Annotated in this window: 113 protein-coding genes, 1 pseudogene and 1 riboswitch (1 of these 115 cut by a window edge); of the genes and pseudogenes, 38 read left to right on the top strand and 76 right to left on the bottom strand. The window is 73.2% G+C overall.

What is annotated here, in order from left to right; all coding sequences use genetic code 11:
- Positions 1-572, top strand: partial view of a TAXI family TRAP transporter solute-binding subunit gene (locus tag V6U88_RS20255; RefSeq protein ID WP_334455173.1) — the 3' portion only. 397 nt of this gene lie to the left of the window's left edge; 572 of the gene's 969 nt are visible here — the last part of the coding sequence; its start codon lies beyond the left edge, outside the window; its stop codon occupies positions 570-572.
- Positions 573-578: 6 nt separating this feature from the next.
- On the opposite strand, the gene V6U88_RS20250 is transcribed toward V6U88_RS20255, so the two are convergent.
- From V6U88_RS20250 to V6U88_RS20230, 5 genes are all read right to left on the bottom strand, one after another.
- Entirely contained in the window at positions 579-1,115 is a 537-nt protein-coding gene (locus V6U88_RS20250) for a hypothetical protein (protein ID WP_334455171.1), read from the bottom strand.
- Positions 1,115-2,989, bottom strand: a complete 1,875-nt coding sequence (gene dnaG, locus V6U88_RS20245) for a DNA primase (RefSeq protein ID WP_442934661.1) — start codon at positions 2,987-2,989, stop codon at positions 1,115-1,117. Before dnaG ends, V6U88_RS20250 begins: the two co-directional genes overlap by 1 nt.
- Positions 2,990-3,111: 122 nt before the next feature.
- The gene (locus tag V6U88_RS20240; RefSeq protein ID WP_334455169.1) at positions 3,112-3,945 is read right to left on the bottom strand and encodes a siderophore-interacting protein; all 834 of its coding nucleotides are present in this window, start codon (positions 3,943-3,945) and stop codon (positions 3,112-3,114) included.
- A 53-nt stretch (positions 3,946-3,998) separates the two neighbouring features.
- On the bottom strand, positions 3,999-5,288 hold the full coding sequence (locus tag V6U88_RS20235) for a deoxyguanosinetriphosphate triphosphohydrolase (protein ID WP_334455167.1): 1,290 nt from the start codon (positions 5,286-5,288) through the stop codon (positions 3,999-4,001).
- A 3-nt stretch (positions 5,289-5,291) separates the two neighbouring features.
- Complete coding sequence (locus V6U88_RS20230; protein ID WP_334455165.1) at positions 5,292-5,642, bottom strand: VOC family protein; 351 nt, start codon at positions 5,640-5,642, stop codon at positions 5,292-5,294.
- A 194-nt stretch (positions 5,643-5,836) separates the two neighbouring features.
- On the opposite strand from V6U88_RS20230, the gene V6U88_RS20225 reads away from it, so the two are divergent.
- A complete protein-coding gene (locus V6U88_RS20225; RefSeq protein ID WP_334455163.1) occupies positions 5,837-6,364 on the top strand; it encodes a roadblock/LC7 domain-containing protein in 528 nt (175 codons plus the stop codon).
- A 66-nt stretch (positions 6,365-6,430) separates the two neighbouring features.
- On the opposite strand, the gene ppdK is transcribed toward V6U88_RS20225, so the two are convergent.
- The gene (ppdK, locus tag V6U88_RS20220; protein ID WP_334455161.1) at positions 6,431-9,139 is read right to left on the bottom strand and encodes a pyruvate, phosphate dikinase; all 2,709 of its coding nucleotides are present in this window, start codon (positions 9,137-9,139) and stop codon (positions 6,431-6,433) included.
- 313 nt (positions 9,140-9,452) lie between these two features.
- Between ppdK and V6U88_RS20215 the strand changes: the two genes are divergently transcribed.
- Together V6U88_RS20215 and V6U88_RS20210 are read left to right on the top strand one after the other, a co-directional pair.
- Positions 9,453-11,225 carry a beta-N-acetylhexosaminidase gene (locus V6U88_RS20215; protein ID WP_334455159.1) on the top strand — a complete coding sequence of 591 codons (1,773 nt, stop codon included), beginning with the start codon at positions 9,453-9,455 and terminating at the stop codon, positions 11,223-11,225.
- A gap of 819 nt (positions 11,226-12,044) precedes the next feature.
- Positions 12,045-12,713 carry a C39 family peptidase gene (locus V6U88_RS20210; protein ID WP_334455157.1) on the top strand — a complete coding sequence of 223 codons (669 nt, stop codon included), beginning with the start codon at positions 12,045-12,047 and terminating at the stop codon, positions 12,711-12,713.
- A gap of 85 nt (positions 12,714-12,798) precedes the next feature.
- On the opposite strand, the gene dusB is transcribed toward V6U88_RS20210, so the two are convergent.
- The 7 genes from dusB to V6U88_RS20175 all read right to left on the bottom strand — a co-directional run bounded on the left by dusB (position 12,799) and on the right by V6U88_RS20175 (position 19,289).
- The gene (dusB, locus tag V6U88_RS20205; RefSeq protein ID WP_334455155.1) at positions 12,799-13,974 is read right to left on the bottom strand and encodes a tRNA dihydrouridine synthase DusB; all 1,176 of its coding nucleotides are present in this window, start codon (positions 13,972-13,974) and stop codon (positions 12,799-12,801) included.
- A 103-nt stretch (positions 13,975-14,077) separates the two neighbouring features.
- Complete coding sequence (locus tag V6U88_RS20200) at positions 14,078-14,908, bottom strand: hypothetical protein (RefSeq protein ID WP_334455153.1); 831 nt, start codon at positions 14,906-14,908, stop codon at positions 14,078-14,080.
- Positions 14,901-15,818, bottom strand: a complete 918-nt coding sequence (locus V6U88_RS20195; protein ID WP_334455150.1) for a hypothetical protein — start codon at positions 15,816-15,818, stop codon at positions 14,901-14,903. The genes V6U88_RS20200 and V6U88_RS20195 overlap by 8 nt, the downstream gene beginning before the upstream one ends.
- 74 nt (positions 15,819-15,892) lie before the next feature.
- A complete protein-coding gene (locus V6U88_RS20190) occupies positions 15,893-16,723 on the bottom strand; it encodes a hypothetical protein (protein ID WP_334455148.1) in 831 nt (276 codons plus the stop codon).
- A 151-nt stretch (positions 16,724-16,874) separates the two neighbouring features.
- Positions 16,875-18,254 carry a glycine--tRNA ligase gene (locus tag V6U88_RS20185; protein ID WP_334455146.1) on the bottom strand — a complete coding sequence of 460 codons (1,380 nt, stop codon included), beginning with the start codon at positions 18,252-18,254 and terminating at the stop codon, positions 16,875-16,877.
- A gap of 114 nt (positions 18,255-18,368) precedes the next feature.
- A complete protein-coding gene (locus V6U88_RS20180; protein ID WP_334455219.1) occupies positions 18,369-18,842 on the bottom strand; it encodes an Rv0361 family membrane protein in 474 nt (157 codons plus the stop codon).
- Positions 18,843-18,947: 105 nt separating this feature from the next.
- Positions 18,948-19,289, bottom strand: coding sequence for an antibiotic biosynthesis monooxygenase family protein (locus V6U88_RS20175; RefSeq protein WP_334455144.1), 342 nt, complete (start codon positions 19,287-19,289; stop codon positions 18,948-18,950).
- 27 nt (positions 19,290-19,316) lie between these two features.
- On the opposite strand from V6U88_RS20175, the gene V6U88_RS20170 reads away from it, so the two are divergent.
- The 8 genes from V6U88_RS20170 to V6U88_RS20135 all read left to right on the top strand — a co-directional run bounded on the left by V6U88_RS20170 (position 19,317) and on the right by V6U88_RS20135 (position 23,845).
- Positions 19,317-19,574: a DUF6703 family protein gene (locus V6U88_RS20170; RefSeq protein WP_334455142.1), complete on the top strand. Its 258-nt coding sequence runs from the start codon at positions 19,317-19,319 to the stop codon at positions 19,572-19,574.
- Between the two features lie 54 nt (positions 19,575-19,628).
- A complete protein-coding gene (locus tag V6U88_RS20165) occupies positions 19,629-20,573 on the top strand; it encodes a metal ABC transporter substrate-binding protein (RefSeq protein WP_334455140.1) in 945 nt (314 codons plus the stop codon).
- Positions 20,570-21,331, top strand: coding sequence for a metal ABC transporter ATP-binding protein (locus V6U88_RS20160; RefSeq protein ID WP_334455137.1), 762 nt, complete (start codon positions 20,570-20,572; stop codon positions 21,329-21,331). Before V6U88_RS20165 ends, V6U88_RS20160 begins: the two co-directional genes overlap by 4 nt.
- 2 nt (positions 21,332-21,333) lie before the next feature.
- Entirely contained in the window at positions 21,334-22,200 is an 867-nt protein-coding gene (locus V6U88_RS20155; protein ID WP_334455134.1) for a metal ABC transporter permease, read from the top strand.
- A 43-nt stretch (positions 22,201-22,243) separates the two neighbouring features.
- Complete coding sequence (locus tag V6U88_RS20150; RefSeq protein WP_334455133.1) at positions 22,244-22,543, top strand: ArsR/SmtB family transcription factor; 300 nt, start codon at positions 22,244-22,246, stop codon at positions 22,541-22,543.
- A gap of 73 nt (positions 22,544-22,616) precedes the next feature.
- Positions 22,617-23,009 (top strand): Fur family transcriptional regulator, encoded by a 393-nt coding sequence (locus V6U88_RS20145; RefSeq protein WP_334455132.1) that lies wholly within the window; start codon positions 22,617-22,619, stop codon positions 23,007-23,009.
- A gap of 53 nt (positions 23,010-23,062) precedes the next feature.
- Positions 23,063-23,668, top strand: a complete 606-nt coding sequence (locus V6U88_RS20140) for a hypothetical protein (RefSeq protein ID WP_334455130.1) — start codon at positions 23,063-23,065, stop codon at positions 23,666-23,668.
- 9 nt (positions 23,669-23,677) lie between these two features.
- A complete protein-coding gene (locus V6U88_RS20135; RefSeq protein ID WP_280838084.1) occupies positions 23,678-23,845 on the top strand; it encodes a hypothetical protein in 168 nt (55 codons plus the stop codon).
- Between the two features lie 24 nt (positions 23,846-23,869).
- On the opposite strand, the gene V6U88_RS20130 is transcribed toward V6U88_RS20135, so the two are convergent.
- The 4 genes from V6U88_RS20130 to V6U88_RS20115 all read right to left on the bottom strand — a co-directional run bounded on the left by V6U88_RS20130 (position 23,870) and on the right by V6U88_RS20115 (position 28,204).
- The gene (locus V6U88_RS20130) at positions 23,870-25,843 is read right to left on the bottom strand and encodes an acyl-CoA dehydrogenase family protein (protein ID WP_334455125.1); all 1,974 of its coding nucleotides are present in this window, start codon (positions 25,841-25,843) and stop codon (positions 23,870-23,872) included.
- 129 nt (positions 25,844-25,972) lie between these two features.
- Positions 25,973-26,473 carry a DUF6328 family protein gene (locus V6U88_RS20125; protein ID WP_334455122.1) on the bottom strand — a complete coding sequence of 167 codons (501 nt, stop codon included), beginning with the start codon at positions 26,471-26,473 and terminating at the stop codon, positions 25,973-25,975.
- Positions 26,474-26,563: 90 nt separating this feature from the next.
- A complete protein-coding gene (locus tag V6U88_RS20120; protein ID WP_334455120.1) occupies positions 26,564-27,313 on the bottom strand; it encodes an SIS domain-containing protein in 750 nt (249 codons plus the stop codon).
- A gap of 60 nt (positions 27,314-27,373) precedes the next feature.
- On the bottom strand, positions 27,374-28,204 hold the full coding sequence (locus tag V6U88_RS20115) for an alpha/beta fold hydrolase (protein ID WP_334455119.1): 831 nt from the start codon (positions 28,202-28,204) through the stop codon (positions 27,374-27,376).
- Between the two features lie 84 nt (positions 28,205-28,288).
- Positions 28,289-28,394, top strand: a riboswitch (TPP riboswitch).
- A gap of 74 nt (positions 28,395-28,468) precedes the next feature.
- On the opposite strand from V6U88_RS20115, the gene V6U88_RS20110 reads away from it, so the two are divergent.
- The 3 genes from V6U88_RS20110 (at position 28,469) to V6U88_RS20100 (ending at position 31,417) form a co-directional block, all read left to right on the top strand.
- Positions 28,469-29,053, top strand: coding sequence for an ECF transporter S component (locus tag V6U88_RS20110; protein WP_334455118.1), 585 nt, complete (start codon positions 28,469-28,471; stop codon positions 29,051-29,053).
- 109 nt (positions 29,054-29,162) lie between these two features.
- On the top strand, positions 29,163-30,620 hold the full coding sequence (locus V6U88_RS20105) for an ABC transporter ATP-binding protein (protein WP_334455116.1): 1,458 nt from the start codon (positions 29,163-29,165) through the stop codon (positions 30,618-30,620).
- Positions 30,617-31,417 (top strand): energy-coupling factor transporter transmembrane component T family protein, encoded by an 801-nt coding sequence (locus tag V6U88_RS20100; protein ID WP_334455114.1) that lies wholly within the window; start codon positions 30,617-30,619, stop codon positions 31,415-31,417. Before V6U88_RS20105 ends, V6U88_RS20100 begins: the two co-directional genes overlap by 4 nt.
- Positions 31,418-31,816: 399 nt before the next feature.
- On the opposite strand, the gene V6U88_RS20095 is transcribed toward V6U88_RS20100, so the two are convergent.
- A complete protein-coding gene (locus V6U88_RS20095; protein ID WP_334455113.1) occupies positions 31,817-32,065 on the bottom strand; it encodes a hypothetical protein in 249 nt (82 codons plus the stop codon).
- 249 nt (positions 32,066-32,314) lie between these two features.
- Here V6U88_RS20095 and V6U88_RS20090 point away from each other — a divergent pair, with 249 nt between their 5' ends.
- Complete coding sequence (locus V6U88_RS20090) at positions 32,315-32,611, top strand: MTH1187 family thiamine-binding protein (RefSeq protein ID WP_334455218.1); 297 nt, start codon at positions 32,315-32,317, stop codon at positions 32,609-32,611.
- Between the two features lie 223 nt (positions 32,612-32,834).
- On the top strand, positions 32,835-34,277 hold the full coding sequence (gene gndA / locus V6U88_RS20085) for an NADP-dependent phosphogluconate dehydrogenase (RefSeq protein ID WP_334455112.1): 1,443 nt from the start codon (positions 32,835-32,837) through the stop codon (positions 34,275-34,277).
- A 183-nt stretch (positions 34,278-34,460) separates the two neighbouring features.
- On the opposite strand, the gene V6U88_RS20080 is transcribed toward gndA, so the two are convergent.
- The 5 genes from V6U88_RS20080 to recO form a co-directional block, all read right to left on the bottom strand.
- Entirely contained in the window at positions 34,461-35,228 is a 768-nt protein-coding gene (locus V6U88_RS20080) for a pirin family protein (protein WP_334455110.1), read from the bottom strand.
- The gene (locus tag V6U88_RS20075) at positions 35,225-35,446 is read right to left on the bottom strand and encodes a thioredoxin reductase (RefSeq protein ID WP_334455109.1); all 222 of its coding nucleotides are present in this window, start codon (positions 35,444-35,446) and stop codon (positions 35,225-35,227) included. The genes V6U88_RS20080 and V6U88_RS20075 overlap by 4 nt, the downstream gene beginning before the upstream one ends.
- A gap of 135 nt (positions 35,447-35,581) precedes the next feature.
- A complete protein-coding gene (locus V6U88_RS20070) occupies positions 35,582-35,767 on the bottom strand; it encodes a hypothetical protein (RefSeq protein ID WP_334455108.1) in 186 nt (61 codons plus the stop codon).
- Between the two features lie 68 nt (positions 35,768-35,835).
- Positions 35,836-36,612 carry an isoprenyl transferase gene (locus tag V6U88_RS20065; RefSeq protein ID WP_334455217.1) on the bottom strand — a complete coding sequence of 259 codons (777 nt, stop codon included), beginning with the start codon at positions 36,610-36,612 and terminating at the stop codon, positions 35,836-35,838.
- 32 nt (positions 36,613-36,644) lie between these two features.
- On the bottom strand, positions 36,645-37,520 hold the full coding sequence (gene recO, locus V6U88_RS20060; RefSeq protein WP_334455106.1) for a DNA repair protein RecO: 876 nt from the start codon (positions 37,518-37,520) through the stop codon (positions 36,645-36,647).
- A gap of 102 nt (positions 37,521-37,622) precedes the next feature.
- On the opposite strand from recO, the gene V6U88_RS20055 reads away from it, so the two are divergent.
- Positions 37,623-38,399: a DUF4097 family beta strand repeat-containing protein gene (locus tag V6U88_RS20055; protein WP_334455105.1), complete on the top strand. Its 777-nt coding sequence runs from the start codon at positions 37,623-37,625 to the stop codon at positions 38,397-38,399.
- On the opposite strand, the gene V6U88_RS20050 is transcribed toward V6U88_RS20055, so the two are convergent.
- From V6U88_RS20050 to V6U88_RS20015, 8 genes are all read right to left on the bottom strand, one after another.
- Positions 38,386-39,681: an acyltransferase family protein gene (locus V6U88_RS20050; RefSeq protein ID WP_334455104.1), complete on the bottom strand. Its 1,296-nt coding sequence runs from the start codon at positions 39,679-39,681 to the stop codon at positions 38,386-38,388. The two genes, V6U88_RS20055 and V6U88_RS20050, sit on opposite strands and share 14 nt — an antisense overlap.
- Before the next feature lie 139 nt (positions 39,682-39,820).
- Positions 39,821-40,717, bottom strand: coding sequence for a GTPase Era (gene era, locus V6U88_RS20045; RefSeq protein ID WP_334455103.1), 897 nt, complete (start codon positions 40,715-40,717; stop codon positions 39,821-39,823).
- Positions 40,714-41,100 carry a cytidine deaminase gene (locus tag V6U88_RS20040; RefSeq protein WP_334455102.1) on the bottom strand — a complete coding sequence of 129 codons (387 nt, stop codon included), beginning with the start codon at positions 41,098-41,100 and terminating at the stop codon, positions 40,714-40,716. The genes era and V6U88_RS20040 overlap by 4 nt, the downstream gene beginning before the upstream one ends.
- Entirely contained in the window at positions 41,093-42,499 is a 1,407-nt protein-coding gene (locus V6U88_RS20035) for a hemolysin family protein (RefSeq protein WP_334455216.1), read from the bottom strand. The genes V6U88_RS20040 and V6U88_RS20035 overlap by 8 nt, the downstream gene beginning before the upstream one ends.
- Positions 42,475-42,948, bottom strand: coding sequence for an rRNA maturation RNase YbeY (gene ybeY, locus V6U88_RS20030; protein WP_334455101.1), 474 nt, complete (start codon positions 42,946-42,948; stop codon positions 42,475-42,477). Before ybeY ends, V6U88_RS20035 begins: the two co-directional genes overlap by 25 nt.
- 15 nt (positions 42,949-42,963) lie before the next feature.
- Positions 42,964-44,022, bottom strand: a complete 1,059-nt coding sequence (locus tag V6U88_RS20025; protein WP_334455099.1) for a PhoH family protein — start codon at positions 44,020-44,022, stop codon at positions 42,964-42,966.
- Between the two features lie 216 nt (positions 44,023-44,238).
- Positions 44,239-45,612, bottom strand: coding sequence for a serine hydrolase domain-containing protein (locus V6U88_RS20020; RefSeq protein WP_334455098.1), 1,374 nt, complete (start codon positions 45,610-45,612; stop codon positions 44,239-44,241).
- On the bottom strand, positions 45,609-45,968 hold the full coding sequence (locus V6U88_RS20015; protein WP_334455097.1) for a histidine triad nucleotide-binding protein: 360 nt from the start codon (positions 45,966-45,968) through the stop codon (positions 45,609-45,611). The genes V6U88_RS20020 and V6U88_RS20015 overlap by 4 nt, the downstream gene beginning before the upstream one ends.
- Positions 45,969-46,014: 46 nt before the next feature.
- Between V6U88_RS20015 and V6U88_RS20010 the strand changes: the two genes are divergently transcribed.
- Together V6U88_RS20010 and ppk2 are read left to right on the top strand one after the other, a co-directional pair.
- On the top strand, positions 46,015-46,776 hold the full coding sequence (locus V6U88_RS20010; protein WP_334455096.1) for an SDR family NAD(P)-dependent oxidoreductase: 762 nt from the start codon (positions 46,015-46,017) through the stop codon (positions 46,774-46,776).
- A gap of 75 nt (positions 46,777-46,851) precedes the next feature.
- The gene (ppk2, locus tag V6U88_RS20005) at positions 46,852-47,763 is read left to right on the top strand and encodes a polyphosphate kinase 2 (RefSeq protein ID WP_334455095.1); all 912 of its coding nucleotides are present in this window, start codon (positions 46,852-46,854) and stop codon (positions 47,761-47,763) included.
- A 9-nt stretch (positions 47,764-47,772) separates the two neighbouring features.
- Here ppk2 and V6U88_RS20000 read toward each other — a convergent pair whose 3' ends face one another.
- From V6U88_RS20000 to hrcA, 3 genes are all read right to left on the bottom strand, one after another.
- The gene (locus tag V6U88_RS20000) at positions 47,773-48,507 is read right to left on the bottom strand and encodes a 16S rRNA (uracil(1498)-N(3))-methyltransferase (protein WP_334455094.1); all 735 of its coding nucleotides are present in this window, start codon (positions 48,505-48,507) and stop codon (positions 47,773-47,775) included.
- A gap of 1 nt (position 48,508) precedes the next feature.
- A complete protein-coding gene (gene dnaJ, locus V6U88_RS19995) occupies positions 48,509-49,651 on the bottom strand; it encodes a molecular chaperone DnaJ (protein ID WP_334455215.1) in 1,143 nt (380 codons plus the stop codon).
- A 76-nt stretch (positions 49,652-49,727) separates the two neighbouring features.
- Positions 49,728-50,750 (bottom strand): heat-inducible transcriptional repressor HrcA, encoded by a 1,023-nt coding sequence (gene hrcA, locus V6U88_RS19990; RefSeq protein ID WP_334455091.1) that lies wholly within the window; start codon positions 50,748-50,750, stop codon positions 49,728-49,730.
- Between the two features lie 234 nt (positions 50,751-50,984).
- Here hrcA and V6U88_RS19985 point away from each other — a divergent pair, with 234 nt between their 5' ends.
- The gene (locus V6U88_RS19985) at positions 50,985-51,611 is read left to right on the top strand and encodes a DUF4870 domain-containing protein (protein ID WP_334455090.1); all 627 of its coding nucleotides are present in this window, start codon (positions 50,985-50,987) and stop codon (positions 51,609-51,611) included.
- Positions 51,612-51,654: 43 nt separating this feature from the next.
- Here the strand turns inward: V6U88_RS19985 and hemW are convergent, their stop codons facing one another.
- Positions 51,655-52,878: a radical SAM family heme chaperone HemW gene (gene hemW / locus V6U88_RS19980; protein ID WP_334455214.1), complete on the bottom strand. Its 1,224-nt coding sequence runs from the start codon at positions 52,876-52,878 to the stop codon at positions 51,655-51,657.
- Between the two features lie 19 nt (positions 52,879-52,897).
- On the opposite strand from hemW, the gene V6U88_RS19975 reads away from it, so the two are divergent.
- Together V6U88_RS19975 and V6U88_RS19970 are read left to right on the top strand one after the other, a co-directional pair.
- Positions 52,898-53,680 carry an enoyl-CoA hydratase-related protein gene (locus V6U88_RS19975; RefSeq protein WP_334455089.1) on the top strand — a complete coding sequence of 261 codons (783 nt, stop codon included), beginning with the start codon at positions 52,898-52,900 and terminating at the stop codon, positions 53,678-53,680.
- A 97-nt stretch (positions 53,681-53,777) separates the two neighbouring features.
- Positions 53,778-54,641 (top strand): hypothetical protein, encoded by an 864-nt coding sequence (locus tag V6U88_RS19970; RefSeq protein ID WP_334455088.1) that lies wholly within the window; start codon positions 53,778-53,780, stop codon positions 54,639-54,641.
- Positions 54,642-54,652: 11 nt separating this feature from the next.
- Here the strand turns inward: V6U88_RS19970 and V6U88_RS19965 are convergent, their stop codons facing one another.
- The 8 genes from V6U88_RS19965 to V6U88_RS19930 all read right to left on the bottom strand — a co-directional run bounded on the left by V6U88_RS19965 (position 54,653) and on the right by V6U88_RS19930 (position 62,365).
- Positions 54,653-55,297, bottom strand: coding sequence for an MOSC domain-containing protein (locus V6U88_RS19965; protein WP_442934660.1), 645 nt, complete (start codon positions 55,295-55,297; stop codon positions 54,653-54,655).
- A gap of 73 nt (positions 55,298-55,370) precedes the next feature.
- Positions 55,371-56,204 (bottom strand): carbohydrate ABC transporter permease, encoded by an 834-nt coding sequence (locus V6U88_RS19960; RefSeq protein ID WP_334455212.1) that lies wholly within the window; start codon positions 56,202-56,204, stop codon positions 55,371-55,373.
- Positions 56,205-56,215: 11 nt separating this feature from the next.
- Positions 56,216-57,202: a carbohydrate ABC transporter permease gene (locus tag V6U88_RS19955; protein WP_334455087.1), complete on the bottom strand. Its 987-nt coding sequence runs from the start codon at positions 57,200-57,202 to the stop codon at positions 56,216-56,218.
- Positions 57,199-58,488 carry a sugar ABC transporter substrate-binding protein gene (locus V6U88_RS19950; protein ID WP_334455086.1) on the bottom strand — a complete coding sequence of 430 codons (1,290 nt, stop codon included), beginning with the start codon at positions 58,486-58,488 and terminating at the stop codon, positions 57,199-57,201. The genes V6U88_RS19955 and V6U88_RS19950 overlap by 4 nt, the downstream gene beginning before the upstream one ends.
- Positions 58,489-58,682: 194 nt before the next feature.
- Positions 58,683-58,970, bottom strand: a complete 288-nt coding sequence (locus tag V6U88_RS19945) for a GlsB/YeaQ/YmgE family stress response membrane protein (protein WP_334455084.1) — start codon at positions 58,968-58,970, stop codon at positions 58,683-58,685.
- A 235-nt stretch (positions 58,971-59,205) separates the two neighbouring features.
- A complete protein-coding gene (locus V6U88_RS19940; RefSeq protein WP_334455084.1) occupies positions 59,206-59,493 on the bottom strand; it encodes a GlsB/YeaQ/YmgE family stress response membrane protein in 288 nt (95 codons plus the stop codon).
- A gap of 305 nt (positions 59,494-59,798) precedes the next feature.
- On the bottom strand, positions 59,799-61,676 hold the full coding sequence (gene lepA / locus V6U88_RS19935; RefSeq protein WP_334455083.1) for a translation elongation factor 4: 1,878 nt from the start codon (positions 61,674-61,676) through the stop codon (positions 59,799-59,801).
- 152 nt (positions 61,677-61,828) lie between these two features.
- Positions 61,829-62,365, bottom strand: a complete 537-nt coding sequence (locus tag V6U88_RS19930; RefSeq protein WP_334455082.1) for a DUF4240 domain-containing protein — start codon at positions 62,363-62,365, stop codon at positions 61,829-61,831.
- Between the two features lie 320 nt (positions 62,366-62,685).
- On the opposite strand from V6U88_RS19930, the gene rpsT reads away from it, so the two are divergent.
- Complete coding sequence (gene rpsT, locus V6U88_RS19925) at positions 62,686-62,952, top strand: 30S ribosomal protein S20 (RefSeq protein ID WP_334455081.1); 267 nt, start codon at positions 62,686-62,688, stop codon at positions 62,950-62,952.
- Positions 62,953-63,168: 216 nt separating this feature from the next.
- Here the strand turns inward: rpsT and V6U88_RS19920 are convergent, their stop codons facing one another.
- The 4 genes from V6U88_RS19920 to V6U88_RS19905 all read right to left on the bottom strand — a co-directional run bounded on the left by V6U88_RS19920 (position 63,169) and on the right by V6U88_RS19905 (position 68,218).
- Positions 63,169-63,651: a hypothetical protein gene (locus V6U88_RS19920; RefSeq protein ID WP_334455080.1), complete on the bottom strand. Its 483-nt coding sequence runs from the start codon at positions 63,649-63,651 to the stop codon at positions 63,169-63,171.
- Entirely contained in the window at positions 63,648-64,628 is a 981-nt protein-coding gene (gene holA / locus V6U88_RS19915) for a DNA polymerase III subunit delta (protein WP_334455211.1), read from the bottom strand. The genes V6U88_RS19920 and holA overlap by 4 nt, the downstream gene beginning before the upstream one ends.
- A 141-nt stretch (positions 64,629-64,769) precedes the next feature.
- A complete protein-coding gene (locus tag V6U88_RS19910) occupies positions 64,770-67,175 on the bottom strand; it encodes a ComEC/Rec2 family competence protein (RefSeq protein ID WP_334455210.1) in 2,406 nt (801 codons plus the stop codon).
- A 101-nt stretch (positions 67,176-67,276) separates the two neighbouring features.
- On the bottom strand, positions 67,277-68,218 hold the full coding sequence (locus V6U88_RS19905) for a helix-hairpin-helix domain-containing protein (RefSeq protein WP_334455079.1): 942 nt from the start codon (positions 68,216-68,218) through the stop codon (positions 67,277-67,279).
- Positions 68,219-68,478: 260 nt separating this feature from the next.
- On the opposite strand from V6U88_RS19905, the gene V6U88_RS19900 reads away from it, so the two are divergent.
- Positions 68,479-69,033 carry a hypothetical protein gene (locus V6U88_RS19900; protein WP_334455078.1) on the top strand — a complete coding sequence of 185 codons (555 nt, stop codon included), beginning with the start codon at positions 68,479-68,481 and terminating at the stop codon, positions 69,031-69,033.
- Between the two features lie 182 nt (positions 69,034-69,215).
- Here the strand turns inward: V6U88_RS19900 and V6U88_RS19895 are convergent, their stop codons facing one another.
- Together V6U88_RS19895 and V6U88_RS19890 are read right to left on the bottom strand one after the other, a co-directional pair.
- Positions 69,216-69,410 (bottom strand): DUF397 domain-containing protein, encoded by a 195-nt coding sequence (locus V6U88_RS19895; RefSeq protein ID WP_334455076.1) that lies wholly within the window; start codon positions 69,408-69,410, stop codon positions 69,216-69,218.
- A pseudogene (locus V6U88_RS19890) lies at positions 69,407-69,490 on the bottom strand (XRE family transcriptional regulator); the annotation flags it as partial. The pseudogene V6U88_RS19890 and the gene V6U88_RS19895, both read right to left, overlap by 4 nt.
- A gap of 35 nt (positions 69,491-69,525) precedes the next feature.
- Between V6U88_RS19890 and V6U88_RS19885 the strand changes: the two are divergent.
- On the top strand, positions 69,526-69,738 hold the full coding sequence (locus V6U88_RS19885; protein ID WP_334455223.1) for a hypothetical protein: 213 nt from the start codon (positions 69,526-69,528) through the stop codon (positions 69,736-69,738).
- 220 nt (positions 69,739-69,958) lie between these two features.
- On the opposite strand, the gene V6U88_RS19880 is transcribed toward V6U88_RS19885, so the two are convergent.
- Positions 69,959-70,165 carry a hypothetical protein gene (locus tag V6U88_RS19880; protein ID WP_334455074.1) on the bottom strand — a complete coding sequence of 69 codons (207 nt, stop codon included), beginning with the start codon at positions 70,163-70,165 and terminating at the stop codon, positions 69,959-69,961.
- Positions 70,166-71,598: 1,433 nt separating this feature from the next.
- On the opposite strand from V6U88_RS19880, the gene V6U88_RS19875 reads away from it, so the two are divergent.
- Positions 71,599-71,823, top strand: a complete 225-nt coding sequence (locus V6U88_RS19875) for a GntR family transcriptional regulator (protein ID WP_334455073.1) — start codon at positions 71,599-71,601, stop codon at positions 71,821-71,823.
- A gap of 37 nt (positions 71,824-71,860) precedes the next feature.
- Here V6U88_RS19875 and V6U88_RS19870 read toward each other — a convergent pair whose 3' ends face one another.
- From V6U88_RS19870 to pepN, 6 genes are all read right to left on the bottom strand, one after another.
- A complete protein-coding gene (locus tag V6U88_RS19870) occupies positions 71,861-72,622 on the bottom strand; it encodes an SDR family NAD(P)-dependent oxidoreductase (protein ID WP_334455071.1) in 762 nt (253 codons plus the stop codon).
- Between the two features lie 26 nt (positions 72,623-72,648).
- The gene (locus tag V6U88_RS19865) at positions 72,649-73,497 is read right to left on the bottom strand and encodes a DegV family protein (RefSeq protein ID WP_334455069.1); all 849 of its coding nucleotides are present in this window, start codon (positions 73,495-73,497) and stop codon (positions 72,649-72,651) included.
- Positions 73,498-73,545: 48 nt separating this feature from the next.
- Positions 73,546-74,175, bottom strand: coding sequence for a histidine phosphatase family protein (locus tag V6U88_RS19860; protein ID WP_334455068.1), 630 nt, complete (start codon positions 74,173-74,175; stop codon positions 73,546-73,548).
- Complete coding sequence (gene rsfS / locus V6U88_RS19855) at positions 74,172-74,582, bottom strand: ribosome silencing factor (RefSeq protein ID WP_334455066.1); 411 nt, start codon at positions 74,580-74,582, stop codon at positions 74,172-74,174. The genes V6U88_RS19860 and rsfS overlap by 4 nt, the downstream gene beginning before the upstream one ends.
- A 109-nt stretch (positions 74,583-74,691) precedes the next feature.
- Complete coding sequence (gene nadD, locus V6U88_RS19850; protein ID WP_238450563.1) at positions 74,692-75,288, bottom strand: nicotinate-nucleotide adenylyltransferase; 597 nt, start codon at positions 75,286-75,288, stop codon at positions 74,692-74,694.
- 72 nt (positions 75,289-75,360) lie between these two features.
- Complete coding sequence (gene pepN, locus V6U88_RS19845; RefSeq protein ID WP_334455061.1) at positions 75,361-77,877, bottom strand: aminopeptidase N; 2,517 nt, start codon at positions 77,875-77,877, stop codon at positions 75,361-75,363.
- A gap of 66 nt (positions 77,878-77,943) precedes the next feature.
- On the opposite strand from pepN, the gene V6U88_RS19840 reads away from it, so the two are divergent.
- Positions 77,944-78,162 carry a DUF397 domain-containing protein gene (locus tag V6U88_RS19840; RefSeq protein ID WP_334455059.1) on the top strand — a complete coding sequence of 73 codons (219 nt, stop codon included), beginning with the start codon at positions 77,944-77,946 and terminating at the stop codon, positions 78,160-78,162.
- 97 nt (positions 78,163-78,259) lie between these two features.
- On the opposite strand, the gene V6U88_RS19835 is transcribed toward V6U88_RS19840, so the two are convergent.
- On the bottom strand, positions 78,260-78,661 hold the full coding sequence (locus V6U88_RS19835; RefSeq protein ID WP_334455057.1) for a hypothetical protein: 402 nt from the start codon (positions 78,659-78,661) through the stop codon (positions 78,260-78,262).
- A 237-nt stretch (positions 78,662-78,898) separates the two neighbouring features.
- Between V6U88_RS19835 and V6U88_RS19830 the strand changes: the two genes are divergently transcribed.
- On the top strand, positions 78,899-80,146 hold the full coding sequence (locus V6U88_RS19830) for a cytochrome P450 (RefSeq protein WP_334455055.1): 1,248 nt from the start codon (positions 78,899-78,901) through the stop codon (positions 80,144-80,146).
- Between the two features lie 114 nt (positions 80,147-80,260).
- Here the strand turns inward: V6U88_RS19830 and V6U88_RS19825 are convergent, their stop codons facing one another.
- Entirely contained in the window at positions 80,261-81,439 is a 1,179-nt protein-coding gene (locus tag V6U88_RS19825; RefSeq protein WP_334455052.1) for a zinc-dependent alcohol dehydrogenase, read from the bottom strand.
- Entirely contained in the window at positions 81,436-82,077 is a 642-nt protein-coding gene (locus V6U88_RS19820; protein WP_334455051.1) for an SRPBCC family protein, read from the bottom strand. The genes V6U88_RS19825 and V6U88_RS19820 overlap by 4 nt, the downstream gene beginning before the upstream one ends.
- A gap of 138 nt (positions 82,078-82,215) precedes the next feature.
- Here V6U88_RS19820 and V6U88_RS19815 point away from each other — a divergent pair, with 138 nt between their 5' ends.
- A complete protein-coding gene (locus V6U88_RS19815; protein ID WP_334455049.1) occupies positions 82,216-82,956 on the top strand; it encodes a class I SAM-dependent DNA methyltransferase in 741 nt (246 codons plus the stop codon).
- Positions 82,953-84,044, top strand: coding sequence for a glycosyltransferase (locus V6U88_RS19810; RefSeq protein WP_334455047.1), 1,092 nt, complete (start codon positions 82,953-82,955; stop codon positions 84,042-84,044). The genes V6U88_RS19815 and V6U88_RS19810 overlap by 4 nt, the downstream gene beginning before the upstream one ends.
- Before the next feature lie 259 nt (positions 84,045-84,303).
- On the opposite strand, the gene V6U88_RS19805 is transcribed toward V6U88_RS19810, so the two are convergent.
- Genes V6U88_RS19805 through V6U88_RS19795 form a run of 3 tightly spaced genes read right to left on the bottom strand, consistent with a single transcriptional unit; the run spans position 84,304 to position 86,262 of the window.
- Positions 84,304-84,987, bottom strand: a complete 684-nt coding sequence (locus tag V6U88_RS19805; protein ID WP_334455045.1) for a DUF3618 domain-containing protein — start codon at positions 84,985-84,987, stop codon at positions 84,304-84,306.
- The gene (locus V6U88_RS19800; protein ID WP_334455043.1) at positions 84,984-85,448 is read right to left on the bottom strand and encodes a phage holin family protein; all 465 of its coding nucleotides are present in this window, start codon (positions 85,446-85,448) and stop codon (positions 84,984-84,986) included. The genes V6U88_RS19805 and V6U88_RS19800 overlap by 4 nt, the downstream gene beginning before the upstream one ends.
- 31 nt (positions 85,449-85,479) lie before the next feature.
- Positions 85,480-86,262 carry a hypothetical protein gene (locus V6U88_RS19795; protein ID WP_334455042.1) on the bottom strand — a complete coding sequence of 261 codons (783 nt, stop codon included), beginning with the start codon at positions 86,260-86,262 and terminating at the stop codon, positions 85,480-85,482.
- A 198-nt stretch (positions 86,263-86,460) separates the two neighbouring features.
- On the opposite strand from V6U88_RS19795, the gene V6U88_RS19790 reads away from it, so the two are divergent.
- Both V6U88_RS19790 and V6U88_RS19785 read left to right on the top strand, forming a co-directional pair.
- Complete coding sequence (locus tag V6U88_RS19790) at positions 86,461-86,943, top strand: DUF4383 domain-containing protein (protein WP_334455040.1); 483 nt, start codon at positions 86,461-86,463, stop codon at positions 86,941-86,943.
- A 94-nt stretch (positions 86,944-87,037) separates the two neighbouring features.
- On the top strand, positions 87,038-87,697 hold the full coding sequence (locus tag V6U88_RS19785; RefSeq protein WP_334455039.1) for a DUF6766 family protein: 660 nt from the start codon (positions 87,038-87,040) through the stop codon (positions 87,695-87,697).
- A gap of 8 nt (positions 87,698-87,705) precedes the next feature.
- On the opposite strand, the gene V6U88_RS19780 is transcribed toward V6U88_RS19785, so the two are convergent.
- The 8 genes from V6U88_RS19780 to V6U88_RS19745 form a co-directional block, all read right to left on the bottom strand.
- Positions 87,706-88,155: a GNAT family N-acetyltransferase gene (locus V6U88_RS19780; protein WP_334455038.1), complete on the bottom strand. Its 450-nt coding sequence runs from the start codon at positions 88,153-88,155 to the stop codon at positions 87,706-87,708.
- Between the two features lie 70 nt (positions 88,156-88,225).
- Positions 88,226-89,701 carry a GTPase ObgE gene (gene obgE, locus V6U88_RS19775; RefSeq protein WP_334455037.1) on the bottom strand — a complete coding sequence of 492 codons (1,476 nt, stop codon included), beginning with the start codon at positions 89,699-89,701 and terminating at the stop codon, positions 88,226-88,228.
- A gap of 90 nt (positions 89,702-89,791) precedes the next feature.
- A complete protein-coding gene (rpmA, locus tag V6U88_RS19770; protein ID WP_334455035.1) occupies positions 89,792-90,046 on the bottom strand; it encodes a 50S ribosomal protein L27 in 255 nt (84 codons plus the stop codon).
- Positions 90,047-90,057: 11 nt separating this feature from the next.
- Positions 90,058-90,372, bottom strand: a complete 315-nt coding sequence (gene rplU, locus V6U88_RS19765; RefSeq protein ID WP_088960746.1) for a 50S ribosomal protein L21 — start codon at positions 90,370-90,372, stop codon at positions 90,058-90,060.
- A 167-nt stretch (positions 90,373-90,539) separates the two neighbouring features.
- Positions 90,540-91,028: a hypothetical protein gene (locus tag V6U88_RS19760; protein WP_334455032.1), complete on the bottom strand. Its 489-nt coding sequence runs from the start codon at positions 91,026-91,028 to the stop codon at positions 90,540-90,542.
- Between the two features lie 121 nt (positions 91,029-91,149).
- Entirely contained in the window at positions 91,150-94,212 is a 3,063-nt protein-coding gene (locus tag V6U88_RS19755; RefSeq protein ID WP_334455030.1) for an Rne/Rng family ribonuclease, read from the bottom strand.
- A gap of 132 nt (positions 94,213-94,344) precedes the next feature.
- A complete protein-coding gene (locus V6U88_RS19750) occupies positions 94,345-95,064 on the bottom strand; it encodes a TIGR03936 family radical SAM-associated protein (RefSeq protein ID WP_334455208.1) in 720 nt (239 codons plus the stop codon).
- Between the two features lie 183 nt (positions 95,065-95,247).
- Entirely contained in the window at positions 95,248-97,233 is a 1,986-nt protein-coding gene (locus V6U88_RS19745) for a TIGR03960 family B12-binding radical SAM protein (protein WP_334455028.1), read from the bottom strand.
- Positions 97,234-97,562: 329 nt separating this feature from the next.
- On the opposite strand from V6U88_RS19745, the gene V6U88_RS19740 reads away from it, so the two are divergent.
- The gene (locus tag V6U88_RS19740; RefSeq protein WP_334455026.1) at positions 97,563-99,086 is read left to right on the top strand and encodes a hypothetical protein; all 1,524 of its coding nucleotides are present in this window, start codon (positions 97,563-97,565) and stop codon (positions 99,084-99,086) included.
- 28 nt (positions 99,087-99,114) lie between these two features.
- Here V6U88_RS19740 and V6U88_RS19735 read toward each other — a convergent pair whose 3' ends face one another.
- Together V6U88_RS19735 and ileS are read right to left on the bottom strand one after the other, a co-directional pair.
- A complete protein-coding gene (locus V6U88_RS19735) occupies positions 99,115-99,813 on the bottom strand; it encodes a lysophospholipid acyltransferase family protein (RefSeq protein ID WP_334455025.1) in 699 nt (232 codons plus the stop codon).
- A 174-nt stretch (positions 99,814-99,987) separates the two neighbouring features.
- Positions 99,988-103,134: an isoleucine--tRNA ligase gene (ileS, locus tag V6U88_RS19730; protein ID WP_334455024.1), complete on the bottom strand. Its 3,147-nt coding sequence runs from the start codon at positions 103,132-103,134 to the stop codon at positions 99,988-99,990.
- A 392-nt stretch (positions 103,135-103,526) separates the two neighbouring features.
- On the opposite strand from ileS, the gene V6U88_RS19725 reads away from it, so the two are divergent.
- Together V6U88_RS19725 and sigJ are read left to right on the top strand one after the other, a co-directional pair.
- Positions 103,527-103,967, top strand: a complete 441-nt coding sequence (locus V6U88_RS19725) for a carboxymuconolactone decarboxylase family protein (RefSeq protein ID WP_334455023.1) — start codon at positions 103,527-103,529, stop codon at positions 103,965-103,967.
- A complete protein-coding gene (gene sigJ, locus V6U88_RS19720) occupies positions 103,964-104,845 on the top strand; it encodes an RNA polymerase sigma factor SigJ (protein WP_334455022.1) in 882 nt (293 codons plus the stop codon). The genes V6U88_RS19725 and sigJ overlap by 4 nt, the downstream gene beginning before the upstream one ends.
- Positions 104,846-104,892: 47 nt before the next feature.
- Here sigJ and ndk read toward each other — a convergent pair whose 3' ends face one another.
- Positions 104,893-105,318, bottom strand: a complete 426-nt coding sequence (gene ndk / locus V6U88_RS19715) for a nucleoside-diphosphate kinase (RefSeq protein WP_334455021.1) — start codon at positions 105,316-105,318, stop codon at positions 104,893-104,895.
- Between the two features lie 142 nt (positions 105,319-105,460).
- Here ndk and V6U88_RS19710 point away from each other — a divergent pair, with 142 nt between their 5' ends.
- Positions 105,461-106,729, top strand: a complete 1,269-nt coding sequence (locus V6U88_RS19710; RefSeq protein ID WP_334455020.1) for a VOC family protein — start codon at positions 105,461-105,463, stop codon at positions 106,727-106,729.
- A gap of 10 nt (positions 106,730-106,739) precedes the next feature.
- Here the strand turns inward: V6U88_RS19710 and V6U88_RS19705 are convergent, their stop codons facing one another.
- The 3 genes from V6U88_RS19705 to V6U88_RS19695 form a co-directional block, all read right to left on the bottom strand.
- On the bottom strand, positions 106,740-107,132 hold the full coding sequence (locus V6U88_RS19705; RefSeq protein ID WP_334455019.1) for a DUF4233 domain-containing protein: 393 nt from the start codon (positions 107,130-107,132) through the stop codon (positions 106,740-106,742).
- The gene (locus tag V6U88_RS19700; RefSeq protein ID WP_334455207.1) at positions 107,129-108,400 is read right to left on the bottom strand and encodes a bifunctional folylpolyglutamate synthase/dihydrofolate synthase; all 1,272 of its coding nucleotides are present in this window, start codon (positions 108,398-108,400) and stop codon (positions 107,129-107,131) included. The genes V6U88_RS19705 and V6U88_RS19700 overlap by 4 nt, the downstream gene beginning before the upstream one ends.
- Positions 108,401-108,468: 68 nt before the next feature.
- Complete coding sequence (locus V6U88_RS19695) at positions 108,469-111,087, bottom strand: valine--tRNA ligase (RefSeq protein ID WP_334455018.1); 2,619 nt, start codon at positions 111,085-111,087, stop codon at positions 108,469-108,471.
- Positions 111,088-111,156: 69 nt separating this feature from the next.
- On the opposite strand from V6U88_RS19695, the gene V6U88_RS19690 reads away from it, so the two are divergent.
- Positions 111,157-111,840: a hypothetical protein gene (locus tag V6U88_RS19690; protein WP_334455016.1), complete on the top strand. Its 684-nt coding sequence runs from the start codon at positions 111,157-111,159 to the stop codon at positions 111,838-111,840.
- The last annotated feature ends 196 nt before the right edge of the window (positions 111,841-112,036 follow it).

The raw sequence follows: 112,036 nt of genomic DNA, 5'->3' as shown, positions 1-112,036 counted from the left end.
CCAAGGTGACCGACTTTGCCGGACTGCGGGACAAGCGGGTCTCCACGGGTTCGCCGAAGTCCGGCACGGACACCATCGCCGGGCGGCTGCTGACCGCCGCCGGGATGGACCCGGACCGGGACGTGCGCCGGTTCACGCTGTCGCTGCCGGAGACGGTCAAGCGGATGCGGGCCGGCACGCTGGACGCGATGTTCTTCTCCGGCGGCCTGCCCACCCCGGGCATCGCCGACCTGCTCTCCAGCGCGCCGGGGAAGTTCGCGCTGCTGCCGATCGGCGATCTGATCGAGCCGCTGAACGCCCGGTACGGCTCGGTCTACACCACCGCCGAGCTGCCGAAGGACGCTTACGGCACGCCGACGGGCACGCCGACGGTGACGGTGTCGAACATGATCCTGGTCAACGCGGACATGCCGGACGGGTTGGCGTACGACCTGACCCGGTTGCTCTTCGCGTACCAGGGCGACCTGATCGGGGTGCACCCGGAGGCGGGCAACTTCACCCGGCAGAGCGCATCGAGCACCGACCCGATCCCGCTGCACCCCGGTGCGGCGCGCTTCTACCAGGGCGGGTGAGCCGGTTCAGGCGTCCGCGGGGGCGGTCGCCGCACGGGCGGCCGCGACCAGCCGGTCGGTCTCGGCCAGCACGGCGTCGTCGTCGGCGGGGGTGCCGGGGTCGAGGCGGACCGTCCAGTGCAGCCCGTCCACGCCGGCCACCCGCCGGGCCGCGACCCGCCCGGCGCCGCCGGGCACCGGGTGGTGCGCGGAGTACGCCACCGAGCGGGTGACCCGGGCGCGTACCTGGTGCGGCAGGTCGCCCGGGTCGACCAGCAGGTACGTCTCGGCCGGGCAGTCCGCCACCACCTGGTAGCCGTCCCGCTCGGCGACCGGCTCGGCCGGGGTGACGGTCAGCTCGCGGCCGGACCAGACCGCTTTGAGGATGTCGTGCCAGCCCAGCCGGTGGCCCCGGCCGGGCAGCCAGAGCCCGAGGTTGCTGGCCACCACCACGCCGTCGCCCTCGCCGTTGCCGGCGACGGCCCAGGCGAGCACCCGTTCGTCGTCGGCGAGCGGGGGCCGGGCGGCGGGCGGCAGCTTCGGCTTGCGGCTGAACAGTCCCATCACAGTCCTCCCGCGGCCTGCTCGCGCAGCGCCCGCGCGTGCTGCTCCAGCGAGAGCAGTTCCCCGAAGAGGGCGAAGTACTCGTCCTTGTTGTTCACCGGGTTGACCCGTTGGATCTTGGACTTCAGGTCCCGGATCCGGGCGGTGACCGAGCCCCACTGCAACCGCGCCATGGTGATCGAGACGTACCGGGGGTCGGGTTCGCCGTCGATGCGCAGCGGCTCCACGGCCAGCTCGCCGACGAGCGCCCGGGCGGCGAGGTCCTCGCAGGCGTCGCGGACCGACTCGATCCAGACCGCGCCGCCGGCGGCGGCCGCGGCGCCGCCCGCCGCGGCGATCGCCGCGCGGACCGCCCCGTGCACCGGGTGCCGGTACTCCGGGGCCTCGACCGCGTCGAACATCGGCCCGGCCAGCACCGGCTCCTGCAGCGCCAGTTTCAACGCCTCGCGCTCGACCATCGACTGGGGGCTGTCCACCGCCGGCTCGGGCGGGGCCGCCGACCGGGCCGGCGCGGACGAGCGCCGCTCGGTGGTGGGGGCCGCGTCGGCGGCGAGCACGGCGCGCTGCACCGGCTCGATCTCCATGCCGAGGTCACCGGCGAGCTTGCGGACGTACTCGGGGCGCTTCTCCCGGTCCTTGATCTTCGCCACCAGCGGGGCGGCGCGGCGCATCGCCTCCACCCGGCCGTCGACGGTGTCCAGGTCGTACCGGTTGATCACGTGGCGCAGCGCGAAGTCGACCAGCGGTTCGCGGCGGGCGACCAGGTCGCGCACGGCCAGGTCGCCCTTTGCCAGGCGCAGCTCGCACGGGTCCATGTTGTCGGGGCTGACCGCGATGAAGGTACGTCCGACGAAGCGCTGGTCGTCCTCGAAGGCGCGCAGCGCGGCCTTCTGGCCGGCGGCGTCCCCGTCGAAGGTGAAGATGATCTCGCCGGCCACCGCGTCGGTGTCCAGCAGGAGCCGGCGCAGCACGCCGATGTGGTCGGCGCCGAAGGCTGTGCCGCAGGTCGCCACGGCCGTCGGCACGCCGGCGAGGTGGCAGGCCATCACGTCGGTGTAGCCCTCGACGACGACCACCTTGCCCTGCTTGGCGATCTCCCGCTTGGCCTGGTCGATGCCGTAGAGGACGTGCGACTTCTTGTAGATCGGCGTCTCGGGGGTGTTCAGGTACTTCGGGCCGTCGTCGTCCTCGAAGAGCTTGCGGGCGCCGAAGCCGATCACGTCGCCGGCCAGGTCGCGGATCGGCCAGAGCAGCCGACGGCGGAACCGGTCGATCAGCGAGCCGGAGCGGGCCGGCCGGGACAGCCCGGCGGTGACCAGCTCGTCGTGGGTGAAGCCCTGCTGGCGCAGGTGCTTGGTGAGCAGGTCCCAGGCGTCCGGGGCGAAGCCGCAGCCGTACCGCTCGGCGGCGGCCCGGTCGAAGCCCCGCTGGGCCAGGAACTCCCGGGCCGGCCGGGCGCCGGCCGTGGTGAGCTGCGCCCGGTAGAACTCGACGGCGGCGGCGTGCGCGGCCACCAGCCGCTGCTTCTGCCCCTGCTGGGGCCGGGGGCGCGGGGCCGAGTTGTCGTTCTCGACGTAGCGCAGCTGGATGCCGGCGCGGGCGGCGAGCCGCTCGACGGACTCGACGAAGCTGAGGTGCTCGGCGTCCATCAGGAACTTGATCGCGTCGCCGCCGGCCCCGCAGCCGAAGCAGTACCAGACGTTGCGGGCGGGCGAGACGTTGAACGACGGGCTCTTCTCGTCGTGGAACGGGCAGAGGCCCTTGAGGTTGCCGCCACCGGCGGACTTGAGGGTCACCGCGTCGGAGATGACCTCGGCGATCGAGGTGCGTTCCCGGACCAGCGCGATGTCCTCGTCCCGGATCCGCCCAGCCATCTGCCACCCCCTCGGCGTACATCCTGCCCTGCCCGGCCGACGATCCGCCGACGGGGGCACGGGCGTGTGGCGAACGACGCCGACGGCCCGATCCCCCGACCGGGGCCCGGCCGGTGCCGGGTTCAGGCGGCCGGTACGGCCTCCTCGGCCTCGACCTGGCGGTTCCAGTCCGCCTTGGTGGAGCGCCAGCCCTCGTCGTCCATGCCGCGACGCCAGTAGCCGGAGATGGAGAGCGCCTCGCGGGGCACCCCGCGCTCGATCCGCAGCAGCCGGCGCAGCTCCTTGACGAAGGTGGCCTCGCCGTGGACGAACGCGTGCACCCGGCCGGGCGGGAACTCCAGCGCCCGGACCGCCTCGACCAGCGCCACGCCGACCGGCCGGTCGCCCCGGTGCAGCCAGGTCAGCGCCACCGCGCCCGGGCTGGCCAGGTGCTGCTCGTCGGCCGGCCCGTCGACCTCGACGAAGACGGCGGCCGGGGCGCCGGCCGGCAGCCGCTCCAGCGCCGCGCCGATCGCCGGCAGGGCGCTCTCGTCGCCCACCAGCAGGTGCCAGTCCGCCGTCGGGTCCGGCGCGTACGCCCCGCCGGGGCCGGTGAAGAGCACCTCGTCGCCGGGGCGCAGGCGGGCCGCCCAGGGCCCGGCCAGCCCCTCGTCGCCGTGGTGCACCACGTCCACGGTGAGTTCGCCGGCCCGTGGGTCCCAGGCGCGCACGGTGTACGCGCGCAGCCGGGGCCACTGCTCCCGGGGGAGGTGCTGACGGATCGCGGCCAGGTCCAGCGGCCTCGGGTGGTCGACCCCGGGCGCCGGGAAGACGATCTTGATGTAGTGGTCGGTGTACTCCCCGACGGGCAGCCCGGTCAGCTCCTCCCCGCCGAGGATCAGGCGGATCAGGTGCGGGGTGGGCCGCTCGGTTCGCAGGACCCGGGCGGACGTGACCTTCTTCGGGCGCTCCGTCATGTCACTTAGGCTAGCCTAAGTTCCCTCAGGGTCCGCAGGCGGGCCGACCGCCCTCAGGTCCGGACGAGCCGATCGTGCCAGGCCACCGCCGCCGGGTCGGTGAGCGACGCCACCTGGTCGACCACCACCCGCAGCCGGGCCGCGTCGTCCGCAGCGGCCCGCCACAGCGGCGCGAAGACCGGGTCGAGCGCGTCCGGCGCCCGGTCGCCCAGCACGCCGACCAGCTCGGTCAGGATCTCCCGCTGCCGGTCGTACCGGACGCCGGCGCCCGGCCGGTTCATCACGTAGCGCCAGGCGATCCCCTTCAGCAGCGCGCACTGGGCCCGGATGCGACGCGGCACCACCAGGTCGGCGGCGTACCTGCGGTGCGGGCCCGGGCCGAAGCGTTCCCGGGTGGCGCTCACCACGGTGGAGACGAACCGGCCGGTCAGCACGCTGGTGGTGGCCTTCAGCGCGACCTGCGACCGGTGACTGCCGTCGTAGCCGGCGAGCGCGGCGAGCACCGGGTCGTCGAGCAGGTCGACCAGCACCTCGCCGAGGTCGGCCGGGGACTCCCCGGAGTAGACGTCGGCCACGTCGACACAGAGGGCGGCCCGCTCGTCCGGGTCGTCGAGCAGGGGGCGCAGCGAGAGGTACCCGCCGTGGATGCCGTCCTCCACGTCGTGCACCGAGTAGGCGACGTCGTCGGCCCAGTCCATCACCTGGGCCTCCAGGCAGCGCCGGGCCCCGCCGGGCGGGCCGCCGTCGAGGTCGGGCTCCCCCCGCGGTACGCCCTCGCGCAGCCAGTCGAAGACCGGCCGGTCGTCGGCGTACACCCCGAACTTGCGCCGTCCCGGCTGCCGGGTCCACGGGTACTTGCCGACCGCGTCGAGCGAGGCCCGGGTGAGGTTGAGCCCGGCCGGTGCGCCGTCCGGGCCGACCACCTTGGCCTCCAGCCGGGTCAGCACGCGCAGCGTCTGGGCGTTGCCCTCGAACCCGCCGCAGGACGCGGCGAGCCGGTCGAGGGCGTCCTCGCCGTTGTGCCCGAAGGGCGGGTGGCCCAGGTCGTGGGCGAGCCCGGCGGTGTCCACCACGTCCGGGTCGCAGCCCAGCCGGGCGCCCATCTCCCGGGCGATCTGGGCCACCTCCAGCGAGTGCGTCAGCCGGGTACGCAGGAAGTCGTCGGTGCCGGCGACGTGCACCTGGGTCTTCGCGGCGAGCCGCCGGAAGGCAGCCGAGTGCAGCACCCGGGCCCGGTCCCGCTCGTACGGCGACCGGCCGTAGCCGGTGTCCTTCGGCGCCTCGTCGACCCGACGCCGCGCGTCGGCCGCGTCCCACGGGCCGGCCGGATCGGCGTCACGCACCCCTCAGCCCTGCTGCCGCAGCACGCAGAACTCGTTGCCCTCCGGGTCGGCGAGCACCGTCCAGGAGGCGTCGCCCTGGCCGACGTCGACGTGCCGGGCACCCATGTCGACCAGCCGCTCGACCTCGGCCTCCTGGTCGGCCGGGCGCAGGTCGAGGTGGAGCCGGTTCTTGGTCTCCTTGCCCTCGGCGACCGGGACGAAGACGATGCCGGGCAGCCGGTCGCGGGACTGGCGGATCTCCACCTCGTCCGGCTTCTCCGCGACCACCTGGTAGCCCAGCGCCTCGGCCCACCAGTGGGCCAGCCGGGACGGGTCCCGGGCGTCGACGGTCACGCTCTCCCAGACGCTGGTCATGCGGTCACCCTTCGCCGGTCGTACGCAAATCCCCGCGGGAGCTCAGGTTACGCCGGGCGGGCCCGGCAGGCGCGGCGGCGAACGGCGGATCGCGGGTCCGCAACCGCCGATCAGTCGACAGTTGTCGGCCGATCGCCGACGGTCACGGGATCGCGGGCGCGGCGTGGCCTTCGGTAACGTGCCGGGAGCGGTACGTGACACCGACGACCGAACACGACGAACGGGGGACGCTCGTGCACGTTGACACGGTGATGGACACGGAGCTGCGGGGGCTGCGCCGACGCCGCCCGGAGGTCACCGGGACGGTGCTGGCCGGGCGGGACGGAATGCTCATCTCCAGCGACCTGCCGACCACGGACGCCACCCACCTGGCCGCCCTCGCCGCGGTGAGCTTCGGGGTCGGGCACCAGGTCGCCCACACGGTGCGCGGCGGCAGCTTCCGGGAGTCCGTGGTGCGTACCGCCGGCGGCTGCGTGGTCACCTACCCGGCCGGGCGGCACGCGCTGCTCACCCTGGTCACCGGGGCGGGCATCGACCTGGAGGCGCTGCACGAGGAGGCGCGGGCGGTGGCCGAGCGGGCCGGCTCGGCGTTCGACTCGGAGCGGGTCGGCGTGGGCGCGACGCCCGTGCCGGCGGTGCACGGCGCGCTCGCCGCGCGTACCCCGCTGCCGGCGCTGGCGCGGCGGCGGCCGGGGTCGACCTGGCGGCGCCCGCCCCGGTAGGGCACGCACACCCACCGACGACGACGGCGGCTCCGGGATTACCCGGAGCCGCCGTCGGTGGTGCGGTCAGCGGCTGTCGGAGCCGTCGGTCTCGACGGCCGCCCGGCCGGCCTCCAGCCGGGCCACCGGCACCCGGAACGGTGAGCAGGAGACGTAGTCCAGGCCGACCTCGTGGAAGAAGTGCACCGAGTCGGGGTCGCCGCCGTGCTCGCCGCAGACGCCGAGCTTCAGCTCCGGCCGGGCGGCCCGCCCCTCCTCCGCGGCGATCCGGACCAGCCGGCCCACGCCGTCGCGGTCGATGGACTCGAACGGCGAGATGCCGAAGATGCCCAGTTCCAGGTAGCGCCAGAAGAACGCGCCCTCGACGTCGTCGCGGGAGAAGCCCCAGGCCATCTGGGTCAGGTCGTTGGTGCCGAAGGAGAAGAACTGCGCCGCCTCGGCGATCTGACCGGCGGTCAGCGCCGCCCGCGGCACCTCGATCATCGTGCCGATCAGCACCTCGACGCCGCTGTCCCCGACCACCTCGGCGATGATCTTCTCGGCCTCGGCGCGTACCGTCTCCAGCTCCTGCACGGCGCCGACCAGCGGGACCATGATCTCGGGCCGGGCCACCGCGCCGGCGCGGGTGACGGTGACGGCGGCCTCCGCGATCGCCCGGACCTGCATCGCGAAGAGGCCCGGGATCACCAGGCCGAGGCGTACGCCCCGCAGGCCCAGCATCGGGTTCTCCTCGTGCATCCGCCGCACGGCGGCGAGCAGCGCCTCCTCCTTGGCCACGTCCTCGCCGCGCTCCTGGGCGACGGCGACGTTGACCGCGAGCTGCTCCAGCGGGGGCAGGAACTCGTGCAGCGGCGGGTCGATCAGCCGGACGGTGACCGGCAGGCCGTCCATCTCCCGGAAGATCTCCTTGAAGTCGTCGCGCTGCAGAGGCAGCAGGGCGGCGAGCGCCGACTCCCGCTCGTCGTCGCTGCGGGCCAGGATCAGCCGCTCGACCAGTTCCCGCCGGTCGCCGAGGAACATGTGCTCGGTGCGGCACAGGCCGATGCCCTCGGCGCCGAACCGCCGCGCCCGCGCCGCGTCGGCGCCGGTGTCGGCGTTCGTTCGGACCGCCAGCCGCCGCTTGGCGTCGGCGTGCGTCATGATCCGGTGTACGGCCCGGACCAGCGGGTTGTCGACGTGCTCCGGCTCGAGGCTGCCCTCGAAGTACTGCACCACCTCGGACGGCATGACCGGCACCTCGCCGAGGTAGACCTTGCCGGTGGTGCCGTCGATGGAGACGACGTCGCCCTCGGTGACGGTCTGCCCGGCCACGGTGAAGCGCTTGGCCGGCACGTTCACGTCGATCTCGTCGGCGCCGGAGACGCAGGTCTTGCCCATCCCCCGGGCCACCACGGCGGCGTGGCTGGTCTTGCCGCCCCGGGAGGTGAGGATGCCCTGGGCGGCGATCATGCCGTTGAGGTCGTCGGGGTTGGTCTCCCGGCGGACCAGGATCACCGACTCCCCCTCGGCGGCCAGCTCGACCGCGCGGGCGGAGGTGAAGACCACCTTGCCGGAGGCGGCGCCCGGTGAGGCGCCGATGCCCTTGGCCACCGGCTGGAACTCGTGGTCGAGCCGGAACCGGGGGAACATCAGCTGCGCCAGCTGCGCGCCGTTGACCCGGTGCAGCGCCTCGTCCAGGTCGATCAGGCCCTCGTCGACGAGCTGCCCGGCGATGACGAACGCGGCGGCGGCGGTGCGCTTGCCGACCCGGGTCTGGAGCATCCAGAGCTTGCCGCGCTCGATGGTGAACTCGATGTCGCAGAGGTCCTTGTAGTGCCCCTCCAGCCGGGCCATGAACGCGAGCAACTCGTCGTAGGACTTCTTGTCGAGCTGCTCCAGCTCCTGCAGCGGCACGGTGTTCCGGATGCCGGCGACGACGTCCTCGCCCTGGGCGTTGGCCAGGTAGTCGCCGTAGATGCCCTGCGCGCCGCTGCCCGGGTCGCGGGTGAAGGCGACGCCGGTGCCGGAGTCGGGGCCGAGGTTGCCGAAGACCATGGAGACCACGTTGACGGCGGTGCCGAGGTCGGCCGGGATGCGCTCCTGGCGGCGGTAGAGCACGGCCCGCTCGGCGTTCCACGACTCGAAGACCGCGCGGATGGCCAGGTCGAGCTGCTCGCGCGGCTCCTGTGGGAAGTCCCGGCCGGTGTGCTTGAGGAAGATGCTCTTGTACGCCTCGACCAGCCCGCGCAGGTCGTCGGCGTCGAGGTCCAGGTCGTTGGTGGTGCCCTTGGCGCGCTTGACCTCGTCGAGGGCGTGTTCGAACTCCTCGCCGGGCACCTCGCAGACCGTCTTGCCGAACATCTGGATCAACCGGCGGTACGAGTCCCAGGCGAACCGGTCGTTGCCGCCGGCCTGGGCGGAGAGTCCGACGACGCTGCGGTCGTTGAGGCCGACGTTGAGGACGGTCTCCATCATGCCGGGCATGGAGAACTTGGCGCCGGAGCGTACGGAGACCAGCAGCGGGTCCTCCGGGTCGCCGAGCCGGCGGCCCATCTCCCGCTCCAGCGACTCCAGGTGGGTCTCGATCTGGTCGGCCAGCCCGTCCGGCTCGCGGCCGGTGGCCAGGTACGCCTTGCACGCCTCGGTGGTGATGGTGAAGCCGGGCGGGACCGGCAGACCGAGATTGGTCATCTCGGCGAGGTTGGCCCCCTTGCCGCCCAGCAGGTCCTTGAGCTCCTTGTTGCCCTCGGCGAAGTCGTAGACGTACTTGTGATCGACGGTCTCTTGCGCTGCCACCAGAGCCTCCCACGCGCGCCGGAATTGACACTTAACGAAGGTTCAGTTGCCTCTTACCCCGGGGTGGACCGCCGGTAATCCCGGTGTCAGCACCGATCGGTGGGCGAAGGTTAAGCGAACATCTGGGGGCCTGGGACCGTTCGGTGACAATAGGCACAGCTATCACGACTATCCGCGTTCGTGGTGGTTTCTGGGAACGCTTCCACGCGCACGATCACGCAATTCCGGCCCCTCCTCTACTCTTGAACGGCACCGGTTCTGCTCAACCTGACCTTTGCCATATCCGCCGCAAATACACCCCGGAGCCGCCGCCGTGCCCCCCACCCCCGCCACCAACCCGGAGAGCGACTCCACCCGCGCCGCGACCGGCCGGGAACCGCTCGGCCACGACGGCCTGCCCACGCACCGGCCGGCCGCCGCCGAGCTGGCCCGGGCCGCCGAGCTGACCGCCGGAGCAGAACTGCTCGCCCCGCCCGCACCGGTCCGGCTGGCCGACGTGGTGCCGGCCCCGGAGCAGGTCCGGGCGGATCCGGCAGCCGACTTCACCCTCCCCGCCGACGCGACCGTCCGGGTCGGTGCGGACCCCGGCGCGCGGGACGTGGCCGAACAGCTCGCCGAACTGCTGCGGCCGGCCACCGGGTACCCACTGCCGGTCGTGACCGAGGCCACCGCGACCGACGGCCCGCTGGTGCTCACCCTGGCCGCCGCGGCGCCGCCCGCCGGCGTACCCCGTCCCCGGGACGCCGCGCACGACGCGGCAGGCGCGCAGGCGCTCGGGGACGAGGGCTACCGCCTGACCGTCACCCCCACCGAGGTGCGGATCAGCGCCGATCGGGCCGCCGGTCTGTTCCACGGGGTGCAGACGCTGCGGCAGCTGCTGCCGGCGGCGATCGAGAGCCCGTCCCCGGTGGCGGCGCGCTGGGTGGTGCCCGGCGGCGTGATCGTCGACCGGCCGCGCTTCCCGTACCGGGGCGCGATGCTCGACGTCTCCCGGCACTTCTTCGGCGTCGCCGACGTGCTGCGGGTGATCGACCACCTGGCCCGGTACAAGCTCAACCACCTGCACCTGCACCTCACCGACGACCAGGGCTGGCGGATCGCCGTCGACTCCTGGCCCGCGCTGACCACCGTCGGCGCGGCCATCGAGGTGGGCGGCGGCCCGGGCGGTTTCTACACCGGCGCGGACTACCGGCGGATCGTCCAGTACGCGGCCCGCCGGCACGTCACCGTGGTTCCGGAGATCGACCTGCCCGGCCACACCAACGCGGCGCTGACCGCGTACCCGGAGCTGGCGCCGGACCGGGTCGCGCCGCCGCCGTACACCGGCACCGAGGTCGGTTTCAGCTACGTCGACCCGGCCAGCGAGCGGACGTACGACTTCGTCGCCGACGTGCTCGGCGAGGTGGCCGCCCTCACACCCGGCCCGTGGCTGCACATCGGCGGCGACGAGGCGTTCAAGGTCAAGGGCGAGGCGTACACCGGGTTCGTGGAGCGCGCCCAGCGGATCGTCGCCGACACCGGCAAGACGGTCGTCGGCTGGCACCAGATCGCCCCCGCCGGGCACGCCGACGGGCGGGTGCTCCAGTGGTGGGGCACCGACGGCACGGACCCGGTGACCGCCGAGGCGGTACGCCGGGGCGCCCGGCTGATCCTCTCCCCCGGCAACCACGCCTACCTGGACATGAAGTACGCCCCGGACACCCCGATCGGACACGACTGGGCCGGACTGATCGACGTGCGGCGCGCGTACGACTGGGACCCGGGCAGCCACGTGGCCGGCGTACCGGCCGACGCCGTGCTGGGCGTCGAGGCGCCGCTCTGGACCGAGTCGGTGACCACCCTGGCGGAGATCGAGTTCATGCTCCTTCCCCGGCTGCCCGCCGTCGCCGAGCTGGGCTGGTCACCCCGGACCACGCACGACTGGGCCGGGTTCCGGGAGCGCCTCGCCGGCCACGGCCCGCGCTGGGCCACCGCCGGCATCACCTTCCACCGCGCCCCGGAGATTCCCTGGCCGACCGAACGGGACGGGGCCGACATCCCGACCACCGCCAGCCCCACCTCACCCACCCCGACCCCCACGGCCTGACCCGCCCGCCACACCCGGATCTGGCGTTATCGCCGGCGGACACCGACCCGGACCTGCCGGCGACGCCACCTCCAGGCGCACCGCCTGGAGGTGGCAGCGGGTCGGGCGATAGCTGGCCCGCTGCACAATCCCCGCATCCCGGACGAATCGCCCTCGTGGCACCAGATCCCCTGCGGATCTTGGACACTTACCGTTCCGCTCGAACGGCAACTGTCCAAGATCTCCGCGATCAGCCCCCACCAGGCCCGCCTCGTCCGGTGAATCGGCCTTCAACAAAGGCCCCTCGCCCGGGTGGTTCGGCTTTGAACCAGGCCCGCCTCGCCCAGGTGACCGGCCTTCAACCAGGCCCGCCGCGCCCAGGTGATCGGCCTTCAATCGGGCCCGCCGCGCAGCAGCCTTCAACCAGGCCCGCCTCGCCCGGTGATCAAGAAGTTTGCGTCCGTGCGACGGCGTGTCCCCGACGCAAACCTCTTGATCACCGAGGCGGAGGGGGCCGGGCCGCCGGGTTCGGGGTCGGTGGGCGGTATGGGCCTGGGAGATGCCGTCTGACCTGCGGTGTCGGGAGGGCGGGGCGGTCACGGTGGCGGAATGGCCGGTGGGCGCGGGGTCGTTGTACCTGGCGTGCCTCCGGCGCTCCCCCGCCGGACGGGTCCCGGGACCGGCCCGATGGAATGCGCGGCAGCGCGGTCCGGTTGCGTCCCCCGGACACCCGAGCAGGTCCCGCCGATCGCCGGGTCGATCCCTGCTGACTTTTCCCCGCGGCACCGCGCCCCTGTCGCGCTGCGCCGCGCACCCCCGTACAGAGAGGCAGCAACGATCATGCGTACCGATCTGATCCGCAAGACCGTCCTGACCGCTGCCGGCCTCGCCTGCACCGGCGCCGTCGCCGTCGCCGGCTCGCTCACCACCGCCGGCACCGGATCGGCCACCAGCGGCAAGGCCACCACGGCGGCGAAGAACGACCGCACGTCGCACGGCGAGCGCGAGCTGAACATGCGCTACGCGGCCCAGCCGAACTTCTACTACTGCGGTCCCGCGGCCACCCGCAACGCCCTGTCGGTTCAGGGCAAGGAGGTCGACGTGCACGCCATGGCCAGGGAGATGGGCACCACCGAGGCGGGCACCGACTCGATCCACGACATCACCCCGGTGCTGAACAGGGAGACCGGCAAGAAGGTCTACCGCAGCGTCGAGATCCGCGAGAGCCGGGCCGACCGCGACCAGACCGACAAGCTGCGCGCCGACATCGTCCGCACCATCGACGACGGCCGGGCCGTGGTCGCCAACGTCGCCGGCACCGGCACCGACACCGACGGGCTCACCCACTCCTTCGAGGGCGGGCACTACATCAGCGTCATCGGCTACCGCGAGGGCGGGAACGTCGTCACGATCGCCGACTCGGCCGACGCCGCCCAGGCGTCCTACCGGATGACCGTGGACAACCTGGCCGACTGGATCGCCACCCGCGGCTACGCCGCCGTCGCCTGATCCGTCCGACGAGAAGGGCCGGCCCCCACCCGGGGGCCGGCCCTTCTCCGTGTGCGCGTCCGGGCGCTCGGCGGACCGGCGGCGGTCAGCCGCCGGAGTCGGCCAGCTCGGCGCCCTCGGGCACGGTGTCGTCGTCCCGGCTCGCCAGCCAGCCGTCGGGCAGGAAGACCTTGCCCGGGGAGTTCGTCCGGCCCCGGGGCTGCCCGAGCGTGGCCACTGGGAACGGCTCGGTCGGGTCCAGCTTGCCGAGCAGGTCGTCGAGCTGCGCCAGGCTCTCGATCATCGCCAGGTCGCGGCGCAGCTCGCTGCCGACCGGGAAGCCCTTGAGGTACCAGGCGACGTGCTTGCGGAAGTCGGTGCAGCCGTCCCGCTCGCCCCGCGCCGGGGTGCGCGAACCGGCGGTGAACTGGTCCACCAGCAGCTCGGCGTGCCGGCGCATGGTCTGCGCGACCTCGCCGAGGGTGGGCAGCCGCCGCTCGGGGCGGCCGTCGAAGGCGGCCTCCAGGTCGGCGAAGAGCCAGGGCCGGCCCAGGCAGCCCCGGCCGATCACCACCCCGTCCACGCCGGTGTGCGCCACCATCCGCAGCGCGTCGTCGGCCTCCCAGATGTCGCCGTTGCCGAGCACCGGCACGTCGAGGGCCTGCTTCAGGGTGGCGATCGCGTCCCAGTCGGCGGTGCCCGAGTAGCGCTGCGCGGCCGTACGCCCGTGCAGGGCCACCGCCGCCACCCCCGCGTCCTGCGCGGCCAGGCCGGCCTCCACGTACGTCAGGTGGTCGTCGTCGATGCCCTTGCGCATCTTCACGGTGACCGGCACCCCGGCGGGTGCGGCGGCGTCCACCGCGGCCTTCACCAGCCGGGCGAAGAGCCGCCGCCGCCACGGCAGCGCGGCACCCCCGCCCCTGCGGGTCACCTTGGGTACGGGGCAGCCGAAGTTGAGGTCGATGTGGTCGGCGAGGTTCTTCTCGACCACGATCCGCACCGCCGCGGCGGTGGTCTCCGGGTCGGTGCCGTAGAGCTGGAGGCTGCGCGGCTGCTCGTCCGCGCCGAAGGCGATCATGCGCAGCGTCTTCGGGTTCCGCTCGACCAGCGCGACGGTGGTGATCATCTCGCAGACGTAGATGCCGCCGCCCTGCTCCCGGCAGAGCTGCCGGAAGCCGACATTGGTGATGCCGGCCATCGGGGCGAGCACCACCGGCGGCCACACCTGGTACCGCCCGAGGGTGAGCGGGCGGAGCGCGACGGAGGTAGCGGGACTGGTCACGTACCCAAGAATCCCATGCCCGGCGCGGTGGCCCGGCCTCCGGTGGCCGGTCGCCGCCGTGATGGTGAGCGAACTCGCACCGCGACGGCGACCGGCGTACGGGTCAGTACGTGCCGGGGCTGGACAGGATCAGGCCCGAGACGTCCACGATCACCGACGTCGCGCTGCTGACGTGGACGGCGAACGCGAGCTGGTTGCCGTTGTAGGACCCGAGCTGCACCTCGACCAGGTTGGAGAGGATCTGGTTCGGCCCCCACCAGTTCAGCGACGAGGTCTGCGGCTTGGCGATCGAGGAGCTGAACGCCGTCAGCACCCCGGCGGAGACCGTGCCGGCGACCGTGATGTTGACGTACGCCGCAGTGGCCCGCTCGGCCAGCGCCGGCGGCACGTTCTTGACGGTCAGGTGGATGATCTTGCCGGCGTTGAGCTTGCCGGAGGTCACGCCGGTGCTTCCGGCCAGGATGTTCGCGCTGTAGGTGGAGATCGCGCGGGTGTCCAGGATCCGCTGCGGCGGGACGGCCATCGTCCGGTTCGCCCACCGCGAGGTGTTGACGTACGCCTTCGCGCCACCCTTGCCGCCGATGATCAGGTCGTCCCGGCTCGTCACGGCCAACGAACCGGTGGCGATCTCCGGGGGCAGATTCTCGTCGGTCTCCGAGGTCAGCCAGAGCGGCGCCTGCCCCGGAGCGCCCCGGAGGGAGAGAGTCGGACCGCTCGCGGACCCGCCGATCAGGACGGTCTCCGCGCCGCCAGCGGTGTTGAGCTGGCCGAGGATCACCGGGGCACCGGCGTCGGCGCTGGCCGGGGAGCCGACGACCGCAGCCGCCCCGACACCGGTGCCCACGGCGACGCCGGCCTTGATGACCCGACGGCGGGTGGGCGAGGAGGTCTCCTCGGTCATGCTGCTGGTCTCCTCGGTTCCGTGGTCACGCACCGGACCGCACCTCCCGGTCGCCGCGCTCCGCGTTGGCCTTGATCACGTCGGCGCGCACGCCGCTGGTCCCCGAGCCGGCCGTCAGGCCCTTCGGGTTGTTGATGACGGCCGACTCCGGGTGGAACACCAGCAGACCGGTCACGTCGAGGATGATCGCGCTGGCGCTCTTCTGCACCCAGATCGCCACGGTGTCCGGGTAGTAGTCGCCGTTGGCGGTCGACCAGGCGCCGAGCTGGGTGATCACGCCGTTGGAGAGCAGTTGGCCGGCACCCCACCAGTTGATGGTGGAGGCGCCCGGGGCGGCGCCCCGGCCGTAGACGGTGGCGAAGCCACCCTTCTCGGTCTTGGCCACGGTGACGTTGCCGATCAGGCCGTCGCCGTAGTCGACGATGCCGTCGAGGTGGACCAGCAGCCAGGCCCCGGCGACCGCGCGGCCCTGCGAGTCGATCTGGTTGGCGCCCTCCAGCAGCCGGGCCCGGCCGGCGGCGGACCGGGTGTCCAGCACCCGGGTCGGCGGGATCGGCACCAGCATGGTGGCGTTCGCCGTGGTGAGGACCTCGTTGCGCACCGGCGCGCCGGTGGACGTCGTGGTGACGTGCGCCAGTCCCGCCGTGGTGGGATAGATGTCGCCCCACGTCGGGTTGGTGACCTCCTGCCGCTTGAGGTGCAGTGACGCGCCGGTGTCGTTCTGCAGCACCAGCGTCGCACCCGGGGCGCTGCTGTAGAGCAGCGTCTCGGCGGATGCCTGGTTCGGCAGCCCGATGGCGAGCGGAGCACCGTTGGCGGCGGCCGCCGGGGTGGCGTTCGCCGCGGTGGCGGCGGTGGCGGCGACCGCCGCGCCGCCGGTCACGGCGGCCCGCCGCAGCAGGGTACGCCGCGAGGCGGAGCGGTCGGGTTCGGACGAAGTCATCTCATTCCCCCGTTGGATGGGTTGACGGTCTGCGACGGACGGCTGTCGAGGCGGGCCGGGAACGGCCGGGCCACCTACGCCCCACCGCCGAGCAGCACCTGGCTCGGGTGGCCGACCAGCAGGCTGGTCATGTCGACGATCGCGTGGGTCGGCGACGAGGTGGCCTGGAGGGTCAGCACGCTGCGGTACGCCTCGACCGCGCCCAGCTCGGTGAAGAGGAAGTTGGACAGGATCGTGCCGGCGGCCGCCCAGTTGACCGTGGACGCGGTGGGCTTGGTGCCGCTGCCCCAGACGGTGAGCACACCGGCGCCGGTCATCCCGACGACCGTGACGTTGCCCTTGATGGCGTAGCCGTCGCGGACGTACGAGTCGAGGGCGAGCACGATCGGCACGCCGGGCTGAAGCCGACCGAGCGAGTCCAGCGAGCCGGAGACGATGTTGCGCCGCAGGTTGGCGTCACGGGTGTCGAGGATCCGGGTCGGCGGCACGGCGACCGAGGTGGTGGCCCACTCACTGGTCCACGCCCAGCCGTTGGTGGGGTTGGCGTCGGTGCCCGCCCGGATGAAGAGGTCGCCCTGGTCGTCGACCGCCAGGGTGCCGGCCTCGGAGTCGAGCACGTTCGGGTAGAGACCCGAGCTCGGCACCAGCCGCAGCGGCACGCCACCGCCCGCCTGCGCGCTGAGCGCCGAGCCGACGGACGACGTCAGCGTCGTGGTCGCCGGGCCGGCGTCGTTCGTCGTACCCATGATCAGGTTGTCGCCCGGGGCCGCCTGGGCCGCACTGGGCATGCCGACCGCGGCGGCGACACCGGCGCCGGCCGTGGTGGCGGCGACCGTGGCGGCGCGGCGCAGCAGGCGGCGCCGCTTCGGGTCGTGGTCGTTGTCCTGTTGCGACGCGCGCGTCATGCACACACCCCCGTGATGAGATTCAACGCCGGGAATGCTCGCACGAGATCATGCCCGGCTCAACCACCGGGCGGGCGCAACCGCCGGCCGTTGGGCCACCGACGCCGACGGCCCCGCCCCCTGGGTGGGGACGGGGCCGTCGGGTGCCGGTTCAGCAGCCGGGCAGGCGCTCGATCAGGTAGCGCTCGACCTGGTCCAGGGCGACCCGTTCCTGGGCCATGGTGTCCCGGTTCCGCACGGTCACCGCGTCGTCGTCGAGGGTGTCGAAGTCGACGGTCACGCAGAACGGGGTGCCGATCTCGTCCTGGCGGCGGTAGCGGCGGCCGATCGCCTGCGAGTCGTCGAACTCGACCACCCAGCGCTTGCGCAGCTGCGCGGCGAGGCCCTTCGCCTTCGGCGAGAGCGCCTCGTTGCGGGACAGCGGCAGCACCGCCACCTTGACCGGCGCCAGCCGCGGGTCGAAGCGCATCACGGTGCGCTTGTCCACGCCGCCCTTGGTGTTCGGCGCCTCGTCCTCGTCGTACGCCTCGAGCAGGAACGCCAGCACCGCGCGGGTGAGGCCGGCGGCCGGCTCGATGACGTACGGCATCCAGCGCTCGCCCTTGGTCTGGTCGAAGTAGGAGAGGTCGACGCCGGAGTGCTTGCTGTGCGTGGAGAGGTCGAAGTCGGTCCGGTTGGCGATGCCCTCCAGCTCGGCGAACTCGGAGCCGCCGAACTGGAACCGGTACTCGATGTCGACGGTGCGCTTCGAGTAGTGGGAGAGCTTCTCCTTGGGGTGCTCGTACAGGCGCAGGTTGTCCGCCGACAGGCCCAGGTCGAGGTACCAGTTCCAGCGCTCCTGGAGCCAGTACTCGTGCCACTGCTCGTCGGAGCCCGGCTCGACGAAGAACTCCATCTCCATCTGCTCGAACTCGCGGGTGCGGAAGATGAAGTTGCCCGGGGTGATCTCGTTGCGGAACGACTTGCCGGTCTGCGCGATGCCGAACGGCGGCTTCTTGCGGGCGACCGTCTCCACGTTCTTGTAGTTGACGAAGATGCCCTGGGCGGTCTCCGGGCGCAGGTAGTGCAGGCCCTCGTCGCTCTCCACCGGGCCGAGGTAGGTCTTCATCAGGCCGTTGAACATCTTCGGCTCGGTGAAGGTGCCCTTGTTGCCGCAGTTCGGGCAGTTCAGCTCGGACAGCGAGGTCAGCGGCTTGCCGTGCTTCTCGGCGTACGCCTCTTCGAGGTGGTCGGCGCGGAACCGCTTGTGGCAGGACTGGCACTCGGTGAGCGGGTCGACGAACTCGGCGATGTGGCCGGAGGCCTCCCACACCTTGCGGGCCAGGATGACCGCGGAGTCCAGGCCGACGACGTCGTCACGCTGCTGGACCATGGTCTTCCACCACTGCCGGCGGACGTTCTCCTTGAGCTCCACGCCGAGCGGACCGTAGTCCCACGCCGACCGGGTGCCCCCGTAGATCTCGCTGGAGGGGAAGACGAAGCCTCGACGCTTGGCGAGGCTGACGACGGCGTCGATACGGTCGGCTGGCATGTTTCCTCCTACGCCGGCTGGCGGTCGGCGGGGACGTGATGTGGACGGAACGAACAGTTCGGGACAACGGTACGACCAGCGGCGTCCCGAGCCCAGCAGAATACTCCGGACGGGTCAGTTGACCCCGCAGACCTCCATGCCACCGGTCTGCTGGTCCGGCGCGAGGGTCACCTGCTGGGTGTCCTGGAAGCCGCCGGTGAAGGTGACGTCCACCGGCACGGTCAGCGCGTTGGGGTCGACGTCACCCACCCGGTAGGTGGCGACCGCCGGCTCGTCGGCGACCCGCTCGGCGAACTCCGCCCGGGACTCGCGTTGCTGCGCGTCGTCGCAGAGCTTGTCGTACGCCGCGCCGTACTCCTTGCGCACCAGGGCCTGGTAGTAGGCGTCGGTGACCGCGTGCCCCTGCTCCTCGATCGCCTGGACGTTGCTGACGGTCAGCCCGACCAGGGCCGCCCCGCCCCCGCCGCAGCAGATCAGCACGGCGAGCGCTCCGACGCCGAGGCCCAGCCAGAGCCGCTTGCGGCCGCCCTCGGTGGGCGGCGCCGCGAACGGCGGGGCCACTCCCGGGCCGGGCGGCGGGGCGGGCACCCCCGGGTCGGCCGGCGGGTTGCCGTCCCCGCCGGGCGTCGCGGGGTACGGCGGTGGGGCTGCCGGGCCGGGTGCGGTCATGAGTGCAGGGTAGTGCCCGCCGCCTCAGCGGTGCGGGCTCGCGGCCCGATCACTGGTGGCCACCACCACCTCGCCGTCGGGGGCGGCGCTGGCCAGCGTCTCGTACGCGGACGGCTCGTCGAGCGACTCGGCCAGCAGCGGCACTGCGGCGATCTTGACGTCGAACCCGCCCAGCGCCCGCCGGTACGCCCCGACCGACTCCCACTCGGTGGCCAGGCACCAGTGGGCCGGGTCGTCGAGGGCGCGCAGCAGTTCGCCGCGCAGGTAGCCGGGGCGGGCGGCGAGCGCGGCGAGGGCGGCGTGCGCCCGGGCGACGAAGTCGTCGGCGACTTCGACCTCGACCACGAACCGGTTGGTCACCAGCACCGGCGTCCTCCTCGTAGAGTCTGTGGGATGCAGCGTACGCAGAGCCCCCTGCTGGTCCGGCTGGCCCGGGCCAACCCGACGTCGGTGTTCCTCGCCACGCTGGTGGTGGTGCTGGTGGCGCTCTTCGCGCCCGGGCCGGTGGGCGGGGTGCTGCTGCTCGCCCTCGCCGCGGGGCTGACCTGGCTGCTGGCGACCACCTGGCCGGTGCAGGCGCCGCAGACCCGGATGATCCGGCTGGTGATGCTGACCCTGCTGGTCGCGGTCGCGCTGGGCAAGCTGCTCTGACATGCACTCATGCGTTTTTGACAATCATTTCCGTTGTCACGGACAGTTCATGACATGAACATCCGCTCCGCTCCGCGCGCCCTGGCCGCCGTCACCGCCCTGCTCGCTCTCGGCGGCGCCGCCGCCTGCTCGCCCGGCGGGGCGGGCGCCGACCCGCAGCGGGTCGACGTGGTGGCCGCCTTCTACCCGTTGCAGTTCCTCGCCGAGCGGATCGGCGGCGACGCGGTCACGGTCGCCAACCTGGCCAAGCCGGGCGCCGAGCCGCACGACCTGGAGCTCAACCCGCGCCAGGTCGGGCAGATCAACGAGGCGGAGCTGATCGTCTACCTCAAGGGCTTCCAGCCGAACGTGGACGAGGCGGTGGACCAGAACGCCGCCGACCGCGCCTTCGACGTGACGACCGTGCAGCCGCTGCTGACCGCCGCGGCCGGCGGCCACGAGCACGAGGGTGAGGCCGGTCACGCCGAGGAGAAGACCGGCGCGCTGGACCCCCACCTCTGGCTCGACCCGACCCGGCTGGCCGCCGTCGGCGACCAGCTCGCCCAGCGGCTCGGCCGGGCCGACCCGGACCGGGCCGCCGACTACACCGCCCGGGCCGGGGCGCTCCGCGGCGAGCTGGCGGCCCTCGACGCCGAGTTCACCGCCGGGCTGAAGACCTGCCAGCGGCGGGAGATCGTGGTGAGCCACACCGCCTTCGGCTACCTCGCCGAGCGCTACCGGCTGGAGCAGGTCGGCATCACCGGCCTCACCCCCGACACCGAGCCCTCCCCGCAGCGCCTGGCCGAGGTCGCCGCCGAGGCCCGCGAGCACCGGGCCACCACGATCTTCTTCGAGACCCTGGTCAGCCCGAAGGTCGCCGAGACCATCGCCGCGGAGGTCGGCGCGAAGACCGCGGTGCTGGACCCGATCGAAGGGCTGTCGAGCGACTCCGGCGGGGACTACCTTTCGGTGATGCGTACCAACCTGCAGACCCTGCGGACGGCGTTGAGCTGCTCGTGACCGCACCTGTCATCAGCGTCACGCACGGGGTGGTCGGCTACGACGGCCGGCCCGTGCTGCGGGACGTCTCGCTCACCGTCACCGCCGGCGAGGTGGTCGCCGTCCTGGGCGCCAACGGCTCCGGCAAGTCCACCCTGATCCGCGCCGCGCTCGGACTGGTCCCCCTGACCGCCGGCGCCGTCGAACTGTTCGGCACCCCGCTGCGCCGGTTCCGGCAGTGGCGGCGCATCGGGTACGTCCCGCAGCGGCTCGGGGCCGGCGGCGGCGTACCGGCCACGGTCGGTGAGGTGGTCGCCTCCGGCCGGCTGGCCCGCCGGGGCGTGCTCCGCCCGCCGGGGCGCGCCGACCGGGAGGCGGTCGAGGCGGCGCTGCGCGCGGTCGGGCTCGCCGACCGGACCGCCGACCCGGTCGCCACCCTCTCCGGCGGCCAGCAGCAGCGCACCCTGATCGCCCGGGCCCTCGCCGGCCGGCCGGAGCTGCTGGTGCTCGACGAGCCGACCGCCGGGGTCGACGCGGCCAGCCAGGAGGCGTTCGCCACCGCGCTGCGCGACTTCGTCGCCGACGGCGGCACCGTGCTGCTCGTCGCCCACGAGCTGGGGCCGCTGCGCCCGCTGATCAGCCGGGCGGTGGTCGTGCACGAGGGTGGGATCTGCCACGACGGCCCGGTGCCCGAGCCCGCCGGCCACCACGCGGAGCCCGACCACGACCACGTGCACCCGCACGGTCCCGACGAGCCCGCCGGGCTCTGGAGCAGCTGACCATGGAACTCTTCCAGTACCCGTACATGCAGCGCGCGCTGATCGGCGCCCTGATCATCGGCCTGGCCGCCCCGGCGCTCGGCATCTACCTGGTGCAGCGGCGGCTGACCCTGATCGGCGACGGCATCGGCCACGTGGCGCTGACCGGGGTCGGCGCCGGGCTGCTGCTCAACCGCTCCCCCGTGCTGGTGGCGGTGATCGTGGCGACCCTCGGCGCGATCACCATCGAGCTGGTCCGGGCCCGCGGGCGCACCTCCGGCGACCTGGCGCTGGCGCTGCTCTTCTACGGCGGCATCGCCGGCGGGGTGATGCTCGTCGGGCTCTCCGACGCCACCAGCGCCAACCTCAACGCGTACCTCTTCGGCTCGCTGACCACCATCTCGCCGCAGGACCTCATCACCATCGCGGTGCTCGGCGTGGCCGTCGGCGTCACCATGCTGGCGCTGCGCCCGGCGCTCTTCGCGGTCTGCCACGACGAGGAGTACGCCCGGGTCTCCGGGCTGCCCGTCCGGACCCTGAACCTGCTGCTCGCCGTGGCCACCGCGGTCACCGTCACCATCGCCATGCGGGCGGTCGGGGTGCTGCTGATCAGTGCCCTGATGGTGGTGCCGGTGGCCACCGCGCAGCAGGTCACCCGGGGTTTCCGCAGCACCATGACGGCGGCCATGGCGCTCGGCCTCTTCGCGGCCGGCTCCGGGGTCTGGGTGGCGGCCACCGCCGACACCGCCCCGGGGGCGTCGGTGGTGCTGCTGGCGATCGCCTCGTTCCTGGTGGTCGCGCTCGCCGCCGCCGGCTGGCGGCGGCTGCGCCGGCGGGCCACCCCGGCCGGTACGCCGGCGCCCGAACCGCACGAGGTCGTGCTGCGGTGACGCTGCCCCGGCACCTGTCGGTGGTGTTGGTTACCGTTGCAGGGTGACCAGCACGAACGGCTACGAGGCCTACGAGGGCGCGGGGGACCTGCTCCGTGCCCTCTCCGCCCCGATCCGGCTGGCGATCGTGAGCGAGCTGGCGCAGGGTGAGCGGTGTGTGCACGAGCTGGTCGAGAAGCTCGGCGCCCCGCAGCCCCTGGTCTCCCAGCACCTGCGGGTGCTGCGCGGCGCGGGGGTGGTCCGCGGCTCGCGGCGCGGCCGCGAGATCGCGTACACCCTGGTCGACGAGCACGTCGCGCACATCGTGGCGGACGCGGTGAGCCACGCCGGGGAGGGATCATGAGCGAGGGCAGCGAGCGAATCATCGGGCACAGCGCGGCCGAGCCTCATGAGGTTGCCGACCGCAGGGCGGCGGCATGAGCGAGGGGACGCTACGCAACACGCGGCAGCGCACGGCGGTGAGTGCCCTGCTCGCCGAGGTGGAGGGCTTCCACAGCGCGCAGGACCTGCACGCGATGCTCCGCGACCGGGGCGAACGGGTCGGGCTGACCACCGTCTACCGCACCCTGCAGGGCCTCGCCGACGCCGGTGAGATCGACGTGATGCGCCCGCCCGGCGGGGAGCACCTCTACCGCCGGTGCAGCGAGGGGCACCACCACCACCTGGTCTGCCGGGCCTGCGGCCGCACCGTCGAGGTGGCCGGGCCGGCGGTGGAGAGCTGGGCCGAGCGGGTCGCCGCCCAGCACGGGTACGCCGACGTCAGCCACACCCTGGAGATCTTCGGCACCTGCCCGGGGTGCGCCGGCTGACGCCGGTGTTTCAGGGGGTGCCCGTCGCGCGGCGCCGTGGCACGCTGTCCGGCGTGAAGATCTACGCAGATCGCTTCCCCGTCGCCCTCCGTCAGCTCCTCACCGACCTGCTCGTCGTCGTCTGGGTGTACGCGGCGATCCGCTTCGCCCAGTGGGTGTACGACCTGGTGCAGAAGCTCGCCGTACCCGGGCGGAAGCTGGAGGGGGCCGGCGGTGGCCTCGCCGACAACCTGGCCGACGCCGGCGGCAAGGTCGGCCGGGTGCCGCTGGTCGGCGACGAGCTGACCGCGCCGTTCGAGCGCGCGGCCGAGGCGGCCCGCGCGGTCGCCGACGCCGGCCGGGACCAGCAGGAGCTGGTCGGCCAGCTCGCCCTGGCGCTCGCCATCGCCGTGCTGATCTTCCCGCTCGGTCTGGTGCTCTTCGGCTGGCTGCCGCTGCGGCTGCGCTGGATGCGCCGGGCCGCCTCGGCGAAAGCGCTCGCCGACGCCCCGGCCGGACGGGACCTGCTGGCGCTGCGGGCGCTCGCCGGGCAGCCGCTGCGCAAGCTGACGAAGATCGATCCGGACGTGGCCGAGGCGTGGCGGCGGGGCGACGACGCCACCGTCGACGCGCTCGCCGCGCTGGAGCTGCGCCGACTCGGCCTGCGCAGCGGCCGCTAGGGTGTGGCGGTGCTGTACTTCCTGATCGTCGTCGCCGTGCTGCTGCTCGGGTACGCCGCCGTCCTGGTGAGCTTCGTCCGGAAGGGTCGCAAGATCCCGCCGCAGGCGTACCTGGTGCTCGCTCTGCTCAACGGGCTGATCCTCGCGGCCGTGCTGGCCTGGGCCGTCGCCCGCTGACGGGAGCGACGGCCCAGCCCCTGCTCAGCCGCCCTGCCGGGGGATGCGGCGGCGGACGTCCGGCGTGGTCGACGGGCCGGGTGACCAGTGCGCCACCCAGGGGGCGTCCGCCGGCGGGGTGAGTACCCCCTCCTCCAGGGCGGCGTACCGGCCGGCGAGGATCCGCTTCGCCGCCGCCACGTCGACGGAGTCGGTGTTCTCCCACAGCGCGGTGAACAGCTGCTCCACCCGGACCCGCGCCTGCCGGCAGAACAGGTCCGCCAGCTCGACGTTCTCCGGGCGGTTGTCCCGCTCCGCGTACGCCCGCACGCAGACCGCGGACATCGCGAACAGCTCCGCGCCGATGTCCACCACCCGGCCGAGGAACGCCTGCTTGCGTTCCATCTTCCCCTGCCAGCGGGACATCGCGTAGAACGTCGAGCGGGCCAGCTTGCGGGAGTACCGCTCCACCTGCCGCAGGTGGCCGGCGAGCGGGCCGAACTCGCCGTACGCGTTCGGGGTCTGCCCCTTGCCCACGGCCAGGGTGGGCAACCACCGGGCGTAGAAGGCCCCGGCCCGCGCTCCCGCCTTCGCCTTGCGCCCGAGGCCGGCGTCCGGATCGATGATGTCGCCGGCCACCGAAAGGTGCGCGTCGACCGCCTCCCGGGCGATGAGCAGGTGCATGATCTCGGTGGAGCCCTCGAAGATCCGGTTGATCCGCAGGTCCCGCAGCAACTGCTCGACCGCGGCCGGGCGTTCGCCCCGGGCGGCCAGCGAGTCGGCCGTCTCGTACCCGCGCCCGCCCCGGATCTGGATCAGCTCGTCGGCGATCTTCCAGGCCATCTCGCTGGCGTAGAGCTTGACCAGGGCCGCCTCGATCCGGATGTCGTTGCGGTCGTCGTCGGCGAGCAGGCAGCAGAGGTCGAGCATCGTCTCCATGCCGTACGTGGTGGCGGCGATGAAGGAGAGCTTCTGGGCGACCGCCTCGTGCTCGCCGACCGCCCGGCCCCACTGCACCCGGCCGGCGGCCCACTCCCGGGCCACGTTCAGCGACCACTTGCCCGCGCCGACGCACATCGCCGGCAGCGACAGCCGGCCGGTGTTCAGCGTGGTCAGGGCGATCTTCAACCCCTTGCCCTCGCCGCCGATGACGTTCTCCCGGGGCACGAAGACGTCGTGGAAGCGGGTGACGCTGTTCTCCAGGCCGCGCAGGCCGAGGAAGGCGTTGCGCCGCTCGACGGTGATGCCCTCGCTGTCGCCGTCGACCACGAACGCGGTGATGCCGCCGCGTCGCCCCTCGCCGGCCGGCACCCGCGCCATCACCACCAGCAGGGTGGCCACCGTGCCGTTGGTGGCCCAGAGCTTCACCCCGTTGAGCCGGTAGCCCGTCCCGTCCGCGGTCGGCTCGGCGGTGGTGCCCAGCCGGGCCGGGTCGGAGCCGACGTCCGGCTCGGTGAGCAGGAACGCGGAGACCTCGCCGGCGGCGAGCCGGGGCAGGAAGCGCTGCTTCTGCTCGTCGGTGCCGAACATCTTCAGCGGCTGCGGCACGCCGATCGACTGGTGGGCGGAGAGCAGCGCGCCGATCGCCGGGCTGACCGAGCCGGCCAGCATCAACGCCCGGCAGTAGTGCAGGTTGCTCAGCCCGAGGCCGCCGTACTTCCGGTCGATCTTCATGCCGAACGCGCCGAGGCGGGCGAGCCCCTGGAAGACCTCGTCCGGGATGGACGCGTCGCGCTCGATGGCGGCCCCGTCCACCTCGGACCGCAGGTACGCCCCGAGCTCACCGAGGAAGCGCTCGGCGCGCGCGTCGTCCTCCGGGTCGGAGCGGGGCCAGGGGTGGATCAGGTCGAGCCGGAACCGGCCGAGGAAGAGTTCCTTGCCGAAGCTGGGCCGGTCCCAGGCGGTCTCCCGGGCCGCCTCGGCGACCTGTCGGGCCTCCTTCTCGGAGACCTGGCCCGCCTCGGCCGGCAGTGGTCCGGCGCCGTCCCCGGCGGGTCGGCTGTTGTGCGTCGTGGTCACGGCTGCCCCCTCGAACCTCGGTCCGGATGCGTCAACGTGCTCGACACGAGCAACGCTACCCCCGGGTGTTACCCAGGGGTAGCGTTGCGTGCACGTCCGATTTTCCGGCCGGTGACCGGCGCGCAGGGGTTAGCCGCCGGTCACCATCTGCGGCTCGTCATCGTCGTCGACGTCGTCCTCGCCCCAGTTGCGCCGGGCGAACGGCAGGATCATCCAGAAGGTCAGGAACCACAGCGCGGTGAGCGCGCTGAGCAGGAACGCGATCGGCCGGCTGAGGACGAAGTCGGTAATCAGCAGCACCGCGCTGACCATCGAGATCAGCATGAAGGCGAGGCCGGCGCTGGCCATCCGGTGCGCGAAGCGCACCAGCTCCGGCTTGCGGCCCTGGCGGAACAGCGCACGGTGGAAGGCGACCGGCGAGATGATCAGCGCGGTCGCGGCGGCCGCCGACAGCAGCGCGATGATGTAGACGTCCTTCTGGAAACCGCTGGTCCGGGTGAAGCCGTTGCTGAAGGGCAGGGTGAGCAGGAACGCGAAAAGGATCTGCACCCCGGTCTGCGCGACCCGCAGCTCCTGGAGCAGATCGGCGAAGTTGCGCTGCCAGCGCTGCTTCTCGGATTCCTTCGACACGCGCTACCTCCGGAAGAGACGGTACTGCCGACGGGGCTCACCCCGCCGGCAGCAACGCCAATGCCCGAACCGGAGGCGCGCGAAACCAGTTCATGATCCCCTGCGGATGCGGCCGGCGTACCGGGCCTCCAGCGCGGCGTTGTGCTCGTCACCGCCGGTGATGTTGGCCGACAGGTAGACCGGGGGCCGCTCCCCCGCCGCGATCAGCCGGGCCACCGTCTCGGCCACGATCTGCTGGGCCAGCAGCGCCGCCGTGATCGAGGAGACCGCGCCCACCGCGCCGCCGTCCGGCAGCGGCAGGGTGGCGTCACCGTACGGGGCGCCGTTGTCGAGCACCACGTCGGCGAAGTCGGCGAGCTTGCGGCCGGACGGGTGGCGCGAGGCCATCCGTCCGGAGTGCTCCGCCGAGGTGATCGCCACCAGCCGGTGCCCGCGCTCGACGACCAGGGAGGCGAACTCCACCATCGCGCCGTTGACGCCGGAGTTGGAGGCGAGCACGAAGATGTCCGACGGACGGACTGGGGCCAGCTCGTAGAGCCGGTGCGCCACGGCGGGATCGCGCTCCAGGTGCGGCCCGAGGATGCTCGCCGGCTCACCGCCGACCAGCACGAGGTCACGCAGCGCGATCCGGTTGGTCGGCACCAGCCCACCGGCCCGGCCGGCGATCTCCATCGCCAGCGCCTCGGAGTGGCCGGTGCCGAAGGCGTGCACCACCCCGTCGGCGCGCAGCGCCTCGGCGATCAGGTCGGCCGCCCGGCCCACCGCCTCCCGCTGGCTCGCCGCCACCCGACCGATCGTCTCGGTCACCACCGTCAGGTATGCCTCGGCGCTCACCGTCATGCGTTCCTCCGTCCGTTCCTCGTCCTGCTCGTCGTTCGCCGGGTCGGCCCGCCAGGGGGCTCAGGCCAGGCCGCGTACTCGGGCCAGGATCGCCTCGGCCAGCGGGGCCGGCGCCTCGTCGGGGATCCAGTGGGTGACGCCGGGGAGCACGACGAACCGGTACGGCCCGGTCACGTGGCCGGCGCAGGCCTCGGCGGCGGTCCGGCCGATCGCGACGTCCTTGTCGCTCCAGACGAAGGTGGTCGGCACCGCGACCGGTCCGGTCTGCGCCAGGTCGGCCCGGGACATGGCCCGGTACCAGTTCAGCGCGCCGGTCAGCGCGCCCGGCTCGCGCAGCGGCTCGGCGTACCGGGCCACCCGCCCGGCGTCGCCCACCGGTGAGAGCATCCGGCGCAGGACGGCCGCGTCGAGGGCCAGCAGCACCTTCTCGGCCAGGCCCGCCTGGCGGAACAGCAGCATGTACGACGAGCGCGCCTTCTGCCGACGGTCGTTGCCCAACGCGTACGACATCGCGGCCGGATGCGGCACGGAGACGGCGGTCAGCGTGCGGACCCGGTCCGGGTGCTGCGCGGCGAGTCGCCAGGCGACGGCCGCGCCCCAGTCGTGCCCCACCACGTGGGCCGCCTCCACCCCCAGCGCGTCGAGCAGCGCCACCGCGTCCGCGACCAGCTCCGGGATCCGGTAGGCGGCCACCTCGGCCGGCCGGGCGCCCGGCGAGTAGCCCCGCTGGTCCGGCGCGTACGTGCGCAGGCCGGCGGCGTGCAGCGCCGGCACCACCTCGTCCCACTCGCCACCGTGCTGCGGAAAACCGTGCAGCAGGAGGACGGGATCACCGCCCTCCGGGCCGCCGGTGCGTACCTCGAACGTCAGCCCTCGCGCCTCGACCCGCATGATCGGCAGCCTACCCAGGCGGGCGGTCGCGCACCCGGGCCGACGGTGGCCGGGTTCGAGCTGTTAGCGTCGACGAGACAACTTCACATCCGACAGGGGAGCGCACAGCGCTGAGAGTGCGGGCACCGCCCGCAGACCCTCGAACCTGATCTGGGTAATGCCAGCGCAGGGAGTTCGGTCGACCTCCAGCCGCGCCGCCGTCCGGTCCCAACCGGGCGCGGCGTGCGTCTTCTCCTGGTTCGATCATTTGGACTGGGAGCAACCATGAACAGCACCGACAACAAGCGGTGGCGCACCATCGACATCGTCGTCGCGGCGGTCCTCGGGGTGGCCTTCGGCATCATCTTCTGGGTCTGGGGCCTGCTCTGGAACGGCCCCGCCGACGCCATCCCGCTGCCCGGCCGGGCGGTCATCTACGGCGTGTGGCTGGTCCCCGCCGTGCTGGGCGGGCTGATCATCCGCAAGCCGGGTGCCGCCTTCTTCACGCTCACCGTCGCCGCGCTGGTCTCGGTGGCGCTGGGCAGCAGCTGGGGCTGGACGCTGGTCATCCAGGGTCCGCTGGAGGCCGCCGCGGCGGAACTGGCCTTCGCGGCGTTCGGGTACCGCGTCTTCCGGCTGCCCGTCGCCCTGCTGGCCGCCACGCTGGCCGGCCTGGCGGCGGCGATCTACGACGTCTTCGTCTGGTACCCGGGCGCCGCCTGGGGCAGCTTCCGCCTCCCCTACATCCTGATCACCGCAACCAGCTCCCTGGTCATCGCCGGCCTCGGCGCCGTGGCCCTCACCCGCGCCCTAGCCCACACCGGCGTCCTCGACCGCTTCCCCGCCGCCCGCAACCGCCCCGCCATCTGACCACCCACCCACTGAGCTCGGTGATCATGAAGTTGACGGCGATGTGGATCTCGGCAACTGCCGGCAACTTCATGATCACCGGGGCAGGGTGGAGATTGAGGGGGTGCGTGTGAGCGCCGTGGGGGTGCGGGGATTCGGGTGGCGGCACGCGGGGCGTAAGGCGTGGGCCGTACGCGGGGTGGACCTGCGGATCGAGGCCGGGGAGCGGGTGCTGCTGCTCGGCCCGTCCGGGGCGGGCAAGAGCACCCTGCTCGCCGCGCTGGCCGGCCTGCTGCCCGAGGACTCCGGCGAGCAGGAGGGCACCGTCGAGATCGACGGGCTCGACCCGCGCAAGGACCGGGACCGGGTCGGCATCGTCTTCCAGGACCCGGAGACCCAGCTGGTGATGGCCCGCTGCGGCGACGACGTCGCGTTCGGGCTGGAGAACCGCGGGGTGCCGGCCGGGGAGATCTGGACGCGGGTGGACGAGGCGCTGCACCGGGTCGGCTTCCCGTACCACCGGGACCGGCCCACGGCGGCGCTCTCCGGGGGCGAGCAGCAGCGCCTCGCCCTGGCCGGCGCGCTGGCCCTGCGCCCCGGCCTGCTGCTGCTCGACGAGCCGACCGCCAACCTCGACCCGGCCGGCGCCGACCTGGTCCGCCGGGCGGTCGCCGGCGCGCTGACCTCCGACACCACCCTCATCCTGGTCGAACACCGGGTCGCCGAGGCGCTGCCGCTGGTCGACCGGGTGGTGGTGCTGGAGCCGGGCGGCGGCGTCCGCGCGGACGGCCCGCCGGACGCGGTCTTCGCCGCGCACGGCGACACCCTCGCGGCCGAAGGCGTCTGGGTGCCGGGCCGGACCATCCCGCCCCGGCACGCCGCCACGACCCCCGGCGAGGAGTTGCTCACCGCCGACCGGCTCGGCCTGCCGCCCCGGCTGGCCTGCACCGACCTTCGGGTACGCGCCGGCGAGGCGCTCGCCGTGCGCGGGCCCAACGGCGCCGGCAAGTCCACCCTGGCCCTGCTCCTCGGCGGGCTGCTCCGCCCCGGCGCCGGTCGGGTCACCGCCACGGCAGCGCTGGCCGGGGCGGACGAGCGCACTCCCCCGCACCGCTGGCGGGCGCCCGCGCTGGCCCGCCGGATCGGCTCGGTCTTCCAGGACCCGGAGCACCAGTTCGTCACCGCCACCGTCTTCGACGAGCTGGCCCTCGGCCCCCGCCGGACCGGGCAGTCCGAGCCTGCCGTACGCGCCACCGTCGACGCCCTGCTCGACCGGCTGCGGCTGACCAGGCTGGCCGGGGCGAACCCGTACACCCTCTCGGGCGGGGAGGCGCGGCGGCTGAGTGTGGCGACCGCGCTGGCCACCGCCCCTCGCCTGTTGATCTGCGACGAGCCGACCTTCGGCCAGGACCGGCGCACCTGGCTGGAGCTGGTCGACCTCTTCGCCGACCTGCGCGACGCCGGGCACGGCGTCGTCACCGTCACCCACGACCCGGACTTCGTCGCCGCGCTCGCCGACCGCACCGTCACCCTGCCGCGGCGGCCCGCCGTCGAGGCGGCCGACGGCGACCCCGGGCGGCGCCCGTGATCAGCCTGGAACCGGTCGCGTCGCCGGGCGCGCCGCTGGCCCGGCGCAACCCGGTCGCGAAACTGGCCGCCGCGCTGGTCTTCTCGGCCGCCCTGGTCGCCACGCTGGACCCGGTCGCGCCGGCCATCGCGATCGCGATCGAGCTGGCGGTGCTGCCGCTGTTCGGCATCCGGCTGCGGGTGCTGGCCCGGCGGGCACTGCCGCTGCTGGCCAGCGCGGCCGGCATCCTGGTCACCCTGGTGCTCTTCGCCGCCGACCGGTCCGGCCGGGTGCTGCTGGACGCCGGAGGGCTGCTGGTCACCTCGGGGGTGCTGCTGGCCGCGCTCGGGCTGGTGCTGCGGATGTTCGCGGTGGCCCTGCCCGGCGTGATCGTCTTCGCCACCACCGACCCGACGGACCTGGCCGACGCCCTGGTCCAGAACGCGAAGGCACCGGCCCGCTTCGCGATCGGGACGCTGGCCGCGTTCCGGCTGGTCCCGCTGCTCGGTCAGGAGTGGCAGATGATCTCGATGGCCCGCCGGGCGCGCGGGGTGGACGCCGGGCGCAACCCGGTGGCGAAGCTGCGGCTGTTCGTGTCGACCGCGTTCGCCCTGCTGGTCGGGGCGATCCGCCGGGGCACCCGGCTGGCGGTGGCGATGGACGCCCGGGGCTTCGACGCCGGCATCCCGCGCACCTTCGCCCGCCGGCAGCGGTTCGGCCTAGCCGACGGGCTGCTCGTCGCCGGGGCGGCCGTGCTGGCCGGTGCGGCGATCGCGGTCAGCGTCGCGCTCGGCACCTTCCGCCCGTTGCTCGGCTGAGGCGAGGCGGCCCGGGACCGGACCGGCGGCTTGGTGCTCGGGGCCGGCCGCGGTCACGAGCGGCGTCGCCGGCCCTCCGGCGCGCCGCCGCTTACACAGCGAAGGTGTCCGGTGAGAGTGATAGCTCTGGGGCATGAATATGCCTCAGAGGTATCAGCTTCGTCGCCGTCCTCCTTCCGGGCCGCGACACGCCCGACCGGCTCACCGGCCGCCCCCGTCCCGGTGACGCGGCACGTCCCCGTGACGCGGCACGTCCCGGTACCCGCGCTTCGGGACCCCGGGACATGCCGCATCCGGAGTCCCGACCGGGGCAGTCGCTATACCGCCATACCGCCGCACGCCGGTCGACCGCGCCGGAACACGTGCGCGGCCGACCGGCATCCGTACCGGCAGCGCCGATCAGCTGCGGCGGAACGCGTACCGGCGGGTGTGGCCGCGGGCGGAGGTGGAGCCGCCGCGCACCGGCGGGCCGGTCCACGGCGGCGGGGTCGGGGCGGGCCGGGCGGCCGCGGGCGCGGCCGCCGTCTCGTCGGGCAGGGTGACCGGGGCGGCCGGCGCCACGGTGAGCGCGTCGACGTCCGGCGGGCTCACCGCCACGGTGGAGGTCGGCTTCGGGCGGGACTTCTTCGGACTGCGCTTGGCGGGCATACGCTGCCTCCTTCGGGTGCGGGGACCGCGCCGCGCGGCGGGGCGGTCGACGGGCAGGGAACGGCCCGGGCGACCCGACCACGGAGACACCACCGGAAAGAGGTGGGGATGCGGACGCCCGGCGCGGCCGGACCCACGACGACGGTGGCGGGCCCGACTGGCTGAAGGTGAGGGCGTCAGATGCGCATGCCGACACGCTATCCCACCGACGACGACGGCCGCAGCCCATTTACTGGCACCATCGGCGACATGCTGATCGCGTTCTCGATTACTCCGCTGGGCGTCGGCGAGTCCGTCGGCGACCTGGTCGCCGAGGCGGTCCGGGTGGTGCGCGCCTCCGGCCTGCCCAACCGCACCGACGCCATGTTCACCACCGTCGAGGGTGAGTGGGACGAGGTGATGGCGGTGCTCAAGCAGGCGGTCGACGTGGTGGCCGAGCGGGCGCCCCGGGTCAGCGTGGTGCTCAAGGCCGACGTGCGGCCCGGGGTCACCGACGCGCTCACCGGCAAGGTCGCCCACGTCGAGGCCCGCCTGGCCGAGGGCTGACGCCGCGCGGCGCCGGCCGTCCAGGCCCCGGTGACACCGCCCGGCGCCGCAGTGCCCGCCGGTGGCAGGCCGGGTGACCATCTGATCGCGCCGGCCGGCTTCGCAGCCGGGTGCCGCGACGGCCCGCACCGCACCGCTCACCGAGCGTCGACGTCCGCGCCCGGGCCGCCACCGGCCGCGATACGGTCGCAGGACGGCAGGCCGACGAGAGGTGGCGGGACGGATGGCTCAGCAGGCGACGGCGCAGATCGGGGTGACCGGGCTGGCGGTGATGGGCCGCAACCTGGCCCGGAACCTGGCCCGCAACGGCTTCACCGTGGCGGTGCACAACCGCTCCCCGGAGCGCACCCGCGGCCTCGTCGCCGAGCACGGCGACGAGGGCACCTTCGTCGCGTCGGAGTCCCTCACGGACTTCGTCGCCAGCCTGGAGCGACCCCGCGCGGTGATCGTCATGGTGAAGGCCGGCGGCCCGACCGACGCGGTGATCGACGAACTGGTCCCCCTGCTGGAGGAGGGTGACATCGTCGTCGACTGCGGCAACGCGCACTTCGCCGACACCCGCCGCCGGGAGGAGGCGCTGCGCAAGCACGGGCTGCACTTCGTCGGCACCGGCGTCTCCGGCGGCGAGGAGGGCGCGCTGCGCGGGCCGAGCATCATGCCCGGCGGCTCCGCCGAGTCGTACGCGAAGCTCGGGCCGATCTTCGAGAAGATCGCCGCGCAGGTGGACGGCACCCCGTGCTGCCGGCACATCGGCCCCGACGGCGCCGGTCACTTCGTGAAGATGGTGCACAACGGCATCGAGTACGCCGACATGCAGCTCATCGCCGAGGCGTACGACCTGCTGCGGGCGGGGCTGGCGGCGAGCCCGGCGGAGATCGCCGACATCTTCCGGGAGTGGAACACCGGCGAGCTGGAGTCCTTCCTCATCGAGATCACCGCCGACGTGCTGGCGCACACCGACGCGGCGACCGGCCGGGCCTTCGTCGACGTGGTGCTCGACCAGGCCGAGCAGAAGGGCACCGGCCGCTGGACCGTGCAGAGCGCCCTCGACCTCGGCATCCCGATCACGGGTATCGCCGAGGCGACCTTCGCCCGGTCGCTCTCCGGCCACGCCGGCCAGCGCGCCGCCGCCCGCCGGGCCTTCCCCGACGCCGGCGAGAAGTGGCAGGTCGGCGACCGGGAGACCTTCGTCGAGGACGTCCGGCGCGCGCTGCTGGCCAGCAAGATCGTCGCGTACGCGCAGGGCTTCGACCACATCCGCGGCGGCAGCCGCGAGTACGACTGGGGCATCGACCTGGGCGGCACCGCCACCATCTGGCGGGGCGGCTGCATCATCCGGGCCCGCTTCCTCGACCGCATCCGGGAGGCGTACGACGCCCAGCCGGACCTGTCGACGCTGCTCGTGGCCCCGTACTTCGCCGAGGCGGTCGCCGCCGGGGTGCCGAGCTGGCGGCGGGTGGTCGCCGACGCGGCCCGGGCCGGCGTGCCCACCCCGGCGTTCTCCTCGTCGCTGGCCTACTTCGACGCGCTGCGCGCGGAGCGGCTGCCCGCGGCGCTGATCCAGGGGCTGCGGGACAACTTCGGCGCGCACACCTACCACCGGGTCGACCGGGACGGGTCGTTCCACACCGTCTGGGCCGGCGACCGCTCCGAGGTGGCCGGCTGAGGCGCACCGCTGCTCGCCGCCGGGAAGATCGGCCGGGCTGATCGACGCCCGGCCCGATCGACCCGGCTCGCGGCGTGTCGGGCTGTCGCGGAACGAGGAGACCCCGACACGCCGCAAACCGCGCGGGCGGCGGGCGGGCGGGCGGCACGGACGGCCGACGGCCGACGGGTCGGCGAGGACCGGTCAGGCGAGGGTGGCGTGCATCTCCCAGACCAGGATCTCGGCGGCCTCGGTGGCGCTGACCCGGTGGCCGCCGGTCATGGTGATCCGGGCGGCGTCGCCCTCGCCGAGCCGGCCGGCGCTCTCCAGCGTCACCGCGCCGGTGGGCACGTAGAGGTGCAGGTAGGGCGAGTCCGGCAGGGTCACCTCGTCGCCGGGGGCGAGCCGGGCGGCGTGCAGGGTGGCGTACCGGTTGCGGATCCGGATCGCCGACGCGCCGGCGTAGCGGTCCATGCCGGAGGCGACCGGCACCAGCCCGCCGCGCAGCAGCTCGTCCCCGATCTCCAGCTGCTCGTAGCCGGGGTCGACGCCCTCGGTGTCAGGCACCACCCACATCTGCACGAAGTGGACCGGTTCGGTGTGCGGCTGGCGGCCTTCCAGCCGCCAGGAGTCGTTCTTCTCCGAGTGCAGGATGCCGGTGCCGGCGCTCATCCGCTGGGCCAGCCCGGGGTAGATGATCCCGCTGTGGCCGGTGGAGTCCTGGTGCACCAGCGAGCCGCGCAGCACCCAGGTCACGATCTCCATGTCCTCGTGCGGGTGGGTCTCGAACCCGGTGCCCGGGTGGACGATGTCGTCGTTGTTGACCAGCAGCAGGCCGTGGTGGGTGTTGGCCGGGTCGTAGTGCCGGGAGAACGAGAAGGAGTGCTTCGAGTCGAGCCAGGACAGTCGGGTCTTGAACCGGTCTTCGGCCCGGCGGACGTCCACCGCCGGGCTCGGCGCCAGGGCGGTCACCAGGCCCGCTGCCCGGTCTCGTTCGGCGCCCAGGTCAGCGCCGGTTCACCGGTGGCCAGTTCGGCGATCTCGCCGGAGCGCACGCCCGGGGTGTGCCCCAGCTCGGCGCAGTGCTGCTCGGCGATCTCCGCGCAGATCCCCGCCACCTGTTCGCAGATCGGGCTGCCCAGGTCGGCGGCGTTCAGCGCCATGATCATCTTGTACCGGAGATCCGGCATCCCCACCCCCGTGGCCGACGCGCCCGGGCGGCGCGCCCTGCGCCGATCGTACGCGCGCGGGCCGCGCCGACCGGCCGGAACGCGTCAGCGCCGCCCCCGAGGGAGCGGCGCCGACGGCGTACCGGGCGTCGAGGTTCACCAGAACCGGCGACGCTTGGCCTTCTGCGGCCGCAGCATGTCCGCGCCCTTGTTGAGCAGTCGGGTCACGCCGGTCGGGCCCCGGCGGGCCTCCAGCGTGTGGCTGAGCCGGCGCGCGCCGGCCGCCGCCAGCGGCACGGCGACCGCCATGACCGCCCACTGGGCAATCCGCTTCTGAATCATGTGGGTTCACCTCCGCGTCGTGTCTGTCGAAGAGGCATACCCACGCCACCGCGTCGCTAAGCGTGACCTCAGAGCTGCGGTGCGACCGGGTTCGGCAGTGCGCCGCCGAAGCGCCGGTCCCGCTGCGCGTACAGCTCGCAGGCGTACCAGAGGTGCCGGCGGTCGAAGTCCGGCCAGAGGGTGTCGAGGAACACCAGCTCCGCGTACGCGGTCTGCCAGAGCAGGAAGTTGGAGATCCGCTCCTCACCGGACGGACGCAGGAACAGGTCCACCTCCGGGATCTCCGGGTGGTAGAGGTACTTCGCCACCGTCTTCTCGGTGACCTTCTCCGGGTCGAGCCGACCGGCGGCCACGTCACGGGCGATCGCGGCGGCGGCGTCGGCGATCTCCGCCTGCCCGCCGTAGTTCACGCAGAACTGCAGGGTCAGCGTCGAGTTGCCCCGGGACATCTCCTCGGCGGTCTGCAGCTCGGAGATGACGCTCTTCCACAGCCGCCCCGCCCGGCCCGACCAGACCACCCGCACGCCCAGGTCGACCAGCTGGTCGCGGCGGCGGCGGATGACGTCCCGGTTGAAGCCCATCAGGAACCGGACCTCGTCCGGCGAGCGCCGCCAGTTCTCGGTGGAGAACGCGTACGCCGAGAGGTAGGGGATGCCCAGCTCGATCGCGCCCTCGATGGTGTCGAAGAGGCTGAACTCCCCCGCCTCGTGACCCTTGGTGCGGGGCAGGCCGCGCTCCTTGGCCCACCGGCCGTTGCCGTCCATCACCACGGCCACGTGCTTCGGCACCGCCTCGGCGGGCAGCGCCGGCGGCCGGGCGCCCGACGGGTGCGGGGTCGGCGGCACCGGCGCACGGCGGCCGGCCCTCAACGATCGGATCACTCGGTCATCTCCCTGTCCACGCCGTCCACGCCGGCCCCGACGCCGGGCGGCGGCGGGACCGGACCGGCCACGTCACCGCCGGGTGACGGGACCGCACCGGTCGCCGGGACACCCCGGTCGACCAGCGGCAGCGAGCGTAGCGCGCGCTCCAGGTGCCACTGCAGGTGCGCCGCGACCAGGCCGCTGCACTCCCGGCGTACACCGGTCGGGGTAGCGTCGGCGACCCGCCAGTCGCCACTGGTCAGCGCGGACATCAGCTCGATGGTGGCCGGCGCCGGGTGGGCCGCACCGGGCGGCCGGCAGTCCGGGCAGACCGCGCCGCCGGCCGGCACGGAGAAGGCGCGGTGCCGCCCCGGCGTGCCGCAGACCGCGCAGGCGGTCAGCGCCGGCGCCCAGCCGGCCAGCGCCATCCCCCGCAGCAGGTACGCGTCGAGCACCAGCGTGGTGGCGTGCTCGCCCCGCGAGAGGGCCTTGAGCGCGCCGAGGGTGAGCTGGAACAGCCGCAGCGACGGCTCCCGTTCGACCGGGGTGAGGCGCTCCGCGGTCTCGGCGATCGCGCTGGCCGCGGTGTAGCGGGGATAGTCACCGAGGAACCGCTTGCCGTAGAGGTCGATCCCCTCGACCTGGCTGACCGTGTGCAGCGAGCTGCCCTGATTGCCCTTCGGGTCACCGGCGAGCTGGAGGTCGACGTGGCCGAACGGCTCCAGCCGGGCGCCGAACTTGCTGGTGGTGCGCCGGACGCCCCGGGCCACCGCGCGCAGCCGGCCGTGCCGGCGGGTCAGCAGCGTGATGATCCGGTCCGACTCGCCCAGCTTCTGCACACGCAGAACCACCGCGTCGTCGCGGTAGAGCTGTCGGCGGTACCCGGGCATCAGGCCATTCTCCCTCGGGGTGGGAAATCAGGGTCGGTTCGGGGTGGACCGGTGCCGCGTCCCGGATGTGCGGCGGGTAGGGCCGGTCGTAGGTTGCTGAGCATGGCCCTTCCCCGCACCGCCGTCGCCCTGGGCGCGACCGCCATCGTCATCCTCGCCGCCGGGTGCGACACGCTCTCCTTCCGGCGGCTGGACTTCGACCACACCGAGGCGGTGCGGATCAGCACCGTCACCGTACGGCCGGGCGCGGGTGACGTCGTGGTCCGGGCCACCGGCCCCGCCACCGAGGTACGCATCCAGCGGGTGCTGCGCTACCAGGGCGACCAGCCCCGCACGACGTACGAGGTGCGCGGCGACGAACTGGTGCTGGACACGGAGTGCGGCCCCCGCTGCTCCGTGTCGTACGAGGTGACCGCGCCGGAGGGGGTCCGGGTACGGGGCGAGACCGGCTCCGGCGACGTGGAGCTGAGCCGGGTCGGCCCGGTGGAGTTCACCCTCGGCTCGGGCAACATCCGGGTCGTCGGCGCCACCGGCCCGGTACGGGCCGAGACCGGCTCCGGCAACATCGAGGTGGAGGACGTGGGCGCCCCCGTCGACCTGCACGCCTCGTCCGGCGACATCACCGGGCTGCGGCTGCGCGGCGAGGTGGACGCCGAGGCCGAGTCCGGCAATGTCACGATCGAGCTGGAGGAGCCCGCCTCGGCGCGGGCGCACGCCTCCAGCGGCGACGTGGAGCTGAGGGTGCCCGCCGGCCGGTACCGGGTGCGCGCCAGCACCGGCTCGGGCGACAGCGACCTGGGCGTGGTGAACGACCCGGCGGCGTCGCTGGTGCTCGACCTGAGCACCGGCAGCGGGAACGTACGGGTCAGCCAGCGCTGATCTCGACGGTGGCCACCTCGGCCATCCGTGGGGCGGGGACCACCGCCCGGCCGGCGGCGCCGACCGTCGACCGGTGCGGCCCGCGCCGTCTCCCGCCGGTCAGCCACCCGCCCGTACCCGCCGGGACGCCGACCGTCCGGACCGGGCGGGCCGGCGGTCCGCCGCCCGCCGGCACCCGGCCGACCGGTGTCCTGGGCCGCTGGACGGGGGGAACGTGGACGTCCGCGGGCGCGAGAAGCGGCGGCGGAGCGGCGGGGCGGATCGGCCGGGGCAGCGGCGGGCGCCGGCCGCCCGGCACCAGCTCGGGCCGCCGCCGGGCGGCCACGTCCTCCACCCAGCCGACCAGCAGGGTGACCACCCCGACCAGGGCGAAGACCAGCACCACCCGGATCGCCAGGCCGAGCGGGTCCGCGTGCGACCAGCCGACCACGTCGACCAGCGGGGTGAGCAGCACCACGAACGACATGTGCCAGAGGTAGACGGTCAGCGCCCGGCGGTTGAGCACGGTGACCGCCCGGCTGAGCAGCGGGCTGCGCTCGATCCAGTCCGCCGCGGCCGGTGCCCGCCCCAGCAGGACGAGGATGAACGCCGCTGACCAGAGCGCGTTGCCCAGGTCGATGTCGTTGAGGTCGAAACCGCGCGGCCCGGGGTGGGTGACGATCCAGGCGGCCCCGGCGCCAGCCAGGGCCAGCGCGGCCGGCAGGAGCACCCGGTTGGCGAGCCGGCGCAGCAGGCCGTCGTGGTGGGCGAAGCCGAGCAGCCAGGCGCCGAAGTAGAGGCCGAACTCGCGCAACGCCGTCGGGGCGGTGGGCAGCAGGCCCAGCTCGATCACCAGCAGCAGCGCGTACGGGGCGGCCAGGGTGGCGACCGGCGCCCGGCGGAACAGCCAGAGGGCGATCGGCGAGGCGAGCAGGAACCAGAGGTAGTCGCGCAGGTACCAGATGGGGCTCAGCGCCAGCGCGCCCCAGTAGTTCGCCGGCGGGTCGGCGACCGGGAAGAGCCAGAGCAGCACCTTCGGGCTCAGCGGCAGGCCGGTCAGCAGCATGGCGGGCACGAAGACGACCGCGACCACCCAGAGCGAGGGCAGCAGGCGGCGCAGCCGGCGCGGCACCGCCGAGGTGCCGGAGCGGTCCAGGGAGGCGGCCATCAGCGACCCGGCCAGGGCGAACATCACCGCCATCGCCGGGAAGACGATGGTCAGCGACGCCCAACCGGTGACGTGGTAGACGACGACGCGGACGACGGCCAAGAAGCGGAGCAGGTCCAGGTATCGGTTGCGCATCAGCCTGCATCTGTGTCGGGGGCAGCGAGCAGAAACGCTCCCTACCCGCCGACTTCACCCCGCCAAACGGCCGTCGCCCCCGATCGGGGGTGAACCTGCCCATACCACCGCCCCGGACCGGCCGCCGCCGGCGCCGGGGTCAGAAGCCGAGCTTGCGCAGCTGCTTCGGGTCCCGCTGCCAGTCCTTCGCCACCCGTACGTGCAGGTCGAGGTAGACCCGGGTGCCCAGCAGCTCCTCGATCTGGGTACGGGCGGCGGTGCCGACCGCCTTGAGCCGGCTGGCCCGGTGACCGAGCACGATCGCCTTCTGGCTGGGCCGCTCGACGTAGAGGTCGGCGAAGATCTTCATGACCTTGCCCTCGGGGACCATCTCCTCGACGACGACCGCGATGGAGTGCGGCAGCTCGTCCCGGACCCCCTCCAGCGCCGCCTCCCGGATCAGCTCGGCGACCATCACCTGCTCCGGGTCCTCGGTCAGCATGTCGTCCGGGTAGAGCTGCGGCGACGGCGGCAGGTACTTGGTCATCACGTCGACCAGCGTGTCCACCTGGTGCCCGGAGACCGCGCTGACCGGCACCACCTCGGCGAACTCGCCCAGCTCGCTGACGGCCAGCAACTGCTCGGCCAGCCGCTTCTTGTCGACCAGGTCGGTCTTGGTCACCACGGCGAGCACGGTGGCCTTCAGCTCGGCCAGCTCGCCGGAGATGAACCGGTCACCGCGCCCGACCGGCTCGTCCGCCGGGATGCAGAGGCCGATCACGTCGACCTCGCTCCAGGTCGAGCGGACCAGGTCGTTGAGGCGCTCGCCGAGCAGCGTGCGGGGCCGGTGCAGGCCGGGGGTGTCGACCAGCACCAGCTGCGAGTCCGCGCGGTGCAGCACGGCCCGGATGACGTGCCGGGTGGTCTGCGGCTTGTTCGAGGTGATCGCGATCTTCTGCCCGACGATCGCGTTGGTCAGCGTCGACTTGCCCGCGTTGGGCCGCCCGACGAAACAGGCGAAGCCGGCCCGGTAGGGACGCTCCCCGGTGCCGGTCACTCGACCACCGTGCCGAGGACCGTGCCGTCCGGGGCGGCCACGTGGATCGGCGCGTCGGCGGAGAGGTCACGCACGGCCGCGTGGCCCGCCCCGTCCAGCGTCGACGCCTCGGTCACCACCACGGCCGCCTCCAGCCGGCTCGCACCCGCCGCCGCCGCCGAGGCGACCGCGAGCTGGAGCGCGGTGATGGTCAGCGAGGGCAGCGAGACGCTCGCCGCGGCGTACGTCCGGCCGTCCTGGTCGCGGACCGCCGCGCCCTCCACGGCCGCCACCCGGCCACGGGCAGCCCGCGCCAGGACGACCAGCTTGCCGTCCTCCGCGCTCAGTTCGGCCGGGTCGGACGGGGTGGGCCGGGCGGCCGGTACGGCGGGTGACTCAGGCATCGGCGGGTTGCCTCTCCTCGGTTCTCGTCTGGTTGTCGCGGGACTCGGCGTGCTCGCCGCGCCCCGAGGAGTCCGGCGCGTCGGTCGGCTCGACCCGGCTGACCAGCACGGTGTCTATCCGGTTGCGCCGCCCGGTGGTGCCCTCGGCGATCAGTCGCAGCCCGGCCACCTCGGCGCGGGCCCCGGGGATCGGCACCCGGCCCAGGGACTGGGCCAGCAGGCCGCCGACCGTCTCCACCTCGTCGGTGGGGAGGTCGGTGTCGAACAGCTCGCCCAGGTTCTCCACCGGGAGCCGGGCGGTGACGCGCACCGCACCGTCCTCCAGGTGTTCCACCGGCGGGCGTTCGACATCGTACTCGTCGGTGATCTCGCCGACGATCTCCTCCAGGATGTCCTCGATCGTCACCAGCCCGCCGGTGCCGCCGTACTCGTCGACGACGATGACCAGGTGGTTGCGGGCGGCCTGCATCTCCGAGAGCAGGTCGTCGACCGGCTTGGACTCGGGCACGAAGGTCGCCGGGCGCATCAGCTCCGACACCGGGCTCTGGTGGGCGCGCAGGTCGCCACCGCGGGTACGGCGGATGAGGTCCTTGAGGTAGAGCACGCCCAGCACGTCGTCGACGCTCTCCCCGATCACCGGGATGCGGGAGAAACCGGAGCGCAGGAAGAGGGCCAGCGCCTGGGAGAGGGTCTTGCCCTCCTCTATCCAGACCATCTCCGTGCGGGGCACCATCACCTCGCGGGCGATGGTGTCGCCGAGCGCGAAGACCGAGTGGATCATCTGCCGCTCGCCGTGCTCCACCACGCCGCGCTGCTCGGCCAGGTCGACCAGCTCGCGCAGCTCCACCTGGCTGGCGAACGGCCCCTCCCGGAAACCGCGCCCCGGGGTGACCGCGTTGCCGATCAGGATCAGCAGCGAGGCGAGCGGGTTCAGCGCCCGGCCCAGCCAGCGGACCAGCGGCGCCACCGCCCGGCCCACCGCGTACGCGTGCTGCCGGCCGATGGTGCGCGGCGCCACGCCGACCACGACGAAGCTGACCACGGTCATCGCGCCGGCGGTGATCAGCGCCGCCCGCCAGCCCGCGCCGAAGGTGTCGACCGCGACGAGGGCCACCAGCGTGGTGGCGGTCAGCTCGGCCAGCAGCCGGAGCAGGAGCAGCAGGTTGAGGTGGCGGACCACGTCACCGGCGACGGCCTGGAGGGTACGCGCGCCGCGTACCCCGTCCCGGGCCAGCTCGGCGGCCCGGGCCGGGGAGACGGCGGCCAGTGCCGCCTCGGTCATCGCGATCAGACCGGCGAGCACCACCAGCCCCGCCGCGAAGAAGATCAGCTGGAGGTCGGGTAGGCCGGCGGCGGTCGCCGCCTGGGTGGTCATCACCGGGTCCGGGTCGACCGCCAGCTGCCCAGCAGTCGAGCCTGGAGCGAGAACATCTCCCGCTCCTCCTCCGGCTCGGCGTGGTCGTACCCGAGCAGGTGCAGCACGCCGTGCACGGTGAGCAGGTGCAGCTCGTCGGCGGTGGTGTGGTTGGCGGTGACGGCCTGCTTGGCCGCCACCTCCGGGCAGAGCACGATGTCACCGAGCAGGGCGGGCTCGCCGCCGGCCGGGGCGCTCTCCCCCGGGCCGTGGTCGACGCTGCCCTCGTCCATCGGGAAGGCGAGCACGTCGGTCGGCCCGTCCCCACCCATCCAGCGGTGGTTCAGCTCGGTCATGTAGTCGATGTCGACCAGCAGCACGGAGAGCTCGGCGAGGGGGTTGACCCCCATCTCGTCGAGGGCGTGCCGGGCGACGGCGAGCACGGCGTCGGTGTCGACGTCGACACCGGACTCGTTGGCGATCTCGATGGACAACTGTCTTCCTCTTGGTTAGCGGCGCCGGCCGGCCCGGCCGCCCTGGGCGGTCCGCCCGGGCACGGCGTGCACGCTCTGCGCCTGCTGGTTCTCCCGCTCGGCGTCCCAGCGGGCGTACGCGTCCACGATCTCCCCGACCAGCTTGTGCCGGACCACGTCCGAGCTGGAGAGCGGGGCGAAGTGCACGTCCTCGACGTTCTCCAGGATGTCCCGGACCACCCGCAGACCGCTGGTCGTCCCGCCGGGGAGGTCCACCTGGGTGACGTCACCGGTCACCACGATCTTGGAGTTGAAGCCGAGCCGGGTGAGGAACATCTTCATCTGCTCGGGCGTGGTGTTCTGCGCCTCGTCCAGGATGATGAACGCGTCGTTGAGCGTACGGCCCCGCATGTACGCCAGCGGCGCGACCTCGATCGTGCCGGCGGCCATCAGCTTGGGGATGGACTCCGGGTCGAGCATGTCGTGCAGCGCGTCGTAGAGCGGGCGCAGGTAGGGGTCGATCTTCTCGTTGAGGGTGCCGGGCAGGAAGCCCAGCCGCTCCCCCGCCTCGACCGCCGGCCGGGTCAGGATGATGCGGTTGACCTGCTTCGCCTGGAGCGCCTGGACGGCCTTCGCCATGGCGAGGTAGGTCTTGCCGGTGCCGGCGGGGCCGATGCCGAAGACGATGGTGTGCGCGTCGATCGCGTCGACGTAGCGCTTCTGCCCGAGCGTCTTGGGGCGGATGGTGCGCCCGCGCCGGGAGAGGATGTTGAGGGTGAGGACCTCGGCGGGCCGCTCCGCGCCGCCCTGCTCGAGCATGCCGACGGTACGCCGGACAGCATCAGTGGTCAGGGTCTCGCCTTTCTCGATCAGTTCGAGCAGCTCGCTGAAGAGGCGCTCGGCGAGGGCATTGTCCGCGGGCGCGCCGGTGATGGTGATCTCATTGCCGCGCACGTGCACGTCGCTGTCGACCGAGCGCTCGACGAGGCGCAGGATCTCGTCGCCCGCGCCGAGCAGGTTGACCATGATCTTGGAATCGGGAACCGTGATCCTGGTCTGCACCCGGGGCGGGCCGGGAGGTGGGGTACCGGTCATAGGTCGGGCCGTCGGGCCCTGTGCCACCTGCTTCCGATCTCGGCGCCGGCCCAGCTGGCACGGCGTGCGGACGTTACACCCATCGTATCCGCTCAACACCGGCGGCACCGCGCTCATTTCCGTCCGCCGGCGGCGGATGCGCAGTCGGGCGAGACCTCGCGCCGGCACCCCAACCACGCACCCGTACCGCTGTCGCCGAGCCGGTCGCCTCCCCGGTCAGCCGGCGCGGAAGTCGTACCGGTCGAAGGTCTCCTGGTGCCGGGTGAAGCGGTAGGTCGCCCAGTGCATCCGGACCACCGTGCCGTGCTCGTCCCGGGTCAGCCGCAGCAGCTCGCCGACCTCCCGCCCGGCGACCGTCCGGAAGACGTCCGGGGAGTCCGGCAGCGGCGCGAAGACCGCCGGGGGCTTCCCCGCCGGATCGTCCGCGCCCCGGGCGCGCAGCGCGCCGTCGTGCCAGCTGAAGACGTACTCGAAGCCCTCGCCCCACCAGCGGCCCAGCACCCCGCGCAGCGGCCCGGGGGCGGGCTCGCCCGGCCGCCACGGCGCGATGTCCGCCGGGTCGTGCTCGGCGGACGCGGCGAGCAGCCGGTGCGGCAGCTCGAAGAGCTGCGCCGCCGTGCCGGAGGAGCCGAGCACCGCGCAGCCCATCGCACCGGCCGTGCCGTCGCCGCCGCGCCGGCCGTAGACCGCGGCCAGGAAGCCCGGCATCGCGCCGTCGTGCCCGACGTGCACCACCCGGTCCGGGTACGGGATGAGGATCAGGCCGAGCCCGAACCCGGCCGACCAGAGCGTCTCGTCGGTGGTGGTCAGCGGCCAGCGCATCTCGTCCAGTGAGGCCGGGGCGAGCACCGCGCCGGCCGGGTCCAGCGCCACCGGGTCGGCCAGGAAGGCGGCCCAGCGGGCCATGTCGGTGGCGGTGCTCCAGAGCTGGGCGGCCGGACCGATCGCGCCGAAGTCGGTCGGCGGCTCCGGGTGCGCCTCGTCGGAGTACGCGTCGACCAGGAACCCGGTCGCCGCCCGCGGCCCCGGCGTGACCGAGGTGGCCGCCAGCCCCAGCGGGGTCAGCACCCGCTCGGTGAGCACCTCGGCCCAGGAGCCGCCGCGCAGCTCGCCGACCAGCCGGCCGAGCAGCGCCATGCCCAGGTTGGAGTAGTGGTAGCGGCGCCCGGTCGGCAGCACCCGCTCGGCCCGGGCCAGCTCGGCGACCAGCTCGTCCGCCCCGGGAGCGCGTAGCGTGTCCCAGACGTCGCCGTACGGCTCGCGTTGCAGGCCGGCGGTGTGCGACAGCAGCCGGCGTACGGTCAGCTCGCCGTGCGCGGGCAGCGCCAGGTGGCGGCCGATCGGGTCGTCCAGGTCGAGCAGGCCGTCGTCGCGGCACTGCATCACCAGCACCGAGGTGAAGGTCTTGGTCACCGAGCCGATCCGGAACCGGGTGTCCGCGTCGAGGTCGGCGTCGGCGCCGGTGCCGCCGACCTCGCAGGTCCACAGCGGCCGGTCGGCGCGGTGCAGGGCCGCCGCGAGGGCCGGCACCCGGGCCTGCGCCTGCACCTGGCGCACCATCCGGGCCAGCCGGTCGGGCGCAGCGGTCACGCGACGTCCCGGGCCAGCATCGGGCCGAGCGGCGCGCCGCCGAGCAGGTGCGCGTGCACGTGGAAGACCTCCTGGCCGCCGTACTCGCCGGTGTTGAACATCAGCCGGAAGCCGTCACCGAGCAGCCCCTCGTCCTCCGCCACGGCCGCCGCCGTGGCCAGCAGCTCACCGGCGAGCGCCGGGTCGCCCTGGCCGAGCGTGGCCACGTCGGCGTAGTGCTCCTTGGGGATGATCAGCACGTGCACCGGCGCCTTCGGGCCGATGTCGCGGAAGGCGAGGGTGGTGTCGGTCTCCCGGACGATGGTGGCCGGGATCTCCCCGGCGACGATGCGGCAGAACAGGCAGTCGGATCCCATCGGGGCATGGTAAGGCGTGCCGCGCGGCTCGGGCATGATGTCCCGCGTGACTCCACGGGCGGTACTGGTGACGGGGGCCTCGCGCGGCATCGGCCGGGCGGTGGCGCGGGCGTTCGCGGCGGGCGGGGACCGGGTGGCGATCCACCACCGCGACTCGGCCGAGCCGGCCGAGGCGCTCCGCGCCGAACTGCCCGGCGACGGCCACGTGGTGGTCCGCGCGGACCTCACCGACCCGGCGGCGGTACGGGCCATGGTGGACGAGGCCGCCGCCCGGCTCGGCGGGCTCGACGTGCTGGTCAACAACGCCGGCGTGTACGGCGAGCGGGACGCCCCGCACCCGGTCTTCGGCGCCTCGTACGAGCAGTGGCAGCGGCAGTGGCGGTTGGTGCTGGAGACCAACCTGACCGGGGCCGCCAACGTCACCTGGTGCGCCGCCCAGCACATGCGCGACCGCGGTGGCCGGGTGGTGAACGTCTCGTCACGGGGCGCGTTCCGGGGCGAGCCGGAGCAGCCCGCCTACGGCGCCAGCAAGGCCGGGCTGAACGCGCTGGGGCAGTCGCTCGCCGTCGCGCTCGCCCCGTACGGCATCGCGGTCGCCACGGTCGCGCCGGGATTCGTGGAGACCGACATGACCACCGGGCACCTGGCCGGCGAGCGGGGTGACGCGATCCGGGCGCAGAGCCCGTTCGGCCGGGTGGCCCGCCCCGAGGAGATCGCCGCCGCCGTGCACTGGCTGGCCGGCCCGGAGGCGCAGTGGGCCTCCGGCACCATCGTCGACCTCAACGGCGCGTCCTACCTGCGTACCTGACGCGGGCGCGGGTGTGGCCGGACCGTCACCCACCGGACGGCTTCCCCGCCGCCCGACGGGGTAAGGGTCTCCGGTATGGCCGACACCGCGTTGCTGGACCTCTCCGCCGACTACCGGGTGGACGCCGGGCACGACGACGATCCGGTGCTGCTGCGCCCGGACGGCAGCCCGGTGGAGACCTGGCGTGAGGACTATCCGTACGACGAGCGGATGTCCCGCGAGGAGTACGACCACCACAAGCGGCTGCTCCAGATCGAGCTGCTCAAGCTCCAGGACTGGGTGAAGGAGTCCGGCGAGCGGCTGGTGATCCTCTTCGAGGGCCGGGACGCGGCCGGCAAGGGCGGCACCATCAAGCGCTTCATGGAACACCTCAACCCGCGCGGCGCGCAGGTGGTCGCCCTGACCAAGCCCGACGAGCGGGAGGCCACCCAGTGGTACTTCCAGCGCTGGCTGGCGCACCTGCCGGCGGCCGGCGAGATCGTGCTCTTCGACCGGTCCTGGTACAACCGGGCCGGGGTGGAGCGGGTGATGGGCTTCTGCACCCGCAAGGAGTACCTGGAGTTCCTGCGGCAGGCCCCCGAGCTGGAACGGATGCTGGTCCGCTCCGGCATCCGGCTGGTCAAGTTCTGGTTCTCGGTCTCCCGCAACGAGCAGCGCACCCGGTTCGTGGTCCGGCAGGTCGACCCGGTACGCCAGTGGAAGCTCTCGTCGATGGACCTCGCCTCGCTGGACCGGTGGGACGAGTACACCGAGGCCAAGGAGGCGATGTTCTTCTGGACCGACACCGCCGACGCGCCGTGGACGGTGGTGAAGAGCAACGACAAGAAGCGCGCCCGGCTGGCCGCGATGCGGCACGTGCTGCACCGCTTCGACTACGCCGGCAAGGACCGTGAGGTGGTCGGCACGCCCGATCCGCTGATCATCGGATCAGCCGGGCTGGACCTGCGGCCGGAGGAGGAGCCCGTCGCGGTCTTCCCCCGCCCCTGACCGCCCCGGCTACCAGCGGGCGAGGCGGGTGGCCAGCACGCTCAGCGCGGCCACCCCGGCCGTGGAGGTGCGCAGCACCGACGGGCCCAGCCGTACCGGGCGGGCACCGGCGTCGGCGAAGGCGGTCAGCTCGGCCGGGGCGATGCCGCCCTCCGGGCCGACCACCAGCACGATCTCGCCGTTGTCGGGCAGCTCGACGGTGGTCAGCCGGTCCTGGGCCTCCTCGTGCAGCACGAAGGCGGCACCCGCCCCGGCGATCCGCCGGGCCACGGTGGCGGTGGACTCGTCCGGGGCACCGGCCACCACCGGCAGCCAGGGGCGGCGGGCCTGCTTGGCCGCCTCCCGGGCGGTCGCCATCCACTTGTCCCGGGCCCGTACGCCCCGGTCACCGCGCCACTGGGTCACCGAGCGCGACGCCGCCCACGGCACGATCTCGTCGACCCCGACCTCGGTCATCGCCTGCACGGCCAGCTCGCCCCGGTCGCCCTTGGCGATGCCCTGCACCACCACGACCCGGGGCACGGACGCGTCGGCGTACCCCCGGGAGGTGACCGTCACGTCGAGGGTGCCCCGGCCGACGGCGGCGACCACCGCGGTCGCCGTGCCGCCCCGCCCGTCGGCGAGCAGCAGTTCCTCGCCGACGCGCAGCCGCTGCACGGTGGCCGCGTGGTGGCCCTCCGGGCCGTCCAGCGTCATCGTGTCGCCGGTGGGCAGCGCCTCGACCAGGAACAGCGGCGCGGACACGTCAGGCGTGCCCGTTGAAGGCGTCGCGCATCCGGGAGAAGAAGCCGCCCTGCTTGGTCAGCTCGGCGACCTCCTCACCCCGGGTCTTGGCGAAGTCGCGCAGCATCTTCTCCTGGTCGGCGTCGAGCTTCGTCGGGGTGCGCACGTCGAGGTGGACGTAGAGGTCGCCCCGGCCGGTGCCGCGCAGGTGCGGTACGCCCCGGGCGCGCAGCCGCAGCGTGCTGCCCGGCTGGGTGCCGGCCTTGACGTCGACGGTCTCCTCGCTGTCCAGCGTCTTGATGGTCAGCCGGGTGCCGAGCGCGGCGGCGGTCATCGGCACGGTGACCCGGCAGTGCAGGTCGTCGCCCTTGCGGGAGTACACGTCGTGCGGCCGCTCGTGGATCTCCACGTAGAGGTCGCCGGCGGTGCCGCCACCCGGACCCACCTCGCCCTGCTGGGCCAGCCGGATCCGCATGCCGTCCTCGACCCCGGCCGGGATCTTGACGGTCAGCGAGCGGCGGGTGCGGACCCGGCCGTCGCCGGCACAGGTCGGGCAGGGGTGCGGGATGGTGGTGCCGTAGCCCTGGCAGACGGTGCACGGGCGGGCGGAGACCACCTGGCCGAGGAAGGTGCGCTGCACCGACTGCACCTCGCCCCGGCCGCCGCACGCCTCGCAGGTGGCCAGGTGGGTGCCGGCGGCGGTGCCGGCGCCGGAGCAGGTGGTGCAGAGCACCGCCGTGTCCACGGTGATCGGCGCCTCGACCCCGAACGCGGTCTCGTGCAGGTCCAGCTCCAGCCGCAGGATCGCGTCGGCACCCGGCCGGGTGCGGGGCCGCGGCCCCCGGGCACCGCCCGCCGCGCCGCCGAAGAACGCGTCCATGATGTCCTGGAAGCCGACGAACGGACCGGTGCCGCCGGGGCCACCCGGGCCGGCGCCGCCCCCACCCGGGGCGAGCGGGTCGCCGCCGAGGTCGACGATCTGCCGTTTCCGGTCGTCCGAGAGGACCTCGTACGCGGCGTTGATGTCCTTGAACTTCTCCTGTGCCTCCGGGTCCGGATTGACGTCCGGGTGGAACTGCCGCGCCAGCTTGCGGTAGGCGCGCTTGATCTCGTCATCGGAGGCTTCCCGGCTCACGCCGAGAATGCCGTAGTAGTCCCTGGCCACTGCGTTCGGTGTCCTCATGTTCGTCTCGCGTTGCGCCGGTCGTCGGCCGGAGCCGGCCGCCGGCCCCTGCCTTGGGTCAGTTCTGGGCCAGCAGCTCGCCCACGTAGCGTGCCACGGCCCTCACCGTGGCGATGGTGCCGGGGTAGTCCATCCGGGTGGGCCCGAGCACGCCCAGGCCACCCACGATGGTCGCGCCCGGGCCGTACCCGGTGCTGACCACCGAGGCGGCCCGCAGGTTGTCGAACTCGTTCTCGTCGCCGATCAGCACCCGGGTGGTGCTCGGCTCGGTCTCGCCGATGAGCTTGAGCAGCACGACCTCCTCCTCGAGGGCTTCGAGAATGGGGCGCAGCGAGCCCTGGAAGTCGAGCAGGCCGCCCCGGGTCAGGTTGGCGGTGCCGGCCAGCGCGATGCGCTCCTCGTGCCGTTCCACCAGCGTCTCCAGCAGCACCGTGGAGAGCGTGGTCATCGCCCCGCGCAGGTGCGGCGCTGCCTCGTCGACCAGCGCCTGGACCAGCGGCGGCGTCTCCGACAGCCGACTGCCGACCAGCTTCTCGTTGACCAGCCGACGCAGGTCGGTGACGTGGTCGGCGGGGACCGGCGCGGGCAGCTCCACCAGGCGCTGCTCGACCCGGCCGGTGTCGGCGATCATCACCAGCATCAGGCGGGTGGTGGAGATCGGCACCAGCTCCAGGTGGCGCACCGAGGAGCGGGCGAGGCTCGGGTACTGCACCACGGCGACCTGCCGGGTCAGCTGGGCCAGCAGCCGGACGGTGCGGTGCACCACGTCGTCCAGGTCGACGGCGCCGACCAGGAAGCGCTCGATGGCCCGGCGTTCGGCCGGGCTCAGCGGCTTGACCCGGGAGAGCCGGTCGACGAAGAGCCGGTAGCCACGGTCGGTGGGCACCCGGCCGGCACTGGTGTGCGGCTGCCGGATGTAGCCCTCCTCCTCCAGCACGGCCATGTCGTTGCGCACCGTCGCCGGGGAGACCCCGAGCTGGTGCCGTTCGACGAGGGCCTTGCTGCCGACCGGCTCCTGCGTGGCGACGTAGTCCTCGACGATCGCGCGCAGCACGGCGAGCTTGCGGTCGTCGAGACCCATCTCCCCACCTCCTGACGCACGTCGGCCCGGAGCGGCTGAGGCGCCCCGGGCGAGCGCACTGGCACTCGACTGTAGCGAGTGCCAGTCTACGTCGGCGTCCCCGCTGACGCGATGATCAGCGACGGACCACGGGTGCGCCCCGCCACCCGGACAGCGCGCCGGGGCCGATCATTCGGACATCGCAGGCGATGTCTCTCTGGTGGGAGCTTGCCCGCAGCCCCTACCGTGACGTCCATGACTGAACCGCCTCGCCCTCCCGGAGCGGGGGACCCCGGCGACCGCCCGGACCCGACCGCCCCCTCCGGCTCGTCGTACGAGCCGCCCACCGCACCACTGTCCGGGGCACCGGGGGCGGGCGGCTATCCCCCGCCCGGTGGCTATCCGCCGCCCACCGGTGACCAACCGGGCGGCTACCCACCGCCGGGCGGCTACTCCGCGCCGGGCGTCGGCTATCCGACCGGCGGCGCGTACGGCGCTCCCGGCGGCTACGGCGCCCCGGGCGCCGGCTACGCCACCAACGACGACAAGACCTGGTCGCTGATCGCGCACTTCGGCGGCCCGGTCGGCGTGATCGTCGGCGGCAGCCTGCTCGGCTGGGTGGCGCCGCTGATCGCGCTCTCCGCCAAGGGCCAGCAGTCCCCGACCGTGCAGGCGCACGCGAAGGCCGCGCTGAACTTCCAGGCCACCTGGGCGATCGCCAACGTGATCGGCTTCGTGCTGGCAATCGTCACCTGCGGGGTGCTCTTCTTCATCCCGATGCTGACCGCCCTGGTGCCGATCATCTTCGGCATCATCGGCGGCGTGAAGGCCACCGAGGGTGTCGTCTACCGCTACCCGATGAGCTACGCCTTCAAGAAGTGACCGGTCCCGGCCGGCCCACCCGGGCCGGCCGGGCCGCGCACGGTCAGGGCAGCAGGTCGCGGACCACGGCGTCGGCCAGCAGCCGCCCGCGCAGGGTGAGCACCGCCCGCCCCGCCGCGTGCGCGGCCGGGTCCAGCAGACCGTCGGCCAGCGCCCGCTCCGCCGCCACCCGGCCCGCCAGGTCGAGCGCGTCCAGCGGCAGGCCGGAGGCGAGCCGCAGCCGGAGCATGACGTCCTCCATGTGCGCCTCGCCCGCGGTCAGCACCTCCCGGGCCAGGCCGGGCGACTCCCCGCCGGCCAGCCGCTTCGCGTACGCGGTGGGGTGCTTGACGTTCCACCAGCGCACCCCGCCGACGTGGCTGTGCGCCCCCGGGCCGAGGCCCCACCAGTCCGCGCCGGTCCAGTAGAGCAGGTTGTGCCGGCACCGGGCCGCCTCGGAGCGGGCCCAGTTGGAGACCTCGTACCAGGAGAAACCGGCCGCGCCGAGGGCGGCCTCGGCGGCCAGGTAGCGGTCCGCCGCCACGTCGTCCGACGGGTACGGCAGCTCGCCGCGCCGCATCCGGGCGGCCAGCCGGGTGCCGTCCTCCACGATCAGGGCGTACGCGCTGACGTGGTCGACCCCGGCGGCGACCACCTGGTCGAGGGAGGCGGCGAAGTCCTCCGCGCTCTCCCCCGGCGTGCCGTAGATCAGGTCCAGGTTCACGTGGTCGAACCCGGCGTCGCGCGCCTCCAGGGCGGCGGCGGTGGCCCGGCCGGCGCTGTGCTTCCGGTCGAGGATCGCCAGCACGCCCGGCGCGGCGGACTGCATGCCCAGCGAGATCCGGGTGTAGCCGGCCGCCCGCAGCGTCCTCAGCGACTCCGGCGTGACCGACTCGGGGTTGGCCTCGGTGGTCACCTCGGCGTCGGCGGCCAGGCCCCAGGTGCGGTCGATGCCGTCCAGGATGCGGGCCAGGTCGTCGGCGGGGAGCAGGGTCGGCGTGCCGCCGCCGACGAAGACCGTGTCCACCCGCGGCGGCGGGGTGTCGCCGAGGACGCGGGCGGCCAGCGCCAACTCGGCCAGCACGGTGTCGGCGTACGACTCCCGGTCGGCGCCGCCGCCGAGTTCGGCCGCGGTGTAGGTGTTGAAGTCGCAGTAGCCGCAGCGACTGGCGCAGAACGGCACGTGGACGTACACGCCGAAGCCGCGCGCGCCGACCGCGCTCAGGGCGGTGGCGGGCAGCGACCCGTCGACGGGGACGGTCTCGCCTTCTGGAAGGACGCCGGGCATGGCCACTAGTGTGCCCGGCATGACCTCTCCCGACCGCCTGGTGCGGGTCGCCACGGCCCGCGGGGTGACCACCCTCACCCTGGACAGCCCGCACAACCGCAACGCGCTCTCCACGCCCCTGATGACCGAGCTGCTGGCAGGGATCGCCGCGGCGGTCGCCGACGACGCCGTCCGGGTGATCGTGCTGGACCACACCGGTCCGGTCTTCTGCTCGGGCGCGGACCTGAAGGAGACAGCCGCCGCGTACGCCAGCGGCACGGTGCCGGCCGGGATGCTCGGCGACGTGCTGGCGGCGGTCTGGGAGTGCCCGAAGCCGGTGCTGGCGAAGGTGGCCGGGCCGGCGCGAGCCGGTGGGCTGGGCCTGATCGCGGCGGCCGACCTGGCGGTCTGCGCCGAGGAGGCGACGTTCGCCTTCACCGAGGTGCGGATCGGGGTGATCCCGGCGGTCATCTCGGCCACCGTGCTGCCCCGGCTGCACCCGCGCGCCGCGGCCGAGCTGTACCTGACCGGGGACACCTTCGACGGCCGGCGGGCCGCCGAGGTCGGCCTGGTGACCGCGGCCGTGCCCGCGGACGGGCTGGACGCGGCGGTCGAGCGGTACTGCGCCTCGCTGGTGCGGGGCGCGCCCGGAGCGCTGGCCGGGGCGAAGGGGCTGCTGCGCCGCCCGGCCGCCACCGACCTGCGCACGGAGATCGCCGAGCTGGCCGCCCTCTCCACCGGCTACTTCCTCTCCGAGGAGGGCCGCGAGGGGGTGCTGGCCTTCCGCGAGAAGAGGAACGCCGCCTGGGTGCCGGTGGATTAGGCGCGTTTCCTTCGTTTGCTCCCGAGAAGGTGAACCGGTCGGCCGACCCGGCTCGCCTTTTCGGGCACGTACGCTGGGAACGACCCTGAAACAGGAGGTGCGGGTGCGAACTCGGGCAATTGTGGCAGTCGGTGTCGTGTTCGCGGTCGTCGCCCTACTCGGGATCTGGGTCGTCGTCCGTCAGCTCGGCGGCCAGCTCCGGCTCCCCGTCGCCAGCCGTACCTGCACCGTCCAGGCCGACGGCACGGTGCTGCTGGACGCCGACCAGATGGCGAACGCGGCCACGATCGCGGCGATCGGCATCCAGCGGCAGATGCCCGAGCGAGCGGTGGTGGTCGCCCTGGCGACCGCGTACCAGGAGTCGGGGCTGCGCAACCTCGCGGGCGGCGACCGGGACTCGATCGGGCTGTTCCAGCAGCGGCCGAGTCAGGGCTGGGGCACCCCACAGCAGATCCGCGACCAGCGGTACGCCGCGAACCGGTTCTACGCCGCGCTGAAGAAGGTGCGCGGCTGGGAGGAGATGCGGGTCACCGACGCGGCCCAGGCGGTGCAGCGGTCGGCCTTCCCGACGGCGTACCAGAAATGGGCGGACGAGTCGGAGGTGCTCACGCGGGCCCTGCTCGGCGAGGCGACCGGCGCGGTGGCCTGCACGGTGAGCCGGACGCCGGTGATGCGGGGCGAGGCCGCCGCGGCGGCCCTGACCCGCGGCCTGACCCTGGACTGGGGGCTGTCGGACACCGGCGCGGTGGCCGCGCTGACCGGGCTCACCGTGCCCGCGGCCGATCGCCGCGACGGCTGGCGGTACGCCCACTGGCTGGTGTCGCACGCGCCCGACCACGGGGTGAAGCGGGTCCGCTTCGCCGGCCTGGAGTGGACCGCCGAGGACGGCACCTGGACCAAGGTCTCCGGCGGCCGTCCCGCCGACGCCCAGGTGCTGGCGGAGGTCTTCGCCGAGGCCTGACCCCAGCAGGGTCAGGGGCGGCTGCCCGCGACCCGGCGGCGCACCTTCTCCAGGATCGGCTCCGGCAGCCCCTCGGCGGCGAGCAGCCGGGGCAGCAGCTCCGGTTCGAGGTTCATCGCCCGGAACACCTCGCCGATGGTGACCCCGTGCGCGGGCCGGTCCACCACCTCGACCGGGTCGCCCGCGCCGACCTCACCCTCGCGCAGCACCCGCAGGTACGCCCCGGGCGCCGCCCGCACCGTGAACCGCTTGATCAGATCGGGTACGCCCCAGAAGCCGGCGAAGGTGGTGCAGGGGGTACGCGGCTTGGTCACCTGGAGCACCGCCGAGCCGATCGCCCACTGCTCGCCGATCACCGCCCCGGTCACGTCCACCGCCCAGGTGGTGAGGTTCTCGCCGAACCCGCCCGGCGGGACGGTGCGCCCCAGCTGGGCCGACCACCACTCGGCGTCCTCCGTCGCGTACGCGTAGACCGCCTGGTCGGGGCCGCCGTGGTGGGCGCGCTCGCCGATGAAGTCACCGGCCACCCCGGCGGCGGAGAGCAGCACCGGGCCGTCGACCGGCCGCTTGTCGATGCCGGTGCGGCCGCTCGCGTCGCCCGCCCACTCCGCCTCGGTCACCATGCCGAGGTTCACCGCCGCCACCCTGCCCGTCATGGCGCAGAGCCTAGCCGTGGGCGCGGGATCCCGGACACCCGCCGAACCGCCCCTCGGCGCGCTGGCGCCCGGGTCAGCCCTTGACGGCGCCGGCGACCAGGCCGGAGACCATCCGGCGCTGCACCAGCAGGAAGAACACGATCACCGGCAGGGTGAAGAGCGTCGAGGCGGCCATCACCGACCCCCACGCGGTGTCGTCCCGGCCGAAGAAGAAGGTCATCGCCACCGGCAGGGTGTACTTGTCCTGGTCGTTGACGAAGGTCAGCGCGAAGATCAGCTCGTTCCAGGCGGTGATGAAGGAGAAGATGCTGGTCGCGACCAGGCCCGGCGCCACCAGCGGGAAGAGGATCCGGCGGAAGGTCTGGGCCCGGCTGGCCCCGTCGATCGCGGCGGCCTCCTCCAGCTCCTTGGGCACCGCCGCCACGAAGCCGCGCAGCATCCAGACCGCGAACGGCAGCGAGAAGCCGAGGTAGGTCAGGATCAGGCTGGGCAGGGTGTTGTAGAGGCCGAGCCGCTGGATCATCAGGAAGAGCGGGATGACCAGCGCCTCCAGCGGGATCATCTGCACCACCAGCAGCATGATCAGGAAGCTGGTCCGCAGCGTGAACCGGAACCGGGCCACCGCGGTCGCCGCGAGCAGCGCGACCAGCCCGCTGAGCAGCACCGTGCTCACCGCCACCAGGGCGCTGTTGAGGAAGAAGTCGGCGAAGGTCACGCCCGGGATCAGGTTGCCGGTGAGGATCTCCCGGTAGTGCTCCAGGGTCGGTTCGGCCGGCACCGGCCGGGGCGTCGCCGAGAAGATCTCCCGGTTGGGCTTCAGCGAGGTGGCGACCATCCAGTAGACGGGGAAGGCGGCGAAGAGCGCCACCAGCAGGCCGGCGCCGTTGAGCGCGACCCGCTTCACCATCGCGCCGCGCCTCACGCGTCCTCCTCCTGCTTGAGCACCATGCGGACGTAGAGACCGGTCACCACCAGCAGGATCAGCGTGAGGATGACCGCGATCGCGGAGCCCACGCCGTACTTGGGCGGCGGCGAGAAGGCCTCGGCGTACGAGTAGATGGAGAGCATGAACGTCGGCCGGTCCTGGGTGCCGCCGGCCAGCACGAACTGCTGGGTGAAGACCTTGAAGTCCCAGATGGTGCTGAGCACGATCAGGATCCCGAAGACCTGCCGGAGCAGCGGGAAGGTGATCTTCCAGAACACCTTCCACGGCCCGGCCCCGTCGACCCGGGCCGCCTCGTGCAGCTCGCTCGGCACGCTCTTGAGCCCGGCGAGCACGCTCACCGCGATGAACGGGAACGAGTGCCAGACCACCACCAGGGTGAGGATGGCGAAGAAGAGCAGCGGCGAGTTGAACCAGCCGTACCCGGTCCAGTCGCTGCGGCCGAAGAGCGTGGTCGACAGCCCGTCGGGCAGCTTGTTGAACAGCCAGGTGACCAGGCCGCTGGTGTCGTCGAAGATCCACTTCCAGACGATCGTGCCGGTCAGCGCCGGGGTGGCCCAGGCGAGCATCACGCAGCTCGCCACGAAGGTGGCCATCCGCCGGCCGAGCCGGTTGAGCAGCAGCCCGACCAGGGTGCCCAGGATCATCGTCAGCACCACGTTCGCGGCGGCGAAGAGCACCGTGTTGCGCAGCACCGTACGGAAGAACGGATCGCCGAGGATCTGGGTGTAGTTGGCCAGCCCCACCCACGGCCACTCGCGGTCGCCGCGCAACTGCCGGACGCTGTCCAGCTTGTAGAACGACATCGCCACCACCTGGCCGAGCGGCCAGAGCAGCAGCACCGCGATGACCACGACGCAGGGCAGCAGGAGCAGGTACGGCAGGCGGTCCACGCGGGGCCGCCGCCGTGCGGAGGTCTTCCGCACGGCGGCAGTCCCGGTGTCCTTGGTCAGGGTGCTCACTTGGCGTTGAGAATGCTTTCCATTTCGGCGGCGGCGTCGGCGGTGGCCTGCTCGACCGTCTTCTGGCCCTTCATGACCGAGCTGTTCATCGCCTGGGTCACCGTCTTGGTGCGGCTGACCTCCACCCACTTCGGGGTCAGCGGGGTGACCTTGGTGTTCTGCATGGTGGTGGCGAACGCCGCCATGATCTTGTCGTTGGCGTACTCACCGCCGCTGACCAGGTCGGAGTAGACCGGGAAGAAGTTCAGGCTGCTGGCGAAGGTCTTGGCGTTCTTCTTGTTCAGCAGGACGGTCAGGTAGTCCCACGCCAGGTCCTGCTTCTTGCTGTCCTTCCACAGGGCGACGTCCGAGCCGCCGGCGAAGGCCGGGGCCGGCTTACCGTCCGGGCCGGGGATGGGGAAGGTGCCCCAGACCTTCTCGATGTCGGGGTTGTCCTTCTTGATGGCACCGCCCTGCCAGCTGCCGGCGAAGGCCATCGCCGCCTTGCCGGTGGCGAACTGGGTGCGGGCGTCGACCTCGTTCCAGCCGGCGGCGGCCGGCGGGGCAACCTTGTGCACGGTCACCATGTCGGTCCAGAACTTGACCGCCTTCTGCGCCTCCGGCGTGGTGTAGCCGGACTTCCAGGTGCCGCCCTGGTTGGTGGCGATCTCGCCGCCGGCGCCCCAGAGGAAGGAGTAGAAGGGCAGCTCGGAGTTGCCCGGCAGCGCGATGCCGTAGGTGCCCGGCTTCTTGGCCTGCACGGTCTTGGCGGCGGCGACCAGCTCGTCCCAGTTCGTCGGCGTCTTCACGCCGGCCTCGGCGAACCAGTCGGTGCGGTAGTAGATGCCGCGGACGCCGGCGTACCACGGGACGCCGTACTGCTTGCCGTCGAGCTGGGCGTTCTTCACCAGGTCGGGCAGGATGTCCTTGCCCTCCGCCCAGCCGGACATCTTCTGCGTGACGTCGGCGAGCGCCTCCTGGGCCGCCCAGCCCTGGGTCTCGGTGTTGCCCAGCTCGGTGACGTCCGGGCCCTCACCGCCGGCGAGCGCCGCCTGGAACTTCTTCGGCGCCTCGAGCCAGGGGATGTACTGGACCACCACGTCGGTGTCCGGGTGCTTCTGCCGGAACTCGGTCTCGACGCCGTCGAGGAACTTCGTCTGGGCGTCGCTCCCCTCGCCCATCATCCAGACCGTGAGCTTGCTGTTGTCGGCGGCCTCGTCGTCGCCCGAGCCCCCGCAACCGGCGAGCACCATCGCGGCCGAGGCCACGACGGCGGTGACCGGAGCCAGCCGCTTCCACCTGTTCACGCCACTTCTCCCTCGCGCCGTCCGGCAGTAACCTTCTCTGCCGCACCCTAGTAGGAAAAATTCCTTTACGACAGAGGCGGGACGGGCGAGGCGACGTTACCGCAGTCGGAGGAGCACACCGCAGACCCTTTCCGGGTACGCGGACGGGCGCCCGACCGTCAAGGCCGGGCGCCCGTCGAAGAGCGGTGTCGGAATTACCGATGGGTGACGCTGCGGCGGCGACCCACGCCGGCCACCAGTGCCACGGCGATGGCGGCGAGCACGACCTGGATCAGCAGCTCCATCCAGTCGATGCCGGCGGTCTCCGTCGCGATACCCATCGCGCGGGCCAGCACGGTGCCCAGCAGGGCGGCGCCGATACCGATCAGCATGTGCAGCCAGATCGGCATGTTCTGCCGGCCCGGCACGACCAGACGGCCCAGCGCGCCGACGATGAGACCGACCACGATGGCGGTGATGATGCCCCAGACGGTGAGTTCCACGACCGTCCTCCTTCTGTAGGTATGGCACACGTTGTGTGGTTCTTAGCGTGATCGATAGGTGCCCGATCCCGCGATTTCCCAAACCGACTCCGGGAACGATCTGGTAGAGAACGACCCTGAGCTGCACTTTCGTCGCAGTCGTGCGCCCCGGCCCGCGCGGTCCGGCGCGGACGCGCGCGGGCGCCCGCACCCCGAGGGGTACGGGCGCCCGCCGAATGTGCGTGCGGTGCCGGGGTTACCGGTGGGTGACGCTGCGGCGACGACCGACGCCGGCCACCAGTGCCACGGCGATCGCGGCGAGCACGACCTGGATCAGCAGCTCCATCCAGTCGATGCCGGCGGTCTCCGTCGCGATACCCATCGCGCGGGCCAGCACGGTGCCCAGCAGGGCGGCGCCGATACCGATCAGCATGTGCAGCCAGATCGGCATGTTCTGACGGCCCGGCACGACCAGGCGGCCCAGAGCGCCGACGATGAGACCAACAACGATCGCGGTGATGATGCCCCAAACGGTGAGCTCCACGGTCGCCCTCCTTCTGAAGATTGAGTCACACCTTGTGTGTGGTTCCTGTCGTGACCGCTAAATTCCCGACCGTCCGAAAATCCAAACCGACTCAGCGCAACGGCTGTCGCCGCCCGTCGATGCGCACCCGCCGCGTCGATTGCCGGCAGGGGCGGCAATCCCCCAGCTCAAGGCGGCTGCGGCGCGCACCGCTCGGGCCGCTCGGGGCGGAAGAAATTTCCCGGGTACGACGTGGGAGCGCGCACGCGAAAACGGCCGGCACCCGCCCGTGGGCGGCTGCCGGCCGTTCGTCGTCGCGCCGGAGGTTACTTCTTGCCGGGTGCCTTGGCGTCCCCGGAGTCGGACGAGAGGGCGGCGATGAAGGCCTCCTGCGGGACCTCCACCCGGCCGACCATCTTCATCCGCTTCTTGCCTTCCTTCTGCTTCTCCAGCAGCTTGCGCTTACGGCTGATGTCACCGCCGTAGCACTTGGCGAGCACGTCCTTGCGGATCGCCCGGATGGTCTCCCGGGCGATGACCCGGCTGCCGATGGCGGCCTGGATCGGCACCTCGAACTGCTGGCGCGGGATCAGGTTGCGCAGCTTCGCCGCGATGGTGACCCCGTAGTTGTACGCCTTGTCCTTGTGCACGATGGCGCTGAACGCGTCCACCGGCTCGCCGTGCAGCAGGATGTCGACCTTGACCAGGTCGGACGCCTGCTCGCCCGAGGGCTCGTAGTCCAGTGAGGCGTAGCCCTTGGTGCGGCTCTTCAACTGGTCGAAGAAGTCGAAGATGATCTCCGCGAGGGGCAGCGTGTAGCGCAGCTCCACCCGGTCGGCGGAGAGGTAGTCCATGCCGAGCAGGCTGCCCCGGCGGCCCTGGCAGAGCTCCATCACCGCGCCGACGTAGTCGTTCGGGGTGAGCACGGTGGCGCGCACGACCGGCTCGTACACCTCGGCGATCTTGCCGGTGGGGTACTCGCTCGGGTTGGTCACCACGATCTCCTGGCCGTCCTCCGTGATGGCCCGGTAGACCACGTTCGGCGCGGTGGAGATCAGGTCGAGGTTGTACTCCCGCTCCAGCCGCTCCCGGATGATCTCCAGGTGCAGCAGGCCCAGGAAGCCGCAGCGGAAGCCGAAGCCGAGCGCGCCGGAGGTCTCCGGCTCGTAGTCGAGCGCGGCGTCGTTGAGCTTGAGCTTGTCCAGCGCCTCGCGCAGGTTGGGGTAGTCGGAGCCGTCGATCGGGTAGAGCCCGGAGTAGACCATCGGCTTCGGGTCCTTGTAGCCGCCCAGGGCCTGGGTCGCCGGCCGGGTGTTGATGGTGACCGTGTCACCGACCCGGGACTGGCGGACGTCCTTCACGCCGGTGATGAGGTAACCGACCTCGCCGACGCCGAGCCCGTCGGCCTTCACCATCTCCGGGGAGATGACGCCGATCTCCAGCAGCTCGTGCACCGCGGCGGTGGACATCATCTTGATCCGGTCGCGGGCGCTGATCCGCCCGTCGATCACCCGGACGTAGGTGACCACACCCCGGTAGACGTCGTACACCGAGTCGAAGATCATTGCCCGGGCGGGGGCGTCGGCGTCGCCGACCGGCGGCTTGAACTGCCGGACGATCTCGTCGAGCAGGTACGGCACCCCCTCGCCGGTCTTGCCGGAGACCCTGATGCAGTCCGCCGGGTCGCCGCCGATCAGGTGCGCCAGCTCCTCGGCGTACTTCTCCGGCTGGGCGGCCGGCAGGTCGATCTTGTTGAGCACCGGGATGACGTGCAGGTCGTTCTCGAGCGCCAGGTAGAGGTTCGCCAGCGTCTGCGCCTCGATGCCCTGCGCGGCGTCGACCAGCAGGATCGCGCCCTCGCAGGCGGCCAGCGAACGGGACACCTCGTAGGTGAAGTCGACGTGGCCCGGGGTGTCGATCATGTTGAGCACGGCCTGCTCGCCGGCCCGGTCACCCTCCCGGATGGTCCACGGCATCCGGACGGCCTGGCTCTTGATGGTGATGCCGCGCTCGCGCTCGATGTCCATCCGGTCGAGGTACTGCGCGCGCATCTGCCGGGGGTCGACCACACCGGTGAGCTGCAACATCCGGTCGGCCAGGGTCGACTTCCCGTGGTCGATGTGGGCGATGATGCAGAAGTTCCTGATGCGCCCCGGGTCGGTGGCACCAGGAGCGTTCGCGCCGGGATCGAGCGTCGGTGGCACAGCTGTCCGTTCTGGTCGGCTGACGTGAGCGGGCCGGCGCGCCGCCGGCCCCCTCTATGCTCCCACGTCGCTCCGGACGCGGTCCGATCACACCTGGGTGCCGAGGCTCACCGGCCCGGTGCTCCGCCCGGGGGTTCCCACCGCGGGGCGGGTCACTCCTGCGGCGGCTCGACGAAGAGCGCCGCGAGCCGGGGCAGCCGACGCCGGGCCTCCTCCTCGTCGTCGAAGTCCCAGAAGTCGTTGAGGTCGGGCACGGCGACCGGGTCCCGCTCCGCCGGCAGCTCGGTCGCGGTCGACTTCCGGTACGCCTCCCACGGCACCGTCAGCATGTCCTCGCACTCGAACTCCTCGCCGCTGAGCGCGGCGGCCCGCACCCGGGGCAGCTCCGCCAGGGAGTCGGGGTCGCCGACCGCCCGGGCGAACACCGCCCGGCCCTGGGTCATCAGCCAGCCCCGGAAGTACTCGAAGCCGTCGTCGGAGGCACCGCCGTTGATCAGGTAGGCGGCGCCCCACAGGTCGACCCGGTGGGACGCGGAGAGCACCCGCTGCTGGTGGCGGGCGTACCCGACGATGTCCTCCGGGTCCCGCTCGGCCAGCAGGGCGACCGCGCGGGCGGCGACCGCGTCGGGCTCTCCCCCGGTGCCGGCCCGCGCCTCGTCGATCAACTGCCAGAAGTCGTCGGTCCTCATGGCCTGGCAGTCTCCCAGACCGCGCGGCGCGGATGCGGTCGGCGCGATACGACAGCGCCGGGCCGGGCCGCGTCTCGCCGGTGGGCGCGCGCACCGCCCGCGGGGCAGCATGGTGGCGTGCCCGCGCCTCCGGTGCCGTATGACGCCACCGCCGTCCGGCCGGACTGGTCCGGGCTGCCGGCCGGGCTGCGGCAGGGCTGGAGCTGAGTCGTTTTGGCTCGTCCTGGCCGACCTGGTAACCTGGCTCTTCGCGCAGCGATGACGCCTGCTCGTCGCGTGCGGAAGCAGACCAAACCGAGCTATCAAGACGAGGCTGTCGCGTGGCGAACATCAAGTCCCAGATCAAGCGCAACCGGCAGAACGAGAAGCGCCGGCTGCGTAACAAGTCGGTCAAGTCGTCGCTGAAGACCGCCATCCGGAAGTTCCAGGAGGCTGCGGAGGCCGGTGACGCCGAGAAGGCCACCGTTCTCATGCGTGACGCGGCCCGCAAGCTGGACAAGGCCGCCAGCAAGGGCGTCATCCACGCCAACCAGGCGGCGAACCGGAAGTCGGCGATCGCCAAGCGCGTCGACGCGCTCTCGGCCTGACCGAACGACCCAGACCTGACCTGACCTGAAGCCCCGGGCCTCGCCCGGGGCTTCAGGCTGTCTGCGTTCCTGAGCTCTGTCGGCCCGTAGTCGCCCCCCGTTGCGGCGTGTTGGGGCGTCGCGGCGGCCCGACACCCCGACATGGTGCCAACGGGGGTCGCTCACGGTCCCGGACGACCCCGGGACGGGGTCAGGACCGGACGACCCGGGACGGGGTCAGGATCGGGCGGCGGAGTCGCCGTCCGGGCCGGTGGACCAGCGCGCCCCCGGCCGCCACTCCGGCGTGCCCTGCTGTCGCTCCCACTGCGGCGCGCGCGCCGACGACTCGGCGGCGACCACCACGCCCGGCAGGGTCCGGGGTACCCGCGCCCGCCCGACGACCGGTTCCATCTGCCGCCGGAACCGGTCCCGCTCCTGCTCCGGCACGAGCGCCGCCGAGCGGACCACCCGCTCGGCCACCATGTCGTTGAGCTTGACCATCAGCGCCACGGCGGCGGGCAGCACCACCACCGCCCACCAGCTCACCAGCTCGGCCAGGGCGAGCAGCACGGCGAGCGCCACCGCGCCTTCGCAGAAGAGGAAGCAGAGCACCCCACCCGGGTTGACGACGCGCAGTCCGAGCGCCCGCGCGTAGAGCGGTCGGTACCGCTCCTCCTCGCTGGGCACGGTGCTCCATGCCGTCCGGGTGGGGCCGGTCACCGGGCGCCACCCCGCCGGGCGGCCGCGACGGAGAAGACCGCCTTCTCCAGCGCGTACGCCCGGTCGTCCGCGCCACCCTTGACCGCCGCGTTGCACTCGGCGGCGGCCCGCATCGCCTCGACCAGGCCCTCCGGGGTCCAGCCCCGGGCCCGCTGCTGCGCGTTCTTGATCTTCCAGGCGGGCATGCCCAGGGTGCTGGCGAGCTGGTACGGGTCGCCTCGGCCGGCGGCGGCCACCCGGGCCACGGTGCGGACCCCGTCGGCGAGGGCGTCGGCGATCGGCACCGGATCGACGCCGACGTGCAGGGCCCACCGCAGCGCCTCCAGCGCCGCCGGGACGTCCCCGATCATGGTCGCGTCGGCGACCGTGAAGCCGGTCACCTCGACCCGGCCACGGTAGTACCGGGCCACGGTGTCCGCGCCGATCCGCCCGTCGGTGTCGGCGATCAGCTGGGAGCAGGCGGCGGCCAGGTCCCGCAGGTCGCCACCGACGGCGGCGATCAACGCCTCGGCGGCGTCCTCGGTGCACTTCCCGCCGCCCCGGCGGATCTCGTCCCGGACGAACGCCACCCGCTCCCGGTGCCCCTTGAGCTTCATCGCCGGCACCACCGTGGCGCCGGCCGCCTTCAGCCCGTCGGCGAACGCCTTGCCCTTGGCCGCGCCCGGGTGCAGCACCACCAGCTGCACGTCCGGGTCGGGGTTCTTCGCGTACGCCAGCAGCGCCGTCGCGAGATCCTTCCGGGCGTCCTGGCCGGACCGGAGCACCAGCACCCGCCGCCCGCCGAAGAGTGACGGGCTGAGCATCTCGGCGATCTCGCCGACCGTGAGGGACCCGGCCTGGTACTCCCGGACGTCCACGTCGGGGTCGACGCTACGGGCCTTGGCCACCGCCTCCGACACCGCGCGCGTGGCGAGCAGTTCCTCGTCGCCGAGGACGAGCAGAATGGGTGGGAGGCTGGCGGCGGTCACGTGGCCCATCTTGGCACGGCCCACAGGGGGATCGTGCCTGCTCATCGGCGGCTGTGACGGCGGACCCCGCACACAGCGCAAATCCAGACATTTACGTTAATGCGGGCTCACCACCACAATGCGGCTCGATCCGGCGGCCCCTCGACCCGATCATCGACGTCCCGGCGCGACGCCCCGCGTCACCACCGCCAGGCCGTGCCGCCCGGTCACCACCGCCACGTCCCCGTCGGTGTCGGTCCGCAGCACCCGGACACCGCCCCGGGCCAGCCGGGTCAGGATGGTGGGGCTGGGGTGCCCGTAGTCGTTGTCGACGCCGACCTCGACCACCGCGACGGCGGGCCGGACCGCGTCGAGGAACGCCGGATCCTGGTAGGCGCTGCCGTGATGTGCGACCTTGAGCACCTCGGCCCGCAGCGCGCCGGGCGGCACCCGGTCCAGCAGGGCGCGCTGCTCCTCGGTCTCGGCGTCCCCGGCGAGCAGGATGCGCACTCCGGCCACGGTGGCGCGCAGCACCAGGGAGTTGTTGTTCGGGTCGGACCGGGTGCCGTGCAGCGGGTACGGCGGTCCGAGCGCGACCAGCTCCAACCCGCCCTCCCGGTACGACCAGCCCGCCGGGGTTGCCCGGGGTACGACCGCGCCGGCCGCGGCGGCGGCGACCAGCTCCCACCCGGCCACCGGCTCGACGAGCCCCGGGGTACGCACCTCGACCACCCGCCGACCCCGGAAGACCCCGGCGACGCCGCCCACGTGGTCGGCGTGGAAGTGGCTCACCACCAGCACCGACACCTCCCGTACGCCGAGCCGGCGCAGGCAGCCGTCCACGGCCGACGGTTCCGGGCCGGCGTCGACCACCACGGCCCGCCCGGCCGCCACCGGCAGCACCAGGGCGTCACCCTGGCCCACCGCGCAACCGACGATCACCCAACCGGCCGGCGGCCACCCGCTGGCGAGAATGCGCACCGGCAGGGTGCCGAGGATCACCGCGACGGTGCCGACCGCCACCAGCCGGCGCACCACCGGCCGCCGGGTGGCGAGCAGCAGCGCCACGGTCAGGCCGGCCAGCAGCAGGGCACCCGGCAACCCACCGGGCCAGGGCACCGTGCCGGCGGGCAGCCGCGCGCCGACCCGGGCCACGGTCACCAGCCACCAGGCGGGCCAGCTCGCCAGCCAGGCGGCGAACTCCGCGCCGGCCGGCCAGACCGGGGAGACGGCGGCGGCCAGCACCCCTAGCACCGTGGCGGGTGCGATGGCGGGCACCGCCAGCAGGTTCGCCGGCACCGCGACCAAACTGACCGTGCCGGAGATGCCGGCCACCACCGGCCCGCAGGCGAGCTGCGCCGCCGCCGGGACGGCCAGCGCCTCGGCCAGCCCCGCCGGTACGCCCCGCCGCCGCAGCGCGTCCCGCCACCTCGGTGCCAGCAGCAGCAGCCCGCCGGTGGCCAGCACGGAGAGCGCGAAGCCGGCGTCCCCGGCCAGGTCCGGGTCGACCAGGACCAGGACGGCCACCGCCGCGCTCAGCGCGGGCAGCGCCGCCCGGGGCCGCCCGGCCGCCAGCGCGGCCAGCCCGATCGCCCCCATGGTCGCCGCCCGTACCACGCTCGGCGAGGGGCGGACCAGGATCACGAAGCCGACCAGGGCCAGCCCGCAGAGCACCGCCGCCGCGCCCGGACCGGCCCGCGCCCAGCGCACCAGGAGCAGCACCGCACCCACCACGATGGCGACGTTGGAGCCGGACACCGCGTTGAGATGGGTCATCCCGGTGGCCCGAAAGTCCTCCTCCACGGTGGCCGGCAGCCGACTCGTGTCCCCCACCACCAGCCCGGGGAGCAGGCCGCCCTGCTCGTCGGGGAGCGGGTCACAGGCCCGTTGCAGGCCGGCGCGGAGCGTCCCGGCGGCCCGCTGGAGCCACGGCGGTGGCCCGTGCGCCACCGGCGGGCCCGGCACGATCAGCACGGCGGCGGTCAGGTCTCCCCCGCGCGGTGCGGTCAGCCGCCCCTCGACGGTGAGCCGCTGCCCCGGCAGCCGCCCGCGCCAGGCCGGGTCGGTGGCCAGCACCAGTACCCGTACCGGGGCGCTGACCCGCCGCCCGTCGGAAGCGGCGAGGTGGGTCAGCTCGGCGGTCACCAGCAGGGTCGCCGGCCGGCCGGGAGCCCCACGGATCGGGCGGGGATCGTCGCGGAGCACCAGCTCGGCGGTGACCCGGACCCGATCGTCGACCAGCGCGCGCAGCGGGGCGGCGTCGCGGACGTGCAGGCGGGCGGCGGTGGCGCTGGCGCCACAGACCACCCCGATCAGCACCGCGACGGCGATCCAGCCGTACCGGCGGACGGGCTTGGCCGGACGACCGAGCACGCCGAGCAGATGGGCGGCGCCGAGGGCGGCGAGACCGGCGGCGGTGGCGGCGAGCAGCGCCGCCGAAGGCGCGGTGAGGTGCAGGCAGGCCAAGGCGGCCAGCCACGCCGCCACCGCCAGGCCGGCGAGCCGCAGGTCCGGCGGCTCGCCGGACGACTCCACCCCGAGGGACGAGCCACCGCCCCGATCCGGCCGACCACCCATCACACCGGACACCGACCCATCGCCACGGACCGGTCCAGCCGTAGCCACCTTGCCGTGCGCAGGTCCACGAACCTGCTTCGGCTCGCCTTCCGCCGCCGACCTCACACCGTCACCAGGTCCTTGAGCTGCTCGTAGCGGGCATCGCCGATGCCCTCGACCTGGCGGAGGTCCCCGACCGAGCGGAACCCGCCGTGCTGGTCGCGGTGGGTCAGGATCCGCTGGGCGAGCACCGGACCGACCCCGGGCAGCCCGTCGAGCTGCGCCAACGTCGCGGTGTTGAGGTTGACCAGGCCGCCCGGGACGGCCGGGCCACCGGCGGCCGGGGGCGCGGCGGCACCGGGCTGGCCGGGCGGCGCGGCGACCCCGACCAGGATCAGCTCCCCGTCGGCCACCTTGCGGGCCGGGTTGAGCAGGGCCACGTCCACGCCGGGGAGCGCACCGCCGGCCGCCTGCACCGCGTCGGCGACCCGCGCGCCGGCCGGCACCCGGACCAGACCGGGGCGGCGTACCTTGCCGGCGACCGCTACGACCAAGTCGCCGGAGCCGGTTGCCTCGGGTGCGGTGGACACCTCGGGCGCGGAGACCGACGCCACCGGGCGGACCGGTTCGGCCTGCGGCCGGGACCGCCAGGCCCAGAAGCCGGCCCCGAGCACCACGACCACCGCGACAGCGGCCAGCGCCCGCACTCCCCGGCGACCGGGATCGAAGGCGCCCGGACCGGGCAGCCGCGACGCCGGGGCGACGGTGGGAACGTCCTCGTCGGGTAGCGGCATCCCGTGGTCGGCCTCGTCGACGGCCGCCCAGGGAGTCGAAGTCGTCGGGGCGGAACGTCGCGGTCGGCCGGACGGAGACGGCGCGGCGAGGTCGGTGGACGGGCCGAGCGGGGATACGGAAGCCGAATCGGCGGCCGGAGACTGGGACGCCGGAGCCGGTTCGGCGGGTGGCAGGGCGGGCGGGAGGTGCGACGCCTCGCCCCCGGACGGCACCGCCCGGACCAGCCGGAACAGTCGCTGCCGCACCATCGTCTCCTCGTCGTGTGACACGCGGCGAGGCTAGGGAGGAAGGGACCCGCGCCACCGGCCGACGGTCACCACCTGTGGACGAGGCAAAGCCGTGTGGACAACGGCCTGATCATGCACCAAGGTGCTATGTGGAGCCCGCGGATCAGCAGGCCTCGGGTCAAGGCCCAGCACCGCCCGTCCCCCCGTGGATCGGCCAGCAACCGCGCGCCGATCCGAGCGACCGTCACCAGCCACCGGGTCTCTGGCTCAGAACCCGAGTCGATCTACGGTAGCCTCGCGGCATGGGTTCAACCTGGTCGATGGTCAAGCGGCTCGGCCTGTTGTGGATCGCTGCAGTGCTGCTCCTGGTGCTGTTTGCCCACGGACTACGTGCCGAGTACCTGCCGATCGAGGCACTCACCGCCGGCGTCTGGGCGGCGCTCCTCGGCACGGGCGCATTCCTGGCGAACCGGCTGGCGAGGCGGGGGCACGCCACAGGTGCGGTCGTGCTGCTCTGCGTCGCGGCCCTGGTTGCCAGCGACGTGGCGATCGTCGTCGACAGTGCGTTGATCTACGACGTGGCCGGATACTGGACGCTCAACGGTGGTGTCGGCCTGCCGTACTCATATGCGCCGCTGTGGTACCCGGCCTCACTGCTGCCGTCGTCGGTGGACATCTTCGGCGTCGATCAAACGACTATCACCGCGGGCGATGTCGAGTGGCAGACGGAGCACATCGCTCCTGTGGCCGGGGTGCTGACCATCGCGTCAGCCGTCTTCATCGCTCCCGTGGTGCGGGCGCTGTTCGGAAGCCGGCAGGCCAGCCCGGAACTCCGGCCGGGACCGGCCAATCCGTAACTCTGTCGACGGTCGCCGAAGGCACGGTGTGTTATGCGGGGAGGCGGATCTCCGCGTCGCCGCCCGCGTGAAACTGCCCGCCCCGACCGGATGAGACCCGGCTCGGTGGTCAGCCGGGATTCGGGTAGCGCAAAGCCCCGGCACCCATCAGGGGTGGCCGGGGCTCGCCGTCCGCATCCGAGTCAGCCCACAGGGCCGATCGACTTCGCCAGGTTCACGAAGCTCTGCCAGGATGCCGGCCCGAAGCTCAGCGTGCCGCCGTCGCGGTCCTTCGTGTCCCGCACGAGGACGACGCCCGGGAGATTGTCGGCGACCTCGACGCACGAGCCGCCGTTGTTGCCGCTCTTGGTGCTCTTGCGCCACTGCGCGCCGGTCATGTCCATGATGCTGCCGCCTTCTTGATGAGGTCGAGGGACTGGGCCCGAGGTAGAGCCTCACCCACAATGCGCGCCCACCGTCCTCCATCTCGTGCCGAAGGATCGCGGTGACCGCGTGGAGGAGGCGCTGGAGGAATGGCGCTTCCCCCGGGACCAGGACGAGATGGTGGGCGGAGCTGGATGCGCCGTCCCCCTGGACGCCACCCCGATCCGGGCGCGGATCGCGCTGGAGTTGAACGGGACGTGGGTCCGCCGGGCCGCCGTGGTGTCCGCGCTGGGGTACCGGCGGACGCGCCTGGTGTCCGCCGTGTCCGGACAGGACACGTAGGAGTCGGCGGCCTGGACATGTCCAAGGGAGTCCCGGACAACTTGTCCGGGGCTTCCTGTTGATGTGGTTGGTGAAGTTGTCCACGAACGGCGGGTTGTCCATCACACCTTGTCCGGCACCCGGTGTCCGGACGCCTGGACACGGACATGAAACATGCCGCAGGGAGCGAGGAACTCGATGACGGGGATCGGGTCGAGATGAAGACCCGATCCCCGCTGAGCTACCTACGGCCCCTCAGGGGCCGCCTACGCAGCACCACCCCGAGAGCGCCGATCGCGGCCAGCGCGATCCCGCCGATCGTGGTGATCGCCACCGTGGCCACGTTGTCCATCTCGTTGCCGCTCTTGAGCACGATGCAGAGCAGCGCGCCGATGGACATCCCCGTGACCAGCAGCAACCCCACGATCAGGGCCGTATCGGGGCTCACAGCACCCCGGGACTGTTCAGGCCGATGGTCAGTCGTTACGGTTGACACCTGGTTTCGTTCTCCTCATGTGATGGTCCTTGCCTCGGACATTGGTGGACGTGACCTTCACGGCGGCCCCGGGGGATGCGACCCCCCGGGTGCCCGCCTTGACCTCGGTCAAGAGGTCGCCGGTCTTGCTTGAAGCACTGTAGTGGCCGATGCGGACACTGCCGCGCAGCCCCGCTGACGTAGGCAGACCGCACGCTCCCCCCACTCGCCATGCCCCAACGGTCCAGACCGCGTCGGGGTTACCTATGCGGCGGTCGGCCCGCGCACTCCGCCGGTAGACGGGGTGCCGCGGGGGCAAGTTCTACGGAATCACATCGACCCGACAGCGCCGTGACCACCCGGTGTGTGGCCATTTTGCGGTCTAAGCCCTCGTGAGCTGGCGTTTGTGCACGTCCAGAGTGTGTAGTGAGGGTTCTCCGCCCCAGCTTTGAAGCACCTCTGTGACAGCCGGCACAGCAGGTCAACGCCCTTTGGGGTCGCTTATCCACATCGCCGTCTACAGAGGCACTTCAACTTGTGGATAATTTTCTTCAGAAAGGTGCGGGAGTCCTCGGTCATCTCGTCGGGCCGGTGCGCTCCGGGAGCTACGGAGGCTCCTTGTCGATCAGCTTCTTGTTGATGCCGCGCCCGTCGCCGACCGCAGCGCCAACGGGTTGAGGTTGCCGGCCGACATGCCGTACGCGTTCTGCAACCCCCCTGCGCCACGACCGCGACCGCCCGCCTCGCCCGGCCGGCAAGAGTCGGTCGACTTAAGCGTGCACAAGCCGGCTGCCGCCGGTGGAGAGCGCCTGGCACCCATAACAGAAACGAGGTACCGAAGTAGCACCACGGGCCCGACTCTCTCCGCGAGAGGGTCGGGCCCCTTGCTGTATCCGGCTCAGGCTGGCCGGTGAGCGCGGCTCGGCCGAGCGGCGGCTGAGATGGCTCTCCTATTTTTGGAACATGACGGAAGCGATATCCGCCATAACCCCTAGCGCCCAATCAAGCTGACGACAGTTGTCCCGATCCCGGCACTCAAGGCATCCCCCAGCTCGCCATGGCTGGTCAAGTGCCCGACTCCAGTGAGCGTCGATGATCCTCATCATCGCGAACAGCTCATCTGCGGAAGTGATGTCGCCGTCATCCATCGGCACGCCGGGCACCCTCCGTCACATAACGATGAAGGCCCGCCCTGGGGGCAGAGTCCATGCGTCGTGCTCCCCAGAGCGGGATGGTCCGGATACCTCGGATTGCTGAAGCCCAGGAGCATCCGGCCACTGTCTCACTGTATTCACTGTCTCACTGTAGTCAAGTTCTCACGGTGCTCACTCTGCCGGGTTGTCCGCTTGTCCTGGTCATCTTCGAGCTGGAAAAATGATCTCCGCTGAAGTCCAGGAGAGCCGATCATGCCAACCAGACCACCGCACTATCGGCGGGTCGCCGATGACCTCGAGGCCAAGATTCGTTCTGGCGAGTACGGGCCTGGGCAACAACTACCGTCGGTTTCCGAGATCGGCGAGATCTACAACGTCGCCCGGTCAACCGCGTACCGGGCCGTCAAAGAACTGCACGAGCGGAACCTGATCTACGGGCAGCAGGGTCAGGGCGTCTTCGTCGCCGAATCCGACTAGGTCGGACCTACGTCCACAAAGGCCAGCTGCCACAGGGTCAGCGGGCCTCCGGGTCCAGACCCAGCACCGCCCGTCCCCCGTCGACCGGCAGGGTCACCCCGTTCACGAACGTCGCCGAGAGCAGGTACGCCACGGCATCCGCCACCTCGTCCACGCGACCGGTCCGGCCGACCGGGTGCAGCCGGGCCAGCTCCGCCTCGATCCACTCCGCCTCGGCGGGCTCCCGTTCGGCCAGGAACGTGGCGTGCCGCTCGGTGTGGATGGAGCCGAGCGCGACGGCGTTGGTGCGTACTCCCCGGGGTCCGTACTCCACGGCCAGCGCCCGGGTCAGCCCCTCGACGGCCGCCTTGGCGGTGGCGTAGGGCAGGCAGCCCGGCACCGGCCGGCTGGCCTGGTGGGACGAGACGTTGACGATCGCGCCTCCGGTGCCGGCGGCGAGGAACCGACGCACCGCGGTCGCCGCGCCGACCAGGGCCGGGCGCACGTTGAGCCCGATGAGGTCCCACACCTGGCCGGGCGGGGTGGAGTGCACCGAGGCGTCCCGGAACATCGCCGCGTTGTTGACCCAGCCGGCCAGCGGCGCGGCCCGCTCGGCCAGGTCGGCGGCGTGCTCCGCGATCTGCTCGTCGGCCGCGTCGCCGGCCACCGGTACCAGCCGGTCGGCGGCGGGGTGCGCCGGCAGCCAGGTCAGCGCGTCCGGGTCCCGCTCGACGACGACCACCGTGCCGCCGGAGTCGAGCAGTCGCTCCGTCACCGCGCGGCCGACGCCCCGGCCACCGCCGGTCACCACGTACGACATGCCTTCCCCCGTCCACACACCCGAGATCAGGGGCGGCGGTGCACGACCACGCTGGCCAGGCCCGGCCCGGCGTGGGCGGCGACCACCGCGCCGGCTTCGGAGACGTACGTGTCGTGCAGCCGGTCGCCGAGCCGCTCGGTGAGCGCCGCCAAGAGCTGTTCGGCCCGCTGCGGCGCGGCGAGGTGGTGCACGCCGAGGTCCACGTCGGCGTCGCCGGCCGCCTCGACGGCCAGGTCGATCAGGCGGGCGACGCCCCGGCTGGCGGTGCGCACCTTGTCCCGGACGACGATCGCCCCGTCCGGCATGTGCATGATCGGCTTCACCGACAGCGCGGTGCCGAGCAGGGCCTCGGCCGCGTTGATCCGGCCGCCCCGGCGGAGGAACTCCAGCGTGTCGACGTAGAAGTAGATGGTGGTCCGGTCGACGGCGTCCAGCGCGGCCTGCCGTACCCGGGAAAGGTCGGCGCCGGCCGCGGCGGCCGTGGCGGCGGCGAGCGCCGGGAAGCCCAGGCCCATGCCGGTGGAGCGGCTGTCGACCACCTCGACCCGGTCGCCCAGCTCGGCGGCGGCCAGCCGGGCGGCCTCGACGGTGCCGGAGAGTTCCGCCGACAGGTGCACCGACACCACGCCGTCCGCCCCGGCGTCCAGCAGTTCCCGGTACGTGCGCGCGAACTGCTCCGGGGCGGGGCGGGAGGTGCTGACCGTGACCCGCCGGCCGCCGAGCACCCGGGTGGCGTCGGCGGGGAGGGTCTCGACCCCCTCCAACCCCTCCGCCCCGTTGAGCACGACGGTCAGCGGCACCACGGTCAGCCGGTGCGCATGCACCAGCTCGGGCGGGAGGTAGGCGGTGGAGTCGGTGACGACCGCGACGGGCATGCCCGGCACGCTAGCCGATGTCGCGGCCGAGTGCCCGGGCCGGATGACTCAGACCGGCTCGCCGGGTGCCGGCCGGGTGATCAGCCCGACATTGTGGGCGCGCAGGTGCCAGCCCCGGACGTCGTCGTGGCGCAGTTCGGTCCAGTGGCAGTTGGCCAGCGAGCCGATGGTGCGCAGCACGGAGTGGTCCCAGCCGAGCAGCTGACCGACGCCCTGGCGTGCCGCGCCGCCGTGGGTGGCCACCACGACGGTGCCCCCGGCGACGAGGTCGGCCGCGTCCTGCAGCGCCGCGCCGACCCGCTTGCCGAGGTCGTCGAGGGTCTCGATCTCCGCGCCCGGGTCGGGGTCACCGGCCCGCCAGCGCGCGTACTCCTCGGGGAAGCGGGCGGCGGCCTCGGTGAGGGCCAGCCCCTGCCAGCGGCCGAAGTGACGCTCGCGCAGCCGGGCGTCGGTGCGTACCGGCAGGCCGGTGAGCGCGGCGAGGGCGGCGGCGGTGGTGGCGGCCCGGCTGAGGTCGGAGGCGACGATGGCGTCCGGACGCAGGGCCGCGAGCAGCGGCGCGGCGGTGCGCGCCTGCTCGTGGCCCAGGTCGTTGAGCGCCACGTCGGTCTGCCCCTGGACGCGGCTGGTGGCGTTCCAGTCGGTGTTGCCGTGCCGCCAGACGATCAGGCGGGTCATTCCGGGCTGGAGGTGCCGGCGGAGGCGTCCGCCTCGACCAGGTCCCGATCCACGAACGGGATCTGGGGACAGTCCTTCCAGAGCCGGTCGAGGGCGTAGAACTCGCGCTCCTCGGTGTGCTGCACGTGTACCACGATGTCGACGTAGTCGAGCAGCACCCAGCGACCGCCCCGCTCGCCCTCGCGGCGCACCGGCTTGGCCTTCTCCGGCAGCTCGAGCAGCCGTTCCTCGATGGCGTCGACGATGGCCAGCACCTGACGCTCGTTGGGGGCCGCGGCGAGGACGAACGCGTCGGTGATCGCGAGCTGGTCGCCCACGTCGATGATGACGATGTCCTGCGCCTTCTTGTCGGCCGCAGCCTGGGCGGCGGCCATCGCCAGCTCGTGAGCGCGTTCGGAAACTGTCACCGTTCTCCTTCGATCAACCGTACGACCCTCCAAGGGTCTCATACCCGGGGGCGCGACGACTTGTCAGTTCTGGTCGATTACCCGGACACACGCCGACATAGCCGACGAATCACCGTTGGTAGAGCCGCCGCTTGGCGATGTACTGCACCACACCGTCCGGCAGCAGGTACCAGACCGGCTCCCCCCGGGCCACCCGCTCCCGGCAGTCGGTGGAGGAGATCGCCATCGCCGGGACCTGCACCAGGCTCACCGTGTCGGCGGGCAGGTGCTTGTCGGTGAGCTCGAACCCGGGGCGGGTCACCCCGATGAAGTGGGCCAGCTCGAAGATCTCGTCCAGATCCTTCCAGGAGAGGATCTTCTCCAGCGCGTCCGCGCCGGTGATGAAGTAGAGCTGCACCTTCGGGCCGTACTCGGCGTGCAGGTCACGCAGGGTGTCGACGGTGTAGGTGGGGCCGCTGCGGTCGATGTCCACCCGGCTCACCTGGAACCGCGGGTTGGACGCGGTGGCGATCACCGTCATCAGGTAGCGGTCCTCGGCCGGGCTGACCGGCTCGTCCGCCTTCTGCCACGGCTGACCGGTCGGGACGAAGACCACCTCGTCCAGGCCGAACCGGTCCGCCACCTCGCTCGCCGCCACCAGGTGCCCGTGGTGGATGGGGTCGAAGGTGCCGCCCATGATGCCGATCCGCCGGATGTCTTCCTCCACCCGACGATCGTAGGCCGGGGACGGCCGGCGACCCGTCGGGGTCGCCGGGCCGTCCCATCCACCGGCGCGGGCTCAGGCCGACGCGGCGGCCACCGCCGTCCGGGCGACCAGCGCGCGACGCAGGTCGTCGTCCAGGTCGGTGACCCAGCGGCGCAGCCCCGGCGTGAGGTCGTCGCGGGCCAGCAGCGCCGCGGCCAGCTCCCGGGTGGGCTGCGCCACGGCGTAGCGGGGGAACGCCAGGGTGGTCACCCGGTCGGCCACCCAGGCGGTACGCAGCCGCGCCGCGGCCGGCATGTCGGCGAAGTACCGCTCGACGTACGGCGCGGTCAGCTCGGCCTGCTCGGGCTGCCAGAACCCCTCGGCGGTCGCCTCGACCAGGCGGTTGGACAGCTCGGTGCTGCGGGTCACGATCTCCCAGGCGGCCCGCTTGGCGGCGGCGTCCGGCAGCGCGGCTCGGCAGCTCGCGGCCCGTTCCGCCCCGGTGGCGCTGCGGTCGGCGGCCGCCTCGGCCGCGATCTCCGGCTCGCCGGCCGCGCCCAGCACCACCAGCCGCAGCAGCAGCGCCCAGCGCAGGTCGGTGTCGACCGCCAGCCCCGCCGGCACCCCGTCCCCGGCCAGCCACCCGCCGAGCAGGCCGGTGTCGGTGGTGGCGGCGAGCAGGCCCCGCGCGGCGGCGAGCTGCAACGAACCACCGGCGGGCGCCCCGGCGAGCAGCGCAGCGCAGGCCCCGGCGACCCGCAGCAGGGCGGCCTCGCGGGCCAGCGGGTCGAGGTAGCGGTCGATCAGGCCGCGGCTCAGCGTGAGCACGTCCTCGGCGATGATCACCTCGGTCTCGGCGGGCAGCGCCGCCGCGATCAGCGAGACCACGGCGGCGACCGGGCGCTCCCCGTCCCGGGCGGCGTCCAGCGCCTCGCCCCAGAGCAGCGCCCGAGCCAGCGGGTCGTCCAGCGCCGGCAGCAGCATCGGCACCGCGTCGGCGGAGGCGGGATCGAGGCGGATCTTGGCGAAGGTCAGGTCGCCGTCGTTGGGCAGCAGCAGGCCGGTGGCCGGCTCACCGATCAGCGCGGTCAGCGCGGTACGGCCCTTGTCGGTGTCCGGGTCGAGATCCACCTCGAACCGGCTCGCCGTGCCGTCGGGGGCGTACCGGCCCACGCCGACCCGGTGCGGCCGGAGCACGGGGTGGGCGTCCGGGGCGGTCTGCACCAGGGCGGCGTCGACCCAGCGGCCGTCGGCGTCCACCGCGGTCTCCATCCGCAGCGTGTTGACCTGCGGCCGGCGCAGCCAGCGCTCCGCCCATTCGGTGAGGTCCCGGCCGCTGGCCGCGCTGAGGCTGGCCAGCAGGTCGGCCAGCGTGGCGTTGCCGAACCGGTGCGCGGCGAAGTGGGCGTTGAGGCCGGCCAGGAAGGCCTCGTCGCCCAGCCAGGCGACCAGCTGCCGCAGCACGCTGGCGCCCTTGGCGTACGAGATGCCGTCGAAGTTGAGCAGGCCCTGGGCGGCGTCGGTGACCTCCTCCGGGGCCACCGGGTGGGTGGAGGGCCGCTGGTCGGCGGTGTAGCCCCAGGCCTTGCGGCGCATCGCGAAGGTCGTCCAGGCCTGGCCGAAGCGGGTCGCCTCGGCGGTCACCCGGGTGCCGAGGTACTCGGCGAACGACTCGTTCAGCCAGAGGTCGTCCCACCAGCTCATGGTGACCAGGTCACCAAACCACATGTGGGCCATCTCGTGGGCGATGGTGGTGGCCCGCAGCTCGCGCTGGGTGTCGGTGACCGCCGACCGGAAGACGTAGTCGTCGCGCAGGGTCACCAGGCCCGGGTTCTCCATCGCGCCGGCGTTGAACTCCGGCACGAACGCCTGGTCGTACTTGGCGAACGGGTAGCGCTCGGCGAAGAGCTGGTGGAAGCGGTCGAGGCACTGCCGGGTGACGGTGAAGATCTCGTCGATGTCGGCGTCGAGGTGCTCGGCGAGGGAGCGCCGGCAGTAGACCCCGAGCGGGATGCCGTCGTGCTCGGCGCGACGCACGTGCCAGGGGCCGGCGATCAGCGAGACGAAGTACGTGGCCAGCGGCGCGGTCGGGGCGAACTCCCAGCGCCCGGGCGACGGGTTGGCGGCGAGCTGCCCGTTGGCGGCGACCGTCCACTCCGGTGGCGCGCTGACCGACAAGCTCACCGGCGCCTTCAGGTCGGGCTGGTCGAAGGCGGCGAAGAGGCGCTGCGCGTCGTCCAGGAAGGACATCGCGTACAGGTAGGTCTCGCCGTCGGCCGGGTCGACGAAGCGGTGCATCCCCTCGCCGGTGTTCGAGTACGCCATCTCGGCGGCGACGGTCAGCATGTTCTCCCCGGCCAGCCCGGTCAGCGGCAGCCGGTTGTCGTCCAGCGAGTCCGGGTCGAGGTCCCGGTCGTTGAGGCGTACCCCGAGCAGTTGGGCGGGTTTGACCTCGACGAAGGTGTCGGCGCCGGGGGTGGCCCGGAAGCGGATGGTGGCGGTGGAGCGGAACCGCTCGCCGCCGCCGGTCAGGTCGAGGTCCACCAGATAGGACTCGACGGTGATCAGCGCGCGACGCGCGGTCGCCTCTACACGGGTCAGGCTCGGCATCCGCTTATCCTGCCCGACGGGGAACCGGACGGGCTCCCCATGACGCGTGGTGATGGAGGACGAACAATGGGTCAGCACCCCAAGGGCGATTTCGACCTGTCCCGGGCGGTCTGGCAGCGAGCCGACGGCGACACCTCCGACAGCGCGGTCGAGGTCGCCTTCGTCGACGACCTGATCGGCATGCGCAACTCTGCGGAGCCGGACGGGCCGGTGCTGGTCTTCACCCAGGCCGAGTGGGACGCCTTCGTCGCGGGCGCGCAGGACGGCGAGTTCGACCTGGACTGACGCCGGGCGCGCCACCGGGCCGGGCCGCGCCCCATCGACCCCCGGAGGCGGTGTCGCCGCCACCGGGACACCGTCGGGGCGCCGGCCCGACGCGGTGTCACCCGTCGCCCTCACCCCAGCCGAGACCCCCCGGGCCCGGAGCGTGGTGGAAGCCGGGATGACCGGCCACGTCGGCGCAGCGCTCGCCGTCCGGGCCGGGCACGCCGCAGAAGAGCCGCTCGGCCCGGTGCCAGGCGTCGGCCGGCGAAAGGGCCGCCGCGCCGAGCACCACCTCCGGGCGGAGCAGGCTCAACGCCTCGGCGTACGCGACGGCGAGGTCGCGGGCCTGCTCCGGCCCGTCGGCCTCGAAGCCGAGGTGGGCGGTGAAGCGCCGGGGCGGCCGGGCGGCCGGCCGGGCGGGAGTGATCAACGGCGGGCCGTCCGCCCCGCCGGACCGACCGCTCCCGATCGCCTCGACCACCTGCCGCTGCCGCCAGTACGGCGGCCTGTTGTCCCGCATCGGCCCTCCCCGTCGTCACGCCGGCCGCACATCCGTGGCCGACCCGCAGACGAGCCAACCAGGTTTCCGGCGTCCTGGGAGGGGCCAGCGGACGGCTCGTCAACTGGCCCACACCCCCGGGTCCGCCCGCGCCCCGCCCGGACGGCCGACCGGCGGGATTCAGCGGCCCCGGCCTGGGTAGACGCCAGTCGGCCGACCGGTTCGGCCGGCCGCCGTCACCCGTGTCAGGAGAGCCCGATGGCCACCATGCCCGTCGACCGCAGCCCGGACGCCTCGCTGGCGTTCCTGCGTGAGGGGTACCGGTTCATCGGTTCCCGCTGCGACCGCTACGGCAGCGACATCTTCCGGACCCGGCTGCTGCTGGAACCGACGATCTGCCTGCGCGGCCGGCCGGCGGCGGTGCTCTTCTACGACCCGGAGCGGTTCCAGCGCAAGGGCGCGATGCCCAGACGCGGCCGGCTGACGCTGACCGGCCGGGGCGGCGTACAGGGGTTGGACGGGCCAGCGCACACCGACCGCAAGGCCATGCTCGTGTCGATCATGACACCCGACGCGGTCCGGCAGCTCGGGCAGCTCTTCGCCGACGAGTGGACCGCCCGCATCCCGGTCTGGGAGCAGTCCGGCCCGGTGGTCCTCTACGACGAGGTCGCCCGGATGCTGACCCGGGCGGTCTGCGCCTGGGCGGGCATCCCGCTGGCCTCGAGCCAGGTCGCCCGCCGCACCGACGAGCTGCACGCCATGATCGACGCTCCGGCGGCGCTCGGACCGCGGCACTGGCGCGGGCTGCTCGGCCGCCGCCGCGGCGAACGCTGGGCCGCCGACGTGGTGGAGCGGGCCCGGGTCGGCACGCTGCCCGCCCCGGAGGGCAGCGCGTTGCGGGCGATCGCGGAGCACCGCGACGCCGAGGACCGGCTGCTGCCCCGCCGGGTCGCCGCGGTGGAGCTGCTCAACGTGCTGCGCCCCACCGTCGCCATCGACCGGTACGTGGCCTTCGCCGCCCTGGCCCTGCACGACCATCCGGCCTGGCGGGAGCGGGTCCGGGCCGGCGACGAGAGCACCGAGTGCTTCGTCCAGGAGGTCCGCCGCTACTACCCGTTCTTCCCGGTGACCGCCGCCCGGGTCCGGCAGTCCTTCGAGTGGCAGGGCCACCACTTCCCGCGCGGCTGGCGGGTGCTGCTCGACCTGTACGGCACCAACCACCACCCCGAGCTCTGGCCCGAGCCGGAACGCTTCCGGCCGGAGCGCTTCGTCGGCTGGCGCGACGACCCGTACGGCTTCGTGCCGCAGGGCGGGGGTGAGCACCTGGGCGGACACCGGTGCGCCGGCGAGTGGATCACCATCGAGCTGATGAAGCGCGCGGTCACCCTGCTCACCACCGCGATGCGGTACGAGGTGCCGCCGCAGAACCTGGCGCTGAACCTGGGCCGGATGCCCGCGCTGCCGCCCAGCGGCTTCGTCATCGACGAGGTGCGCCGCACCGACTGAGCCACCGAGGCCGGCTGGCGAGGACGGCGACGATCCGCGGCACGGAGAGCGCCCTCCTGGAGCGCCGACGGGTTGCGGGGCAACCCGGTCAGCCCCAGGAGGGCGGGACGCCGGTCAGGCCGCCGCCGGGTGCAGCACGCTGCGCAGGCAGGCGTCCTGCTTCTTCTCGAAGATCTCGTAGCCGCGCACGCCCTCCTCCAGCGACATCGGGTGGGTGGCCAGGTAGCCGGGGTCGATCTCGCCGGTGGCGAGGCGGTCCAGCAGCATGGGGATGTAGCGCTGGGCGTGCATCTGCCCCATCCGCAGCACCAGGGCCTTGTTCATCGCCGCGCCGAGGGGGAACTTGTCGACCAGCCCGCCGTAGACGCCGACGATGCTCACCGTGCCGCCCTTGCGACACGCCATGATCGCCTGGCGGACCGAGGTGGGCCGGTCGGTGCTCAGCCGGGCGGTCTGCTTCGCCTTGTCGTACGCGTACGCCGGGCCGACGTCGTGCGCCTCCATGCCGACCGCCTCGATGCAGGCGTCCGGGCCCCGGCCGGCGGTCATCTCCCGCAGCGCCTCCAGCACGTCGGTCTCCGCGTAGTTGATCGTCTCCACTCCGAGCCGGTCGGCGGCCGTGGCGAGCCGCTCCGGCAGCCGGTCGATGACGATGACCCGCTCGGCGCCGAGGAGCTGGGCGGCACGGGCGGCCATCTGGCCGACCCCGCCGGCGCCCCAGACCGCCACCACCTCGCCGCCGGAGAGGCCGCAGAAGTCGGCGGCCATCCAGCCGGTGGGCATGGCGTCGGAGGCGAAGACGACGGCGTCGTCGGGCACCCCGTCGGGGACCTTGAACGCGCCGATGTCACCGAACGGCACCCGGATGTACTCGGCGTGGCTGCCGGAGTAGCCGCCGGCGGCGTGCGAGTAGCCGAGGATGCCGGCCGGCGAATGGCCCCACAGCTTCTCCGGGATGACCGGCTGCGGGTTGGAGTTGTCGCAGAGCGAGAACTGCTCGGTGCGGCAGTACCAGCAGCCGCCGCAGGCCACCACCGAGCCGACCACCACCCGGTCGCCGACGCGCAGCCGCCGTACGCCCGGCCCGATCTCCACCACCTCGCCCATGAACTCGTGGCCGAGGATGTCACCCTCCCGCATGGCGGGCAGGAACCCGTTGATCAGGTGCAGGTCGGAACCGCAGACGCTGCTGGCCCGGACCTTGACGATGATGTCGCCCTCGGCCCGCACGCGCGGCTCGGGCACGTCCCGGACCGCCAGCTTGCCCACCCCTTCCCAGCACAGCGCCCTCACGGCCGCCCTCCCGTCGAGAGCCGCTCGCGGACCTTGTCGGTCGCCGCCTCCTGCGCCGGGGTGCGCCCGGAGGGGTCGCGCCGGGTGTCGATCATCTGGCCGCTCTCGATCAACGACTTGATCCGCCGCAGCGCGTCCCGCAGCGCCAGGTCGGGCTCGTCGCCCCGGGCCAGGCCCAGCATCCGGCCCAGCGGGCCGCCCGCGCGGTAGCGCAGCTCGGCCCGGATCTCGGTCCCCCGGTCCTGCGGCGCGGGGGTCAGGTCCACGTGCCCCTCCTGCGGGACCGGGCCGTCGGTGACCCGCCAGCTGAGCCGGCCCGGCCCGTCGACGGTGATCTCGGCCCGCCACTCGGTGCCGCCGCCCTCGGGGTCGGCGGCGACGCAGCGCCACCGGTTCTCGTCGAGCTGTTCGAGGGTGGCCCACTCGCCCAGGGCCCGGTCCAGCCGTTCGCGGTCGGTCCAGAAGCCGATGACGGCGTCCATCGGGCGGTCCACGGTGATCCCGCGGCGCACCACGTACCAGCCGCCCTGCCGCTCCGGCTGGTGACGGCGCCGCCGCCGGGCCACCAGCCGGCCGACCCCGACCGCGGTCACCGTGGTGACCCCGAGCAGGGCCCACCTCGTTCCGTTGCTGGTCATCACGTCTCCTCCGCTCGGACGCCCGGGGATGGTCGTCCGCATCCCGGTGCGCTACCCGGCGTGAACCCGTCGAAACGCCCCGTTTGACCGGTCGGTTTCCGGGCATGCGGTGACGAACACCTTTCCCGGGAGGCAGCGTTGCCCTTCGACGCGAGCGAGTACGGCCGGCACATTCCCGCGGACGTCTACGACCTGGCGTTCGCCCACCTCACCCCCGACGCGGCCGTGGACTGCCTGGCGGCGCTCGCCGACGGTGGCCCGGTCTGCGAGTTCGGCATCGGCACCGGCCGGCTGGCCCTGCCGCTGCGCGAACGGGGGCTCACGGTCGCCGGGATCGAAGGGTCGACGGAGATGGCGGCCCGGTTGCGGGCCAAGCCGGGCGGCGAGCGGATCGAGGTGGCCATCGGCGACTTCACCCAGACCCGCGTTCCCGGCCAGTTCGCCCTGGTGCTGCTCGCGTTCAACACGATCTTCGCGCTGCCCGACCAGGACGCCCAGGTCGCCTGCTTCCGCAACGCCGCGGCGCACCTGCGGCCCGGGGGCCGGTTCGTGGTGGAGGCGTGGGTGCCGGACCCCGGCGCGTTCCGCGGCGGCACTGCGCTGCGCCCGGTGCACGTCGCCCAGGACGCGGTGCTGCTGGAGGCGGCCCGGTTGTACCCGGCGGAGCAGCGGATGACCACCACCAAGATCCGACTCGGCAACGACGGGGTGCGGCTGCTGCCCGCCAACCACCGCTACGCCTGGCCGGCCGAGCTGGACCTGATGGCCCGGCTGGCCGGGATGAACAGGGAACACCGGTGGGTCGACTGGTCCGGCGCCCCCTTCACCGACGACAGCCGGGACCACGTGTCCGTCTACCGGCGCCCGGAGTCGGCGTGAGCGCCCCGGCCCGGCGCCGGCCGGTCCCGCCCGCGTCGCCGGCCGCCACCGCCGGGCCGGTGCCACCGACCCCGGCCGACCCGCCACCGGTCCGCGCGCCGGAGCGCGGCGTCCGCCCCGATCGCCTCCCCGTCGAGTACGTCCTGCCGCTGCGCTGGTCCGACGACGCCGGCCTGGCCGAGCTGACCGGGTACCTGCGCGCGATCGCCGCGCTCGTCGACGTGACCGTGGTGGACGGCTCCCCGCCGGAGGTCTTCGCCCAGCACGCCGCCGCGTGGCGCGGCGTCGTCCGGCACGTCGCGCCCGACCCGGCGGTGCAGGGCGTCAACGGCAAGGTCCGCGGCGTGCTCACCGGCGTCGCGATGGCCCGGCACGAACACGTGGTGATCGCCGACGACGACGTCCGGTACGACGAGCCCGCCCTGCGCACCGCGCACCGGCTGCTGGACGTCACCGACCTGGTCCGGCCGCAGAACTACTTCGACCCGCTGCCCTGGCACGCCTGGTGGGACACCGGCCGGACGCTGCTCAACCGGGCGCTCGGCGCCGACTACCCGGGCACCCTGGCGGTGCGCCGGAGCACCTTCCGGGCGATGGGCGGCTACGACCCCGACGTGCTCTTCGAGAACCTGGAGCTGATCCGCACGGTGCGGGCGTACGGCGGGACCGAGGCGGCACCGGCCGGGCTCTACGTACGCCGGCTGCCGCCGACCGCGGCGCACTTCCGGGGCCAGCGGGTCCGCCAGGCGTACGACGACCTGGCCCAGCCGGTGCGGCTGCTGACCTCGCTGGCGGTGCTGCCCGGCGTGCTGGCCGCGCTGGCCGCCCGACGGCCCGGCGCGCTGCTCGCGGCCGCCGCCGCCACGGTCGCCCTGGCCGAGCGGGGGCGCCGATGGGCCGGCGGCACCGCGGTCTTCCCACCGACCACCGCCCTGGCCGCCCCGCTGTGGCTGCTGGAACGCGGCGGCTGCGCCTGGCTCGCCCTGGCCCGGCGGGTCCTGCGCGGCGGCGTGCGCTACGGCGACGGCCGGGTGCGCCGCGCCGCCCACTTCGAGCACACCCTCCGCCGCCGCCTCACCAGGCGCTGATCCCGCCGCCGCCGAGCGCCGGGCGCTGATCCCCTGCCGGGCGCGGGCGTGCGCTGATCCCCTGCCGTCGGGCGCGGCGCTGATCCCCCGCCGTCGGGCGCGGGCGGGCGCGGTCCGCGAGCCGTCAGCCGTCAGTGCGGGCGGTCCGCGCGACGCCGGCCGTCACGGCCGGGGGCCGGTACGTGCGACAGCTCGCGGCCACGTCCCGGCGGAAGCCGGGAGTGGCCGCGAGCTGCGGTGTGCGACGTGGGTGGCCGGATCAGTTCCGGACCTGGTCGCGGGACTGCTGCGCCTGGTCCTTGACGTCCTGGGCGGCCGACTTGGTGTCGTCCTTGACCGCGTGGACGGCGTCCTGGGCGGTGGCCTTCACCGACTCGGTGGCGCGCTGCGCGGGCTCGCGCAGCTCCTCCTTGAGCTCGCTGGCGACCTCGCCCAGCTTCTCCTTCACCGCCCCGCTGTGCTCGGTGGCCTTCTCCTTGACCTGGGTGGCCAGCTCCTGCTCGCGGCGGGTGGCCGGGATCAGCGAGGACACCAGCATGCCGACGCCGAAGGCGATCAGGCCGGCGGCCAGCGGGTTGCCCTCGGACTTCTGCCGGATCACGTGCGGCGCCCGCTGCGCGGCGTCACCGACCGTCGAGGCGGCCGAGTGGGCCTTGTCGCTGACCGTGGAGGCCGCCGAGTGGGCCTTGTCGCTGACGGTGGAGGCCGCCGAGGAGGCGCGGTCGCCGACCGAGTGGGCGGCGTAGCCGGTGCTGTGGCCGAGGTCGGAAGCGCTACCCATAACCTTTTCCCTCACATTCTGCAGCGCGCTGCGCACCCGCTGCTTACGGTCGTCGACGATGCGGCCGGGGCTGACCTTGTACGCCAGGGCGTCCACGTCCGAGCTCAGGCTGTTGCGGGTGGCCTCGATCTCCCGGCGGATCTGGTCGGGATCGGTGCTCATCGGGTGACTCCCTCCGGGTGGGGCTTGAGCGCGTCGGGGATGCGCTGCACGCTGTCGTTGGTCTGCTTGAGGCCGCGAATCCGCTCGGCGTTCTTCTTGGCCATGGAGTAGAGGACGGCGGCGATGACCGCCCAGATGACGGCGACGATCAGCGCGGCCAGGCCCGAATCCATCACGTTGTCCAGGGCCTGCCACAGCGCGATGGACAGGAACAGCGCCACCATGTAGCCGCCGAAGCCGGCGCCACCGAAGAGACCGGCGGCCTTGCCCGCCTTCTTCCCCTCCTGGCGGATCTCGGCCTTGGCCAGCTCCACCTCCTGCCGCATCAGGGTGGACAGGTCGGTGGTGACACTGCGCATCAGCTCACCGAGGGAGCTGCCCCTGACCTCGTCCGCGGTGTGCGGCGCACCCGCGGGGTGGTACCCGGGGTCCACTGGAGACCCCTGCGTCGGCATGCTCATGCCGCCGCCTCCCTTCGGATGACTCGTTCGCTCACGGACGGGGGTTGCCGGTGCCGCTGGACGGCACGCCCGGCAGCGGGTCGGTCTGGGTCACCGGGGGCAGCGGCTGACCGGTGCCGCCCGCCGGGTCGGCGTAGCTGGTGGTGCCGCCGTTGTCCGGGTACGCCGTGCCGGCGTAGCCCGGGGTCGGGTCGAGGTAGCTGTCCGGGACCGCGCGCGGCGCGGGCGGCGTCGGGATGACCGCGGTACGGTCCGGGTCGTAGCCGCCGGTCGAGCCGTACAGGCCGTGGGCGCCGGTCGAGTCGTCGGCGGAGGTGAGGCCCTTGGTCAGCCGGCCCGCGAGCACGCCCAGCAGGGCCGCCCCGACCAGGAAGGTGCCCGGGTTGCGGCGGGCGTAGGTCTTGACCTCGTTGAGCAGGTCGCCCGGCTCGCGCTCCTCCAGCCAGCCGGCCACACCGTGCACCCGGTCGGCCGCCTGGTGGGCCAGCTCGGTCACCGGGCCGCCCGCGCCACCGCTCTGCGCCATTGAGCGCATCTCGTCGGCCAGCGAGCGGAGCCCGCCGGCGGCCCGGCGCTGCTGCTGGCTGGTCTGGCCGGCGAGCTGGTTGCGGGCCTCGCCGTACAGGTTGCGGGCCTGCCGCTTGGTCTCACCGACCACCTCGCGACCCTGCTCCTTGGCGGTCTGCGCGACCGCGCCACCCGCGTTGGCGGCCTCGGCGCCGACCTGGCGGGCCTGGTCCTTGACGCCGCCGCCGTTACCGTTGCCCTGATCGCGCCCGTAGGTGGAAGACGTGGGTGAGAGATCGTAAGTCATGGTTTCCCTTCCGCTCGGACTCGTGCGGTTCTGTGCTGGGGGGTTTCCGCCGACGGTCACGCCGGCGTCACCCTTGACCTACCCCCCGTTGTCGGGTCCATGCCTGATTCGTCATTCCTCTGCGTTCCGTGACCGTTCGGTCACAGAATGGAGGATCGTCCGGCTGTCGCCGGCAGCTGCTCCGTGGAGGTGACATCGATGGCACGTGACGTGCGCGGGCGTGGCGCGGCCGGGCCGAAACCCCGGATCCAGGGGGTCGCGCTCGTGGTCGCCGTGGTCTTCCTGGTGCTGGGCGTGCTCGGCTTCGTCCCGGGCGTCACCACCGGATACGACGACCTGACCTTCGCCGGTCACCACTCGGGCGCGAAGCTGCTCGGCCTGTTCCAGGTGTCGGTCCTGCACAACGCGCTGCACCTGCTCTTCGGACTGCTCGGGCTGGTGATGGCCCGCCGGGTGGGCGCGGCCCGGCTGTTCCTGGCCGGAGGCGGCGTCGCCTACCTGGGGCTCTGGCTGTACGGCTTCGCCATCGACCAGGAGTCCGCCGCCAACTTCGTCCCGCTCAACGACGCCGACGACTGGCTGCACCTGGGGCTCGGCTTCGGCATGCTCGCGCTCGGGCTGCTGCTCTCCAACGACGCGGGCACCGGCGGCCGGCTGGACACCCCGTTCGACCGCCCCTGAAGAAGCGCCACCGCAGCGCCCGGCATGTCCGAGTTTGATCGGACTGGGAAGCGGGCACCGGATAGGGCGTCAGGCGCCGGACGAGGAGGTCACGATGCCACGGTGGATCCGCAACAACGCGCTGAGCATCGTCATGCTCGGCGCCTTCCTCGTCTTTCTGACACTGCAGAGCGTCTTCGGCTGGCAGACCCACAACCAGGAGTTGGCCGAGTACGGCGCCAAGCCGCTCAGCTGGCTGGCGTACCTGGGCACCGGGCACTTCGCCGAGTCCGTCTTCGAGAACTGGGAGTCGGAGTTCCTCCAGATGGGCGGCTACGTGCTGCTCACCGCGTACCTGGTGCAGCAGGGGTCGGCGGATTCGAAGCCGGAGGGCCAGACCGACCGCCCGGAGGACGACGAGCGCCGGGCCGGGCCGGACTCCCCCTGGCCGGTCCGCGTCGGCGGCCTGCCGCTGGTGGTCTACCGCAACAGCCTCTCACTGGCCCTGCTGCTCATCTTCGCCGGTTCGTTCGTCGGCCACCTGCTCGGCGGCGTGGCGCAGTACAACCAGGAGCAGGCGCTGCAGAGCGGGGCCGCTCCGATCAGCGCCTGGCAGTTCCTCGGCACCAGCGACTTCTGGTTCCAGTCCATGCAGAACTGGCAGAGCGAGTTCCTGGCCGTCGGCGCGCTGATCCTGCTGAGCATCGTCCTGCGCCAGCACGCGTCCCCGGAGTCCAAGCCGGTCACCGTGGCGCACGCCCAGACCGGCGCCTGACCCGCCCCTCAGGCGGCCACCGGCAGGCGCTTGGCGAAGCAGACGCTGTACGGGTTGTCGACGTACTCGCCGTAGACCGGGATCGGCTCGTACCCGCAGGAGGTGTAGAGCCCGATCGCCGCCGGCAGGTACACGCCCGTCTCCAGGCAGACCACCGAGTGCCCCCGCTGGAAGGCCAACTCCTCCAGCGCGGTCAGCAACTGCCGGGCGATGCCCCGGCCCCGGTACGCGGGTCGGACGTACATCCGCTTGAGCTCCCCGGTGGCCGCGTCCAGCGACTGGATCCCCCCGCAGGCCACCGCCCGGCCGTCGACGACCACCGCGAGGTAGCGGATGTCGTCGTGCGTGACGGTGACCTGCCCGTCCAGCCCGCCGTCGGCCTCGCGCAGCTCACGCTGCTGAGCGACGACGAGGGCGTCGATCTCCGGATCGGTGCAGGGGCGGGACTCGATCAGCATCCGCCCAGGCTATGCCCGGCCGATTTCCCGGAGGTTTCCGGCGATCGACCCGGACACGGACGGGGCGGAGCTAATCGACGTCGTCGTCGTCCAGGTCGTCGGAGACGTCCGCGTCCAGGCCACCGGCCTCCAGCTCGTCGGCCGGGCGCTGCCGGCGTGCCTTGCGGGCGGCCAGCCGCTCGGCAGCCGAGGCGCGGGTGGACTTCTCCTCCAGCCGCACGTCGGTGCCCCGGCTGCCCGGCACGAACTCGGTGCCGGCGTAGAGGGTGGGCTGCCAGTCGAACTCCCGCTCGCCGATGCGCACCAGGTCGCCCGGCTTGGCGCCGACCTTGGCCAGCTTCTCCTCGACGCCGAGGCGGGCGAGCCGGTCGGCGAGGAAGCCGATCGCCTCGTCGTTCTCGAAGTTCGTCTGCCGGACCCAGCGCTCGGGCCGCACGCCGCGCACCGTGAAGGAGCCGTCCTCCTCCGCCTCGATGGTGAAGCCGGCGTCGTCCACCGCCTTCGGGCGGATGACGATCCGGGTCGGCTCGGCCGGCGGGGCCGCCTGGCGGCTCTCCTCGACGACCTCGGCCATCGCGTACATCAGCTCCTTGAGCCCCTCGCGGGTGGCCGTGGAGACCTCGAAGACCCGGAAGCCGCGCTCCTCCAGGTCCGGCCGGACGATCTCGGCGAGATCCCGCCCGTCCGGTACGTCGATCTTGTTCAGCGCGACCAGCCGGGGACGGTCGGCGAGGCCGCCGTACTCGGACAGCTCGGCCTCGATGGCGTCGATGTCGGCGAGCGGGTCGCGGCCCGGCTCCAACGTCGCGGTGTCGACCACGTGCACCAGCACGGCGCAGCGCTCGACGTGGCGGAGGAACTCCAGCCCCAGCCCCCGGCCGGTGGCCGCCCCGGGGATCAGGCCCGGCACGTCGGCGACCGTGAAGGTGTGGTTGTCGACCCGGACCACGCCGAGGTTCGGCACCAGGGTGGTGAACGGGTAGTCGGCGATCTTCGGCTTGGCGGCGGAGATCACCGAGATCAGCGACGACTTGCCGGCGGACGGGAAGCCCACCAGGCCGACGTCGGCGACGCTCTTGAGCTCCAGCACCACGTCCAGCCGGTCACCGGGCTCGCCCAGCTCGGCGAAGCCGGGGGCCTTGCGCTTGGCGTTGGCCAGCGACGCGTTGCCCCGACCGCCGCGCCCGCCCCGGGCGGCCTCGAAGGTGGTGCCCGCGCCGACCAGGTCGGCCAGCACCTGGCCGTCGAGGGTCTGCACCACGGTGCCGTTCGGCACCTTGATCACCAGGTCGTGGCCGTTGGCCCCGTCCCGGTTCGACCCGGCGCCGCCCTTGCCGTTCTCGGCCTTGAGGTGCGGGCGGAAGTGGAAGTCGAGCAGCGTGGTCACCTGCGGGTCGACCACCAGGGAGACGCTGCCGCCGTGCCCGCCGTTGCCCCCGTCCGGGCCACCGAACGGCTTGAACTTCTCCCGGTGGATGGAGGCACAGCCGTGCCCGCCGTCGCCGGCCTGCATGTGCAGGACGACCCGGTCAACGAACGTCGTCACGACGCCAATCCTTCCAGCGAGGTCCGCCCCCGCATGCGAAAAAGCGAAGCGGGCCGGGACCCGAGGTCCACGGCCCGCAAAGCCTTCGAACTACTGCTGCGGCACGATGTTGACGGTCTTGCGACCGCGCTTGGTGCCGAACTGGACCGCACCGGCCGCCAGCGCGAAGAGCGTGTCGTCGCCGCCACGGCCGACCAGGTCACCGGGGTGGAACTTGGTGCCCCGCTGACGGATGAGGATCTCACCCGCGCTGACCACCTGACCACCGAAGCGCTTCACGCCGAGTCGCTGGGCCGCGGAATCACGGCCGTTACGCGAGCTGGACGCACCCTTTTTGTGAGCCATTTGAGGACGACCTACTTCCCGCTGGAGATGCCGGTCACCTTGACCTGGGTCAGCGGCTGGCGGTGACCCTGGCGCTTGTGGTAGCCGGTCTTGTTCTTGAACTTGTGGATCCGGATCTTCGGGCCCTTGGTGTGCGCGGCGATCTCGCCGGACACCGCGACCGAGGCAAGCTTCGCCGCGTCGGTCACCAGGTCGTCACCGTCGACGAGGAGCACCGCGGTGAGCTTCACCGCGTCGCCGGGGGCACCGGCGAGCTTCTCGACCTCGATCACGTCGCCCTCGGCGACCTTGTACTGCTTGCCGCCGGTCTTGACGATCGCGTACATCGGAGGCGGACTCCCTGTCGTTGAGGCTGCTGGCTGGTCGTTCCCACGGCGACTCGCCGGGTAGCAGTGACACCGGCGGCGCGGGCACGCGGGAACTCGGCACACCAAAGTGCGCCGCAGGCAAGGGTACGCCATGGACCGGGCGACACCCAAACCGGGCCCGCCGGTCAGCGGCCGCAGAGCTGGTCGAGGCGCTGCTGGAGGCGGTCGAGCTCGGTCTCGTCGATCGACTCGACGTCGGCGCCGAGCGTGCCGACCTCGGTGGCCAGGTCGGTGAGCAGAGTCTTCAACTGCGGGTCGGTGGCCCGGGCCGACTGCTCACGCAGCGCCGACCGCCAGGTGGCCAACGCCGACTCCGCCCGCTTACGGGCGGTTTCGGCCCCGGTGCTGTCGTTCGCGCCGACCGCGGCGATCATCTTGCCCAGCTCCTCGACGTACGTCCGCACGGCCGCCGAGGCGGCCTGCTCGGCCTCCGCGCAGACCTGCGGCCCGTTGCCCCCCGCCGGGGCGACGCTGACCGGGGCGGACGGCAGCACGGTGGCGGCGGCCGACGGACCGGAGGTGGCCGGGGCGGCCTCGTCGGACCGGTCGCCGGAGCAGCCGGAGCCGGTCAGCAGGACGGCGGTCACCAGGGTGGCGGTGAGCAGGCGGCGCATTGTCTTCTCCTAGCCGGGGGGTGACCGATCGTAGCCGGGCCCGGAGAACGCGACAGGGCCCCTCCCGCCGGCAGTTGTTGCCGGGAGAGGGGCCCCGCGAAACGTCGGGCTGGTCAGCCCGTCAGGGGCGGGTCCGCCGCCGGGGACCACCGCGGCGGGACCGACGCCGGCCGGTGCCGCCCTCGCCGCTCTCCTCCTCGGCGTCGCCGTCGCCCAGCGCGTCCGGGTCGTCCGCCCCGGCCAGCCGGGCCGACTCGCCCTCCAGGCTGTCGGCGACCGCCGGCGCGGCCGACGTCTCGGTCTCGTACCGGGACAGGTCGTAGCCCATGGTGTCGTGGTACTCGGCCTCGGCCTCGGCGACCACGTCGGTGTTCTCGATGGTCTCCACCACCGTGCGCTCCGGTGCGGCGGCGGCCTTGCGGGAGCGCCGGCGCGACGAACCGGCGGTCTGCTCGGCCGCCGGGGCGGGGGCCACCGAGGAGGCGACCGCCTTGACCTTCTCCCCCGCGCCGCCGGCCCGCGGCTTCTCCGGCACCGGCTCGGTGTGGATGATCAGGCCGCGGCCCTTGCAGCACTCGCAGGTCTCGCTGAACGCCTCCAGCAGGCCCGCGCCGATCCGCTTCCGGGTCATCTGCACCAGGCCGAGCGAGGTGATCTCGGTGACCTGGTGCTTGGTCCGGTCCCGGCCCAGGCACTCGGTCAGCCGGCGCAGCACCAGCTCACGGTTCGACTCCAGCACCATGTCGATGAAGTCGATCACCACGATGCCGCCGAGGTCGCGCAGCCGGAGCTGGCGCACGATCTCCTCGGCCGCCTCCAGGTTGTTGCGGGTGACCGTCTCCTCCAGGTTGCCCCCGGAGCCGGTGTACTTGCCGGTGTTGACGTCGATGACGGTCATCGCCTCGGTGCGGTCGATGACCAGCGACCCGCCGGAGGGGAGGAAGACCTTCCGGTCCAGTCCCTTGATGATCTGCTCGTCGATCCGGTACTCGGCGAAGACGTCGGTGGCGCCGACGTGCCGGCGCAGCCGGGCGACCAGGTCGGGCGAGACGTGCGACAGGTACGACTCGACCATGTCGTACGACTGCTCGCCCTCGATGACCAGCTCGCGGAAGTCCTCGTTGAACAGGTCCCGGACGACCCGGATGACCAGGTCCGGCTCCTCGTAGAGCAGCACCGGGGCGCCACCCTCGGCCGCCTTGGCCTGGATGTCCTCCCACTGCGCCTGGAGCCGCTTGACGTCGCGGGCCAGCTCGTCCTCGCTCGCCCCCTCGGCGGCGGTCCGGACGATCACACCGGCGCCGTCCGGCACCAGCTTCTTGAGCACGTCCCGCAGCCGCTTGCGCTCGGTGTCCGGCAGCTTCCGGCTGATGCCGGAGGCGTTGCCGTTGGGCACGTACACCAGGTGCCGGCCGGAGAGCGCGATGTGGCTGGTCAGCCGGGCGCCCTTGTGCCCGATCGGGTCCTTGGTCACCTGCACCAGCACCGAGTCGCCGGAGCGCAGCGCCTGCTCGATCGAGCGCGCCCGCCCCTCCAGGCCGGAGGTGTCCCAGTTGACCTCGCCGGCGTACAGCACGGCGTTGCGGCCGCGCCCGACGTCGACGAACGCCGCCTCCATGCTGGGCAGGACGTTCTGCACCTTGCCGAGGTAGACGTTGCCGGCCATGGTGCCGGAGGAGTTGCGGGTGACGTAGTGCTCGACCAGCACGCCGTCCTCCAGGACCGCGATCTGGGTGCGGTCGCCGCGCTGGCGTACCGCCATCACCCGGTCGACCGCCTCCCGGCGGGCCAGGAACTCCGACTCGCTGAGGATCGGCGGCCGGGTACGGCGCTGCTCGCGGCCGTCCCGACGGCGCTGGCGCTTGGCCTCCAGCCGGGTCGAGCCGGAGACGCCCTGCACCTCGTCGACGGCCTTGCGCGGCTCGCGGATCTTGACCACGGTGGGCACGCCGTCGTCGGCGGCCCCCTCGACGTCCCCGGCGCCACGGCGGCGACGGCGGCGGCGACGGCGGGTCAGCCCGTCGCCCTCGCCCTCCTCGTCCTCGGGCTCCTCGGCCTCGCCGCCCTCGGCCTGGACGGCTTCCTCGGCCTCTTCCTCCTCGTCGCTGTCCTCGGCGCCGCCCTTGCCGCGACCGCGGCCCCGGCGACCACGACGACGGCGACGGCGGGCCGCCGCGCTCTCGTCCTCGTCCTCTTCCTCGGCCTCGGCGGCCTCCTCGGCCTCGCCGGTGGGCTCCTCCTCGACCTCGGCCACCTCGACCGGCTCCACCTCACGGCGGCCCCGGCGACGTCGGCGACCGGTCTCGGCCGGCTCCTCGACGGCCTCCTCGGCCGCCGCCGGGCCGGGCTCGACCACGCGGACGGCCGGCAGGTCCTCGGGCAGCGGGGCCATGAAGAGCACGGTGGGCGCGGAGAGCGCGGCCCGCCGGCGGCGGGTACGCGGCTCCGGCGTGGGCTCGGCCGACGGCTCGCCGCCGGACACCGTGACACCGGGCGGGACCTCGCCGGCCCGGCTCTCGGCGCCGGAGGCCGCGACGGCGGGCTCGGCGGTGCCCGGCTCGGCCTCGGCGGGCTCCTCGGCGGGCTCGGTGGGCTCCTCGTCGAGCGCGGTGGGCTCGGTGGGCGCCGCCGCTTCCACGGCGGGCTCCTCCTCCTCGACCGCGGCGACGACCGGCGGGGCGGCCTCGACGGCCGGCGGCGCGGGCTCGACCGGGGTCTCGGCGGCCGGCTCGGCCGCCGCCGGGGCGGCGGCCTTCTTGCGCCGGGTCCGGGTGACCTTCACCGGCGGAACGACCTCCGCGGTGTGCTCCTCGGCGCCGGTGGCCACCACCGGCTCCTCGGCGGCAGCGGCGGGTGCCGCCTTGCGCCGACGACGGGTGGTCTTGGGCGGGGTGTCCAGTTCACCGGCGACCGGGGCGAGCACCTCGGCCTGGTGCGCCTCGTCGGTGCCGGAGGCGGCGGTCGCCGACGCCTCGGCGGGGGCGTCGACCTGCTCCGGCTGGTTCAGCGGCGCCGCCTTGCGCCGGGTGGTGCGCCGCCGCTTCGGCGCGGCCTCGGCAGCGCTGTCAGTGGTGGCGCTGCCGGTGGTGACGCTGTCAGTGGCGCTGTCAGTGGTGGCGTCGGCGGTGTCGCCGGCCGGCTGTGCGCCGGTCCGTTCGCCGCCCTCGGGCTCGTTCTCGAGCATGGACGTTCTCCAGTTCTGGCCGCCCCGGGCGCGGGTGAGCGCTGCCACGCAGGGTTGCCGCAAAAGTGTTTCCGCCGGGCGCGCGTGGTGCGCGACCGCCGAAGTCTGCCTGCCTAGAGCACCGACCGTCGGTCAGTGCTCACCGATGGTTGCCCCGTCGCGGTCCGCGTCCAACGGATCCACGATCGCACCCTGCGCGGTCAACGTGCCCTGCGCCAGCCGGATCACCCTTGGCGAGACCGGCGGCACCAGGTCGGCCACCACGCGGAGGCCGGAAAGGACGTCATCGGGCCGTACGGACGGGGTGACCTGCCGCACGACCAGTTCGAGTATCGCACACGACACGCCCGGCACCCCGGAAGGCGTCTCCGGGGGCGGCACCACATCGATGCGCGTGACGGCCGCCCGGGCGTCGAAGGTGCGCCGGCCCTGCTTGGTCATCCGCTCGACCTGGATCTTCTCGGCGGCGGTGAACGCGGCGACGGCCGCCTCCAGCACGGCCGGCTCGACCTCGGGCAGCTCGATGCGCCAGTGCGAGGCCTCGATCCGGTCGGCCAGGCTGCCGCTCCCGGCGACCACCGCGTCGAGCACGTCCAGCCCGGGCGAGAGCGCCGCGTCCAGCGCCGCGCGCAGCTGCTCCGGGTCGACCTGCTCGCGCAGGCCGATCTCCAGGTACTCGGCCTCGCTGGCGACGCCGGTCGGGGCGGCGCTGGCGTAGGAGATCTTGGGGTGGGGGGTGAAGCCCTGGGAGAAGGCGATCGGGACGCCGGCCCGGCGCAGTGCGCGCTCGAAGGCCCGGGCGAAGTCGCGGTGCGAGGTGAACCGGAGCGGGCCGCGCTTGGCGTACCGGATCCGGACGCGCTGGACGACCGGCGCCTGCCCGCCCTCCGGCTGTGGTTTCCTGCTGATCGTCGTGCTCCTCGGTGTCAGGACCGGTCGGTCATGAAGGTGCCACGGATGCCGGTGACAATAACTTCATGATCGCCGGGGCGGGGCGGGTGGCGCGCCCACGCGCGGCACACCCGCCCCGAACGGTCACTGCTGAGCGCCGGTGGGGACCTTCAGGCCGTTGACCGGGGTGAGCGGAAGCAGCTTCCGGCCGGTCGGGCCGATCTGGATCTCGGTGTCCATCGAGGGGCAGACGCCGCAGTCGAAGCACGGGGTCCACCGGCAGTCGTCCTGCTCGTACTCGGAGAGCGAGTCCTGCCAGTCCTGCCAGAGCCAGTCCTTGTCCAGGCCCGAGTCCAGGTGGTCCCAGGGCAGGACCTCCAGCTCGTCGCGCTCCCGGGTGGTGTACCAGTCCAGGTCCACGCCGAAGGTCGGCAGCACCTCGGCGGCGGCCTCCACCCAGCGCTGGTACGAGAAGTGCTCGCTCCAGCCGTCGAACCGGCCGCCGTTCTCCCAGACCTTGCGGATCACCGCGCCGACCCGACGGTCACCGCGGCTGAGCAGGCCCTCGATCAGCGACGGCTCGCCGTCGTGGTAGCGGAAGCCGATCGCCCGGCCCAGCGAGCGGTCCGCGTTGATCGCCTGCTTGAGGATCTTGAGCCGGTGGTCGATGACCTCCGGGCGCTCCATCGACGCCCACTGGAACGGGGTGTGCGGCTTCGGCACGAAACCGCCGATGGAGACGGTGCAGCGGATGTCCTTGGAGCCGGTCGCCGCCCGACCTGCCTTGATCACCTCGTGCGCCATGTCCGCGATCTCGAGGACGTCCTCGTCGGTCTCGGTGGGCAGGCCGCACATGAAGTAGAGCTTCACCTGCCGCCAGCCGTTGCTGTACGCGGTGACGACGGTGCGGATCAGGTCTTCCTTCGACACCATCTTGTTGATGACCTTGCGGATCCGCTCCGACCCGCCCTCCGGGGCGAAGGTCAGACCGGTACGCCGGCCGTTGCGGGACAGCTCCTGGGCCAGGTCGATGTTGAACGCGTCCACCCGGGTCGACGGCAGCGACAGGGACACGTTGGTGCCCTCGTACTGCTGGGCGAGGCCGGAGCACATGTCGCCGATCTCGGAGTGGTCGGCCGACGACAGCGACAGCAGGCCGACCTCGTGGAAGCCGGAGAACTCCAGGCCGTCGCGGACCATCTGGCCGACGGTGGTGATCGAGCGCTCCCGCACCGGGCGGGTGATCATGCCCGCCTGGCAGAACCGGCAGCCCCGGGTGCAGCCCCGGAAGATCTCCACCGCGTACCGCTCGTGCACCGTCTCCGCGAGCGGGACCAGCGGCTTCTTCGGGTACGGCCAGGCGTCCAGGTCCATCGTCGTGCGCTTGTGCACCCGGAACGGCACGTCCGCCCGGTTCGGCACGACCCGCTGGATCCGGCCGTCGGGCAGGTAGTCCACGTCGTAGAAGCGCGGCACGTAGACGCTCTCGGTGCGGGCCAGGCGCAGCAGCAGCTCGTCCCGGCCGCCCGGGGAGCCCTCGGCCTTCCACTCCCGGACGATCGTGGTGATCTCCAGGACCGCCTCCTCGCCGTCGCCGAGCACGGCGGCGTCGACGAAGTCGGCGATCGGCTCCGGGTTGAACGCGGCGTGCCCGCCGGCCACGATCACCGGGTCGGCGTCGGTGCGGTCGGCGGCGAGCATCGGGATGCCGGCCAGGTCGATCGCGGTGAGCAGGTTGGTGTAGCCCAGCTCGGTGGAGAACGAGACGCCGAACACGTCGAAGTCGCGCACCGAGCGGTGCGCGTCGACGGTGAACTGCGGCACGCCGTGGGCGCGCATCAGCTTCTCCAGGTCCGGCCAGACCGCGTAGGTGCGCTCGGCGAGCACGTCGGGCAGCTCGTTGAGCACCTCGTAGAGGATCTGCACGCCCTGGTTGGGCAGACCGACCTCGTAGGCGTCGGGGTACATCAGCGCCCAGCGCACGGTCGCCGCGTCCCAGTCCTTGACCACCGCGCCCAGCTCGCCACCGACGTACTGGATGGGCTTGGTCACCTGAGGCAGCAGCGGCTCCAGCCGGGGCCAGATGGAATTGGCCGCGGCGGGGCGCGGCGTCGTGGACGGGGCACTCATGATGCCCAAGGGTACGCGCCCACCGGCCACCCCCCGCGCCGCACCGCCCGCCGCCCCCCGACGCGCCCCACCGAGCGCCCCCGCCGCCCCATCCAGCTCACCAGCCCCAAGACGCGCTCGCCCCATCTTCAAGATCCAGTCGCATTCACCGATCCGACACGCCGTCCTCGGACTCGGAGAATGCGACCCGATCTTGAGCACCCGGCCCGGTCCAACCCGTCACCGCACCCTGCCCCGGCATCGTCCGAGGGCGGGCGGCGGTGGACGGGTTCGTCGGCGGTGGCATGCCGGTACTAACCTCGCAACCGGCGCGAGAGGAGATTGCCGCGATGCCGCAGCCGCAGCCGGGGGCAGACCGGCCGGCCGACGGGAGCACCCCGGGCACCGACGTGGGCCGCGAACCGGCGGTCGTCGGGGAACCCGCCCCCTCGCCCGTACCCGCCGACGCCCCGCCCCGCCCGGGCCCGCACGCCACCCGTGAGCTGCCCACCGACGGCTCCGACGCCGACCCGGAGCAACCGGCGGCGGAGCGCCCGCCCACGCCCCCGGACCAGGCCCCCGCGCCCACCTCACCCGCCCCGAGCGGCCAGACGCCCGACGAGCCGACGTCCACCCCGGTCGACGCCGCCCCGACCTCACCGGCAGCCCCCGTTTACGACGAGCCACCCACCAGGGTCGACGGCGAGCCACCGGCCACCGGCACCGCGCCCCCGCCCACCCGGGTCGACGCCGCGCCCTCAGCCGGCCACACCGACGACGCGCCCCCGCCCACCCGCGTCGAGCCCGGACCGTCCGAGCCCACCCGCGTCGAGCCCGGACCGCCCGAGCCCACCCGGGTCGAGCCGGAGCCACCCGCGCCGCGCTGGACCGGTTCGGCGGCGGTCCCGCCCCCGCCGCCGCGCCGACCTGCCTGGGGCGAGTCCGCGGAGCCCACGCCGGTCCCGCCCGCCCCGGTCGAGCTGCCCGAGCACCGCACGCCCGTGGACCCGTGGGCCGGCGCGGACACCGGCTCGTGGGAGCTGGAACACCACCTCCCCGCGCTGCCGCCGACGCTGCCCTACCCGGTGCCGCCGCCCACCCGGCACTACGAGCCCCCGCAGCCACCGCCGGCCCACCCGTACCCGGCGTCGCCCGCCGCGCACCCGGTGTCGCCGCCGCCGGCCGCCGCACCCCGACCGGCTCCGCCGCCCGCGCCGGCCCGTCCGCCGAAGCAGCGCCGGGGCCGCAAACCAGAGGCGGTCACTCCGCCGCCGGGGTGGCAGGCCCCCCGCGGGTACGTCCCGGTGCCCGTCCGGCGTCGCCGGCGCTGGCCCTGGGTGCTGCTGCTCGGCCTGATCTGCTGCTGCGGCTGCCCGGCCTGGTTCGGCAAGCCGATGTGGGAGCAGTACCCGGCGAAGGCCGCGCTGCCCGGCCAGGTGGCCGATCTGACGCTGCGCCAGGACGCCGGCAGCCAGGCGACCGCCAAGCGGTTGAAGGCAGAGGTACGGGCGACGAACCTGCTCTCCGAGGACGTCTTCGCCGGGGTCTACGCCACCGGCGACGGCAAGCGGGTCACCGTCTTCGGCGGCACCGGCTTCCGGTTCAACCCGGAGTCCGATGCGGACGACGAGATGACCCGGCTGACCGAGACCTACCGGCTCGGCACCCCGCAGCCGGTCGAGACCGGGGTACGCGGCCGGTACGAGCGGTGCGCCACGGGCCGGTCGGACGGCGCCGACGTGGTGGTCTGCACGTCGGTCGACTACGGCAGCATCACCACCGGGGTCTTCACCCGGCTCTCCGTCGACGACAGCGCCCGCCTGCTGGACACCCTGCGGGAAAACATCGTCACGCCGCCACCGGCACAGCCCTGAGGCTCATCCCGGAACCCGCCGGGACGGGTCAGACGGCGCCGGGCTCCCCCGCCAGCGGCGGGTGGGCGCGCGGCGGCGCGTAGCGGGGCACGTACTCCTGGCCGGTGAGCTTCTGGATCTCGGCCATCAGCTCGTCGGTCATCGCGCGCAGCGAGGTGCGGTCGTCCGGCCGGCCGGTGAAGTCGAGCGGCTTGCCGAACCGGACGGTGATCTTCGCGCGGCCGGGCCGGGGCACCCGGGCGCCGATCGGCTGGGCCTTGTCGGTGCCGATCATGCCGACCGGGATGATCGGCACGCCGGCCGCCACCGCCAGCCGGACCGTGCCGGTACGCCCCCGGTAGAGCCGCCCGTCCGGCGAGCGCGTCCCCTCTGGGTAGACCGCGACCAGGTCACCACCACGCAGCGCGGGAATGGCGGCGTCGAACGCGGACAGCGCCGCCCGGCCGCCGGCCCGCTCGACCGGAATGGCGCCCAGGCCGGTGAGCACGAACTTGGAGAGCGCGCCCTTCGGGCCGGTGCCCTTGAAGTACTCCGACTTGGCCCAGAAGGCCAGGTGCCGGGGGACGACGGTGCCGAGGAAGAGTTCGTCGGCGACCGAGAGGTGGTTGCCCGCGAAGATCGCACCACCGGTTTCCGGGATGTGCTCCAACCCCTCCACGGTCGGACGGAAGGCCAACCGGAGCGCGGGCGCCACGGTGAGCTTGCCGATGGTGTAGAGCAGGGGCACTGGTCCTCCGGCGGTCGTGCGTTGAACAGGCGGTGTCACGGTAGCGGACGGGTCCACGGAGTCCCGCGCGGGTGGCCGGGCCGACCGGCTGCTGAGCGGGCCTGTTGGGGGCGTGGGCGGGGCCGGTGGTGGCGGCCCGGCGGGACACCGCCGGACCACCACCGCCGCACTGCGTCATACCCGGCGGACGGCCACCGTCACCCGCTCGCCCTCGCCGACCTCGCCGGCGAAGCCGTCGACGCCCTCGGCGAAGTCGACCGTGTCGGCCAGCACCTCGCGGGCCACGAAGTCGGTGTACGCGGAGACCGCCGCCCGCACCTCCTCGGAGGCCGACACCGACACCACGATCCGGTCCGAGACGTCCAGGTCGGCGTCCCGCCGGGCCTGCTGCACCACCCGGACCACGTCCCGGGCCAACCCTTCGGCGGCCAGCGCCGGGGTGACCTCGGTGTCCAGCACGACCACGCCCTCGCCGCCGGGCAGCGGCGCGGAGTGCTCGGCGTCGGCGGCGACCAGGCGCAGCTCGTACTCGCCCTCGGCCAGGGTGACGCCGGCGGCGACCGGGGCGCCCTCGACCAGCTCCCACTCCCCCGCCTTGACCGCCTTGATCACCTGCTGCACGGCCTTGCCGACCCGGGGGCCGAGCGCGCGCGGCACCACGGTCAGCACCTGCTGGCAGTACGCCGACACCTCGTCGGAGAAGACGACCTCCTTCACGTTGACCTCGTCGGCGACCAGGTCACTGAAGGGGCGCAGCTTCTCCGCGACCGGCGAGGCCACGGTCAGCGTCGACAGCGGCAGCCGTACGCGCAGGCCCTTGGCCTTGCGCAGCGACAGCGCCGCCGAGGCGACCGCGCGCACGTTGTCCATCGCGGACACCAGCTCGTGGTCGGCCGGGAACTCCTGCGCCGACGGCCAGTCGGTCAGGTGCACCGACCGCTCGCCGGTGAGACCGCGCCAGATCTCCTCGGCGGTCAGCGGCGCGAGCGGCGCGACCACCCGGCAGAGCGTCTCCAGCACCGTCCAGAGGGTGTCGAACGCCTCGGCGTCACCCGACCAGAACCGGTCCCGGGATCGGCGCACGTACCAGTTGGTCAGCGCGTCCAGGTAGGACCGGACGGTGGCGCAGGCGCCGGAGATGTCGTACGCCTCCATCTGCCCCTGGACCGTCTCGACCAGCTCGTTCGTCTTTGCCAGCACGTACCGGTCGAGCAGGTGCGTCGAGTCGGTCCGGCGACGCGCGGTGTAGCCGTCGGCGTTGGCGTAGAGCGAGAAGAAGTACCAGACGTTCCAGAGTGGCAGCAGCACCTGCCGGACGGCGTCCCGGATGCCCGCCTCGGTGACCGGCATGTCGCCGCCGCGCAGCACCGGCGAGGACATCAGCATCCAGCGCATCGCGTCCGAGCCGTACGCGTCGAAGACGTGGTAGACGTCCGGGTAGTTGCGCAGGCTCTTGGACATCTTGCGCCCGTCGGAGCCGAGCAGGATTCCGTGGCTGAGGCAGTTGCGGAACGCCGGCCGGTCGAACAGCGCGGTGGCCAGCACGTGCATCGTGTAGAACCAGCCGCGGGTCTGTCCGATGTACTCGACGATGAAGTCGCCGGGGTAGTGGTGCTCGAACCATTCGCGGTTCTCGAACGGGTAGTGCACCTGGGCGAACGGCATCGAGCCGGACTCGAACCAGCAGTCCAGCACCTCCGGCACCCGGCGCATCATGGACTTGCCGGTCGGGTCGTCCGGGTTCGGGCGGACCAGCTCGTCCACCGCCGACCGGTGCAGGTCGCTCAGGCGTACGCCGAAGTCCCGCTCGATCTCCTCCAGCGAGCCGTACACGTCCAGCCGCGGGTAGTTCGGGTCGTCGGACTTCCACACCGGGATCGGCGAGCCCCAGAACCGGTTCCGGCTGATCGACCAGTCGCGGGCGTTGGCCAGCCACTTGCCGAACGAGCCGTCCTTGATGTGCCCGGGCGTCCAGTTGATCTGCTGGTTGAGCTCGACCATCCGGTCCTTGAACTTGGTCACGGCGACGAACCACGACGACACCGCCTTGTAGACCAGCGGGGTGTCGCAGCGCCAGCAGTGCGGGTACGAGTGGGTGTAGGTGTCCTGCTTGAGCACCACCCCCCGGTCCTTGAGCTCGCGGATCACCGGCTTGTTGACGTCGAAGACCTGCTCACCCTGGTACGGCGGGACCAGCGCGGTGAACCGGGTGTGGTCGTCCACGGTGACGACGGTGGGGATGCCGGCGGCGTTGCAGACGTTCTGGTCGTCCTCGCCGAAGGCCGGGGCCAGGTGGACGATCCCGGTGCCGTCCTCGGTGGTGACGAAGTCCGCGCCGAGCACCTGGTACGCGTGCTCCCCGGCCTGCTCGACCAGGAAGTCGTAGAGCGGCGTGTACCGGCGCCCGACCAGGTCGCGGCCGTACACGGTGCCGACCTGCTCGTAGCCCTCCAGCTCCTTGGCGTACGCGGCCAGCCGCGCGGCGCCGACGACGTAGCGGTCACCGTCGCGCTCCAGCACCGCGTACTCGATGTCCGGGCCGACGGCGAGCGCCAGGTTCGACGGCAGGGTCCACGGCGTCGTGGTCCAGACGCCGAGCCGGACCGGCCCGCGCACCAGCTCGGGGGCGGACTCGTCCGGGGTCAGCCCGAACCAGACCGACAGGGTCGGGTCGTGCCGGTCCCGGTAGACGTCGTCCATCCGGGTCTCGGTGTTCGACAGCGGCGTCTCGCAGCGCCAGCAGTACGCCAGCACCCGGAAACCCTCGTAGATCAGGCCCTTGTCGTGCAGGGTCTTGAAGGCCCACATGACGCTTTCCATGTAGTCCAGGTCGAGGGTCTTGTAGTCGTTGGCGAAGTCGACCCAGCGGGCCTGCCGGGTGACGTACCGCTCCCAGTCCTGGGTGAACTCCAGCACGGAGCTGCGGCATGCCTCGTTGAACCGGGCCACGCCGAGGTCGAGGATCTCCGCCTTGCTGGTGATGCCGAGCTGCTTCTCGGCCACCACCTCGGCGGGCAGGCCGTGGCAGTCCCAGCCGAAGCGCCGCTCGACGTGCCGGCCGCGCATCGTCTGGTAGCGCGGCACCACGTCCTTGACGTACCCGGTAAACAGGTGGCCGTAGTGCGGCAGGCCGTTGGCGAACGGCGGGCCGTCGTAGAAGACGTACTCGTTCTTGCCGTCGGTACCGGCCGGGCGGGCCTCGACGGACGCCTCGAAGGTCTTGTCGGCCGTCCAGTGCTTTAGAACCCGGCGCTCGACCGCGGGCAGGTCCGGGCTCGCCGGGACACCGGCGGCGGTCGGGTCGTGCAACGGATAGACCATCGGGGGTCGCTCTCCTCGCGCAGCTCACTCATCTGTGGTCTGCGAGGACGAGCCCTTCGGGTACGCCTCGACGGCGTCGCCCGAGCGGCCCGCGGTACCACCCCGCTTGGCGGTCGAGGTGCGACCGCCCGCTCGTTGGCCGGCTGTGACGGGCCGTCCCGTCCGGTTCTACTGGGCCGGTCACCCGGCTGTTCTTCCGGAGGCTCACCGGTGATGGCCGGGTCGTCGCCTGTGTGCACAAGCGTACTCGATCGGCCTCGAAGATCGCCCCCGAGTAATCCCACCGCCCCGGCGCGCGGCGACATGACCACCGTCACAGCTCAGGCCGTCACATCGCCGCCGCCGCGTTCCGTCGTACGGGTGAATCCGTTCGTTCTGCGAGGGAGGCCGAGATGAGTCGGATCAACATGGCGAAGGTGGCGCCGGAGGCGTACCGGGCGGTGTTCGCGCTGGAGAAGTACGCCCAGGCGAACGTCGACCACACCGTGCTGGAGCTGGTGAAGCTGCGGGCGTCGATGCTGAACGGCTGCTCGTTCTGCGTGGACATGCACAGCCGGGACGCGCTCGCGGCGGGCGAGGACAGCCGCCGGCTCTTCGCCGTCGCCGCCTGGCGGGAGGCGCCGTTCTTCGACGAGAAGGAGCGGACCGCGCTGGCGCTGACCGACGCGGTCACCCAGCTCGGCCAGCACGGCGTGCCGGACGAGGTGTGGGACGCCGCCGCGAAGGTGTGGTCGGAGAAGGAGCTGGCCGACCTGATCATCGCGATTGCGACAATCAACGTGTGGAACCGGATCGCCGTGACCAGCCAGACCCAGCCGCCGCTCGAGGTGTGACCACCAGCGGGGCGACGCAGGCGGCCGGTGCGCTCACCGCGCACCGGCCGATGCTGCTCGGGCTGGCGTACCGGCTGCTGGGCAGCCTGCACGACGCGGAGGACGTGCTCCAGGAGGCGTACCTGCGCTGGCTCGACGTGGACCGGGAGTCGGTGGCCGAGCCGCGCCGGTACCTGTCCCGGGTGGTGACCCGGCTGGCGCTGGACCGGCTGCGGGCCCGGCAGGCCGCCCGGGAGACGTACGTCGGCCCGTGGCTGCCCGAGCCGGTGCCGACCGAGCCGTCGCCGTTCGGCCCGCTGGACAGCGCCGAGCTGCTTGATTCCGTGTCGATGGCGCTGCTGCACCTGCTGGAGCGGCTCACCCCGCCGGAGCGCGCGGTCTACGTGCTGCACACCGCGTTCGCCCTGCCGTACGCCGAGATCGGCGACATCCTGGACCGGTCGGCGGCCGACTGCCGGCAGTTGCATCATCGGGCGGTCGCCCGGCTGGCCGAGGGCCGTCGGCGGTTCAACGCCGACCGGGCCGAGCAGCGGCGGCTGCTGGACGCGTTCCTGGCCGCCGCCCGCGACGGCGACCTGCCCCGGCTGACCGGGTTGGTGGCGGCCGACGCGGTGGCCTGGACCGACGGCGGCGGCGCGGCCCGCGCGGCGCGCAACCCGGTGCACGGCGCGGACCGCATCGCCCGGTTCTTCGCCGGCATCTACGCCCGGCCGCGCGCCGTGACGGCGACACCCGCCGAGCTGAACGGCCAGCCGGCGCTGCTGATCCACTGGCCCGACGGGGCCCGCTACGCGCTGACCGTGGCCACGGCCGACGGGCGGATCACCGGGTTCTACCTGGTCGGCAACCCGGCGAAGCTGTCCCGGCTCCCCGCCTGAGACAGCGGACGGCCCCGACCCCGGTCCGAGGTCGGGGCCGGCGGCGTTCAGCCCAGCTCGGGGAACCAGAGGCCGATCTCGCGCTTGGCGCTGTCGGTGGAGTCGGAGGCGTGCACCAGGTTCTCCCGGTTCGACAGGGAGAAGTCGCCGCGGATGGTGCCGGCGGCGGCCTTGCGACCGTCGGTGGCGCCGATCATGCCGCGCACCACCTCGATCACCTGGTCGCCGGAGAGCACGAGGGCGACCAGCGGACCACCGGTCATGAACGCCTTCAGCGGCGGGTAGAACGGCTTGTCGACGTGCTCGGCGTAGTGCTGGTCGGCGAAGTCCCCGTCCAGCGTCCGGGTCTCCATCGCGTCGATCCGCAGGCCCTTGCGCTCGAAGCGGGAGACGATCTCGCCGACCAGGCCACGGCGGACCGCGTCGGGCTTGATCAGTACGAGCGTGCGCTCATCCGGGCTGCTGCTGGACACGCTGAGTTCCTCCTGTGCGCGGAAGACGGCCGGGCTGGGTACGGTCAGCCTAGCGACCCGGTCCCGGCGTCGGCGCGGCGGCTGCTCTTTCCAGCGGCCGCCGATCCCGCCTAGCCTGGCCCTGACCCCTGGGAGGTCCACTGTGGCGAATGGCGGGAACCGCACCATCGCGCCGGTACGCAAGCTGATCGCCGCGGTCCTCGGCACCGTGGCGACCTTCGTGGTCCTGTTCGGGCTGGGCATGACCAGCTGGGCCATCGTGGCCCTCGGCGTGGCCCTGCTGGTGCTGGCGGTCGCCCTGGCCACGGTGCGCGGCAGCGGGCGGACCTGGGTGATCGGGGTGGGGCACGTGCACAGCGCCTCCGAGCCGCCCACCCAGTACGCCTTCGGCCGCTGCGAGCTGCAACTGGTGATCGACGCGCCGGGCCTGCCGCCCCGCTCCAAGAAGATCATCGAGCCGCGGGTGCCGGTGGCGAAGTGGCCCTCGCTGGGCCAGACGCTGCCGATCCGGGTGGCCCTGGACGACCAGCGGCACGTCCGGGTGCTCTGGGACGAGGTGCCCACCCACGCCGAGAGCGCCGCCGCCGCCGACCTGCCGCCCGAGTACGCCGACGCCGAGCCGGTCGACGAGGTGCTGATCGTGCAGGAGGCCCCACCGTGGGCCGGCCGGACACCCGACGACGACTTCCACGACGACCTGCGCGACGAGTTCCGCGACCCACCCCCGGCCGACCCGCTGCGCGCCGAACCGGTGGTGCTGACGGAGGAACGCGAGCCGGTGGTGGTGCACCAGCGCCCCGGCGGCCCGGTCGTGCTCGAGGGCACCCTGGTCGAGCCGCCGCCGGCCGGCGGGCTGCCCCGCCGGGCGGCCACGCCGTCGCAGCGGCCGCCGGTGGACGAGCGCTTCGACGCCCCGGTCGTCGACCCGGTGGACGTGCCGCTGGACGACCCGGAGCCACGGGACCGGATCGACCCCGACGAGCTGGACGAGGCGATCTTCGGCTTCGACCCGGCGGCCGACCCGGCCGACGAGAGCGCACCGATCAGCGGCGTCGGGCTGACCCTGCTCGTCACCGACCTGTCCCGCTCGCTGGAGTTCTACCGGTCGCTGGGCTTCGGGGAGATCGACCGGGGCGCCGGCAACGCGGTGCTCGCCTCCGGCGCCACCCGGCTGGTGCTGCGCGAGGTCACCGGCGCCGCTCCGATCAGCCGCCGGCTGGTGCACGTCAACCTGGAGGTGGACGACATCGACGCGGCCTACCGGCGGCTGAAGGAGACGGGCGTGAAGTTCACCTACGCGCCCCGGGTGGTCAACCGGGGCACGAAGCTGGAGGTCTGGGCGGCCGCCTTCCGCGACCCGGACGGCCACGGCATCGCGCTGACCCAGTGGCGGGAGCGGGCGGAGGCCTGAGCGTCGGCGCTCAGCCGAGGATGACCCGGCGGACGTGCAGGGCGTACGCCCAGACCAGGGCGAAGATGATCCCCAGCACCAGCAGCGACCAGTGCAGCAGCCCGGAGAGCAGCAACAGGCCCTGCACGACCGTGCCGGCGTTCCAGGCCCACGGCCGCCCCATCCGGCCGGCCAGCACCACGCAGGCGACGGCCAGCGCGACGATCACCGCGATGGCCTCACCGCCCAGGTCCCCGCCGACCACCCGGATGGGCTGGATCGCGAGCAGCAGCACCAACGCCTCCAGGGCCAGCGTCCCCGCGCCCAGGCCCCGCACCGCCTTCACCGGGTTCCGCAGCCCGGAGCGCCGCTCCCCCGGCACCTCGGCGCCGGGGGTGGCGCGGTCCTCGTCGGGAGCGCTCATCGCTTGAGCAGCCGTCGGGCGTCGGCCACGGTCACCACCGAACCGGTGATCAGCACCCCGACCCCGGACAGCTCGCCCGGCACGTCGGACTCGGCCTCCGCGACGGCCGCCTCGATGGCGTCCGGCATCTCCTCGGCGACCTCCACCCGCTCCGGCCCGAACACCTCGCGCGCCAGCGCGGCCAACTGGTCGGCCGGCATCGCCCGGGGCGAGCTGTTGCGGGTCACGACCAGCGAGTCGAGCACCGGCTCCAGCAGCTCCAGCAGGCTGCCCGCGTCCTTGTCGTCGAGCACGCCGAGCACGCCGACCAGCTTGGAGAACGCGAACTCCTCCTGCAGCGCGGTGACCGTGGCCGTCATGCCGTGCGGGTTGTGCGCCCCGTCCAGCAGGATCGTCGGGGCGGTCCGCACCTTCTCCAGCCGACCCGGCGAGCTGGCCATGGCGAAGCCCTCCCGGACGGCCTCCACGTCGAGCTGCCGCTTCGTCCCGGCCCCCAGGAACGCCTCGACGGCGGCGAGCGCCACCGCGGCGTTCTGCGCCTGGTGCGCGCCGTGCAGCGGGATGAACACCTCCTCGTACACCCCGCCGAGGCCCTGGATGGTCAGCACCTGCCCGCCGACGGCGACGGCCCGGCGCAGCACCCCGAACTCGGTGCCCTCCCGGGCGACGGTCGCGCCGACCTCCACGCAGCGTTCCAGGATGGGCCGGGCCGCCTCGTCGTCCTGCGCCGCGCAGATCACCGTGGCGCCGGCGTGGATGATTCCGGCCTTGTGCAGGGCGATGTCCTCCAGGGTGTCGCCCAGCCACTCGGTGTGGTCCAGCCCGATCGGGGTCAGCACGGCCACCCCGGCCTGGAGCACGTTGGTGGCGTCCTCGGCCCCGCCGAGCCCCACCTCGACCACCGCGACGTCGACCGGCGCGTCGGCGAAGGTGGCGAAGGCCAGCGCGGTGGTCATGTCGAAGTAGGTCAGCGGCTCCGACGAGCGCTGGTCGACCAGTTCGGCCAGCGGCTTCACCTCGCGGTACGTCGCGACGAAGCGTTCCTCGCTGACCGGCTCCCCGTCCAGGCTGATCCGCTCCCGCACCGTCTCCAGGTGCGGGCTGGTGTAGCGGCCGGTGTGCAGGCCGAAGGCCCGCAGCAGCGAGTCGATCATCCGGGCCGTGGAGGTCTTGCCGTTGGTCCCGGTCAGGTGGATCGACGGGTACGCCCGCTGCGGGCTGCCGAGCAGGTCGAGCAGGGACTCGATGCGGTCCAGCTCGAAGACCATGCGGGTGAAGCCCCGCGCGGCCAGCTCGGCGTCGACGGCGGTGAACTCGGTGCGATCGGTGCGGTCGGTCACGAGGGAAGCGCCTCCAGAGCGGCGTCGATCCGGATCAGGTCGGCCTCGGCCACCGCCAGCCGGTCGCGGATCTTGGCGACCACCGGTTCGGGGGCCTTGCCGACGAAGGCGGGGTTGTCGAGCTTCGCCCGGGCCTGCGCGACCTCCTTCTCGGCCGCCGCGCGGTCCTTGGTCAGCCGGGCACGCTCCGCGGCCACGTCGATCGAGCCGCGGGTGTCCAGCTCGACGCTGACCTCGCCCGGCATGGCGAGGGTGGCGCTGGCCTGGAAGTCGCCCGCGGGGGCGTCGAGCCGGACCAGCGAGCGGATCAGCGGCTCGTGCGCCGCGATCCCGGCCACCTGCAGGCCGTCCAGCCGGGCCGCGACCCGCTGCGTCGGGCGCAGCCCTTGGTCGGAACGGAACCGCCGGATCTCGGTCACCACCCGCTGGACGGTGCCGACCTCGCTCTCCGCGGCGTCGTCGACCCGGGTACGGTCGGCCACCGGCCAGGCGGCCGTCATCACCGTCTCACCGCCGGTGAGCGCGGTCCACAGCTCCTCGGTGACGAACGGGATGACCGGGTGCAGCAGCCGCAGCAGCTGGTCCAGCACGTGCCCGAGGACCCGTCGGGTGGCCTCGGCCGCGGGCCCGCCCTCGGCGAGCACCGGCTTGCTCAGCTCGACGTACCAGTCGCAGACGTCGTCCCAGGCGAAGTGGTACAGCAGGTCGCAGACCTTCGCGAACTCGTACGCCTCGAACTGCTCGTCCACCTCGGCGGTGACGTGGGCCAGGCGGGACAGGATCCACCGGTCGACCGTCGACAGCTCGGCGGCGGGCGGCAGCTCCCCCTCGGTGTGCGCGCCGTTCATCAGCGCGAACCGAGTGGCGTTCCAGAGCTTGTTGCAGAAGTTCCGGGAGCCCTGGCACCACTCCTCGCTGACCGGCACGTCCTGCCCCGGGTTGGCGCCCCGGGCCAGGGTGAACCGGGTGGCGTCGGCGCCGAAGCGGTCGATCCAGTCCAGCGGGTCGACGACGTTGCCGAACGACTTGGACATCTTCTTGCCGTGCTCGTCGCGGACCATGCCGTGCAGGGCGACGACGTCGAACGGCTGCCGGCCGTCCATCGCGTACAGGCCGAACATCATCATCCGGGCGACCCAGAAGAAGAGGATGTCGTAGCCGGTCACCAGGACGCTGGTCGGGTAGAACTTCGCCAGGTCCGGGGTCTGCTCCGGCCAGCCGAGGGTGGAGAACGGCCAGAGCCCGCTGGAGAACCAGGTGTCCAGGACGTCCTCGTCCTGGCGCCAGCCCTCACCGGTGGGCGGCTGCTCGTCCGGGCCGACGCAGACGATCTCGCCGGCCGGGCCGTACCAGACCGGGATGCGGTGGCCCCACCAGAGCTGCCGGGAGATGCACCAGTCGTGCATGTTGTCGACCCAGGCGAAGTAGCGCTTGGCCAGCTCGGCGGGCTCGATCTTCACCCGGCCGTCGCGCACCGCGTCCCCGGCGGCCTTGGCCAGCGGGGCGGTGTTGACGAACCACTGCAGCGACAGCCGCGGCTCGACGGTGGTCTTGCACCGGGAACAGTGCCCCACCGCGTGCACGTACGGCCGCTTCTCGGCCACGATCCGACCCTGCTCGCGCAGCGCGGCCACGATCGCCGGCCGGGCCTCGTACCGGTCCAGGCCCTGGAACGGGCCGTGGGCGGTGATGACCCCACGCTCGTCCATGATCGTCAGCGAGGGCAGGTCGTGCCGCTGGCCGATCTCGAAGTCGTTGGGGTCGTGCGCCGGGGTCACCTTCACCATGCCGGTGCCGAAGCTCGGGTCGACGTGCTCGTCGGCCACGATCGGGATCCGCCGGTCGGTCAGCGGCACGGGCACCTCGGTGCCGATGAGGTGCTGGTAGCGGGGGTCGTCCGGGTGCACGGCCACCGCGGTGTCACCGAGCATGGTCTCGGCCCGGGTGGTGGCCACCACCACCTCGTCGCTGTACCGGATCGAGATGAGCTCACCCTCGTCGTCGGTGTGCTCCACCTCGATGTCGGAGAGGGCGGTCAGGCAGCGCGGGCACCAGTTGATGATCCGGTTGGCCCGGTAGATGAGGCCGTCGTCGAAGAGCTTCTTGAACATGGTCTGCACGGCCCGGGACAGGCCCTCGTCCATGGTGAAGCGCTCGCGGTCCCAGTCGACGGCGTCGCCGAGGCGGCGCATCTGGCCGAGGATGGCCCCGCCGGACTCGGCCTTCCACTGCCAGACCCGCTCGACGAACTTCTCCCGGCCCAGGTCGTGCCGGGACAGCCCCTCGCCGGCGAGCTGCCGCTCGACCAGGTTCTGGGTGGCGATGCCGGCGTGGTCCATGCCGGGCAGCCACAGCGCCTCGTAGCCCTGCATCCGCTTGCGCCGGTTCAGGGCGTCCATCAGCGTGTGCTCGAACGCGTGGCCCATGTGCAGGGAGCCGGTGACGTTCGGTGGCGGGATGACGATGGTGAAGGGGGGCTTGTCGCTCTGCGCCGACGCCCGGAAGTGGCCGGCGGCTACCCACTGCTCGTACCGTCGCTGCTCTACCTCGCCGGGCTGGTACTGGCCGGCAAGGGTCGGGGCGTCGGGGCGTCGGGCATCCAGTCTCTCGGTCACCCTGAAAGTCTACGGAGCGCTTCTGCGGACCTGACGTGCGCCACCTGTCATTCGCGTACGGTGGCGGACATGTCCGACGCACATCTCACCGAGCGTCAGCTCGACGAGGGGCCCGACCCGGTCGATCTGACCGACGAGCCGATCCAGCTGAGCCACCGCGACCCGGCGAGCGACCCCGGCCGCGGGGCTCCGGCCTCCCGCCGCCGGCGGATCGTGCTGGGGGTGGCGCTCGCCGTCGGCCTGGCCGGCGCCACCGCCCTGGGCCTCGCGGGCTGGCGGGTGGCGCAGGAGAAGGACACCCGGCTGGGCACCCCGGACCGGGTCGCCGGCCTGACCCGGGACGACTCGGAGCGGGCCCGCAGCACCGCCGACTACCTGCGCAGCGGGTTCGCCGCCGACATCGAGCTGGACCGCAGCTTCGGCACCGTCTACCGGGACCCGGCGGACGAGAGCCGCGCGGTGCTGCTCTTCGGCGGCACCACGCTGCTCTGGCAGCCGGAACGCGACCTGGACAGCCTCTTCGGGCTGATGGCCGACGAGACCGGCCGGGTGGCCGGGCTGCGCGAGGTGCCGGCCGGCAGGCTCGGCGGGGTGATGAAGTGCGGCACCACCAGCGGAGACGGGGGCGACTTCGCGATCTGCGGCTGGGCGGACCACGGCAGTGTCGCGATGGCGATGTTCCCCAGCCGGTCCGTCGACGAGGCCGCCGGCCTGTTCCGCCAGATCCGTGAGGGCGTCCAGACCCGGGACTGAAACCGTCGTCGCAAGGGCCGTGGCGTCACCCGCCGCCGCGGCCCTTCTTCGTGTACGGGGGTTCCAGCGCCGCTTTCCGGCGGTAAACACAAATCAGGGCCACCCCTGTTGGGGGTGGCCCTGATTTGAATGATTGTCCGGCGGTGTCCTACTCTCCCACACCCTCCCGAGTGCAGTACCATCGGCGCTGGAGGGC

The organism is Micromonospora sp. CPCC 205739 (assembly GCF_036906795.1).
GTDB lineage: Bacteria > Actinomycetota > Actinomycetes > Mycobacteriales > Micromonosporaceae > Micromonospora.
Note: the sequence above shows the minus strand (reverse complement) of the source record. Positions and strands in the feature narration are given on the sequence as shown.

Coding starts and splice junctions, on each gene's coding strand:
- V6U88_RS19835 (WP_334455057.1), bottom strand. CDS start 78,661: ATGCGGGACAACAGGCCGCCGTACTGGCGGCAGCGGCAGGTGGTCGAG.
- rpmA (WP_334455035.1), bottom strand. CDS start 90,046: ATGGCTCACAAAAAGGGTGCGTCCAGCTCGCGTAACGGCCGTGATTCC.
- V6U88_RS20095 (WP_334455113.1), bottom strand. CDS start 32,065: ATGCCCGCCAAGCGCAGTCCGAAGAAGTCCCGCCCGAAGCCGACCTCC.
- V6U88_RS19975 (WP_334455089.1), top strand. CDS start 52,898: ATGACCTCTCCCGACCGCCTGGTGCGGGTCGCCACGGCCCGCGGGGTG.
- V6U88_RS20110 (WP_334455118.1), top strand. CDS start 28,469: ATGAACAGCACCGACAACAAGCGGTGGCGCACCATCGACATCGTCGTC.
- V6U88_RS20015 (WP_334455097.1), bottom strand. CDS start 45,968: ATGGGATCCGACTGCCTGTTCTGCCGCATCGTCGCCGGGGAGATCCCG.
- V6U88_RS19725 (WP_334455023.1), top strand. CDS start 103,527: ATGAGTCGGATCAACATGGCGAAGGTGGCGCCGGAGGCGTACCGGGCG.
- V6U88_RS20170 (WP_334455142.1), top strand. CDS start 19,317: ATGCAGCGTACGCAGAGCCCCCTGCTGGTCCGGCTGGCCCGGGCCAAC.
- V6U88_RS20165 (WP_334455140.1), top strand. CDS start 19,629: ATGAACATCCGCTCCGCTCCGCGCGCCCTGGCCGCCGTCACCGCCCTG.
- holA (WP_334455211.1), bottom strand. CDS start 64,628: ATGGGCCACGTGACCGCCGCCAGCCTCCCACCCATTCTGCTCGTCCTC.
- V6U88_RS19800 (WP_334455043.1), bottom strand. CDS start 85,448: ATGAGCATGCCGACGCAGGGGTCTCCAGTGGACCCCGGGTACCACCCC.
- V6U88_RS19860 (WP_334455068.1), bottom strand. CDS start 74,175: ATGACCCGCCTGATCGTCTGGCGGCACGGCAACACCGACTGGAACGCC.
- recO (WP_334455106.1), bottom strand. CDS start 37,520: ATGCCCGGGTACCGCCGACAGCTCTACCGCGACGACGCGGTGGTTCTG.
- gndA (WP_334455112.1), top strand. CDS start 32,835: ATGGCTCAGCAGGCGACGGCGCAGATCGGGGTGACCGGGCTGGCGGTG.
- V6U88_RS19870 (WP_334455071.1), bottom strand. CDS start 72,622: ATGTCGTACGTGGTGACCGGCGGTGGCCGGGGCGTCGGCCGCGCGGTG.
- V6U88_RS19740 (WP_334455026.1), top strand. CDS start 97,563: ATGCCGCAGCCGCAGCCGGGGGCAGACCGGCCGGCCGACGGGAGCACC.
- hrcA (WP_334455091.1), bottom strand. CDS start 50,750: ATGGGTCTCGACGACCGCAAGCTCGCCGTGCTGCGCGCGATCGTCGAG.
- V6U88_RS19965 (WP_442934660.1), bottom strand. CDS start 55,297: ATGACGGGCAGGGTGGCGGCGGTGAACCTCGGCATGGTGACCGAGGCG.
- V6U88_RS20155 (WP_334455134.1), top strand. CDS start 21,334: ATGGAACTCTTCCAGTACCCGTACATGCAGCGCGCGCTGATCGGCGCC.
- V6U88_RS19820 (WP_334455051.1), bottom strand. CDS start 82,077: ATGACCAGCAACGGAACGAGGTGGGCCCTGCTCGGGGTCACCACGGTG.
- ileS (WP_334455024.1), bottom strand. CDS start 103,134: ATGGTCTATCCGTTGCACGACCCGACCGCCGCCGGTGTCCCGGCGAGC.
- V6U88_RS20250 (WP_334455171.1), bottom strand. CDS start 1,115: ATGGGACTGTTCAGCCGCAAGCCGAAGCTGCCGCCCGCCGCCCGGCCC.
- V6U88_RS19780 (WP_334455038.1), bottom strand. CDS start 88,155: ATGCTGATCGAGTCCCGCCCCTGCACCGATCCGGAGATCGACGCCCTC.
- pepN (WP_334455061.1), bottom strand. CDS start 77,877: ATGCCGAGCCTGACCCGTGTAGAGGCGACCGCGCGTCGCGCGCTGATC.
- rplU (WP_088960746.1), bottom strand. CDS start 90,372: ATGTACGCGATCGTCAAGACCGGCGGCAAGCAGTACAAGGTCGCCGAG.
- V6U88_RS19910 (WP_334455210.1), bottom strand. CDS start 67,175: ATGGGTGGTCGGCCGGATCGGGGCGGTGGCTCGTCCCTCGGGGTGGAG.
- V6U88_RS20025 (WP_334455099.1), bottom strand. CDS start 44,022: ATGACCGGTACCCCACCTCCCGGCCCGCCCCGGGTGCAGACCAGGATC.
- ppk2 (WP_334455095.1), top strand. CDS start 46,852: ATGGCCGACACCGCGTTGCTGGACCTCTCCGCCGACTACCGGGTGGAC.
- V6U88_RS19840 (WP_334455059.1), top strand. CDS start 77,944: ATGGGTCAGCACCCCAAGGGCGATTTCGACCTGTCCCGGGCGGTCTGG.
- V6U88_RS20070 (WP_334455108.1), bottom strand. CDS start 35,767: ATGATTCAGAAGCGGATTGCCCAGTGGGCGGTCATGGCGGTCGCCGTG.
- hemW (WP_334455214.1), bottom strand. CDS start 52,878: ATGCCCGGCGTCCTTCCAGAAGGCGAGACCGTCCCCGTCGACGGGTCG.
- V6U88_RS19805 (WP_334455045.1), bottom strand. CDS start 84,987: ATGAGCACCGATCCCGACCAGATCCGCCGGGAGATCGAGGCCACCCGC.
- V6U88_RS20190 (WP_334455148.1), bottom strand. CDS start 16,723: ATGACGCGCGCGTCGCAACAGGACAACGACCACGACCCGAAGCGGCGC.
- V6U88_RS20120 (WP_334455120.1), bottom strand. CDS start 27,313: ATGACGGTGAGCGCCGAGGCATACCTGACGGTGGTGACCGAGACGATC.
- V6U88_RS19690 (WP_334455016.1), top strand. CDS start 111,157: ATGTCCGACGCACATCTCACCGAGCGTCAGCTCGACGAGGGGCCCGAC.
- V6U88_RS19795 (WP_334455042.1), bottom strand. CDS start 86,262: ATGACTTACGATCTCTCACCCACGTCTTCCACCTACGGGCGCGATCAG.
- V6U88_RS19830 (WP_334455055.1), top strand. CDS start 78,899: ATGGCCACCATGCCCGTCGACCGCAGCCCGGACGCCTCGCTGGCGTTC.
- V6U88_RS19700 (WP_334455207.1), bottom strand. CDS start 108,400: ATGGTCTTCGAGCTGGACCGCATCGAGTCCCTGCTCGACCTGCTCGGC.
- V6U88_RS20115 (WP_334455119.1), bottom strand. CDS start 28,204: ATGCGGGTCGAGGCGCGAGGGCTGACGTTCGAGGTACGCACCGGCGGC.
- V6U88_RS20050 (WP_334455104.1), bottom strand. CDS start 39,681: ATGCGCAACCGATACCTGGACCTGCTCCGCTTCTTGGCCGTCGTCCGC.
- V6U88_RS19755 (WP_334455030.1), bottom strand. CDS start 94,212: ATGCTCGAGAACGAGCCCGAGGGCGGCGAACGGACCGGCGCACAGCCG.
- V6U88_RS20210 (WP_334455157.1), top strand. CDS start 12,045: ATGCGTACCGATCTGATCCGCAAGACCGTCCTGACCGCTGCCGGCCTC.
- V6U88_RS19865 (WP_334455069.1), bottom strand. CDS start 73,497: ATGCCCGTCGCGGTCGTCACCGACTCCACCGCCTACCTCCCGCCCGAG.
- V6U88_RS20040 (WP_334455102.1), bottom strand. CDS start 41,100: ATGCCTGAGTCACCCGCCGTACCGGCCGCCCGGCCCACCCCGTCCGAC.
- V6U88_RS19745 (WP_334455028.1), bottom strand. CDS start 97,233: ATGAGTGCCCCGTCCACGACGCCGCGCCCCGCCGCGGCCAATTCCATC.
- V6U88_RS20230 (WP_334455165.1), bottom strand. CDS start 5,642: ATGACCAGCGTCTGGGAGAGCGTGACCGTCGACGCCCGGGACCCGTCC.
- V6U88_RS20240 (WP_334455169.1), bottom strand. CDS start 3,945: ATGACGGAGCGCCCGAAGAAGGTCACGTCCGCCCGGGTCCTGCGAACC.
- V6U88_RS19875 (WP_334455073.1), top strand. CDS start 71,599: ATGCCAACCAGACCACCGCACTATCGGCGGGTCGCCGATGACCTCGAG.
- V6U88_RS20075 (WP_334455109.1), bottom strand. CDS start 35,446: ATGCCGGATCTCCGGTACAAGATGATCATGGCGCTGAACGCCGCCGAC.
- V6U88_RS20195 (WP_334455150.1), bottom strand. CDS start 15,818: ATGACTTCGTCCGAACCCGACCGCTCCGCCTCGCGGCGTACCCTGCTG.
- V6U88_RS20185 (WP_334455146.1), bottom strand. CDS start 18,254: ATGCCAGCCGACCGTATCGACGCCGTCGTCAGCCTCGCCAAGCGTCGA.
- V6U88_RS20145 (WP_334455132.1), top strand. CDS start 22,617: ATGAGCGAGGGGACGCTACGCAACACGCGGCAGCGCACGGCGGTGAGT.
- V6U88_RS19960 (WP_334455212.1), bottom strand. CDS start 56,204: ATGGTGAAGCGGGTCGCGCTCAACGGCGCCGGCCTGCTGGTGGCGCTC.
- V6U88_RS20055 (WP_334455105.1), top strand. CDS start 37,623: ATGGCCCTTCCCCGCACCGCCGTCGCCCTGGGCGCGACCGCCATCGTC.
- V6U88_RS19705 (WP_334455019.1), bottom strand. CDS start 107,132: ATGAGCGCTCCCGACGAGGACCGCGCCACCCCCGGCGCCGAGGTGCCG.
- V6U88_RS19785 (WP_334455039.1), top strand. CDS start 87,038: ATGCCACGGTGGATCCGCAACAACGCGCTGAGCATCGTCATGCTCGGC.
- V6U88_RS19760 (WP_334455032.1), bottom strand. CDS start 91,028: ATGCGCCGCCTGCTCACCGCCACCCTGGTGACCGCCGTCCTGCTGACC.
- V6U88_RS19900 (WP_334455078.1), top strand. CDS start 68,479: ATGGGTTCAACCTGGTCGATGGTCAAGCGGCTCGGCCTGTTGTGGATC.
- V6U88_RS19790 (WP_334455040.1), top strand. CDS start 86,461: ATGGCACGTGACGTGCGCGGGCGTGGCGCGGCCGGGCCGAAACCCCGG.
- V6U88_RS19985 (WP_334455090.1), top strand. CDS start 50,985: ATGACTGAACCGCCTCGCCCTCCCGGAGCGGGGGACCCCGGCGACCGC.
- V6U88_RS19930 (WP_334455082.1), bottom strand. CDS start 62,365: ATGAGGACCGACGACTTCTGGCAGTTGATCGACGAGGCGCGGGCCGGC.
- V6U88_RS20090 (WP_334455218.1), top strand. CDS start 32,315: ATGCTGATCGCGTTCTCGATTACTCCGCTGGGCGTCGGCGAGTCCGTC.
- dnaG (WP_442934661.1), bottom strand. CDS start 2,989: ATGGCTGGGCGGATCCGGGACGAGGACATCGCGCTGGTCCGGGAACGC.
- V6U88_RS19895 (WP_334455076.1), bottom strand. CDS start 69,410: ATGACCGGCGCGCAGTGGCGCAAGAGCACCAAGAGCGGCAACAACGGC.